Source organism: Kutzneria kofuensis (assembly GCF_014203355.1).
Lineage (GTDB): Bacteria > Actinomycetota > Actinomycetes > Mycobacteriales > Pseudonocardiaceae > Kutzneria > Kutzneria kofuensis.
Window position 1 is genome coordinate 2,463,143 of the sequence record NZ_JACHIR010000001.1, and the last position, 111,499, is coordinate 2,574,641.

General features: G+C 70.6%; 116 protein-coding genes, 1 tRNA gene and 1 pseudogene (2 of these 118 cut by a window edge). 52 read left to right on the plus strand and 66 right to left on the minus strand.

Features of this window, described 5'->3' with window-relative positions; translation table 11 throughout:
• The 5 genes from BJ998_RS11325 to BJ998_RS11345 form a co-directional block, all read right to left on the minus strand.
• On the minus strand, positions 1–704 hold the 5' portion of the coding sequence (locus tag BJ998_RS11325) for an ABC transporter ATP-binding protein (protein WP_184860974.1). Its footprint begins 268 nt before the window's first position; the window shows 704 of its 972 coding nt (coding positions 1–704); its start codon is at positions 702–704; its stop codon lies off the left edge, out of view.
• Positions 704–1,372 (minus strand): hypothetical protein, encoded by a 669-nt coding sequence (locus BJ998_RS11330; protein WP_184860976.1) that lies wholly within the window; start codon positions 1,370–1,372, stop codon positions 704–706. The genes BJ998_RS11325 and BJ998_RS11330 overlap by 1 nt, the downstream gene beginning before the upstream one ends.
• A 144-nt stretch (positions 1,373–1,516) precedes the next feature.
• Entirely contained in the window at positions 1,517–1,996 is a 480-nt protein-coding gene (locus tag BJ998_RS11335; protein ID WP_184860978.1) for a hypothetical protein, read from the minus strand.
• 84 nt (positions 1,997–2,080) lie between these two features.
• Positions 2,081–3,223 (minus strand): outer membrane protein assembly factor BamB family protein, encoded by a 1,143-nt coding sequence (locus BJ998_RS11340; protein ID WP_184860980.1) that lies wholly within the window; start codon positions 3,221–3,223, stop codon positions 2,081–2,083.
• 50 nt (positions 3,224–3,273) lie between these two features.
• Complete coding sequence (locus tag BJ998_RS11345) at positions 3,274–4,020, minus strand: DUF427 domain-containing protein (protein ID WP_184860982.1); 747 nt, start codon at positions 4,018–4,020, stop codon at positions 3,274–3,276.
• Positions 4,021–4,195: 175 nt separating this feature from the next.
• Between BJ998_RS11345 and BJ998_RS11350 the strand changes: the two genes are divergently transcribed.
• Positions 4,196–5,434, plus strand: a complete 1,239-nt coding sequence (locus BJ998_RS11350) for a DUF6801 domain-containing protein (protein WP_312890049.1) — start codon at positions 4,196–4,198, stop codon at positions 5,432–5,434.
• Positions 5,435–5,505: 71 nt separating this feature from the next.
• Here the strand turns inward: BJ998_RS11350 and BJ998_RS11355 are convergent, their stop codons facing one another.
• Positions 5,506–7,212, minus strand: coding sequence for a cellulase family glycosylhydrolase (locus tag BJ998_RS11355; protein ID WP_184860984.1), 1,707 nt, complete (start codon positions 7,210–7,212; stop codon positions 5,506–5,508).
• A 373-nt stretch (positions 7,213–7,585) separates the two neighbouring features.
• Here BJ998_RS11355 and BJ998_RS11360 point away from each other — a divergent pair, with 373 nt between their 5' ends.
• The 3 genes from BJ998_RS11360 (at position 7,586) to paaI (ending at position 10,198) form a co-directional block, all read left to right on the plus strand.
• A complete protein-coding gene (locus BJ998_RS11360; protein ID WP_184860986.1) occupies positions 7,586–8,515 on the plus strand; it encodes an arabinan endo-1,5-alpha-L-arabinosidase in 930 nt (309 codons plus the stop codon).
• Between the two features lie 178 nt (positions 8,516–8,693).
• Entirely contained in the window at positions 8,694–9,824 is a 1,131-nt protein-coding gene (locus BJ998_RS11365; protein ID WP_184860987.1) for a PucR family transcriptional regulator, read from the plus strand.
• Between the two features lie 8 nt (positions 9,825–9,832).
• Positions 9,833–10,198 (plus strand): hydroxyphenylacetyl-CoA thioesterase PaaI, encoded by a 366-nt coding sequence (gene paaI / locus BJ998_RS11370; protein WP_184860988.1) that lies wholly within the window; start codon positions 9,833–9,835, stop codon positions 10,196–10,198.
• On the opposite strand, the gene BJ998_RS11375 is transcribed toward paaI, so the two are convergent.
• Positions 10,189–11,181, minus strand: coding sequence for a glycosyltransferase family 4 protein (locus BJ998_RS11375; protein WP_184860989.1), 993 nt, complete (start codon positions 11,179–11,181; stop codon positions 10,189–10,191). The two genes, paaI and BJ998_RS11375, sit on opposite strands and share 10 nt — an antisense overlap.
• 475 nt (positions 11,182–11,656) lie before the next feature.
• Between BJ998_RS11375 and BJ998_RS11380 the strand changes: the two genes are divergently transcribed.
• From BJ998_RS11380 to BJ998_RS11425, 11 genes are all read left to right on the plus strand, one after another.
• Positions 11,657–13,120, plus strand: coding sequence for a sugar transferase (locus BJ998_RS11380; protein ID WP_376775995.1), 1,464 nt, complete (start codon positions 11,657–11,659; stop codon positions 13,118–13,120).
• A 1-nt stretch (position 13,121) separates the two neighbouring features.
• Positions 13,122–14,036: an NAD-dependent epimerase/dehydratase family protein gene (locus BJ998_RS11385; protein WP_184860991.1), complete on the plus strand. Its 915-nt coding sequence runs from the start codon at positions 13,122–13,124 to the stop codon at positions 14,034–14,036.
• A gap of 66 nt (positions 14,037–14,102) precedes the next feature.
• Positions 14,103–14,771, plus strand: a complete 669-nt coding sequence (locus tag BJ998_RS11390; protein WP_184860992.1) for a polysaccharide deacetylase family protein — start codon at positions 14,103–14,105, stop codon at positions 14,769–14,771.
• Positions 14,772–14,827: 56 nt separating this feature from the next.
• The gene (locus tag BJ998_RS11395) at positions 14,828–15,742 is read left to right on the plus strand and encodes a glycosyltransferase family 2 protein (RefSeq protein ID WP_184860993.1); all 915 of its coding nucleotides are present in this window, start codon (positions 14,828–14,830) and stop codon (positions 15,740–15,742) included.
• Positions 15,742–16,791, plus strand: coding sequence for a GNAT family N-acetyltransferase (locus BJ998_RS11400; protein WP_184860994.1), 1,050 nt, complete (start codon positions 15,742–15,744; stop codon positions 16,789–16,791). The genes BJ998_RS11395 and BJ998_RS11400 overlap by 1 nt, the downstream gene beginning before the upstream one ends.
• A 64-nt stretch (positions 16,792–16,855) precedes the next feature.
• A complete protein-coding gene (locus BJ998_RS46520) occupies positions 16,856–18,187 on the plus strand; it encodes a nucleotide sugar dehydrogenase (RefSeq protein WP_221337966.1) in 1,332 nt (443 codons plus the stop codon).
• Complete coding sequence (locus BJ998_RS11405) at positions 18,177–19,355, plus strand: glycosyltransferase family 4 protein (RefSeq protein ID WP_221337967.1); 1,179 nt, start codon at positions 18,177–18,179, stop codon at positions 19,353–19,355. The genes BJ998_RS46520 and BJ998_RS11405 overlap by 11 nt, the downstream gene beginning before the upstream one ends.
• Positions 19,352–20,434, plus strand: coding sequence for an acyltransferase family protein (locus BJ998_RS11410; RefSeq protein WP_184860998.1), 1,083 nt, complete (start codon positions 19,352–19,354; stop codon positions 20,432–20,434). Before BJ998_RS11405 ends, BJ998_RS11410 begins: the two co-directional genes overlap by 4 nt.
• On the plus strand, positions 20,431–21,249 hold the full coding sequence (locus tag BJ998_RS11415) for a glycosyltransferase family 2 protein (protein ID WP_184861000.1): 819 nt from the start codon (positions 20,431–20,433) through the stop codon (positions 21,247–21,249). Before BJ998_RS11410 ends, BJ998_RS11415 begins: the two co-directional genes overlap by 4 nt.
• Before the next feature lie 16 nt (positions 21,250–21,265).
• On the plus strand, positions 21,266–21,814 hold the full coding sequence (locus BJ998_RS11420) for a dTDP-4-dehydrorhamnose 3,5-epimerase family protein (RefSeq protein ID WP_184861002.1): 549 nt from the start codon (positions 21,266–21,268) through the stop codon (positions 21,812–21,814).
• The gene (locus tag BJ998_RS11425; RefSeq protein WP_184861005.1) at positions 21,811–22,815 is read left to right on the plus strand and encodes a right-handed parallel beta-helix repeat-containing protein; all 1,005 of its coding nucleotides are present in this window, start codon (positions 21,811–21,813) and stop codon (positions 22,813–22,815) included. Before BJ998_RS11420 ends, BJ998_RS11425 begins: the two co-directional genes overlap by 4 nt.
• 14 nt (positions 22,816–22,829) lie before the next feature.
• On the opposite strand, the gene BJ998_RS11430 is transcribed toward BJ998_RS11425, so the two are convergent.
• Genes BJ998_RS11430 through BJ998_RS11440 form a run of 3 tightly spaced genes read right to left on the minus strand, consistent with a single transcriptional unit; the run spans position 22,830 to position 25,737 of the window.
• A complete protein-coding gene (locus BJ998_RS11430; protein ID WP_221337968.1) occupies positions 22,830–24,236 on the minus strand; it encodes an O-antigen ligase family protein in 1,407 nt (468 codons plus the stop codon).
• Position 24,237: 1 nt separating this feature from the next.
• Positions 24,238–24,942 carry a YveK family protein gene (locus tag BJ998_RS11435; protein ID WP_184861006.1) on the minus strand — a complete coding sequence of 235 codons (705 nt, stop codon included), beginning with the start codon at positions 24,940–24,942 and terminating at the stop codon, positions 24,238–24,240.
• 6 nt (positions 24,943–24,948) lie between these two features.
• Positions 24,949–25,737 carry a hypothetical protein gene (locus BJ998_RS11440; protein WP_184861008.1) on the minus strand — a complete coding sequence of 263 codons (789 nt, stop codon included), beginning with the start codon at positions 25,735–25,737 and terminating at the stop codon, positions 24,949–24,951.
• Between the two features lie 178 nt (positions 25,738–25,915).
• On the opposite strand from BJ998_RS11440, the gene BJ998_RS11445 reads away from it, so the two are divergent.
• Positions 25,916–27,064, plus strand: a complete 1,149-nt coding sequence (locus tag BJ998_RS11445; RefSeq protein ID WP_184861010.1) for an acyltransferase family protein — start codon at positions 25,916–25,918, stop codon at positions 27,062–27,064.
• A 100-nt stretch (positions 27,065–27,164) separates the two neighbouring features.
• Here the strand turns inward: BJ998_RS11445 and BJ998_RS11450 are convergent, their stop codons facing one another.
• The 11 genes from BJ998_RS11450 to BJ998_RS11500 all read right to left on the minus strand — a co-directional run bounded on the left by BJ998_RS11450 (position 27,165) and on the right by BJ998_RS11500 (position 37,884).
• Entirely contained in the window at positions 27,165–28,043 is an 879-nt protein-coding gene (locus tag BJ998_RS11450) for a glycosyltransferase family 2 protein (RefSeq protein ID WP_184861012.1), read from the minus strand.
• A gap of 13 nt (positions 28,044–28,056) precedes the next feature.
• A complete protein-coding gene (locus BJ998_RS11455; protein WP_221337969.1) occupies positions 28,057–29,616 on the minus strand; it encodes an oligosaccharide flippase family protein in 1,560 nt (519 codons plus the stop codon).
• Complete coding sequence (locus BJ998_RS11460) at positions 29,603–30,598, minus strand: hypothetical protein (protein WP_184861014.1); 996 nt, start codon at positions 30,596–30,598, stop codon at positions 29,603–29,605. The genes BJ998_RS11455 and BJ998_RS11460 overlap by 14 nt, the downstream gene beginning before the upstream one ends.
• A gap of 8 nt (positions 30,599–30,606) precedes the next feature.
• Positions 30,607–31,860, minus strand: a complete 1,254-nt coding sequence (locus tag BJ998_RS11465; protein ID WP_184861016.1) for a DUF4910 domain-containing protein — start codon at positions 31,858–31,860, stop codon at positions 30,607–30,609.
• Positions 31,857–32,885: an NAD-dependent epimerase/dehydratase family protein gene (locus BJ998_RS11470; protein ID WP_184861018.1), complete on the minus strand. Its 1,029-nt coding sequence runs from the start codon at positions 32,883–32,885 to the stop codon at positions 31,857–31,859. The genes BJ998_RS11465 and BJ998_RS11470 overlap by 4 nt, the downstream gene beginning before the upstream one ends.
• A 5-nt stretch (positions 32,886–32,890) precedes the next feature.
• On the minus strand, positions 32,891–33,541 hold the full coding sequence (locus BJ998_RS11475) for a PIG-L deacetylase family protein (protein ID WP_184861020.1): 651 nt from the start codon (positions 33,539–33,541) through the stop codon (positions 32,891–32,893).
• On the minus strand, positions 33,538–34,314 hold the full coding sequence (locus BJ998_RS11480; RefSeq protein WP_184861022.1) for a sugar phosphate nucleotidyltransferase: 777 nt from the start codon (positions 34,312–34,314) through the stop codon (positions 33,538–33,540). Before BJ998_RS11480 ends, BJ998_RS11475 begins: the two co-directional genes overlap by 4 nt.
• Positions 34,311–35,537, minus strand: coding sequence for a class I SAM-dependent methyltransferase (locus tag BJ998_RS11485; RefSeq protein ID WP_184861023.1), 1,227 nt, complete (start codon positions 35,535–35,537; stop codon positions 34,311–34,313). The genes BJ998_RS11480 and BJ998_RS11485 overlap by 4 nt, the downstream gene beginning before the upstream one ends.
• Positions 35,538–35,829: 292 nt before the next feature.
• Entirely contained in the window at positions 35,830–36,426 is a 597-nt protein-coding gene (locus BJ998_RS11490; RefSeq protein ID WP_184861025.1) for a helix-turn-helix transcriptional regulator, read from the minus strand.
• A gap of 364 nt (positions 36,427–36,790) precedes the next feature.
• Complete coding sequence (locus BJ998_RS11495; protein WP_184861027.1) at positions 36,791–37,186, minus strand: TIGR03668 family PPOX class F420-dependent oxidoreductase; 396 nt, start codon at positions 37,184–37,186, stop codon at positions 36,791–36,793.
• On the minus strand, positions 37,183–37,884 hold the full coding sequence (locus BJ998_RS11500; protein WP_184861028.1) for a TetR/AcrR family transcriptional regulator: 702 nt from the start codon (positions 37,882–37,884) through the stop codon (positions 37,183–37,185). Before BJ998_RS11500 ends, BJ998_RS11495 begins: the two co-directional genes overlap by 4 nt.
• Positions 37,885–38,000: 116 nt before the next feature.
• On the opposite strand from BJ998_RS11500, the gene BJ998_RS11505 reads away from it, so the two are divergent.
• Entirely contained in the window at positions 38,001–38,441 is a 441-nt protein-coding gene (locus BJ998_RS11505) for a nitroreductase/quinone reductase family protein (RefSeq protein ID WP_184861030.1), read from the plus strand.
• Between the two features lie 237 nt (positions 38,442–38,678).
• On the opposite strand, the gene BJ998_RS11510 is transcribed toward BJ998_RS11505, so the two are convergent.
• Positions 38,679–40,166: a glycoside hydrolase family 28 protein gene (locus BJ998_RS11510; RefSeq protein ID WP_312890050.1), complete on the minus strand. Its 1,488-nt coding sequence runs from the start codon at positions 40,164–40,166 to the stop codon at positions 38,679–38,681.
• Between the two features lie 249 nt (positions 40,167–40,415).
• Between BJ998_RS11510 and BJ998_RS11515 the strand changes: the two genes are divergently transcribed.
• Complete coding sequence (locus BJ998_RS11515) at positions 40,416–41,852, plus strand: benzaldehyde dehydrogenase (protein ID WP_184861033.1); 1,437 nt, start codon at positions 40,416–40,418, stop codon at positions 41,850–41,852.
• On the opposite strand, the gene BJ998_RS11520 is transcribed toward BJ998_RS11515, so the two are convergent.
• Both BJ998_RS11520 and BJ998_RS11525 read right to left on the minus strand, forming a co-directional pair.
• Entirely contained in the window at positions 41,849–42,916 is a 1,068-nt protein-coding gene (locus tag BJ998_RS11520; RefSeq protein ID WP_184861035.1) for an MAB_1171c family putative transporter, read from the minus strand. The genes BJ998_RS11515 and BJ998_RS11520 overlap by 4 nt on opposite strands.
• 7 nt (positions 42,917–42,923) lie before the next feature.
• Positions 42,924–44,414: an FGGY-family carbohydrate kinase gene (locus tag BJ998_RS11525; RefSeq protein ID WP_184861037.1), complete on the minus strand. Its 1,491-nt coding sequence runs from the start codon at positions 44,412–44,414 to the stop codon at positions 42,924–42,926.
• 18 nt (positions 44,415–44,432) lie between these two features.
• On the opposite strand from BJ998_RS11525, the gene BJ998_RS11530 reads away from it, so the two are divergent.
• A complete protein-coding gene (locus BJ998_RS11530; protein WP_184861039.1) occupies positions 44,433–45,596 on the plus strand; it encodes an NAD(P)/FAD-dependent oxidoreductase in 1,164 nt (387 codons plus the stop codon).
• 13 nt (positions 45,597–45,609) lie between these two features.
• Complete coding sequence (locus BJ998_RS11535) at positions 45,610–47,850, plus strand: helix-turn-helix domain-containing protein (protein WP_184861041.1); 2,241 nt, start codon at positions 45,610–45,612, stop codon at positions 47,848–47,850.
• 186 nt (positions 47,851–48,036) lie between these two features.
• Here the strand turns inward: BJ998_RS11535 and BJ998_RS11540 are convergent, their stop codons facing one another.
• The 11 genes from BJ998_RS11540 to BJ998_RS11590 form a co-directional block, all read right to left on the minus strand.
• Entirely contained in the window at positions 48,037–48,714 is a 678-nt protein-coding gene (locus BJ998_RS11540) for a class I SAM-dependent methyltransferase (RefSeq protein WP_184861043.1), read from the minus strand.
• Between the two features lie 25 nt (positions 48,715–48,739).
• On the minus strand, positions 48,740–51,082 hold the full coding sequence (gene secA2 / locus BJ998_RS11545; protein ID WP_184861045.1) for an accessory Sec system translocase SecA2: 2,343 nt from the start codon (positions 51,080–51,082) through the stop codon (positions 48,740–48,742).
• An 89-nt stretch (positions 51,083–51,171) separates the two neighbouring features.
• A complete protein-coding gene (locus BJ998_RS11550; protein WP_184861047.1) occupies positions 51,172–51,501 on the minus strand; it encodes a hypothetical protein in 330 nt (109 codons plus the stop codon).
• Between the two features lie 3 nt (positions 51,502–51,504).
• Positions 51,505–51,645 carry a hypothetical protein gene (locus BJ998_RS11555; RefSeq protein ID WP_184861049.1) on the minus strand — a complete coding sequence of 47 codons (141 nt, stop codon included), beginning with the start codon at positions 51,643–51,645 and terminating at the stop codon, positions 51,505–51,507.
• The gene (locus tag BJ998_RS11560; RefSeq protein WP_184861051.1) at positions 51,629–51,853 is read right to left on the minus strand and encodes a hypothetical protein; all 225 of its coding nucleotides are present in this window, start codon (positions 51,851–51,853) and stop codon (positions 51,629–51,631) included. The genes BJ998_RS11555 and BJ998_RS11560 overlap by 17 nt, the downstream gene beginning before the upstream one ends.
• 151 nt (positions 51,854–52,004) lie before the next feature.
• The gene (locus BJ998_RS11565) at positions 52,005–53,285 is read right to left on the minus strand and encodes a glycosyltransferase (RefSeq protein WP_184861053.1); all 1,281 of its coding nucleotides are present in this window, start codon (positions 53,283–53,285) and stop codon (positions 52,005–52,007) included.
• Positions 53,282–54,223 carry a DMT family transporter gene (locus BJ998_RS11570; RefSeq protein ID WP_184861055.1) on the minus strand — a complete coding sequence of 314 codons (942 nt, stop codon included), beginning with the start codon at positions 54,221–54,223 and terminating at the stop codon, positions 53,282–53,284. Before BJ998_RS11570 ends, BJ998_RS11565 begins: the two co-directional genes overlap by 4 nt.
• Positions 54,220–54,945, minus strand: a complete 726-nt coding sequence (locus BJ998_RS11575; RefSeq protein ID WP_184861057.1) for a DUF998 domain-containing protein — start codon at positions 54,943–54,945, stop codon at positions 54,220–54,222. Before BJ998_RS11575 ends, BJ998_RS11570 begins: the two co-directional genes overlap by 4 nt.
• Before the next feature lie 512 nt (positions 54,946–55,457).
• On the minus strand, positions 55,458–56,900 hold the full coding sequence (locus BJ998_RS11580; RefSeq protein WP_184861059.1) for a DUF1996 domain-containing protein: 1,443 nt from the start codon (positions 56,898–56,900) through the stop codon (positions 55,458–55,460).
• A gap of 50 nt (positions 56,901–56,950) precedes the next feature.
• Positions 56,951–57,727: a DUF4142 domain-containing protein gene (locus BJ998_RS11585; RefSeq protein ID WP_184861060.1), complete on the minus strand. Its 777-nt coding sequence runs from the start codon at positions 57,725–57,727 to the stop codon at positions 56,951–56,953.
• Positions 57,724–58,251 (minus strand): hypothetical protein, encoded by a 528-nt coding sequence (locus BJ998_RS11590; RefSeq protein ID WP_312890051.1) that lies wholly within the window; start codon positions 58,249–58,251, stop codon positions 57,724–57,726. Before BJ998_RS11590 ends, BJ998_RS11585 begins: the two co-directional genes overlap by 4 nt.
• A 178-nt stretch (positions 58,252–58,429) precedes the next feature.
• Here BJ998_RS11590 and BJ998_RS11595 point away from each other — a divergent pair, with 178 nt between their 5' ends.
• Both BJ998_RS11595 and BJ998_RS11600 read left to right on the plus strand, forming a co-directional pair.
• A complete protein-coding gene (locus BJ998_RS11595; RefSeq protein ID WP_052394903.1) occupies positions 58,430–58,975 on the plus strand; it encodes a sigma-70 family RNA polymerase sigma factor in 546 nt (181 codons plus the stop codon).
• Positions 58,972–59,850 carry an anti-sigma factor family protein gene (locus BJ998_RS11600; protein ID WP_184861061.1) on the plus strand — a complete coding sequence of 293 codons (879 nt, stop codon included), beginning with the start codon at positions 58,972–58,974 and terminating at the stop codon, positions 59,848–59,850. The genes BJ998_RS11595 and BJ998_RS11600 overlap by 4 nt, the downstream gene beginning before the upstream one ends.
• Positions 59,851–59,924: 74 nt before the next feature.
• On the opposite strand, the gene BJ998_RS11605 is transcribed toward BJ998_RS11600, so the two are convergent.
• On the minus strand, positions 59,925–61,556 hold the full coding sequence (locus BJ998_RS11605) for a S53 family peptidase (RefSeq protein WP_184861062.1): 1,632 nt from the start codon (positions 61,554–61,556) through the stop codon (positions 59,925–59,927).
• Between the two features lie 140 nt (positions 61,557–61,696).
• On the opposite strand from BJ998_RS11605, the gene BJ998_RS11610 reads away from it, so the two are divergent.
• Both BJ998_RS11610 and BJ998_RS11615 read left to right on the plus strand, forming a co-directional pair.
• A complete protein-coding gene (locus BJ998_RS11610) occupies positions 61,697–62,680 on the plus strand; it encodes a hypothetical protein (protein WP_184861063.1) in 984 nt (327 codons plus the stop codon).
• 156 nt (positions 62,681–62,836) lie between these two features.
• Positions 62,837–64,330: an LCP family protein gene (locus BJ998_RS11615; protein WP_312890052.1), complete on the plus strand. Its 1,494-nt coding sequence runs from the start codon at positions 62,837–62,839 to the stop codon at positions 64,328–64,330.
• Between the two features lie 19 nt (positions 64,331–64,349).
• On the opposite strand, the gene tatA is transcribed toward BJ998_RS11615, so the two are convergent.
• On the minus strand, positions 64,350–64,613 hold the full coding sequence (tatA, locus tag BJ998_RS11620) for a Sec-independent protein translocase subunit TatA (RefSeq protein WP_184861064.1): 264 nt from the start codon (positions 64,611–64,613) through the stop codon (positions 64,350–64,352).
• 161 nt (positions 64,614–64,774) lie between these two features.
• On the opposite strand from tatA, the gene BJ998_RS11625 reads away from it, so the two are divergent.
• A complete protein-coding gene (locus BJ998_RS11625; protein ID WP_184868597.1) occupies positions 64,775–65,245 on the plus strand; it encodes a helix-turn-helix domain-containing protein in 471 nt (156 codons plus the stop codon).
• Between the two features lie 413 nt (positions 65,246–65,658).
• Here BJ998_RS11625 and BJ998_RS11630 read toward each other — a convergent pair whose 3' ends face one another.
• Positions 65,659–67,152 (minus strand): flavin-containing monooxygenase, encoded by a 1,494-nt coding sequence (locus BJ998_RS11630; RefSeq protein WP_184861065.1) that lies wholly within the window; start codon positions 67,150–67,152, stop codon positions 65,659–65,661.
• A 110-nt stretch (positions 67,153–67,262) separates the two neighbouring features.
• Here BJ998_RS11630 and BJ998_RS11635 point away from each other — a divergent pair, with 110 nt between their 5' ends.
• The gene (locus tag BJ998_RS11635) at positions 67,263–67,841 is read left to right on the plus strand and encodes a TetR/AcrR family transcriptional regulator (protein ID WP_184868598.1); all 579 of its coding nucleotides are present in this window, start codon (positions 67,263–67,265) and stop codon (positions 67,839–67,841) included.
• A 256-nt stretch (positions 67,842–68,097) separates the two neighbouring features.
• Here BJ998_RS11635 and ybiA read toward each other — a convergent pair whose 3' ends face one another.
• The 4 genes and pseudogenes from ybiA to BJ998_RS11660 form a co-directional block, all read right to left on the minus strand.
• Positions 68,098–69,192 carry a riboflavin biosynthesis intermediates N-glycosidase gene (ybiA, locus tag BJ998_RS49120; RefSeq protein WP_312890054.1) on the minus strand — a complete coding sequence of 365 codons (1,095 nt, stop codon included), beginning with the start codon at positions 69,190–69,192 and terminating at the stop codon, positions 68,098–68,100.
• A 91-nt stretch (positions 69,193–69,283) separates the two neighbouring features.
• Complete coding sequence (locus BJ998_RS11650; protein WP_184861066.1) at positions 69,284–70,264, minus strand: alpha/beta hydrolase; 981 nt, start codon at positions 70,262–70,264, stop codon at positions 69,284–69,286.
• A 207-nt stretch (positions 70,265–70,471) separates the two neighbouring features.
• Positions 70,472–71,524: pseudogene (locus BJ998_RS11655) on the minus strand (glycoside hydrolase family 27 protein); the annotation flags it as partial.
• 820 nt (positions 71,525–72,344) lie between these two features.
• Positions 72,345–73,427, minus strand: coding sequence for an MFS transporter (locus BJ998_RS11660; protein WP_184861070.1), 1,083 nt, complete (start codon positions 73,425–73,427; stop codon positions 72,345–72,347).
• 121 nt (positions 73,428–73,548) lie between these two features.
• Between BJ998_RS11660 and BJ998_RS11665 the strand changes: the two genes are divergently transcribed.
• From BJ998_RS11665 to BJ998_RS11680, 4 genes are all read left to right on the plus strand, one after another.
• Positions 73,549–74,151, plus strand: a complete 603-nt coding sequence (locus BJ998_RS11665) for a TetR/AcrR family transcriptional regulator (protein ID WP_184861072.1) — start codon at positions 73,549–73,551, stop codon at positions 74,149–74,151.
• 113 nt (positions 74,152–74,264) lie between these two features.
• Positions 74,265–76,298, plus strand: coding sequence for an MDR family MFS transporter (locus BJ998_RS11670; RefSeq protein ID WP_184861074.1), 2,034 nt, complete (start codon positions 74,265–74,267; stop codon positions 76,296–76,298).
• 119 nt (positions 76,299–76,417) lie between these two features.
• Positions 76,418–76,807: a hypothetical protein gene (locus BJ998_RS11675; protein WP_184861076.1), complete on the plus strand. Its 390-nt coding sequence runs from the start codon at positions 76,418–76,420 to the stop codon at positions 76,805–76,807.
• Positions 76,808–76,862: 55 nt separating this feature from the next.
• Entirely contained in the window at positions 76,863–77,471 is a 609-nt protein-coding gene (locus tag BJ998_RS11680) for a TetR/AcrR family transcriptional regulator (RefSeq protein ID WP_184861078.1), read from the plus strand.
• A gap of 53 nt (positions 77,472–77,524) precedes the next feature.
• Here the strand turns inward: BJ998_RS11680 and BJ998_RS11685 are convergent, their stop codons facing one another.
• Complete coding sequence (locus BJ998_RS11685; protein WP_184861080.1) at positions 77,525–77,746, minus strand: DUF3618 domain-containing protein; 222 nt, start codon at positions 77,744–77,746, stop codon at positions 77,525–77,527.
• A gap of 98 nt (positions 77,747–77,844) precedes the next feature.
• On the opposite strand from BJ998_RS11685, the gene BJ998_RS11690 reads away from it, so the two are divergent.
• Both BJ998_RS11690 and BJ998_RS11695 read left to right on the plus strand, forming a co-directional pair.
• Positions 77,845–77,918, plus strand: a tRNA-Leu gene (locus BJ998_RS11690).
• A gap of 163 nt (positions 77,919–78,081) precedes the next feature.
• A complete protein-coding gene (locus tag BJ998_RS11695; RefSeq protein ID WP_184861082.1) occupies positions 78,082–78,708 on the plus strand; it encodes an alpha-ketoglutarate-dependent dioxygenase AlkB family protein in 627 nt (208 codons plus the stop codon).
• On the opposite strand, the gene BJ998_RS11700 is transcribed toward BJ998_RS11695, so the two are convergent.
• Positions 78,680–79,279 (minus strand): TetR/AcrR family transcriptional regulator, encoded by a 600-nt coding sequence (locus BJ998_RS11700; protein ID WP_312890056.1) that lies wholly within the window; start codon positions 79,277–79,279, stop codon positions 78,680–78,682. The genes BJ998_RS11695 and BJ998_RS11700 overlap by 29 nt on opposite strands.
• A gap of 308 nt (positions 79,280–79,587) precedes the next feature.
• On the opposite strand from BJ998_RS11700, the gene BJ998_RS11705 reads away from it, so the two are divergent.
• From BJ998_RS11705 to BJ998_RS11720, 4 genes are all read left to right on the plus strand, one after another.
• Positions 79,588–80,115 (plus strand): hypothetical protein, encoded by a 528-nt coding sequence (locus tag BJ998_RS11705; protein ID WP_184861084.1) that lies wholly within the window; start codon positions 79,588–79,590, stop codon positions 80,113–80,115.
• Between the two features lie 35 nt (positions 80,116–80,150).
• Positions 80,151–80,624, plus strand: coding sequence for a thioredoxin-dependent thiol peroxidase (gene bcp / locus BJ998_RS11710; RefSeq protein WP_184861086.1), 474 nt, complete (start codon positions 80,151–80,153; stop codon positions 80,622–80,624).
• Between the two features lie 86 nt (positions 80,625–80,710).
• Positions 80,711–81,271, plus strand: coding sequence for a serine hydrolase (locus tag BJ998_RS11715; RefSeq protein ID WP_184861088.1), 561 nt, complete (start codon positions 80,711–80,713; stop codon positions 81,269–81,271).
• Positions 81,272–81,567: 296 nt separating this feature from the next.
• Complete coding sequence (locus BJ998_RS11720; RefSeq protein ID WP_184861090.1) at positions 81,568–81,903, plus strand: DMT family transporter; 336 nt, start codon at positions 81,568–81,570, stop codon at positions 81,901–81,903.
• Here the strand turns inward: BJ998_RS11720 and BJ998_RS11725 are convergent.
• Positions 81,884–82,222, minus strand: a complete 339-nt coding sequence (locus BJ998_RS11725) for a winged helix-turn-helix transcriptional regulator (protein ID WP_184861092.1) — start codon at positions 82,220–82,222, stop codon at positions 81,884–81,886. The genes BJ998_RS11720 and BJ998_RS11725 overlap by 20 nt on opposite strands.
• Before the next feature lie 72 nt (positions 82,223–82,294).
• Between BJ998_RS11725 and BJ998_RS11730 the strand changes: the two genes are divergently transcribed.
• A complete protein-coding gene (locus tag BJ998_RS11730) occupies positions 82,295–83,071 on the plus strand; it encodes a globin domain-containing protein (RefSeq protein WP_184861095.1) in 777 nt (258 codons plus the stop codon).
• 101 nt (positions 83,072–83,172) lie between these two features.
• Here BJ998_RS11730 and rdgB read toward each other — a convergent pair whose 3' ends face one another.
• Positions 83,173–83,778 carry an RdgB/HAM1 family non-canonical purine NTP pyrophosphatase gene (rdgB, locus tag BJ998_RS11735; protein WP_184861097.1) on the minus strand — a complete coding sequence of 202 codons (606 nt, stop codon included), beginning with the start codon at positions 83,776–83,778 and terminating at the stop codon, positions 83,173–83,175.
• The gene (gene rph / locus BJ998_RS11740; protein ID WP_184861099.1) at positions 83,775–84,560 is read right to left on the minus strand and encodes a ribonuclease PH; all 786 of its coding nucleotides are present in this window, start codon (positions 84,558–84,560) and stop codon (positions 83,775–83,777) included. Before rph ends, rdgB begins: the two co-directional genes overlap by 4 nt.
• Before the next feature lie 58 nt (positions 84,561–84,618).
• Between rph and BJ998_RS11745 the strand changes: the two genes are divergently transcribed.
• Complete coding sequence (locus BJ998_RS11745; RefSeq protein WP_184861100.1) at positions 84,619–85,260, plus strand: DUF2231 domain-containing protein; 642 nt, start codon at positions 84,619–84,621, stop codon at positions 85,258–85,260.
• Here the strand turns inward: BJ998_RS11745 and BJ998_RS11750 are convergent.
• From BJ998_RS11750 to BJ998_RS11760, 3 genes are read right to left on the minus strand one after another with little or no spacing between them, the layout of a single operon-like run.
• Entirely contained in the window at positions 85,257–86,027 is a 771-nt protein-coding gene (locus tag BJ998_RS11750) for an MBL fold metallo-hydrolase (protein WP_184861102.1), read from the minus strand. The two genes, BJ998_RS11745 and BJ998_RS11750, sit on opposite strands and share 4 nt — an antisense overlap.
• On the minus strand, positions 86,024–86,839 hold the full coding sequence (gene murI, locus BJ998_RS11755) for a glutamate racemase (protein WP_184861104.1): 816 nt from the start codon (positions 86,837–86,839) through the stop codon (positions 86,024–86,026). Before murI ends, BJ998_RS11750 begins: the two co-directional genes overlap by 4 nt.
• Positions 86,836–87,477: a rhomboid family intramembrane serine protease gene (locus BJ998_RS11760; protein ID WP_312890057.1), complete on the minus strand. Its 642-nt coding sequence runs from the start codon at positions 87,475–87,477 to the stop codon at positions 86,836–86,838. Before BJ998_RS11760 ends, murI begins: the two co-directional genes overlap by 4 nt.
• 53 nt (positions 87,478–87,530) lie before the next feature.
• Between BJ998_RS11760 and BJ998_RS11765 the strand changes: the two genes are divergently transcribed.
• A complete protein-coding gene (locus BJ998_RS11765) occupies positions 87,531–88,397 on the plus strand; it encodes an SMP-30/gluconolactonase/LRE family protein (RefSeq protein WP_184861108.1) in 867 nt (288 codons plus the stop codon).
• On the opposite strand, the gene BJ998_RS11770 is transcribed toward BJ998_RS11765, so the two are convergent.
• Positions 88,394–89,146, minus strand: a complete 753-nt coding sequence (locus tag BJ998_RS11770; RefSeq protein WP_184861110.1) for a sulfite exporter TauE/SafE family protein — start codon at positions 89,144–89,146, stop codon at positions 88,394–88,396. The genes BJ998_RS11765 and BJ998_RS11770 overlap by 4 nt on opposite strands.
• A gap of 85 nt (positions 89,147–89,231) precedes the next feature.
• On the opposite strand from BJ998_RS11770, the gene BJ998_RS11775 reads away from it, so the two are divergent.
• Genes BJ998_RS11775 through BJ998_RS11785 form a run of 3 tightly spaced genes read left to right on the plus strand, consistent with a single transcriptional unit; the run spans position 89,232 to position 90,883 of the window.
• Positions 89,232–90,137, plus strand: coding sequence for a LysR family transcriptional regulator (locus BJ998_RS11775; RefSeq protein ID WP_246489140.1), 906 nt, complete (start codon positions 89,232–89,234; stop codon positions 90,135–90,137).
• Positions 90,138–90,167: 30 nt separating this feature from the next.
• Positions 90,168–90,533 (plus strand): nuclear transport factor 2 family protein, encoded by a 366-nt coding sequence (locus tag BJ998_RS11780; RefSeq protein ID WP_184861114.1) that lies wholly within the window; start codon positions 90,168–90,170, stop codon positions 90,531–90,533.
• Entirely contained in the window at positions 90,530–90,883 is a 354-nt protein-coding gene (locus BJ998_RS11785) for a nuclear transport factor 2 family protein (RefSeq protein ID WP_184861116.1), read from the plus strand. Before BJ998_RS11780 ends, BJ998_RS11785 begins: the two co-directional genes overlap by 4 nt.
• 116 nt (positions 90,884–90,999) lie before the next feature.
• Here BJ998_RS11785 and BJ998_RS11790 read toward each other — a convergent pair whose 3' ends face one another.
• The 8 genes from BJ998_RS11790 to clpS are packed head-to-tail and all read right to left on the minus strand — an operon-like array spanning position 91,000 to position 95,326.
• Entirely contained in the window at positions 91,000–91,950 is a 951-nt protein-coding gene (locus BJ998_RS11790; protein WP_184861118.1) for a PLP-dependent cysteine synthase family protein, read from the minus strand.
• Between the two features lie 4 nt (positions 91,951–91,954).
• Entirely contained in the window at positions 91,955–92,233 is a 279-nt protein-coding gene (locus BJ998_RS11795; protein ID WP_184861120.1) for a MoaD/ThiS family protein, read from the minus strand.
• Between the two features lie 60 nt (positions 92,234–92,293).
• Positions 92,294–92,731 carry a M67 family metallopeptidase gene (locus BJ998_RS11800; protein ID WP_184861122.1) on the minus strand — a complete coding sequence of 146 codons (438 nt, stop codon included), beginning with the start codon at positions 92,729–92,731 and terminating at the stop codon, positions 92,294–92,296.
• 37 nt (positions 92,732–92,768) lie between these two features.
• Complete coding sequence (locus BJ998_RS11805; protein ID WP_184861124.1) at positions 92,769–93,287, minus strand: DUF2017 family protein; 519 nt, start codon at positions 93,285–93,287, stop codon at positions 92,769–92,771.
• On the minus strand, positions 93,284–93,523 hold the full coding sequence (locus tag BJ998_RS11810; protein WP_184861126.1) for an ATP-dependent Clp protease adaptor ClpS: 240 nt from the start codon (positions 93,521–93,523) through the stop codon (positions 93,284–93,286). Before BJ998_RS11810 ends, BJ998_RS11805 begins: the two co-directional genes overlap by 4 nt.
• Positions 93,520–94,488, minus strand: a complete 969-nt coding sequence (locus BJ998_RS11815) for a P1 family peptidase (protein ID WP_184861128.1) — start codon at positions 94,486–94,488, stop codon at positions 93,520–93,522. Before BJ998_RS11815 ends, BJ998_RS11810 begins: the two co-directional genes overlap by 4 nt.
• On the minus strand, positions 94,485–95,042 hold the full coding sequence (locus BJ998_RS11820; protein WP_184861130.1) for a DUF2017 domain-containing protein: 558 nt from the start codon (positions 95,040–95,042) through the stop codon (positions 94,485–94,487). Before BJ998_RS11820 ends, BJ998_RS11815 begins: the two co-directional genes overlap by 4 nt.
• Positions 95,039–95,326 carry an ATP-dependent Clp protease adapter ClpS gene (gene clpS / locus BJ998_RS11825; RefSeq protein ID WP_184861132.1) on the minus strand — a complete coding sequence of 96 codons (288 nt, stop codon included), beginning with the start codon at positions 95,324–95,326 and terminating at the stop codon, positions 95,039–95,041. Before clpS ends, BJ998_RS11820 begins: the two co-directional genes overlap by 4 nt.
• A 43-nt stretch (positions 95,327–95,369) precedes the next feature.
• On the opposite strand from clpS, the gene BJ998_RS11830 reads away from it, so the two are divergent.
• Both BJ998_RS11830 and BJ998_RS11835 read left to right on the plus strand, forming a co-directional pair.
• The gene (locus BJ998_RS11830) at positions 95,370–96,653 is read left to right on the plus strand and encodes a nicotinate phosphoribosyltransferase (RefSeq protein ID WP_184861134.1); all 1,284 of its coding nucleotides are present in this window, start codon (positions 95,370–95,372) and stop codon (positions 96,651–96,653) included.
• A gap of 7 nt (positions 96,654–96,660) precedes the next feature.
• The gene (locus tag BJ998_RS11835) at positions 96,661–97,230 is read left to right on the plus strand and encodes an isochorismatase family protein (protein ID WP_184861136.1); all 570 of its coding nucleotides are present in this window, start codon (positions 96,661–96,663) and stop codon (positions 97,228–97,230) included.
• A gap of 13 nt (positions 97,231–97,243) precedes the next feature.
• Here the strand turns inward: BJ998_RS11835 and BJ998_RS11840 are convergent, their stop codons facing one another.
• Together BJ998_RS11840 and wecB are read right to left on the minus strand one after the other, a co-directional pair.
• Positions 97,244–97,891, minus strand: coding sequence for a choice-of-anchor P domain-containing protein (locus BJ998_RS11840; protein ID WP_184861138.1), 648 nt, complete (start codon positions 97,889–97,891; stop codon positions 97,244–97,246).
• A 102-nt stretch (positions 97,892–97,993) separates the two neighbouring features.
• On the minus strand, positions 97,994–99,157 hold the full coding sequence (gene wecB / locus BJ998_RS11845) for a non-hydrolyzing UDP-N-acetylglucosamine 2-epimerase (RefSeq protein ID WP_312890058.1): 1,164 nt from the start codon (positions 99,155–99,157) through the stop codon (positions 97,994–97,996).
• A 346-nt stretch (positions 99,158–99,503) separates the two neighbouring features.
• Between wecB and BJ998_RS11850 the strand changes: the two genes are divergently transcribed.
• The 5 genes from BJ998_RS11850 to BJ998_RS11870 all read left to right on the plus strand — a co-directional run bounded on the left by BJ998_RS11850 (position 99,504) and on the right by BJ998_RS11870 (position 103,703).
• The gene (locus BJ998_RS11850) at positions 99,504–99,959 is read left to right on the plus strand and encodes an exosortase P (RefSeq protein ID WP_184861142.1); all 456 of its coding nucleotides are present in this window, start codon (positions 99,504–99,506) and stop codon (positions 99,957–99,959) included.
• A complete protein-coding gene (locus BJ998_RS11855; protein WP_246488569.1) occupies positions 99,929–100,660 on the plus strand; it encodes a glycosyltransferase in 732 nt (243 codons plus the stop codon). The genes BJ998_RS11850 and BJ998_RS11855 overlap by 31 nt, the downstream gene beginning before the upstream one ends.
• Positions 100,661–100,754: 94 nt before the next feature.
• The gene (locus BJ998_RS11860; RefSeq protein WP_184861144.1) at positions 100,755–101,342 is read left to right on the plus strand and encodes a biotin transporter BioY; all 588 of its coding nucleotides are present in this window, start codon (positions 100,755–100,757) and stop codon (positions 101,340–101,342) included.
• A gap of 2 nt (positions 101,343–101,344) precedes the next feature.
• Positions 101,345–101,533 (plus strand): lipoate--protein ligase family protein, encoded by a 189-nt coding sequence (locus BJ998_RS11865; RefSeq protein ID WP_184861146.1) that lies wholly within the window; start codon positions 101,345–101,347, stop codon positions 101,531–101,533.
• A gap of 136 nt (positions 101,534–101,669) precedes the next feature.
• Entirely contained in the window at positions 101,670–103,703 is a 2,034-nt protein-coding gene (locus BJ998_RS11870; RefSeq protein WP_312890059.1) for an ATP-dependent DNA helicase, read from the plus strand.
• A 21-nt stretch (positions 103,704–103,724) separates the two neighbouring features.
• Here BJ998_RS11870 and BJ998_RS11875 read toward each other — a convergent pair whose 3' ends face one another.
• The 4 genes from BJ998_RS11875 to ctaD all read right to left on the minus strand — a co-directional run bounded on the left by BJ998_RS11875 (position 103,725) and on the right by ctaD (position 107,909).
• On the minus strand, positions 103,725–104,102 hold the full coding sequence (locus tag BJ998_RS11875) for an OsmC family protein (protein ID WP_184861148.1): 378 nt from the start codon (positions 104,100–104,102) through the stop codon (positions 103,725–103,727).
• Positions 104,099–104,860 carry an aminoacyl-tRNA hydrolase gene (locus BJ998_RS11880; protein ID WP_184861150.1) on the minus strand — a complete coding sequence of 254 codons (762 nt, stop codon included), beginning with the start codon at positions 104,858–104,860 and terminating at the stop codon, positions 104,099–104,101. Before BJ998_RS11880 ends, BJ998_RS11875 begins: the two co-directional genes overlap by 4 nt.
• Positions 104,857–106,083 (minus strand): phosphoserine phosphatase SerB, encoded by a 1,227-nt coding sequence (gene serB / locus BJ998_RS11885; RefSeq protein WP_184861152.1) that lies wholly within the window; start codon positions 106,081–106,083, stop codon positions 104,857–104,859. Before serB ends, BJ998_RS11880 begins: the two co-directional genes overlap by 4 nt.
• Before the next feature lie 83 nt (positions 106,084–106,166).
• Entirely contained in the window at positions 106,167–107,909 is a 1,743-nt protein-coding gene (gene ctaD / locus BJ998_RS11890; RefSeq protein WP_184861154.1) for an aa3-type cytochrome oxidase subunit I, read from the minus strand.
• Positions 107,910–108,040: 131 nt separating this feature from the next.
• Between ctaD and BJ998_RS11895 the strand changes: the two genes are divergently transcribed.
• The 3 genes from BJ998_RS11895 to BJ998_RS11905 all read left to right on the plus strand — a co-directional run bounded on the left by BJ998_RS11895 (position 108,041) and on the right by BJ998_RS11905 (position 111,058).
• A complete protein-coding gene (locus BJ998_RS11895) occupies positions 108,041–108,862 on the plus strand; it encodes a phosphotransferase (RefSeq protein WP_184861156.1) in 822 nt (273 codons plus the stop codon).
• Between the two features lie 200 nt (positions 108,863–109,062).
• Entirely contained in the window at positions 109,063–110,052 is a 990-nt protein-coding gene (locus BJ998_RS49125; RefSeq protein WP_312890060.1) for an asparaginase, read from the plus strand.
• A 4-nt stretch (positions 110,053–110,056) separates the two neighbouring features.
• On the plus strand, positions 110,057–111,058 hold the full coding sequence (locus BJ998_RS11905) for an SMP-30/gluconolactonase/LRE family protein (protein WP_312890061.1): 1,002 nt from the start codon (positions 110,057–110,059) through the stop codon (positions 111,056–111,058).
• On the opposite strand, the gene BJ998_RS11910 is transcribed toward BJ998_RS11905, so the two are convergent.
• A protein-coding gene (locus BJ998_RS11910; protein ID WP_184861158.1) for an SMI1/KNR4 family protein crosses the window boundary here: on the minus strand, positions 111,045–111,499 show its 3' portion. Its footprint extends 22 nt past the window's final position; only the last 455 of its 477 coding nucleotides appear in the window; its start codon lies beyond the right edge, outside the window; it ends in the stop codon at positions 111,045–111,047. The two genes, BJ998_RS11905 and BJ998_RS11910, sit on opposite strands and share 14 nt — an antisense overlap.

Here is a 111,499-nt window from a genome sequence, read left to right on the forward strand (position 1 = left end):
ACGGGTTCCTCACTGGTCAACAGGATCTCGCGGGGCCCGAAGCCGACCAGTCGCCGGCGGTAGAGCATGCCGAGGTTGTCGGGCACGGTCCGGGCCACGCTGATGTTGTGCGTGACGATGAGGATGGTGGCGTCGATCTGGGCGTTGAGGTCCACGAGCAGCTGACTGAGGTAGGCGGTGCGGACCGGGTCGAGCCCGGAGTCGGGTTCGTCGCACAGGATGATCTCCGGGTCGAGCACGAGGGCGCGGGCCAGGCCGGCGCGTTTGCGCATGCCGCCGGAGATCTCGGCCGGCAGCTTGTGTCCGGCGCCGGCCAGGCCGACGAGCTCCATCTTGTCGGCGACGACGCGGCGGATCTCGGCCTCGGTCTTGCGGGTGTGCTCCCGCAGCGGGAACGCGACGTTGTCGTACACAGTCATCGAGCCGAACAGCGCGCCGTCCTGGAACAGCACGCCGAACAGCTTGCGCAGCTCGTAGCGCTCGGCTTCGGTGCAGCGGCACACGTCGACGCCGTCGACCATGATCCGGCCGTGCTCCGGTCGCAGCAGGCCGACGAGACACTTGAGGAACACGGACTTCCCGGTGCCGGACGGTCCAAGCAGGACACTGAGTTCGCCGGCCGGCAGCGTCAGCGACACGTCCTGCCAGATGTTCTGCCGGCCGAAGGACTTCGCCAGGCCATGCACGTCGATCTGCACGCCCATCAGTGCTCCTCGCAGGTCGCGGTGCCGCCGCACAGGAAGGTCAGCACCGTGCGCAACGTGTTGCCGGGGCCCGAGACGAGGCCGGTGAACAGCGGATCGAGGTTCTCGGTGACGCCGCAGTGGTGAAACGGCGGGATGGTGAACGTGCCGGAGATCGTGCCGGTGGACAGCGGGCTCACGAACGGGCCGCTCTGCACGATCGCCACCTCGTCGGTGCGACAGCTCGGGCCCACGTTCAACGGCACGCCGTGCACCTTCGCGTTGGTCAAGGCGAACGCCAGGCGTGTGGTCGCGGTCAGGGTTCCGTTCTGCAGCACGGACTGCACCGGGGCGGTCGAGGCCACGGTGATCGTCGCCGTGGCCGGCATGAAGCCGAAGGTGACGAAGTAGCTGTCCGCCGGCGGCAACGCCAGCGCGCCCGTGATCTCCACTCGCAGCGGATTGCTGCCCGGCACGATCACGAACTGCCCGTCCAGCCGTCCCGGGCCGACCACCAGGTCGGAGCCCAGCCTGGCGACCCGGGTGGTCGTGTCCACGCGGTAGTGCACCGGCGTCGGCGGATTGTCGTCGGCCGGCGCGGGCACCGGGTTCGGCACCGCGTTCGCCGAGGTGCCCACGCCGATCGCGCAGCCGATCAGGACGACGAGTGCCCACCACCGCTTGGCCATGAATTCCCCATCGACGAGAATTGCCTGGCGCCGGACGTTACTCACGGGTACCCACTGCGGCAAGGAAATCCCGACTGGGCACCGGAAGTTGTCAAGGCCGCACAAGTTCCACGACGTGGCAATTGCGCTCGACCGACAAAGCCGTCAGCAGCCCTCGGCCTTGTCGAACGCCCGATCGAGGTCGGAGTTCTGGCGAAGGGTGGCCTTCGGGTCGCCGGCGTCGGCCAGGCCGCCCATGCCGGCGTTCACGTCGGCGACGGCCTGCTGCAGGGCGGCATCGTCGCCGGGTGGGACCTCAGCGAGGCGAGAGCCGGCCTGGTGCAAGGACTTCTGGGCGGCGTCGATGGTGCCGAGCGCCTTGTCGACGGCCGGCTGGCCGTCGGGGACCGGTGGCGGGCCGGCGGCGCGGATGGCGGTGGCTTCCCTGGTGAGGGCGGCGGAGAGGGTGTCGAGGAACGCTCGGAGGTCGGGAGCGGTTTGCCGGGGCGCCAGGGTGATCTGCGGAGTGGCACCGCAAACCTTTGCGGCCCAGGCGATCGCGGGGGCGTCGGGGTCGGGGGCCGGAGGTGGCGCGGCGCAGGCGGCGATCAGCAGCAGGCTCAGCAGCGGAGCGAGGCGAATCATGCGGGCAGGGTCGACCCGCTGCGCGACACCCGACAAGGCACTCCACAGAAGTTGTCATCCGCGCACAGTCGGCGGACGGGAAACCTAGCCGATCGACGTGAGAACGCCGTTGCGGGAGCCGACGATCAGGGCTCCGTCGGTGGACAAGGCCGGATAGGAGTCGACGGGCCCGCCGACGTTCACGTCGAACAGCACACCGCCGTCCGGGGCCAGGCCGTAGACATCTCCGGCCTGATTGGCGTAGTAGAGCCGATAGTTCCGGTCGAGGACGGTGGAGCTCCAGATCTCCTGGCCGTTCACCCGGTACGACTTGACGACGCTGCCGGTCCGAACGTCGAAGGCGGTGACGGTGCCGCCGTGGTCACCGACGTAGGCCAGGCCGCTGGCGGTGACGGACGGGGACGAGTAGGTGATGTACCGGGGAGCGGTCCAGGCCTGGGAGCCGTCGGGATGGTAAGCCCACTCGTGGGAACCGTTGGTGCCCAGCAGGACCGTGCCGTCGGGCGCCAGGCCGGCGGAGACCTCGGTGATGTCGTCGTGCGGATCGCGCTGCCACACCACCGCGCCGCCGGCGTCGACGGCGGTGACGCCGGCGTCCGCGGTCGTGTAGATCCGAGCACCGTCGGTGACGACGGAACCGTATGACACCCGGCCGACGGAGACGGTCCACAGCAGACTCCGGGTGCCGGCGTCGACGGCGCTGACGTGTCCGGCGAGGTCGCCGACGTAGATCCGCCGGCCGTCGACGGAGGTCGGCGAGGTCGGCGTTCCGGGCAGCGCGACCGACCACAGCAACGTCCCGGACGGGGACAACACCAACAGCCTCGGCCCCGGGACCGGCCACACGATGTCGCCATCGGGCAGGATCAGCGGTGATACCGAGAGGTCGCCACCGCCGGTGTACTGAGAGTCGTACGTCCAGCGATCCTGGCCCGACACGGGGTCGATGGCGTGCAGGACACCGGCGGTGGACGAGGCGTAGATCGTGCCGTCGGACCCGATCACCGGGCCCGGGGTCACGGCGCCCTCCAGATTCCGCTGCCACCTGACGGTGCCCTTGACCGGGCCGTCCGATGTGGACGATCCGCTGTGTCGGGCGTCGTGCAGCGCGGCCGGCCATGGTGCCCAGGTGGCGGCGCCGGGCGACTGCGCCGGCAGGGCGGTCGCCATCGGTGCGGCACACCCGCCGACGAGCAGCAAGGCCATGGCCAGCAGCGACTTCCGCACGAATCCACCGTAGCCGCGAACGGACCCGGTGACCCTTACGGAAGTCTGAACTACGAGAAGTGGGTCTGGGGGCGCTCCAGTTCGATGCCGTCGAGGAAGATGTCGACCTTCTCGTTGTAGAACGCGACGAGGCCGGCGATGGGGAGGAGCTGACGGGTCGGGAAGTCGTAGCACCAGGCCAGGTCGGGGTGCACGGTGTCGCCGGAACGGACCGACCAGTAACCGGTGGTCCGGCCCTTGTACGGGCAGGCGGTCTCCGTCGACGACGGCACGAGGTGCGAGAAGTCGACCTCGGTGCGGTTGAGGTAGTAGCGGGTCGGGAGGCCGGTCTCGAACACGAGGACCGGCGACGACGACTCGGCCAGCACTCGACCGCCCAGCTCGACGCGGACGGTCCGGGTCGAGCGGACCGCGTCCACCCGCGTGTACGGGTTGCGCGGGTGGACGAAGATCTCCTCGTCCTCCTCGAACCAGGAATCCAAGGCGTCCCAGTCGAACTTGACCAGGCCGTCCTCGAAAACCCGGACGGTGCCGGGTTTGCTGACCTCGCCCACGCGCAGGCCATGGCGGCGGGCGGTGCCGTGGCGGAGGTGCTGCACATGGTCCTCGTCGACCAGCACGTCGGGATCGACGTCGGCGACGGGGATGTAGTACTGCGGATAGAACGGCCATTCCCAGACGTAGCGGGCGTTTGTGGTGTCGAAGACCGTCCGGCCGCCCAGTTGGGCCCGCACGCGCCGCGGCGCCGGCTCGCTGTGGCCGGCCGGCACGGGCGCCGAGGGGTAGTCGCGCGTCACCCCGCCGAGCCTAGGTTCTTGTCACGATGTGAGCAATTCCCGGCGAGGCGAATATGTCAGCGAACCGCAACTTTCACCCGTCTTCTTGCCCGCCGGGAAGGCCCTCATTAGCTTCGGGTCACACGCCGGTAAACGCGGTGAATCCTCGCGGCTGACACACGAAAGAAGGACGGCTGTGAATCATCGAACATTAGGGGTGGCCACGGCGGCCGCGCTCGTGCTGACGGGTCTGGCCGTCGGCGCGGGCGTGTCGGCGGCCGCATCCACCCCGGTGGACAAGACGCTGACGTTCACCTGCCCCTTCCCGCTGATCGGCAACCAGACGCTCGCGGTCCGGATCCGGGCGACGATGTCCACTCCGGACACTGTCGGCGGCGACCTCGTGACGACCGATTTCTCGGCCACCGCAACGGTTCCGCCCACCGCCACGCAGGGGTTGGCGCTGGTCGGGGCCAAGACGATCGAGGGCACCGCGCAGGCCGGCGTGACGCTGAACGAGGCCGGCACCCCGTTGGACATCACGATTCCGGGCCTGGTCATCCCGTCCACGCCGGTGCCGGACTCGGGCGCGTTCGACACGGTGGCGTCCGGCCCGGTGCCGACGGCGACGATCACCAAGGCCGGCACCACAACCGTGACGGTCGGCGGCTTCTCCACGACGCTGACGCCGAAGAAGGCCGACGGCTCGCCGACCGGCCTCGGCACGTTCACCTCCGACTGCACGCTCAACCCCGGCCAGGACGCGCAGCTGATCAGCTTCCAGGTGCATGACGGCCCACCGCCCACGACCACGACAACTCCGCCCCCGACGACCACCACGACGACAACTCCCCCGCCGACCACGACGACAACCACGACGACAACCACCAAGCCGCCGACCACCACGACGACGGCCCCGGGCGGCATCACCTACAGCTACGCGATCAAGGGCAGCTCGGAGATCGAGCGCCTGCACGCCACCGTGCCGATCCGCGGCGGCATCACCGCGAACCTGGACCTGGGCACCGGCAGGTACAAGGCCGACCTCGCCCTGAACCCGACCAGCGCCCGGTTCAGCATCTTCGGCTTCCTGCCGGTCACCACCAAGCTCGCCTTCCGGCCCGAGGGCCAGACCACCGGCGCCGTCACCAACGGGGCCCTCGACGCCACCTCCAAGCTGACCGTCAAGATGCCGCAGATCAGCGTCTTCGGCCTGCCCATCAGCCGGTCCGCGGCCTGCGGCACGAGCCGGCCGTCCGTGGTGAAGATGACCTCCGGCCCCGGCTTCGACGTGCTCAAGGGCGGCACCCTGTCCGGCGGCTACGCCCTCGCCCCGCTGACCGGCTGCGGCCCGTTCACCCCCTTCATCAGCGCCCTGGCCACCGGCCCCGGCAACACGATCGACCTCACCCTGTCGGCCAGGCCCGACCACTGATCCCGATGCTGGGAATGCTCCTTTCCTCACGTTCAACGTCAGGAAAGGAGCATTCACGGCATCGGTGGTGGTCAGCCGCCCAGGAGGCTCTGCAGGTGTGCCCGGTACCCGGCGCCGAAAGCCGTCGGTGTGCCGTCGTAGTCCGCGATGAGCACGTTGCCCTGGGCACAGCCCCACGCGTTCCACGTCCACGGCAGATAGCCGATGTGTTGGGAGTCGAGCCAGGTCATCAGCGGCGTGATGTACGTGTCGGAGCACTCGTTCTCGCCGATCTCACCGGCGATGAGCGGAACCGAGGCGGCGACCGGCGCGATCTGGCTCGTCCAGCAGGCCGCGGTGGAGCAGGCGTTGAAGTTGTAGGAGTGCCAGGAGGCGACCAGGTTGTTGTCCGGGTCGACGGGTTTGTGGCTCAACCACTGGGTCATGTCGTTCGACCAGGTCAGTCCGCCCAGCATGAGCACGTTGTCGGCGCCGGTCGAGCGGACGGCGTCGACCAGGGTCTGCATCCCGGCGACCGGGTAGGACAGTCCTTGCGTGCAGGCCGAGCCACCGTCCCGCCAGCACTGCCAGCCCTGGGACGCGTTGCCGGCGGCGATGTCCGGGTACGGCTCGTTGAACAGATCGAAGATCACTGCGTCGTTGCCCTTGAAGGCGCCGGCCACGCTGGTCCAGAACGGCACGGCCTGCGCGGTGTCGGGCATCGGCTTCTGGCAGGTGGCTTGTGCGGAGGCGCACGCGGACGCGGTGCCGTTGTAGGCCCCGTCGGTCCAGTGCAGGTCCAGAATGGCCACGATTCCGTTGTTGTTGAGCAGGTTCACGTAGGACCTGACCGCCGCCTGGTACGCGGCGCCGGCCGAGGACGCGGGAACGTAGGATTCGCCGTTCCAGCACGCCTCGTTCAGCGGAACGCGGACCGCGTTGATGCCCCATTCCTTCATCGCGGTGACGGACGGCTGGTCCACGGGGCCGTTCCAGATCCCGGTGTTCTGCACGCACGCGAACTCGCCGCCGGACCGGTTCGTCCCGCGCAGCACGACCGGATGCCCGCCGGTGTCCAGGAGTTGGTTCCCGGAGACGCGCAGTCGTGGCGCCGTGGACGTGGTGGGCACAACGTTGATCAGGATCGGCGGGGAGGTCGCGGTGGCGCCGGCGCTGTCCACGGCCTGTGCGGTCAGCCGGTAGTAGCCGGCCGGCACGTTCGCCCACGTGGCCGTGTACGGCGCGGCGGTCGAGGTGCCGATCAGCACCGGTGTCCTCGATGTGCCCGGAACGATCGAGGTGGCGAAGAACTGCACCTTGGTGATCGCCGCGTTGGGCTCGCTGGCGGTCGCCGCGACGGCCACAGCGGCTCCGGGAAGGTAGTTCTGGTTGGCCGCGGGACTGGTCAGCGCGACGAACGGCTGCTGGGCGGCGCCGTTGCAAGCCAAGCCGTTCACCGTGAAGTAGGTGGGAACCCCGTTCGTGGCGCCGACGGTCGCGACGAATCCGACGGTGGCACTCGCACCCGTGGCCAGCGAGCCGTTGTAGTTCTGGTTGGCCACCTGCACGACCCGACCGTTCTGGGAGAACGTTCCGCCCCAGCCGTTGGTGATCTGCTGGTTGTCGGGGAAGGCGAACGCGAGCGTCCAACTCGAGATCGCCGGACCGTTGTTGGTGATCGTGATGCCGGCCTGGAAACCTCCGGCCCAGCTGTTGCCGACGCTGTAGGCGACGGCGCAGGTCGAGGTGGCCGCGTCGGCGACCGGCACCCCCAGGCTCGCGACGACAGCAAGGAACACGATTATGAGGCGTGACAAGGCTTTCACAGGTGATCCTCCCCCGGTCCGCTGGACCTGGGGAACCGTAGGGACGGCGGATCCGCGCGGCAACCGGCGCGGGTCGGCGATGGTGCTGGTCGCCCGGCTTCGCGCTGGCAGCAAGCACGGGGAAGTTGGCTCCACGGCGTGAAAGTTTCAGCTGCGGACGTCGCGTTCCGACACTCCGCGCCCACTGCGAGCGGCAAGCCGTTGACTGGACCGGACACCGAACCGCAGCCTTACCGGGAAAGAGGTTTTCGCCAACCCCGTGATTCCCCGCGCATCAGCACAAGGGAGTGGGACAGTGCCGTCCATAGCTCGCATCCGAAAGACCGGTCTCGTGCTGGCTACTGCCATGGCAGCACTTCTCGTCAGTCCCGGAGTCGCACCCGCCTATCCCAACCCGGGAACCGTCAGCGGCGCGACGTGGGTGCACGACCCGGCGATGATCCGGATCTCCGGTGGCGACTACGCCGTCTTCTCCACCGGCGCCGGGCTGCCGATGACCACGTCGACGGACCGCAAGACGTACTCCGCCGCGGGCGCGGCACTGCCGAACGGCGTGTCGTGGGCCTCCCGCTACACCGGGGGCAGCGCGACCGCGTTGTGGGCGCCGGACATCTCCTACCACAACGGCAAGTACCTGTTGTACTTCGCCGCGTCCAGCTTCGGCTCGAACACCTCCGCGATCGGCCTGGCCACCAGCACGTCCGGCCGGCCGGGCACGTTCGTCGACCAGGGCACGGTGTACACGTCGAGCAGCGGCAGCGACTACAACGCCATCGACCCCAGCCTGACCGTGGACGCCGCCGGCAAGTGGTGGCTGGTGTTCGGCTCGTGGTGGAGCGGGATCAAGATGATCCAGATCGATCCGAGCACCGGCAAGCAGTTGTCCTCGAACACCACCCGGTACAGCCTCGCCGGCGCGTCCGGTGGGATCGAGGGGGCGACCATCTTCCACCACGGTGACTACTACTACCTGTTCACCTCGCGTGGTTTGTGCTGCAAGGGCGTGAACAGCACCTACTGGATCGCGGCCGGCCGTTCGAGCAGCATCACCGGGCCGTACCGCGACCAGGCCGGCACCGCCTTGACCAACGGCGGCGGCACGAAGATCCTTGCCACGCATGGCAACTTCGTCGGACCGGGCGGTGAGAGCGTCTACTCGGACACCGACCACGACCTGCTCGTCTACCACTACTACGACGCGACGGCCAACGGCGCGGCCAAGCTCGGCATCAACTATCTGAACTTCAGCTCCGACGGCTGGCCGTACGTCTCCTGATCACCGAATACCTGTCCCGACTTTGTCATCACCTGACAAAGGACACCGCGGAAACTATCCGGAATGCGACAAGAACGGGCCGGCACTGCTCCCATCCGGTACACAGGCTCATCGGCTTCGACACGGAACAGTATCGTCGAATTGGCAGAAATCCCTGTCCACGACGAGGTGGCGAGCGATGACGGCTGTCCGCACCGACGCGAGCCAGCTGTGGGCCCGCCTGCCCAGCCACCTCGGCGCCCGCTTCCGCCCGTACGCCGGGAGGCTGGCGCGCGAGGTGGTCCGCGAGATCCAGCGCTCGGTCCCCGCCTATGCCCGCCCGCTGCGCGGCAAGTTCGGCCAGGTCCTCGTCGGCGGCGTGGAGCGGGCGATCGTGCACTGCTTCGAAAGCGTCGGCAATCCCCAGGTCTCGACGGCCGAGTGGACGGCGTGGTTCCGCTACGTCGGCCGGGTGGAGTTCACCGAGGGCCGCACCACCGAGTCGATGCAGACGGCGGTCCGGGTCGGCGCCCGCGTCGCCTGGCGCAACCTGTCCGCGGCCGGGCGCGAACTCGGCATCCCGCCCGATGTCCTGCTCCTCACCGCGGAAGCGATCTTCGCGTACGTGGACGAGCTGTGCCGGGTCGCGGTCGAGGGCTACGCGGAGGCGCAGCGCCAGGCCACGGCGGGCGATGAGCGCCAACGGGCGCAGCTGCTGCGACTGATCCTCGCGGACCCGCCGACGCCTACGGAATCGATTGAGGCGCAAGCGATCGCCGCCAACTGGCCGTTGCCGGGCCAAGCCGCGGTGATAGCCCTCGCCAACGACACAGTCATCCGGTCGGACCCGGACTACCTCACCGACGGCGGCTGCGTCCTCACCGCCCACCCCGAGCGAGCGATAAAGCGCCTGTCCAGACCGATGGCCGTCGGCCCGACCGTCCCGCTCGCCCAGGCACGGCAATCGCTGGCGCTGGCGCGACGGGCCGTCGCCCTCTCGAAGCGCGGCGTCATCGACGGACCTGTCGTCCGGTGTGATGACCACCTGCTCACTCTGCTGCTGCACGCCGACGAGTTCCTGCTCGACGAGCTGAACCGCCGCAGCCTCGCCCCGTTCGCCGGCCTCACGCCCAAGCAGCGCGAGCGGCTGTCGGCGACACTGCTCGCCTGGCTGGACACGCGCGGTGGCGTCAACGAGATCGCCGCCCGCCTCGACGTGCACCCGCAGACGGTCCGCTACCGCATGCACCAGATCGACCAACTCGTCGGCGACCGCATCCACGACCCGGTCCGCCGGCTGGAACTGGAGATCGCACTCCGGCATGGTTAGCTCCACCCGTGTACGACCGCGACCACGCCAGCAAAGCGCTGGGCATCGTCATCCAGCAGGACGAGCCCGGCGCCGCCACCGCGACCATGACCGTCACCGAGCAGATGCTCAACGGCCACGGCATCGCCCACGGCGGTTACGTGTTCCTGCTCGCCGACACCGCGTTCGCCTATGCGTGCAACAGCTACGGTCCGGTGACCGTCGCCCAGTCGGGTCAGGTGACCTTCCTGCGGCCGGCGGCGCTGGGCGACGAACTGGTCGCAAGGGCAACGGAACGCGGTCGTTTCGGCCGCAACGGCATCTACGACGTGACGGTCACCCGGACGGATGGCGTGGTGATAGCGGAGTTCCGGGGCCAGAGCCGTCAGACCTGAGGAGCGACGGCTTCCGTCCAGCCGCGCAACGCCTTCTCCAGCGCCACGGCGGAGTCCGCGCTGTCCATCGACGCCGCGGTGCGGACGCCGCCGGCGACCAGCCGCGTGCGCAGCTCGCGGTCCAGCATCAGCCGGACCAGCGACTCCGCCATCGCGTTCACGTCGCCGGGCTCGACCAGCAGGCCGTCCCGGTCGTGCTCGACGAAGTCGGCCAGCGCGCTGCCGCGGACGCCGACCACCGCCGAGCCGCACGCCATCGCCTGCGCAGCGCTGGTGGCGTTGCCCAGGTGGACGGCGTCGCGCTGGTAGACCTGGCGCACCAGCTCGTGGGTGGGCAGCGACCTCAGGTAGCGGATCCAACTGGGCAGTCGCTCCGGGCGGCGACCGGCGCCGAAGGCGGTGACCTCCATGGTGGGCAACAGGGCCCGGGTCCGTTCCAACGCCTCCAACGCGGTCGCCGCCCCGGCGTCCGGTCCGACCAGCACGCTCACCCGGTGCCCGCGCGGCAGCGCCGGATGTGGCGGCCGGAAGACCGCGAGGTTGAGCCCCTGGGACACGACTGTCACGGCGGAGCTGGGCACACCGAGTCCATTCAGGACGCCGGCGAGGCGCTCCGACGTGGCGATCTTGGGCACGGCCAGTCGTAGTTCAGGGTCCGCCCCCCACTGCTCACGGGACTGAACCAGCTGCCCTGCCCGGCCGTGGCGGTCGGACAACGCGGGCAGCAGCTTCGACGTGCTGGCATCGGTCGCCAGCACGACATCCCCGTCCGGTACGACGTCCGGGGACAGCCGTGCGGTCGTCACGACCCGCACCGAGGACGGTCCGCGGCCCCTGCGCGACCAGCCGGGCACCCGCAGCCCGAGCCGCTCGCGCAGCCGGACCACGTTGATCTCGTGGCCACGGGCCGCCAACTCGTCGGCATATCCCTGGATCACCTGCGCACCGACAACCGGTGTCGGACACACGAAGGTGACGCGCATACCGGCACTCCACTCCACTAGAGACGTCAGATGCCCCGCACATCGAGCCCGGGGCCCCGACGTTACGACCCCGTGGGGCCGCACCCGGTTCAACTGCGCCGCCCCCGCCCGGGTTATGCGGCCGTTCAGCCCAATCCGCCACCACACCGCCGGATCTGTTGTCACCACCGGTAATCGGCACGAGGGTCGCTACGGCAAACGCAGCAACGCCGCTGAGCCGAGCGGCGCAGCCCTTCCCTCGAGCAGGTGATCACCGGGGATTTGTTGCCAGCAAAGCGAAACAGCCGCTGTAACGAGGCAGGCGCGAAACCCGAGAAGGATCGTGGACGTCCACCTCGTTCTCTGACCCATCACAGTTGACGTAGCGCCCCGTGGCGCGAGGTAGTCGCAGTCGGTCCTGCACAAGGGAATGTGTATGAGAGGGCAACCGAGGGGGACCCCCAGGATGGCACTGCTGCCACACGAGCACTCGCACATGCTGACCGTCACGTCCACCCGCTGGCACGGCCGGCACCGGCATCACCGGTCGCCGCTGACCGTCTGGGAGAGCCGGTACCGCACCGCGGTGATCATGTCCGACGTGCTGGCCACCGCGATCGCCACCCTGCTCGCGACCGTCCTGATCGGACGCGAGCTGCCGGACTACCTCGGCCAGCTGCCCCGGCTGGTCAGCGTCGCCGCGCTACTCATAGTGGTTGCCGCGCTGCCCGCGAACCGCGCCTGGGACCCGAAGGTCCTGGGGCAGGGCGCCGAGGAGTTCCGAAGACTCGGCAAGGCGCTCATCGCCACCGCCGTGACACTGTCGGTGGCCGGGGTCGCCTTCGAGCTGACCCACCTGCGGCTGTGGGTGTTCTTCGTGGTTCCGGCGGTCGGGGCGGTGGCGTTCCCCGGCCGCTATCTGCTGCGCCGGCTGCTGCACAGCAGGCGGGGCAAGGGTGAGTGCCTGCTGCCGGTGATGGCGGCGGGCAGTGCGGAGTGGGCGGCGGACCTGATCGCCCGCACCCGCAAGGAGCCCCACAACGGCTGGCGCGTCGAGGCCGTGTGCACGCCGGACGGCTTCGGCCAGGACGGCACGCAGGAGGTCGCCGGCGTGCCGGTGGTCGGCGCGCTCGGGGATCTGACCGAACGGGCACAACCCGGCGGCTATCGGGTCGTCGCCGTCGCCGCGGATCCATATTGGACGCCGCGACAGCTGCAGCGGCTGGCGTGGGAGCTGGAGGACACCGAGTCCGAACTGGTCGTCGCGCCGGTGCTGATGGAGCTGGCCGGGCCGCGGCTGCACGTGTCCGGCGTGGTCGGCATGCCGCTGCTGCGGGTGCAGGCGCCGACGTTCGGCCGGGCCAAGCGAGTGATCAAGAACATCGTGGACCGGGTCGGCGCGCTGCTGCTGCTCACGCTGCTGGCGCCGGTGCTGCTGGCCATCGCGGTGATCGTCAAGACCGACGACGGCGGGCCGGTGCTGTTCCGGCAGAAGCGGGTCGGCCAGGGCGGCAAGCCGTTCACCATGTGGAAGTTCCGCACCATGGTGGTCAACGCCGACGCCCTGCTCGACGAGCTGCGCGCCAGCAACCAGGGCGCGGGGCCGCTGTTCAAGATGCGCCAGGACCCACGGGTGACCGGGCCGGGCCGGCTGCTGCGCCGGTACTCGCTGGACGAGCTGCCGCAGCTGGTCAACGTGCTGACCGGCGCGATGTCGCTGGTGGGGCCGCGGCCGCCGCTGCCGCACGAGGTCGAGCAGTACGGCGCCGACGCGGGCCGGCGGCTGCTGGTCAAGCCGGGGCTGACCGGGCTGTGGCAGATCAGCGGGCGCAGCGACCTGCCGTGGGAGGAAGCGCTGCGGCTGGACCTGCGGTACGTGGAGGACTGGTCGCTGGCGCTGGACGCGATCATCCTGTGGAAGACCGTGCGGGCGGTCTTCAGCGGCCAGGGCGCGTACTGAGATGCCCGGGAGCTGGCACGGCGTTCGGGCACTCGTGACCGGCGCGACCGGCTTCATCGGCGCGCACCTGGTGCGGCGGCTGACCGGGCTCGGCGCCGTCGTGCACGCGGTGAGCCGGCAGGTGCGGGACCACGTCGACGGCGGGGAGACCTGGCACGTCGCCGATCTCTGCGATGCCGACCGGGTCGGCGCGGTGCTGCGCGCCGCGGAACCGGATGTGGTGTTCCACTTGGCCAGTGAGGTCACCGGCGCGCGGGAGGTCCGGCTGGTCCGGCCCACGCTGGAGAGCAATCTGGACAGCGCGGTCAACCTGCTGACCGCCGTCGCCGACGCGGCGCCGGCCGGCCGGCTGGTGCTGGCCGGCTCGGTGGAGGAGCCGCGTCCCGAGGACGGCGCGGCCGCGGCGTGTTCGCCGTACGCGGTGGCGAAGTGGGCGGTGTCGGGCTACGCGCGGATGTTCCACGAGCTGTGGGACGTGCCGGTGACGACGCTGCGCATCAGCATGGTGTACGGGCCGGGGCAGCGGGATCTGCGCAAGCTGATCCCGTACGCCACAACGACATTGCTGCGCGGGGAGGTGCCGGAGCTGACCAGCGGCACCCGGTTGGTGGATTGGATCTACGTCGACGACGTGGTCGACGCGTTCCTGGCGGCGGCGAGCTCGGCGCGGGCGCCGGGCCAGGTGTTCGACATCGGCTCGGGCACCCAGCTGTCGATCAGGGACACCGTCGAACTGCTCGCCAAGATCATCGGCGCGCACCAGCAGCCGCGCTTCGGCGCGATCGCCGACCGGCCGCTGGACCGCGCGCAGGTGGCCGACATCGGGCCGGCGGGCGACCTTCTCGACTGGCGCCCCCGGGTGGGGCTCGAGACCGGACTGCGCCGAACAGCCGACTGGTATTCCGCCACCCTGTAACGGATTCGGCCGGAACGTCCGATATCACGAGCGATCAGTCGGCGAGTCGTGGAGGTGGGGGCGGTCATGTCCCAGTCGGTCGTCAACCTCACGGTGCACGGCATCGGACCGACGAGCAGGCCGCTGGAGCCGGACGAGGACAAGACCTGGGTCACCGTCGACCAGTTCGAACGGGTGCTGGACGCGGCGGTGGGCCGGCCGGACGTGCGGATCACCTTCGACGACGGCAACGCCTCCGACGTCGAGATCGCGTTGCCCCGGCTGGTGGAACGCGGCCTCAAGGCGGACTTCTTCGTGCTGGCCGGGCTGTTGGGCAAGCCCGGCCGGCTCGACCGGTCCGGCGTGCACGAGCTGATGCGGGCCGGCATGCGGATCGGCTCGCACGGTTGGGCCCACCGGGACTGGCGGCGGCTGACCGACGAGCAGGCGCGCGAGGAGATCGTGCACGCCGGCACGGTGCTGGCCGACCTGACCGGCAATCCGGTCACCGAGGTCGCCATCCCCTTCGGCTCCTACGACCGGCACGTGCTGCGCCGGCTGCGGCACGCCGGCGTGAAACGGGTCTACACCAGCGATGGCGGCCGGGCGGCCGCCGGCTCCTGGCTGCAGGCCCGCAACAGCCTGCACCACGACATCGGCCCCGGCTGGGCCCACGAGGTGCTCACCGGGAAGCCGTCGCTGCCCTTGCGTGCCCGCCGGACGGCGGCCCGCGCGGTGAAGCGGTTGCGCGGCTGACGTTGCCGCGCAACGCCTTCGGTAACACGGGTTGAGCGGCGCACGATGACGTGCACATGAAGGCACGGACCGCGATCGTGGTCGTCACCTACAACAGCGCGCCCGTGCTGGGCGACTGCCTGCGCTCGCTGGCGCGCGGCGCCGAGGGCGTCGAGCTGACCGACGTCGTCGTCGTCGACAACGCGTCCCGCGACGGCACGCTGGAGCTGGCCGCGTCGTTCACCGATCTTCCGATGAGGACGGTCCAATTGGGCCGGAACGCCGGATATGCCGCCGGCATCAATGCCGGCGTCAACGAGCTGGACCTGGCCACGCTGGACTCCGTGCTGGTGATCAACCCGGACTGCCGGCTCTCCCCCGGTGGGCTGGCGCCGCTGCAGAAGGTACTCACAGTGCCTGGGCGCGGCATCGCGGTGCCGCGGTTGGTCAATCCGGATGGTTCGCTGCAGCCGTCGCTGCGTCGAACGCCCACTGTGCGTAGAGCGTTGGCGGAGGCCGTGATCGGCGGCACCCGCGCCGGACGCATCGGCAAACTCGGTGAACTGGTCACGGATCCGCGCGAGTACGAACGGCCGGCCCCGGCGGCCTGGGCCACCGGGGCGGCGATGCTCATCTCCGTGAACGCCTTGCTGCAGACCGGCCCCTGGGACGAGTCGTTCCTCCTCTACAGCGAGGAGACCGAATTCGCGCTGCGCGCGGCCGACCGCGGCTGGTCGCTGTGGTACGAGCCGAGCGCGGTGGTCGAGCACATCGGCGGCGAGGCCGACACCAATCCCATGCTTGCGGCCCTGTTGACGGTGAACCGCGTTCGACTGTTCCGCCGCCGCCGCGGCTTCGTGCCGGCGCTGGCGTACTACTTCGCTGTAGTACTGGGGGAATCGGCGCGGGCGCTCGCCGGCCGGCAGACCTCCCGCGCCTCGGTCGCCGCGTTGCTACGGCCGTCCCGCCGCATCCAGACCCTGGCCAGCTGATGCGCTGGCTGGCGTTCGACGGGCTGGGGCAGCGCGAACTCGATGCCTGGCACCGGTTGCGGACAAGCAACCCAGCGCTGGACAGTCCCTATTTCCACCCGGGTTTCGCCGCCGCCGTGCACGCGAGCGGCCGGGCTGTGCACGTTGCCGTGGACGAGGACGACGCCGGTGAGATCCGTGCGTTGCTGCCCGGTCACCGTGAGGGATCGACACTGCGGCCGGTCGGGTGGCCCGGCGCCGACTTCCAGGGCCCGATCGTGCAACCCGGCGAGTCCTTCTCGCCGTTGGCATTGCTCTCCGCAGGCGTGCGGTCGTTCGAATTCGATCATCTGGTGGACGGTGTCGCGGCGTTCGAGCCGTGGATCCGGTCCCGGCGGGTGTCGCCGTACCTGGACGTGAGCGGCGGACTGGACGGCTACCTCGGCCGGGCCTCGAAGTCGGGGCGCGACAACATCTCCCAGGCCCGACGGCGGACCGCGAAGGCGGAACGTGAGCTGGGGCCGGTGAAGTTCCAGATGGACGTCGTCGACGAGGAGCTGTTGCGCCAACTGGTCGAACTCAAACGCGACCAGTACCGGGCAACCGGTGCAAGGGACTTCTTCGCGGAGGCCGATCGGCTCAACCTCTTGCATCGCTTGCTGCGCACGCGCGGCCGCGACTTCGGCGGCATCATGTCCACACTGCACGCCGGCGAGAACTTGATCGCCGCTCACTTCGGCATCCGCGCGGATTCCGTGCTGCACTGGTGGTTTCCGGTGTACGCGCCCGAGCACTCGAAGCTCGCGCCGGGCTGGATGTTGCTCCGTGAACTGATCGTCGCGGCGCCCGCGCTGGGCATCGACCGGATCGACCTCGGCCGCGGCGACGACGAGTACAAGCGCCGCGCCAAGACCGGTGAATCCACGGTGTGTCAAGGAATCGTCACCCGTAGTTCCAGCCGGCTGGCCCTGCGCAAGCTGGGCGACACCGTGGTGGCGCGGGCCAAATCCTCCGCGCTGGCACCAGGTCTACGCCGAGTGGTTCGAGGGTTGCGGAACCTCAGGAGGTAACGAGGTCGATGCCTCGCCCGATCAAAGGGCTGCGCGCACGTCGAGCGCGATGGAGGCATCGCAGATGAAGATCAGCGTGTTCGGGCTCGGGTACGTGGGTTGCGTCTCGGCGGCATGTCTTGCCGCACAGGGGCACCGCGTGGTGGGCGTGGACGTGAACCGGGTCAAGGTGGACCTGATCGCCGCGGGCAAGGCCCCGGTGGTGGAGGAGCGCATCGGTGAGCTCACGGCGGAAGTCGTGGCCAGCGGGGCGTTGCGGGCCACCACGGACGTGGCCGAGGCGATCGCGGACAGCGACGTCTCCCTTGTCTGTGTGGGCACGCCCTCGGCGGCGAACGGCAGCCTGTCCACCACCTACCTGGAGCGGGTGTCGGAGGAGATCGGCGCGGCGCTGGCCGCGAAGACCGGCCGGCACACCGTGGTGTTCCGCAGCACCATGCTGCCGGGCACCTGCCTGGACCTGTTGCTGCCCATCCTGGAGAAGTCCTCCGGGCTGACCGCGGGCGTGGACTTCGGCGTCGCGGTGAACCCCGAGTTCCTCCGCGAGGGCACCAGCGTCCGCGACTTCTTCGACCCGCCCAAGACGGTGATCGGCGAGTTCGACGCCGCCAGCGGCGACGTGGTGGCCGCGCTGTACGAGGGCCTGCCCGGCGAGGTGTTCCGGGTGCCGGTGCCGGTGGCCGAGATGACCAAGTACGCGGACAACGCCTTCCACGGCCTCAAGATCGCCTTCGCCAACGAGCTGGGCTCGGTGGCCCGGGCGCTGAACGTGGACTCGCACCGGGTGATGGACGTGTTCCTCGCCGACCGTAAGCTCAACGTCAGCCCCGCGTACCTGCGGCCCGGTTTCGCCTTCGGCGGCTCGTGCCTACCCAAGGACCTGCGCGGCCTGGTGTACGCCGCACGCCGCGCCGACGTGTCGGTGCCGCTGCTGTCGCACGTGCTGCCGTCCAACGAGGAACACCTCAAGCGCGCCTTCGAGTTCATCGCCGCGACCGGGCGAAGACGAATCGGCCTGTTCGGCCTGTCGTTCAAGCCCGGCACCGACGACCTGCGCGAGAGCCCCCTGGTGGAGCTGGCCGAACGGCTCCTGGGCAAGGGTTACGACCTGCGCATCTACGACGCGAACGTGACGCTGTCCCGGCTCATGGGGGCCAACCGCGAGTACATCGAGGGCCGGCTGCCGCACCTGGGCGAGCTGCTGTCCAACTCAGTCTCCGATGTCATGGCGCACGCCGAAGTCTGTGTCATCGGATGCCGGGACGACGCCGTCCTGGCCGCGCTCGACCCGAACGGGTTCAACGCCGCGGGCGAGCGCGTCATCATCGACCTCGTCCGCCTCCCCGACGCCGAGCTGCGCCGGGAACGACCTGGATACGTGGGCCTTGGCTGGTAAAGCACTCATCCTGGTGGAGAACCTGTCCGTCCCGTTCGACCGGCGCGTGTGGCAGGAGAGCAAGGCGCTGCGCGACGCCGGCTGGGACGTGCACGTCATCTGTCCACAGGGGACGAAACAGGACCGGGAACCGTACGCCGAGATCGACGGGGTGAAGATCCACCGGTATCCGCTCAAGGCGGCGACCGGCGGCCCCAAGGGCTACCTGTTCGAGTACTCCGCCGCGGTGTGGCACACCTTCCGGCTGGCCCGCAGGATCGGGCCGGTGGACGTCGTGCACGCCTGCAACCCGCCGGACCTGCTGTTCCTGGTGACGCGCTGGCTCAAGCGCGGCGGCGCGAAGTTCGTCTTCGACCAGCACGACCTGGTGCCGGAGCTGTACCTGTCGCGGTTCAACCGCGGCGAGGACTTCCTGTACCGGGCGGTGTGCCGGCTGGAGCGGTCCACGTACCGCACCGCGGACGTGGTGATCTCCACCAACGAGAGCTACCGGCAGGTCGCGCTCAAGCGCGGCGGCATGGACCCGGACAAGGTGTTCGTGGTCCGCAGCGCGCCGGCGGTGGAACGCTTCCACGAGGTGCCGCCGGAGGAGGAGCTGAAGCGGGGCAAGCCGCACCTGTTGTGCTACTTGGGTGTGATGGGCCCGCAGGACGGCGTCGACTATGCCTTACGGTCGCTGGCTCGGATCCGGGACGAACTCGGGCGCACCGACTGGCACGCGGTGTTCGTGGGCGCCGGCGACACCTTCGACGAGATGGTCGCGCTGTCCCGCGAACTCGGACTGCAGGACTGCGTCGAGTTCACCGGCCGGGTCAGCGACGCCGACCTGCTGCGCTACCTGTCCAGCGCGGACGTGTGCCTCGCGCCGGACCCGCTCAACCCGCTCAACGACGTGTCCACCATGAACAAGATCATGGAGTACATGGCGATGGCCAAGCCGATCGTGTCCTTCGACCTGGTCGAGGCGCGGGTGTCGGCGGACGAGGCCGCGGTGTACGCCGCCGCCAACGACGAGTCCGAGTTCGCCAAGCTCGTGGTCAAGCTGCTCGACGACCCGGCCGAGCGCAAGCGCATGGGCGAGCTGGGCCGGGCCCGCGTCGCCGGGCCGCTGTCCTGGGAGAACTCCCGCAAGGCACTGCTGGCCGCCTACGCCGCCGCGCTGGCATGACCCACCCCACGGCGGCCGGGACGCCCGTCAGGGCCCCGGCCGCCGCGCGAGTCCCCTCGCTGACCGGCCTGCGCTGGGTCGCCGCCTTCCTGGTGTTCGGCTTCCACGCGCAGGCCGAGCACGTCTTCGGTGACCCGACCGCGCAGGGCGTCGTTTTCGCCGTCTTCGGGCAGGGCGCGACCGGCGTCGACTTCTTCTTCGTCCTGTCCGGATTCGTGCTCACCTGGTCGGCGCGACCAGGCACCTCCGCCCGGCAGGTGTGGCGCCGGCGAGCCGCGAAGGTGATGCCCAACCACGTCGTCACCTGGCTGGTCGCACTGGCCGGAATGCTCTACGTCAGCCCGCGCGGCGTTTCCTTGGTGTCGTCGGTGGTCGGACTTTTCCTGCTCCAGTCGTGGGTTCCGGTGCAGAGCGTGTATTTCGCGGGGAACACGCCGTCGTGGTCGCTGTCCTGCGAGGCGGCGTTCTACTTCGCGTTTCCGCTGCTGCTGTTGTGGGTGAACCGCATTCGGGACCGGCAGCTGTGGCCGGTGGCGATCGCGCTGGTCGTCGTGGTGGTGCAGATACCGGCTCTGGTGTTGCCGGCGCCGACCGGGACGGCGTACTGGGTGACCTACATCTTCCCGCTGAGTCGCATGGTCGAGTTCGCGCTGGGCATGGTGCTGGCCCGGATCGTGCGCGCCGGCCGCTGGATCGGTGTCGGGCTGGCCCCGTCGATGGCGCTGTGCGTGCTCGCCTATTGGCTTTCCGCGTACCTGCCCGGCATGTTCGGCGCCGTGGCGGCCACGGTGATCCCGATCTCGCTGCTGGTATGCTCCGCCGCGGTCGCCGACGTCAACGGCACGTGGTCGCCGTGGCGGCACCCGGTGTGCGTCCGACTCGGCGAGCTGAGCTTCGCGTTCTATCTGCTGCACCAGATTGTCCTCCGCTTCGCGGACAAGGCCTTTCACCTGTCCGCGTTGCCGACAGCCACCGCAGCGGGCTTGACTGTCGGGCTTCTGGTCGTCACCGTGGGGGCGGCCTGGCTGCTGTTCAACACGGTGGAACAACCCATGATGCGACTACTGCGGGGCCGATGATGACCAGCGTCGTCATCCCCGCCCACAACGAGGAGGCAGTGCTCGGGCGCTGCCTGAGCACGCTGCTCGCCGACGCCGACGAGGACGAGTTCGACGTCGTCGTCGTGCCGAACGCGTGCACCGACAAGACCGCCGACGTGGCGCGGGAGTACGGCGTGCGGGTGGTGGAGACCCCGTACGGCGGCAAGGCGCATGCGCTGCGCCTCGGCGACGACGTGTGCCGCGACTTCCCGCGCGTGTACCTGGACGCCGACATCGAGCTGAGCACACGGTCCGTGCGCGAGCTGGTGGCCGCGCTGGAGCGCCCCGGGATACTGGCGTGCGCGCCGGTGCCGCGGTGGGATCTGTCCGGCTCCAGCTGGATCGCGCGGCGGGTGCACCGGGTACACGATCGGCTGATTGCGCCGAGCCGGGTGCTGGCCGGCGTCGGCGTCTACGTGCTGTCCAAGGCCGGCCACGCCAAGGCGTTCCCGCTGCCGGACGTCATCTCCGACGACGGCTGGGTGCACCGGTCGTTCACGCCGCTGGAGCGCACGATCGTGCCGTCGGCCCACTCCGTGGTGCGGCCGGCGCGGACCGTGCGCGCGCACCTGCGCCGCCGGATGCGGGTCCGCCAGGGCAACCGGCAGCTGGCCGAGATGGGCCGGCCGGCGCCCGAGGGCCGGCTCAGCCTGAGCGCGCTGGGCTCGCTCATCACCCGGCGGTCGGTGTCCGTTGTGGACGCCGCCTGCTATCTCACCGTGCTCGTGGTCGACAAGATCCTCACGCGCCGACAGGCCGAGGTGGACTGGTCGACCGATGCGAGCACCCGTTGACGGGAACCACTGACTGATGCGTGTGGAAGAAGCCGGCATCGAGGGCGTGCTGCTGTTCGTGCCCACCCCGCACCGGGACGACCGGGGGCTGTTCACCCGGACCTTCGACCTGGCCATCGGGTGCAAGCACGGCGTCGGCGACTTCCTGCAGGACAGCCAGTCCCGCTCGCGCCGCGGCACCATCCGCGGCATGCACGGCCGCGGCGGCCGCGGCGAGGCCAAGCTGGTGCGGTGCGCCCGCGGCGCCGTGCACGACGTGCTCGTCGACGCCCGGCCCGGATCCCCCACGTTCGGGCGAATCGAGTCGTTCCTGCTCGACGACGAGACCTTCGCGACGCTATATGTTCCGCCGGGCCTGCTGCACGGCTTCCAGGCGCTGACCGACCAGGCCGACGTCTGCTACCGGATCGACCGCGAGCACGACCCCGCCGAGGACCTCGCCGTCCGCTACGACGACGCCGACCTGGCCATCGCCTGGCCGCAGCCGGTGACCGTGGTCAGCGCGCGGGACGCCGGCGCCGGGTCGTGGGCACAACTGCTGACCACATTGGAGAGATCACCATGAGACACGCCTTACCCATCGCCGTTGTCGGGGTGGCGGCGATGGTCCTGACAGCCTGCACCGGGTCGACACCCGTGGCCGATCCGGTGAGCACCACCCCGAGCGACACCACCGTCAGCAGCACCACGGCTGCCTCCAGCACCACCACGTCGACGTCGACCACCACGTCCTCGACGACCACCAGCTCCAAGCCCGGCGGCACCTCCCAGGGCGCTCCCCCGCCCGGCCGCTCCGGCGGCGGCCGCTGCGCGGCGTATCCGACGCCCGCCTGCACCGGCGTTCCGCCCGGCACCAAGCTCTCCGCCGTGACGCTCAACTCCGGCGACTCCTACCGCGTCAGCCAGGACGGGGCCGTGCTCGACGGCATGCACATCCCCGGCAACCTGCTCATCACCGCGCACAACGTGACCGTGCGCAACAGCCAGATCGACGGCTTCGTCACCGACGAGTACGAGAACGTCGACTACTCGTACACGATCCTGGACTCCACCGTCGGCCCCGCCTCCGGCTGCGACTCCCAGCCCGGCGTCGGCGAGGGCAGCTTCTACGCCCGCGGGGTGCTCATCCGCAACCACGGCGACGGTTTCCGCGACTCCGGCAACGACATCGAGATCCACGACTCGTACGTGCACCTGTGCTCCAACCCCGGCGACCACTCCGACGGCATCCAGAGCTACCAGGGCGGGCACAACCTCGTGCTGGACCACAACACCCTGGACCAGCGGGACGCCACGGACATCACCGCCCCGATCTTCCTCACCGACCTGACCAACACCGTGTCGGTGACCAACAACCTCGTGGCCGGCGGCACGTACTCCATCCAGGTCAAGGGCGCCGGCGGCACCGTTGTCGTGCGGGGCAACCGGATGGTGGACAAGTCCTGGGTGTACGGCCCGGTCGAGTCCGAGTGCGGCAACATCCAGTGGTCCGACAACACCCTGGTCACCATCGACTCGAACTACACGGTGACCTCGACGGTCGGCCCCCTCCCCTGCCACGGCTGACCGACTCGCGGGGGTTAACCGACCGGCTCCGCCACAACCGTCCGCCGCCGACGGCGCGTGACCAGATCCCGCAGCCATGCCCAGCGGTAGCGAACCCAGTACAGGACGCCGAACTGGTCCTCGTGCGGGGCGAGCTGCTTGGCCGTCCGCAGCAACGATCCGGAGGCGCCGACGAGCACGAACGTCAACCCGGTGACGGTGGCGAAGGCGGTCAGGTCGAAGGTGGCGGACCCGACGAGCGGGGCGACGAGGCTGGCGCAGATGGTCAGCGCCAGGTCACGGGCGCCAGGGTCCTTGCTCAGGTAGCGGGCCCGCAGCGCGGAGTAGAAGGCGCACAGGAAGATACCGGCGAAGGCGGCGACACCGACGAATCCCGTCTCCACAGTGGACAGGATGTACTGGTTGTCGAAAACCTCGTGCTTGCCGGCATACCAGGTGCCGGGGCCGTGCCCGAACAGCGGATGCAGGCTGATCTGCTTGGCGGCGACGGCGGAAGCGTAGGTGCGGTGGGAAATGCTGCTGTCGTTGCCGATGTTGGCGAACAGGTTGTACAGCGCGCCGAGCAGGCTCGGCACGGTGACCTTGATGACGCCGAGGAAAACGAGGCCGACGAGCAGCGTGTACCACCGGCGTTTCGCCGGCCAGCCGATGAAGAGCACGAGTCCGGCGCCGGCGACGCCGAGCACCGCCGAGCGGGAAATGGAGAACATCAGGCCGGCGGCGATGATGGCGCAGCAGATCCACCACCGCAGCACGGGTTCGCCGCGTCCCTTGGCCTGGAAGGCGAAATGCGCCGCCAGCGGCAGCAACATGGCGCACAGCACGCCGAACTCGATGGGGTGCCCGGTGGTTCCGGCGACCCGGGCCAGCGCCTCCCGCGTCTCGACGAAACCGTCGTCGGAGGTGAATCGCAGGCCCGGCAACACCATGTACTGGGTGAGGTCGAGCTTGAGGATGAACTGACAACAGCCGACCAATGCCACCCCGGTGCCACAAACCACGGCCGTCTTGAGCACCCGGTCCAACCGGATCAGGCCCCGCACGCCGTCGTTCATCATCAGTGCTACGGCGCAGTTGCCGGCGACCAGGACGATGGCGTGGTCGGAAAGCTTCACCTCGTCCGACGGCAACGGCCCGTAATTGGCGTAACCGTACGAAAAGAGCACGGCTATCGCGTACACGAAGATGCCGGTGCGAACCGGAGTCCGTCCCTTGGCCATGCCCAGGGTCAGCGTGAGCTGCGCGCACACCCAGCAGATTCCGGCGAACAGCGCCGCCACGTTGCCGGGCGTCAGCGACAGCGGAATTCCCTTGAACACCGCCCGCGCCGGCACGAGCATCAGCACCGCGACGAAGATGCAGATGAGCGTCGCGCCGTCGGCCATCGTCCGGGTCTTGCCCGGCAGGAAGTCGGTGGACATGTCAGGCGCCGCTCGACGCGGCAACGAGCGACTGTTCGTGCGACGAGCCGGCCCTGCGCCGCCGCGCCTGGTAGTAGCTCTCGAAGCTGTACGCGGCCACCAACGCGGCCACCACACCCATCACCACTGCCACCGCGGCGGCCCGGGTCTTGTTGCCGCGCTGGGCAACCGGAGTCGTCGGCTGCACGGCGACGTCGACCGTGATGTACGTCTGCGGCGGCGCGTTCAGCGCCTTCTGCCGGCCGGCCAGCTCCTGCTTGACCCGCTCCACGCACCGCCTGGCGATGTCCTGCGCGGCCTGAGCGTCCCGGCTGTCGCCCTCGACGAACACGAACGGCCCGGCGACGATCTGCTCCTGCTGGTTGGTGCTGCCGTTGGTCACCTTGTACGAGGGGTCACCGGTCGGTGACGCCCCGAGCGCGGCGGCCACCTCCGGCGTGTTCAGGGCCTGGATGACGATCGCCGCCGCGTTGTTCAGCCCCTGGTCGAAGTTCAGCAGCGGGTTGGTGACGGTGCCCTTGTCGGTCGGCAGCGCCGGCAGGCTGCCGCCGGCCAGCGGCTGGTCGAGCACCAGCACGGCGGTTGAGGTGTAGGTGACCGGGACGGTCAGGTAGATGCCGACCGCCGCCCCGACCGCGATGAGGAACGCCGGCACGGCAACGTACCAACGCCGGAACAGCACGAGCACCGTCTGCCAGAAGTCCATGTCCGGCTACACCGTCTCATGTGGAGCGTCGGGGCCGTCGGTCAGTGTGCCACGGACGGTCAGGACCGCCTTGTCCTTGGCCCGGGCGATCCGCACGGTCGGTGGGTCGAGCTCACCGGGAGAGCGGGTGAGCTCGGCCACGGTGTCGGGGGCGCGCAGCTTGCGGGATTCGCGCATCCGGTCACGGGCGTACGCGCCGCCGAGGCCCAGCAGCAGCACCAGCAGCAGGGCGACGCCGGTCAGCTGCAGCTTGACGGTCATCTTGGTGACCGGCGCGGTCGGGGAGATCACGTCGACCATGGACAGGTAGGTGATCGGCGGCGCGTTCAGGGCCTTCTGCCGGGCCACCAGCTCCTCGCGGAGCTTGTCCTGAGCCTTCTTCACCACCGCGCTGGCGGCCTCGGGCGTCGTGCTCTCGCCCTCCACGTACACGAACGGCCCGTTCTGGCTGCTGCTGAGCAGGTCCGGGCTGGTCGACCCGTCGTTGATCACGACGCTGGTCGCGCTGTGCGGCCCGGCGCCCAGGTCGGCCAGCTCCTGAGGGGTGTTCATGGCCTGGATCAGGATGCCGGTGGTGGTCTTGAGGCCGTCGTTGAAGTTGAGCAGCGGGTTGGTCAGGCCGCCGGGCTTGCTCGGGTCCAGCGACAGCGTGCCGCCGCCGGCCGGGGTGGCCAGCACCATGAACGCCCGCGACACGTAGTGCGTCGGCACCAGGGCGAACGTGACGGCCGCGGCCATCACGGCCAGCAGCACGACCGGGGGGCCGACGTAGCGGCGGCGTAGCAGACCCCACATGGATTTCCAGAATTCCATAGGCCCGTGCCCCTGTCCGTGAGCGCCGGGTCACGGCGACCGCCGGCATCCGAACAATCGATGACCTGCGGATTGTCGTTACAGACTAAGCCGAACGGCCTAGTCGACGTTGCTCCGAGGGCGCGGTTACGCGGGCGGGCGCGGACGCGATGTGAGGGGCATGGACTCACCTGCCCGCCCCCGGCTCGCCGGGCTGGACGGCATCCGGGGACTGGCGGCGCTGTTCGTGGTGCTGCACCACAGCTACCTGATGGCGTTTCCCGGCTTCCCCGAGACGCACGCGCCCGCTTGGACGGGTTTCCTGCTGTACGGGCATTTTGCCGTGGTGGTGTTCATCGTGCTGTCCGGTTTCTCGCTGGCGGTGTCGCCGGCGCGCAACGGCTGGCGGCTGGACAGCAAGGCCAAGTTCGCCCGCCGGCGCGCCTGGCGGATCCTGCCGCCGTACTGGCCGGCGTTGCTGTTCAGCCTGGTGATCGCGTGGACGCTGGCGCCGCAGCCCGGCGAGGGCGTGCCGACCGGCAAGTCCGTTGTGCTGTACGGGCTCCTGCTGCAGGACGTGTTCGGATCCCCCAGCCCGAACGGCGCCTTCTGGTCGATCGCCGTGGAGGCGCAGCTGTACTTCGTGTTCCCGCTCCTGCTGCTGGCGCTGCGCCGGGCGGGTGCGGCCGTGATGCTCGGCGTGGCAACGGCAATCGTGATGCTGATCGGTTTGCTGGCGCCGCATGTGTCCGCCGTGGACGCTCTCATGCGCTTCACACCGCAGTTCGCCGCCCTGTTCGCGGCCGGCGTGGTGGCCGCGGGGATCGTGCGAGCGGGCGAGAAGTGGCAGCGGGTTCGTTGGCAGTGGTGGTCTTTCGCCGCCGTGGTGCCGGTGATCGCGCTGATCGTGGTGATGGGGCCGGTGTGGACGACCGGCAACTTCATCTGGGTGGACCTCGCCGCCAGCCCCGCCGTCGCGCTGCTGCTGGTGGCCGTGGCGACCCGGCAGCCGAAGCCGTTGGTGCGCCTGCTCGACACGCGCCCCGTGCGCAGCCTCGGCTCGTTCTCCTACAGCCTGTACCTCACGCACGCGCCGATCGTCGTGGTGGTCTACACGGTCGTGGTCGGGCCGCTGTTCGGCACCGGTCTCGGGGCGTTCGGCGTGATGCTGCTGATCTGCGTGCCCGTGACGATCGCCTTCGCCCGCGGCTTCGCCGCCGTGTTCGAGATCCCGTTCGTCAAGCACCGCAGCTGGGCCGCGCTGCGGGCGGCGATGACCACCCGCACGGCGAAGCCCAAGATCGAGGAACCGGTTCCGGCCACCGACTGACCAAGATCAAGGCGCAATTCCTGACGTTCAACGTGTGGAATGCCCCCTTCCAAGCGCAACGGGCTGGGCCGGGGGCGGGGTTGCGGGTTACGGTGGTGGGTTAGCGCGGCACCAGGTCTCGGGCGATGCGGACCAGTTTGCGGGCCCGTCTGGTGGCCACGATCTGCTGCCGGCGGGCGTACATCTTGCCGATCTCCAGCAGCGCGCGGCGGCGCTGGTCCTCGGTGAGGAAGTCGCACTGCCGCACCCAACGCGTCATTTCCCGGCACTGCAGGGTGGTCGCGAAGTGCGCCTGCCACTTCGGCACGTCCAGCCGCCGCGCCAGGATCGACGGGGACTCGTGCTTCCAGTTCCGCTTGGCCAGCACCTCCGGCACGTGCCCCCACGGCCCGGCCAGCGCGAGCTTGGTGGCGTACACCTCGTCCTCGCGCAGCATGTTCCGCCGCTCGATGGGCGCCACCGGCTCCCGCCGCACCATGCCGTACAGCGGATCGATGATCAGGTGGCTCTCGTTGAGCAGCCGGAGCATCTCGGTCAACCGGACGACGGGATCGTCGGACCGCAACGCCGTTCCGTCGTAGGGCGCGGTCGCGGTGACGCCGTCCGGGCCGGTGTAGTCGACCTGGCTGGTGACCAGGATCAGCCGCGGGTCCTCGGCGAACGCGTCGAGGCCGCGGGACACGCAGTTGGGCGCGAGCCAGTCGTCGTCGCCGACCCAGCGGAAGAACTCGCCGCGGCCCAGCCGGATCACGCCGACGAAGTTGTTGAGCAGCCCCACGTTGACCGGGTTGCGGTGGTACACGACCCGCGAGTCCTCGGCGGCCAGCGACCGGCACAGCTCCTCGGTGCCGTCGGTGGACGCGTTGTCGCTGATCACCAGCTCGATATCGGCGTGGTCCTGGGCGAGCACCGAGCGCGCGACGGCCTCGATCCGCTCCACCCCGTTGTAGACCGGCAGGCCCACGGACACCAGCGGCATGACAACTCCTCACTCAGCGGGCGCGGGCCAGCCGCGTCCGCAGCTGCCGGAACTGCTCGACCGGCACCACCGTCAGCACGAACACCAGCATCCCGACCAGGCCGGGCAAGAACAGGTGCAGGAACACGCCGCCGTCGACCAGCCGGACGACGACCATCGTCGCGGCGGCGCACAGGACAGCGCCGATCGCGGGCCGGATCAGGGCCGGCAGCACCGGCAGCAGCGGGACGCCGGCGCGGTGCAGGGCAGCGACCGCCAGCGGCAGCGCCACCACGAGGGCGACGATCCCGTGCGCGATGGCGGCCCCACGGATGTTGTCCAGGTGCGTGCCGAACCACAGGGCCGGGATCAGCGCGATCGCCCAGCCGGCGTTCAACACCACCGTCGACCGCGTCGCGCCCATCGACGTCAGGATGTCGAACGCCAGCGACGTCAGCATCCGCACCACCATCAGCACGGTCAGGAACCGCAGCACATACGCCGATGGTCCCCACTGGTCCCCGTAGAGGAAGACCACCATGTACGGCGCGAGGACCGCCATCAGCACGGCGACCGGCAGGATCGCCGACACCAGCACCGGCACCGACCTGCGCACGCCGGTGGCCAGCGCCTCGGGTTCCTGCTCGGCGAGCCGGGAGAAGCTGGGGATCGACACGTAGCGGACGGCGGTGCCGACCAGTCCCGGCACCCAGTTGGAGACGTTGAACGCCAACAGGTAGTAGCCCAGGGCGGTCGCGCCGAGCACGTTGCCGACGATCACGTAGTCGGCGTTGAGCAGCACCGATTCCACGCCGAGGCTGGCCGCCAGCGGGATGCCGAACTTGAACAGCTTGACGGCGATCTCTCGGTCGAGGCCGAGCTTGAACGGCAGGTTTCCCATGCGCCACACCAGGATGCCGGTGACGACGGACCCCGCCACCTGGCCGCCGGCGAAGCTGTACGCCCCGGCACCACCGAACGCCAGCGGCACCGCGACCACGAAGTTGGCCGCCATGCCGATCATCGTCGCCTTGGTCAGGCGGTCCTGCTCGAACCGCCGCATCAGGGCGGCGCTGCGACACGACGTGATGCCGTCAACGATGATCACCACGGTCAGCAGCCGCACCACCGGCGCCGCGTCCGGCGTGCCCGACAGGGTGGCGAAGGCCGGCGCCCCGAAGAAGAACGCCGCGTACACCAGCGTGCTGAAGGCGATGGCGATGGAGGTGCCCGTCGGCGCCATGTCCTCCAGCTTGCCCCGCCACTGCACGCCGGCCGCGATCACGCCGATGTCGTTGACGTGCATGACAAACGCCGTCGCCGCCGCGGCGACCGCGAACACGCCGAAGTCGGCCGGCACCAGCAGCCGGGCCAGGATCAGGCCGATGGTGAAGGAACCGAGCTTGGTGCCGAGGTTGCCGACCAGGCTCCAGCGCAGGCCCCGGCCGGCCTTCCGGCCGATCGTGCCCACCTGCGCGGCGGTCTCCGCGGCCGTCGGCGCCCCGGCCTCACCCGTCCGCCCCGCCGCCCCGGCCAAGGCGCCCACTCGCGCCGCGGCCTCGTCCGGGCCCGGCCGTAACTCAGACTCGCTCAAGCCAGATCTCCCGCCAGAACGGCACGAACTCGCGCGGGCAGCTCGAGTTGTACACCCCGGCGCAGACGATGTCCTCCAGGATGATGCACGGGCTCTTCATGGTCAGCAGCTCGCCGGTCTTCTCGTCGATGCACTTGTCCACGCGCGCCTGCACCCGGGCGGTCTGGCCGCAGTAGCGGGCCATCTCGATCTCGAAGCCCATGCCGCGGTTGAGCATGTCCTCGTTGAGCGTGGCCAGAATGGCTTCCTTGCTCTTGACCCGCACCAGCTCGCCGGGCTGCAGGTTCAGGTGCGCGGTCGGCGTCTTCTTGCCGGGCTGGCCCTTGATGAAGCCCCAGCGCAGGCCCTCCTTGAACCAGAGCTTGCGCGGCAGCTTCTGCCGGCTGACGTCCTGCAGGCGGTTGAACAGCGACACCAGGAACGCCTTGAACGACGCCCACGCCGTGACGTTGCCGGTCTTCACGTCGGTCACGTACTGGCCGAGGTCGCGGAACGGCAGGCAGGTCGGCGCGGCCCGGAGCAACTCGGTGGCCTGGCAGGAGAACCGCTCGCCGCCGTCGGGGCCGGGGGCCTTGTGCGTGTTCTCCACCAGCAGCGGCAGGTCGATCCGTCCGGACGGCTTCGCCGGCACCGGCAGCGGCGTCCCCGGCTCGACGCGCTTGAGCCAGGCTTCCTTCCAGTACATGGAACACGCGGTCTGGCAGCCGCCGTGCGACGAGCCGTCGCAGCGGGCGCCGGCCAGGTGCACGGAGTTCTCCATCTTGCGGATGCCGCTGCGGCTGATGGTGTCGCACAGCTTGTGCGCCACCTTGTGCACGGTCATGCGCTGCCCGCAGAACCGGACCATCTCCGGCATGAACGGCAGGTTCTCCAGCTCGCCCCGGTCGTCGAGGGTGGCCAGGATCTCCTCGATGCTGCGCACCTCGACCAGGTCGCCGACGCGTAAGCCGAGCGTGGGCGCGGTGGTCACGGACTGGGTCATCTTCGGTGTCACTCCTTCACCAGGCCGGCGCCCCGCAGGGCGTCGGCGGCGTCCGCGACCGTGGCGAACGGCAGACCGGCACGTTGGGCGATGTCCAGCAGGCTGTGGTCGCCGTCGGACAGGTTGAGCACCCACAACATCGCCATTTGGGCCTGTTTCGTGTCACTTCGGCCGCCGAGCGAGTCGTACAGGCCGCGCCGGCCCAGCTGCGGCTCGCCGTACGGGCTCAGGTTCACGTAGCGGCGGTCGCGCTCCAGCACGGCCACCACCTCGCACAGCGTCTCCAGCGTGTCGGCCATCGACTCCTCCGTGACGAAGTCGGGGTTGTCGCCGGAGGTGTGGTACTCGGGGTAGCCGGCGTACGGCGTCCGGGTGAGGCTGCCGACGCCGAGGTTGAAGCCGGGCGAGCAGTACTGCCGCTCGTCGTAGCCGTACGGGGAGAAGTCGAGCACCCGGTGCGGCCGGCCGGATTCCCGCAGCACGTGCTCGACGGCCCGGTCCACCGGGGCGTCACCGCGCCGGCTTCGCTTGTACGTCAGCGATCCGCGGTCGCCGGCGCAGGCGAGCGTGAAGCCGCCGCGGATCCGGTCCACCCGCTCGAAGTTGCGGGCCAGCCAGGTGATCGCGCCGATCGTGCCGGGCGCGAAGATGAACCGGTAGGTGTGGCGGGGCTTCGTCGCGGCCAGCCGCTCGGCCAGCTCGACCGCCACCGCCACGCTCGCCATGTTGTCGTTGGCCAGCGACGGGTGGCAGACGTGGCAGGAGAAGATGATCTCGTCGGTCAGCTCGCCGGGGATCACGTGCTCGCCGTAGCTGAGATGCCCGTCCTCCAGAGTGGAGTCGATGAACACCTCGTAGTCCCCGTCCGGCAACGACTCCAGCACGTCGTGCCGCAGGCAGAAACCCCACGTCTCGGCGTAGTAGCTGGTGCGGTACGGGATCAGCGTCGGCTGGTCGGGCAGTGTGTGCAGGTGCTCACGCAGCTCCGCCAGCGGCATCGTGGCGTGGACGGGCGTGCTGTAGCCGACGACGTGCAGGTTGTGCTCGGCGAAGTCGATCACCTTGCGGCCGCCGGCGTCCTTCACCCAGGCGTCCCGGATGTTCCACTCCCGTGGCACGGTCCAGTCCAGCACCGGGGTCCCGGTCGGCACCTCGGAGACCGCCAGCTCGATGTGCTCGCCGACGATCTCCAGGGTGCGCCGCAGGCCGTTCCCGGTGATGCTGCGGCACACCGGGTACAGCCGTTCGACCAGCTCCTTCACCCGGCCACCGGCCGCATGTCGTCGCCGAGGGTGCCCTGCGCCGAGCGGCCGGACAGCCGGGCCAGCCGGGTGAAGCGGTGCTTGAAGTCGTCGTCGGTGAGCCCGAACTTCTGATACGCCGCGTAGAGTTCGACGGCGCCGTCCTTGACCGACCAGGCGGCGTGGAAGTCCGGCATCGCGGCCCGGATCCGGGCGAAGTCGACCCGGTACGAGCGCGGGTCCGCGCCGGCCTCGCCGGTGATCACCAGCTTCGAGCCGGGCACCGCCTCGATCACCTCGCCGGCGATCTCGGCCACGGTCAGGTTGTTCAGCTCGGTGCCGACGTTGAACGCCTTGTTGTGCACGGCTTCCTTCGGCGCCACCAGAGCACAGGCGAACGCGGCGGCGATGTCCTTGGCATGCACCAGAGGACGCCACGGGGTGCCGTCGGACAGCACCTTGACCTGGCCGGTCAGGTGGGCGTGCCCGACCAGGTTGTTCAGCACGATGTCGGCCCGCAGCCGCGGCGAGAAGCCGAAAGCGGTGGCGTTGCGCAGATACACCGGCGTGAAGTCGTCGTCGGCCAGCTCGGCGACGTCGTCCTCGACGCGCACCTTCGACTCCGCGTACGGCGTCACCGGGCGCAGCGGCGCGTCCTCGTCGACCAGGCCGTCGCCGCCGGACGCGCCGTAGACCGAGCACGTTGAGGCGTAGAGGTAGCGCTTGACGCCGGCCTCCTTGGCCAGCCGGGCCAGCCGCACCGAGGCGTGGTGGTTGATGTCGTACGTCAGCTGCGGCGCCAGCGACCCCAGCGGGTCGTTGGACAGCGCCGCCAGGTGCACCACAGCGTCCACATCGGACAGGTGCTCGGCGGTGACGTCCCGGAGATCGACCGCGATCCCGGCGGGATCGGCCGGCGTCGGGCCGAGCACGCAGTCCGCGAACAGGCCGGAGTCGAGGCCGATCACCTCGTGCCCGGCCTCGGCCAGCACCGGGGCCATCACGGTGCCCAGGTAGCCCTGGTGTCCGGTCAGCAGCACGCGCATCCGGGTCATCCTCCAGCAAGGTCGAGAGTCAACTTGGTGCCATGGAACGCTTCCGCGTACCGGGACTTGCACTCGATGCCCCGGATCCGCGCCAGGCCGAGAAACGCCTCGCGGTCGTACCAGGGGCGCTCGCGCTGCGACGGGTAGTGCGCGTGCAGCAGCCGCACCTTCTCCTCGGCGATCTCGTCGGCCAGCGGCTGGTACACCGTCGGGCGGCCGAGATCCCCGTCCCACTTGACGATCTCGTAGCCGAGCGCCAGGTGGTCGCGGAACACCTGCGGCACCAGCTCGGCCAGCCCGCGGTGATCCTGGTGCGCGTCAAGGGTGTTCGGCGCGAAGATCAGCTCAGGGTCGGTGCGCGAGCGCAGCTCCTCGACCGCCGCCTTCGCCTCCTCCCAGTGCGCCGGCAGCCGCCCGTCGGGCAGCTTGCCCACCGTCACGCGGAGATCCGCGCCGGTACAGAACGCCGCCAGGGCCGCGTGTTCCTCGTCCTCACGGGGCGTCCCGCCGCCGGTCAGCACGAGCGCGTCGACCCGCACGCCGGGGTTCGCGCCGCACAGCGTGAGCAGACTGCCGCCCGCACCGATCGCGATGTCGTCGCAGTGCGCGGCGAGCAGCGCGATCCGGCGCGGGCGTCCGGTCGAAAGTCGGATCATTCCCTTTCCCACAGAGCCCAGGGCCGCTCGCCGCGCGAGTACGACTCGTCCAGCGCCACCCGTTCCTTGACGGTGTCGGTCGGCTTCCAGTAGCCGCGGTGCGGGTAGGCCATCAGCCGGCCGCGCTTGGCCAGCTCGACGCAGCCGTCGGCGACGAGGTCGCCACCCGCCGGGATGTGGTCGAAAACCTCCTGGCGCAGCACGAAATAGCCGCCGTTGGACCACAGCGGCATGTCGCTGACCGGGGTGATGCCCGAGACCATGCCGGACGCGCCGAGCTCGACGCAGTGGAAGCTGCCCGGCGGCGGCACCACCATCATCGCCGCGCCCGCGTCGGAGTTCTCGAACCGGCCGACGATCTCCGGCAGCGGCGCGTCGGTGAGCACGTCGGCGTAGTTGGCCAGGAACATCTCGTCGCCTTCGAGGAAGTCCCGCACGCGGCGCAGCCGCTCACCGATCGGCGAGGAGATCCCGGTCTGCACGAAGGAGATCTTCCACTCGGAGATGTCGGTGGACAGCATCTCCACCTTGCCGCCGGAGAGCACGAAGTCGTTGGACGTGGTCTCCTCGTAGTTGAGGAAGAAGTCCTTGATGTGGTGGGCGCCGTAGCCCAGGCAGAGGATGAACTCGGTGTGCCCGAAGTGGGCGTAGTAGCGCATCACGTGCCAGATCAGCGGTCTCGGCCCGACCAGCTGCATCGGCTTGGGCACGTCCGCGGACGTGCCGGTGCGCATCCGCATCCCGTGCCCGCCGCAGAACAGGACGACCTTCACGACTTCACCTCGAGTTCGGGGATGGGGAAGACCAGGCTGCCGCCCCATTCGCGGACGTAGGCCAGCTGCTCGACCAGCTCGTCGCGCAGGTTCCACGGCAGCACGAGCACGTAGTCGGGCCGGTCCTCGGCGATCCGCTCGGGCGGCAGGATCGGGATCCGGGTGCCGGGCGTGAACCGCCCGTGCTTGTACGGGTTGCGGTCCACCGTGTACGCCAGCAGGTCCGGCCGGATGCCGCAGTGGTTGAGCAGCGTGTTGCCCTTGCCGGGCGCGCCGTAGCCGACGACGGTCTTGCCCTCGGCCGCCGCCTTCGTCAGGAACGCCAACAGGTCCCGGCGCACCTTGGCCACGCGGGCGGCGAATTCGGTGTAGCCGGACAGTTCGTGCAGACCGGCCGCCTTCTCCCGGGCCAGCACGTCGTGCACGCGGGCGCTGGGCTCGCCGGCGACCTCGGTCGGCCGGGCCCACAGCCGGATCGAGCCGCCGTGCGTCGGCAGCAGCTCGACGTCCACAACGGACAGTCCGCCGCTGGCCAGCGCCCGCTGCGCGGAGGCGACCGTGTAGTACTGGAAGTGCTCGTGGTAGATCGTGTCGTACTGGTTGAGCTCCATCAGCGTCAGCAGGTGCTGCACCTCGATGGACACCCACCCGTCGTCGGCGACGAGGTTGCGCAGTCCCTCGGTGAACCCGATGACGTCCGGGATGTGGGCGTAGACGTTGTTGGCCACCACCAGGTTCGCCGGCCCGTGCTCCGCGCGGACCTGGGCGCCGGTCTCCGGCGTGAGGAACGAGGTCAGCGTCGGCACGCCCTTCTCCCGCGCCGCCTGGCCGACGTTCACCGAGGGTTCCACGCCGAGACACCGGATCCACCGCGCCACCACGTGCTGCAGCAGGTATCCGTCGTTGCTGGCGACCTCGACGACGAACGAGTCGGAGCCCAGCCCGAGCCGGTCCACCGCGCCGTCGACGAAGCGCTGCGCGTGCTCCACCCAGGACGTCGAGTAGGACGAGAAGTACGCGTACTCGGTGAAGGTGTCCTCGGGAGTGATCAGCGGCGGGATCTGGGCCAGCCAGCACTGCGTGCACACCCGCAGGTGCAGCGGGTAGGTGACTTCCGGCTCGTCCAGCTGCGTCTCGGTGAGGAACCGCTCGCACGGCGGGGTGGCTCCCAGGTCCACCACACCCTGGAGGCTCGTCGAGCCACACAGCCGACAGACCGTCATCCGCCACGCTCCCCGCAAGAATTCGAGCGCGACGCCGACGGCGTCGCCGTACCCTGATTCGCTCCCTGCACATCCGGTGTTACCGGGGCTCGGAGCGGGGAACATCCCGCCACGCCAACCACTAGCCCGTTCGGCGTAGCCCTTCGACACCTTCGTTTGAACCAACGAGCGCGGGCCGGGGCCGGATACGCGAAACGGACGTCACGCGGGGACCCCACTCGGCGTGGCGGAACCGAGTGGAGACCGCGCGCGACGTCCGCACGAGGTGAGCAGTGCTCTTGTTTTGCCGGCGTCAGATGAGGCCGGCGCGCAGCGCGCAGGCGACCGCGTGCACGCGGTTGTGCACGTTGAACCGCTTGGTCGCGCTGAGGATGATGCTCTTCACCATCCGGTCGGAGCAGGCCATGATGTCGGCGATCTCGGGCGTGTCGTGCCCGTCGGCCATCAGCTGCAGCACGGTCAGCTCGCGCGGGGCGAGCATCGCGCCGTCCGGGCCGGCGATCTCGCGGCGCAGGTTCTCCGCCTGTTCCGCCAGACTCGGCACGGCCCCGCCGCCCGCGGCCTCGAGCACCGCGCTGGCCAGCCGGCTGCTGGTGGCCGCCGACCGCGGCAGCAGCGAGACGACGCGACACCGATGCAGCGACGGCGCCTGCTCGGGATCGACATGGTCGGTCGCCACCACGGTGGGCAGCGGCGCGGCCTGCGCGGCCTTGGTCAGCGCGCCGATGAAGTCGGCGTTGACCCGGTCGGTCACCGTGAGCGCCACGTCGGCGTCCGCCGGCAGCCGGCTCGGCACGACCAGCATGCCGGGCTGTGCCCTGATGTAACTCGCCAGCCCGACCGCGGAGATCGGATCCCCCGCCTGTACGAACACCCTCACCCGCGCCATGGGTCCTCCCGACCGACTTGCTTCACGGTATGAAAGAGGTAACTCCCCTCGTCTCCAGAAGTTGTTCACAGCGACGTCCATAGAGACGTCGAGACGGCTGGAGCCGACTCCGGGGTCGCGCCGGCAGGAACGGCCGAATCGCCTGGCCCAGTGCCACTTCTGCACGCATTCCCGGACAGCGTCGATGATCTTCGCCGGGACATGGGCGCTGGTGGGAGCGCCGCCGGGGCCGCTGTCGAACGCCGTTCGACGAACGCGCAACACGTTTCACAATGCGCGACACGGCCGTTTACCGCCGTTCGACGGGTATCCCCGTACATATCCGCGGCGATAGTGGCGCTTGTCACAAAACCGCGGGAATGCGCTAGCCGTGCCAGTTCACAACCTTGTACACGGCGACCCTGATCACCGGTCCGGTCGGCGGCCGTTCCCGGTACTGCTCGTACTTCGCTCGCAGCCACGCCACCGCTTCGGCCTTCTCGGCCTCGTCGGTCAGGATGGTGGCGGAACCGTCGACCCGCACCCACCACAGTTGCCGCCAGTCCTCGTCGTAGTGATCGACAAGCAGGCTGACCTGGCCGTTCTCCCGGATATTGCGCAGTCTTCTCAGGTTGGTGGTGGTCTTCGGCTTGTGGTCGACGGCGATCACCACCGTGTCGTCGTGGACCGCGAACGTCACCGGCACCAGGTGCGGCCGGCCGTCCGCGCCGGCGGTCGCGAGCCGGGCGACGCGCGCCCGCGCGAACCGGTCGAGGCTCATGACGGCATGCCCATCAGGTCGGCGAGCACGTCGATGGCGTACGCGAAGAACTCGTCCGAGGGGTCGACACTGCCCACGAGCTGGCCGAACAGCTCGAAGCTGATCATGCCGAACAGCTGCGTCCAGGCCATGATCGCCCTGGCCAGCACCTCCGGCGGCAGCTCGGGCGCGACCGCTTCGGCGACGGCGCGGCACTGCTCGGCGAGGCCCTCGGAGAGCACGGCCGAGTCACGGGTCGGGCGCAGCGTGCCCTCCGCCCAGGCCGCACGCAGCACCCGGACCATGATCAGCGGCACCTTCTGCGCCTCGGCGATCGTCATTTCCGGGGCTTTGTAGCCCGGCACCGGCGAGCCGTAGATGAGCGCGTATTCATGGCGGTTGGCGCGAGCCCAGTCCCGGACCGCGTGACACACCGCCTGCCACCTTCCGCGCAGGTCCCGGTCGGGAAGCCGCTGGTCGGCCGCAGTCGCCGCGGCGCCGAGCGCCCGGTACGCGTCGACGATCAGGGCCGTGAGCAGGTCGTCCTTGCTCGGGTAGTAGCGGTAGATCGCCGAGCTCACCATGCCCAGTTCACGGGCCACTGCCCGCAGCGACAGTCCGTCCGCGCCCGACACCGCCAGCTGCCGGCGCGCCTCGTCCTTGATCTCCGCTGTCAGCTCCGCCCGAGCGCGATCACGCGCCGTCTTCCCCGCATTCACGCTCCGCACTCTACCAGAGCGCCGACCCACTTCGAGAGCACCGCTCTTGACTTGAAGCCATGCTCCGTGTTCACTGTTCTCATCACAGAGCACCGCTCTCGGATCGGAGAAGGCAGATGACCACCGTGGCCCGTTACCTCAAGCCCAAGCGCTCGACCAACGTCTTCAACGAGCTGGTCGCCGGCCTCACCAAACTGGGCGTCAGCGTCTGGGGCAGCCGGATTCTGGCCGTTCGGGGCCGGACTTCCGGCGAGTGGCGGACCACCCCCGTCAACCTGCTCACCGTCGACGGCGTTCGCTACCTCGTCGCCCCTCGCGGGCAGACCCAGTGGGTCCGCAACCTCCGTGTCGCCGGCACCGGCCAGCTCCGCCTCGGCCGCCGCACCGAGACCTTCGTCCCCACCGAGCTGTCAGACGCCGACAAGCCCGCCATCCTCCGGGCGTACCTCAAGCGCTGGAAGTTCGAGGTCGGGGTGTTCTTCGACGGCATCGACCACACCGCCACCGACGAGGAGCTGCTCGCCATCGCCCCCGGCTACCCGGTCTTCCGCCTCTGACCAGCGCGGATGCCGCCTCCACCGCAACCCCGAGGGCTCCCCCGGCCTTCCCCGCCCCCACTTTCAGTTTCCCTGTCGTTCACTTTTCATTCGTCTTGGCCTCACTCTCGAACCCTCTTCACGGCCCTCGCCTTTCCCGCCGACCCCCACAAAGCAAGGCGGTGTTGCTCGCGAAGCAAGGCGGTGTTGCTCGCGCCGAATGCGAGCAACACCGCCTTGCCGTCATCGACGAACGGGTCAGCTGGCGCACTTCTCCGTTGATCCGGAGTTGTTCACGCGCAGCTTGGTGCCGCCGGTGAGGCAGTAGCCGTTCACCTGCTGCAGGCCGAGGTCGTAGCTGGCCTTGCCGGCCTCGGCGGTCACGTTGTCCAGGGTCAGCCCGCTGGCGGCGTTGGCGATGATCGCCGGCCGGGCATCGGACTTGTCGAACGTGAAGCCGCTGTTCGTGAAGGTGATGCCGGAGACGTTGTGCAGGTAGAAGCCGTACGCCGGCCGGGTGCCGATGCTGTTCGGGTTGTAGTCCCCGTTGTCGCTGGGCACGCCGGTGGACACGGAGCCGCTGCCGCCGGGCAGGTCCAGGTGCACGTTGTCGAAGGTGATGTTGCTGACCGCGTGCCCGGGCTGGCCCCACATGGTCGGGCTGTACTTGCCGGCCTTGGTCCCGGTGATGTTGCTGTAGTGGATGTCGCTGATGCTGCCGATGCCGGGACTGCCACCACACCGCTTCCGGGTGCCGATCTTCTCCATGATCGGCGACTGCGTGTTCGACATGGTGATGTCGTCGTAGTGCACGTTGCTGATGTGCGCCCCGTCCATGGACACCAGGCCCAGCCCGGACTTGCCGGCGCCGGTGATCGTGATGTGCGAGAACTGGTAGTCGGTGAAGTCGCCGCAGGTCTCGGAGCCGAACATGAGCGCGTTGCAGCAGCCGGCCGAGAGCTTGGCATTGGTGACGGTGACGTGTCCGTTGGGCAGTGTCTTGCCCAGCGCCCAGTCGCTCTTGAACACCAGCGCGTCGTCGTTGGCGGCATCGGTGATGTTCGTGATCGTCACGTTCGTGGTGCTGATGATGTTCCAGCCGTCCCGGTCACCGGCGGTGGAGATCGTCAGGTGGTCGGACACGACGTGGTCGCAGCCGTTGATCAGCGCCGCGAAGTGCCCGCCGCGCTTGAGCGTGATGCCGGACAGGGTGAGGTTGGTGCACCGGGTGAGTGAAATGATCTTGTCGGCCTGGCCCGACTTCGGGTTGCCGGTGATCAGGTGCCCGCCGCCGTCGATGGTGCCCGAGCCGGTGAAGCTCACGTGGTCCACGCCGTCGCCGTAGAACATGGCGTTGTGGAAGTGGCTGTGGCCGTAGTCCTGGTACTTGTCGTTCGGGTTGGACTCGGGCTTGTCGTAGCCGGACGCCGCGCCGGTGATGGTGGAGCCGGCGTCGAGCTGGATGGTGACGTTGCTCTTCAGGTGCACCGTGCCGGCCGACAGGTACGTGCCGGACGGGAACTCCACCGTGCCGCCGCCCGCCTTGTTCGCCGCGGCGATGGCCTTGTCGATGGCCGGGGCGTTGTTGGTCTTGCCGTCGGCCTTCGCGCCGTAGTCCTTGACGTTGAAGGTGGTCGCGTGCGGCTGGACCGTGGCCGCCGCGGCGCCTCCGGCGCAGAACACGACGATTCCGGCCACCGCGACGATCGGGAGCAGGGCCGATCTCCGCAACGCTGCGTAGCGCACGCTGTCCTCCCAGGGACGAGGAATGTAAACGTTTACAACGCGGCGGTTCGGCCAGACTAGGAGCGCCGACACCATCGAGTCAAGGGTTGATCGCCCGCCCACGCCACGCCCTGCCGCCAACACCGGACAGCAGCCGGTTCCGGTGCGCCCCGAGGACTGTCCGGCGTACCTTGCCGAGGGACTGCTCGACCGGGTCGTCGATCGCGGCCCGGTGCACCGAGACCCCGACTCCCTGTCACGGAGGCAGTGATGGCCGATCTGCTCGTGTCCGACAAGACGGTGTTCGGCGAGCTGACCGGGGACCTGGTCGACGTCGTCGAGCCGGCGACCGGCGCGGTGCTCGGCAGCACGCGGCTGGCCAGCCCGGACGACGTCAGCCATGCCGTGACGCGAAGCGTTGTGGCGCAACCGAAGTGGGCCGACACCGCGCCGGCCGAACGGGCGGAGGTCCTGCTCCGCGCGGCCCGGCTCATCCACGACCAGGAGGACGAGTTCGTCCGCTGGGGCATCAGGGAATGCGGCGCCATCGCCGGGAAGACCACGCACGAGGTGCATTCCAGCCGGGGCGAGCTGATCGCCGCCGCCGGGCTCGCGACCGAGCCGTACGGCCAGCTGCTGCCGGCCGCCGGCCGGATGAGCTACGGCCGCCGGATCCCGTTCGGCGCCGTCGGCGTGATCACGCCGTGGAACTTCCCGCTGGTGTTGGCCATGCGTGCCGTCGCACCGGCGCTCGCGCTCGGCAATTCCGTGCTGCTCAAGCCCGATCACCAGACGCCGGTGTACGGCGGCGCGCTGATCGCCCGGTTGTTCGAGGAGGCCGGGTTGCCGGCCGGTGTGCTGGAAGTGTTGCCCGGCAAGGCCGACGCCGGTCACGCGCTCGTCGCCGACCCCCGGGTGCCGATGATCTCCTTCACCGGCTCCACCCGTGCCGGCAGGATCGTCGCCGCCACCGCCGCCGAGCACGTCAAGAAGGTGTCGCTGGAGCTCGGCGGCAACAACGCCACCATCGTGCTCGCCGACGCCGACCCCGAGGCCGCCAGTTCGGTCGGCGCCTGGGGCTCTTTCCTGCACCAGGGCCAGATCTGTCTCACCACCGGCCGTCACCTCGTGCACCGCAAGATCGCCGGCGAGTACCTCGACCGCCTCGCCGCCCGGGCCGCGCGGTTGAAGGTCGGCGACCCCACCGAGGCCGACACCCAGATCGGTCCCATCATCAACGCCACCCAGCTGGCCAACGTCGATCGCATCGTGCGCGCTTCGGCCGACGCCGGCGCTGCCATCCGCGCCGGCGGCACCTACGAGAACCTGTTCTACGCGCCCACGGTTCTCGCCGACGTCACCCCCGACATGCCCGCCTTCACCGACGAGATCTTCGGCCCGGTAGCCCCCGTCACCGTCTTCGACACCGACGATGAGGCCATCGCCCTGGCCAATTCCACCGCCTACGGGCTGACCGCGTCGGTGATCACCGCCGAGCCCTTCCGCGGCTGGAAACTCGCCGAACGCCTGCGGGCCGGGATGGTGCACGTCAACGACACCACCGTCAACGACGACCCCGCGGTCCCGTTCGGCGGCGTCGGCGCCTCCGGCAACGGCGGCCGGTACGGCGGCCAGGCCAACTGGGAGGAGTTCACCCAGTGGCAGTGGGTGACGGTGCGGGACACCCCGCCGGACTACCCCTTCTAGGCCAGACTGCGGGAGAGCCGGACCAGCCAGCGGACGTCCGAGTCGAGGTCGTCGCCGCCCGCGACGGGAGCGGGATGCGGCGGCCCGGCCGGGGCGCCGGCCGCCTTGGCCGCCAAGGCCGCCTTGACGGCCTCGGCGTCCTCGGTCTCGGCCTCCGGGTAGTACGGGCCGAGCTGCACGAGGCCGTCCCGGATCTCGACGGCCCGGCGGTAGTAGTCCCGGTGCGTACGCCGGATGCGTAGCGGGTCACGCCACCAAGGCAGGGTTTCGGAGCGCAGGGCGAGATCGGGGAACGCTTCGTGCAGGGCCTGCCACAGCGGCTCCAACTCCCGGTAGGCCTGGCGGTGCCACCGCCACACGGGCACGGCGGCCAGCATGCCGGTGACGGCGGGGTACATGACACCGATGACCAGCAAGACGCTGCCGATGAGCACGCAGGAGACGTAGGCGAGGTTGCCGGCCGCCCAAGCAACTCCCGCAAACGCTTGCAGCAGGGCGACGAAACACTTGCAGACGCAGCCGGTGATGAGGAAGGCGAGCCCGACGGCCATGGCGCGAAGGCCGCGGCGGAGCTCGACGCGGCGGGCGACGCGGGCATAGATCACCGACCAGCGCATGGCCAGCCCGAGGGCGTACGCCATGTAGCCGACGGCGGCGACGACGAACACCGTGGAGTGCCAGTCGTTGCCGCTGGCCAGGGCGGCGGGCTGCAGGCGGACGGAAGCGGGCGCGGCGAGCCAGACGCCGACGACGACGGCCAGCGCGCCGACATAAGCCACGGTCTGGAACCGCCGAGAGGCCCGCACCGAGTACTGGAAGAACGCGAGCAGCCAGTACGAGGCGGACATCGTCATCAGGTTGACGAGCAGCCGGGCCAGCCCGCCGCCGGCGCCGTCGATGAAGGCGACGACGGGCGGCAGGTTGAGCACCGGCACGATGGCCAGGCACGCCAGGCAGCCGGCGACGGCGCGCAGCGGCAGGTCGTCAGGCGCGAGGAATAGCTGGTACAGCTTGTCCAGCGCACCGATCCACAAAGCGATGGTCACGAGCACCAGGGCGAGCATGGGCGCATCATTCCGGAGTCGGGGCGTCCGCGCGGGCGGAACGGTGTTGTTGCTCGGCAAGGAAATGCGCGATGTCCGCGGTGGCCGGGTACAGCTCCCGATAACGGGCGTAGAACTCCTCGTACGGCCGACCCGGATCCGGCTGCACGGTCTCGACGACGGGATTCCAGCCGGAGACGTCGACCCCGTCCGCGACGGCGGCCAGCATGGCGTCGCCGAGGCTGGCGCCGATGCTCTCTCGGGTGACCTGCTGCGGCAGCCCGGTGACGTCGGAGACGATCTGCGTCCACAGCCCGCCCTGGGTGCCGCCGCCGACCGCGACCAGCCGCCGGGCCGCACCACCGGCGACCCTCATCGTCTCCAGGTTGTGTCGCACGCCGTAGGCGATGCCCTCCAGTACTGCGCGGTACAGTTCAGCGGGCCCGTGGGACAGCGTCAGACCGGCGATCACACCCCGCGCCGACGGGTCGAACAGCGGCGTCCGCTCGCCCGCGAAGTACGGCAGCACAAGCAATCCCCGACTGCCGGCGGGCACTTCCGCCGCCCGCGCAGCCAGGTCCTCGAACGAGCCGCCGACCAGTCCCCGCAGCCAGTCGGTCACCGCACCGGACGTCGCCATGCCGGCGGCGAGCGTGCTCGTGCCGGGAAACACGCCGGAAGTGGTCCACAGCCCCGGATGCGGCCGCGGCTCGTCGACCACCTGCACGAGGAACATCGTCGTGCCGTACATGACCATCGCGTCGCCGGGCTCCAGCACGCCGACGCTGGTCGCCTCCGCCCACGCGTCGATGGTCCCGGCCGTCACGGGTAGCCCCTCGGGCAACCCGGTCGCAGCGAAGGCGGCCTTGCTCACATGCCCGACCACCTCGGTCGGCCACACCAGCTCCGGCAGCGGCAGCCCCGGCGCGACGACGGAAGCCCAGTCATCGGCCCACTCCCGCCGGCCCAGGTCGTACAGCGGCGAGCACTGGCTGGCCGAGTGGTGGTCCAGCACGTACCGACCGGTCAGCCGGTGCACCAGGAACGACGAGGCCATCAGCAGCATCCGGGTCCGCGCCCAGACCTGAGGCTCGTTCACGACCAGCCAGCGCAGCTTCGGCCCCACGGCCTGGCTCGTCAGCGGCGAGCCACCCCGCCGCAGAATCTCGTCACCGCCGAACAGGTCCGTCAGTTCCGAGATTTCCACGGTTGCCCGGGTGTCGACGCCGTAGAGGATCGCCGGTCGCAGCGGCGTGCCCTGGGCGTCGGCCGGCAGCAGGCACGGACCGATGCCGCTCACGGCCAGCCCGTTCAGCCGCGCCCCGTCGGCCGCCCGGACCAACTCGCGGGCGATGTCCACGAAGTCACGCCACCACACGTCCTCGGCGTCGTGCTCGAACCGGCCGGGCACCGGCGTGGACACGGCGTGCGGACGGGTCACGCGGTGTCGGACCGTGCCGTCCACACCGAGCAGAACGCCCTTGGATGTGGCCGTTCCGATGTCGATCCCCACATACATCCACCTATCCTCGACGACATGGATCAGATCGCGATCGTTGGCGCGTCGGCGGCGGGCCTGACGGCGGCGGAGACGCTGCGCCGGGAGGGCTACCAGGGCCGGCTGACGCTGGTCGGCGACGAGGCGCACGTGCCGTACGACCGCCCGCCGCTGTCCAAGCAGGTGCTGGCCGGCCAGTGGGAGCCGGAGAAGACCCACCTGCGCAAGGACGAGCAGATCGCCGACCTGAACGCCGAGTTCCGGCTGGGCGCGCCGGCCGCCGGGCTGGACCTGGACGCCCGCGAGGTGGTGCTGGCCGACGACACCCGCGTCGGCTACGACGGCCTGGTCATCGCCACCGGTGTCGCGCCCCGGCGGCTGCCCTTCGGTCACGACCTGGAAGGCGTGCACGTCCTGCGCACGCTGGAGCACGCCACCGCGCTGCGCACCGAGCTGCTGGCGCAGCCGAAGACCGTGGTGATCGGCGCCGGTTTCCTCGGCGCCGAGGTCGCCGCCACCGCCCGCACGCTGGGCCTGGACGTCACGCTGGTCGACCCGCTGCCGGTGCCGATGGCCCGCCAGCTGGGCGAGACCGTCGGCAAGATGCTGGAGGAGCTGCACCGGGCCAACGGCGTGCGGGTGCTGATGGACACCGGCGTCGCCGAGATGATCGGATCAGATGGTCACGTCATCGGAGTTCGGCTGACCGACGGTAGCGTGCTCGACGCCACCTGCGTGCTGGTCGCCATCGGCGCGACCCCGGTCACCGATTGGCTCGCGGGCTCCGGCCTGATGATCGACAACGGCGTGGTCTGCGACAGCCGCTGCCAGGCCGCGCCCGGCGTGTACGCGGCGGGCGACGTCGCCAACTGGGAGCACCCGCAGTACGGCCGGATGCGGTTGGAGCACCGGATGAACGCCACCGAGCAGGGCATGGCGGTGGCCCGCAACCTGCTCGGCGCGGACCAGGAGTTCGCCCCGATCCCGTACTTCTGGACCGACCAGTACGACGCCAAGGTGCAGGCGTACGGCCTGGTCGGCGAGGGCCTGGAGTACGCGGTGGTGGCCGGCGACCCGGGTGAGCGGAAGTTCGCCGCCGTGTACGGCCGCGACGGCGTCGTCACCGGCGGGGTCGGCTGGAACCTGCCGCGCGAGATCCGCAAGCTGCGGCAGTCCGTGGTCGACCGCGCCCCCATGCCGTGAGGGCAGGCGCCTGATGCCCGGCTCGGCCTTCACGCCCGGCTCCGAGTTCGGCGCCGAGCTGGAGCGTCTGCTCACCAGCCGCGGCATGTCCTGGCGGGTCCTGGCCGACAAGGTCGGCTACACGCCGAGCTGGCTGAGCAAGGTCAAGAACGGCACGCCGCCGTCGGCGGAGCTGGCCCGGCGCTGCGACCAGGTGCTGGACGCGGGCGGCCGCCTGATGGCGCTGGCCACCGAGTCGGTCCCGTCCCGCCCGGCGCAGCTGCCGGCGGCCGCCGCCCGGTTCGTCGGCCGCGAGCGGGAACTGGGCCTGCTGCACGAGGCCCTGGTGGACGACCGCCAGCTCGGCACGCCCGCGGTGATGGCGGTCGACGGCTCGCCCGGTGTCGGCAAGACCGCCTTGGCGCTGAAGCTGGCCCACGACGTGGCGATGCAGTTCGTCGACGGCCAGCTGTACGTCGACCTGCGCGGCTACTCCCCCGACGGCGGCCCGGCGCGGCCGACCGACGTGCTCGGCGACTTCCTGGCCGCGCTCGGTGTCGCCACCGACTCCATGCCGGCCGACCAGGAGCAGCGGGCCAAGCTGTTCCGGTCCCTGGTCAACCAGCGGCGGCTGCTGATCGTGTTGGACAACGCCGCCGACTCCGTCCAGGTCGAGCCACTACTGCCGGGTTCCGGCTACTGCGCGGTGATCGTCACCAGCCGGCGGCGGCTGTCCGGCATGGCCATGCGCACCAACGCCCGCCAGGTGACGCTGGGCCCGATGACCGGCGCGGAGTCGCAACTCCTGCTGCGCAACGTCATCGGCGACGACCGCGTGGACGCCGAGCCGGCGGCGATCAGCGCGCTGGCCAAGCACTGCGCCCACCTGCCGCTGGCGCTGCGGATCGCCGCCGAGCGGGTGGCCACGCACCCGCATCACCCGGTGGACGAGCTGTTGGAGGAGCTGGACTCCGACGAGCACCGGCTGGACGGCCTGGCGACCGACGACTCGCTGGCGGTGCGGTCGGTGTTCTCCTGGTCGTACCGGGACCTGTCGAGCGAGTCGGCGCGCATGTTCCGGCTGCTCGGCGTGTTCCGGCGCGGCCAGATCAGCACGCCGGCGGCCGCCGCGCTGGCCGGCGTCTCACCGGTGCAGGGCCGCCGCCTGCTGGAGCGGCTGGCCAGCGTGCACCTGGTCGAGGGCGTCGAGCGCGACCGCTACCGGATGCACGACCTGCTGCACGTCTACGCCGCCGAGCTCGTGCAGTCCGAGGAGACGGAGCAGTCCCGGCGCGAGGCCGCGATCCGGCTCACCGACTGGTATCTGCGCACCGCCGAGCGTGCGAACGAGGCGCTGGCGCCGTTTCGCGTGCACATGCTCGAAGTGCCGACTTCCGGGCCGAGCGTCACCCCGCTCGACTTCCACACGCCGGTCGAGGCGCTGCGGTGGTGCGACGGGGAGGTCGCCAACCTGTTGCCGGTGATGGAGACCGCGCTGGCGTACGGGCTCGCCGGCACCGCATGGCGACTGTGCATCGCGTCCTGGGACTACTTCCGGCTGCGGATGCCGATGGGCGTCTGGGTCGCCACGCACGAGCTCGCCGCGCAGGCGGCGCGGGTCGAGGGCGACCGGTTCGCGGAGGCGTGGGTGCAGACGAACCTCGCCGTGGCCAAGCACCGGCTGCACGACTTCGACGCCGCGACCCGGCTGTACGAGGAGGCGCTGGCCACCAGGCGGGAGATCGGCGACCGGCACGGCGAGGCGTGGACGCTGGCGGGGCTCGGGCTGCTCGCGGCCGAGCAGCGCGATCCCGATGGGGCGGAGCGGCCGGCGCAGCAGGCGCTGGCGTTGTTCCGCGATCTTGGCGACCGGCACGGCGAAGTGACCACCATGGCCACTCTCGGCGAGGTCCGGCAGCTGCGCGGCGACAACCACGGCGCGCTCGTCACGTTGCACGAAGCGCTCTGGGTTGCGCAGGACAGTGACGACGCCTCGGATCAGGCGGAAACGCTGCTGAAGATCGCCGGCGTGTACCTGGCCGACGGGCAGCCCGGCCGCGCGCTGGACAGCCTGGACCAGGCGCTGGTCGCGACCCGGGACGTGCGCAACCGCATGCTGGAGGCGGGCGTGTTGTTCCGGCGCGGCATCGTGCTGCGCGAACTGGATCGCACCGGCGAAGCGAAGGAGTCGCTGGCCGCCGCGCTCGCGCTGTACGAGGAGGTCGACGACCACCGCGCCGGCGACGTGCGGGCCGAACTGGACGCCCTCGGCTAACTGAGCACGACTCGACGGGTGACGCAGCCGACAGCAGCGGACCGACGATCGGGTGTTTCCACTTTTGCTCAACTCGTCAACACTGTTGCGGCGCCGCCGCGTTCGCCATAGTTGAATGGCGGTGCCGTCGTCGACGGGCGGGTCCACTGGGGGTGGCCCTGCCCGTCGGCGGTAAGGGACCGGCCGTCAATTCCCCCGGGGCAGGTCGAAGAACACCATCGGGTTGTCGCGGCCGGAGCGGATCGGCTCGTCCAGGCCGAGTTCCCGTTTCACGGCAAGCAAGGCCGCAAAGGTTTCCGGCGCCCGCCGGGCCGACGGCGTGAAGTAGTCGATCTTTCGTTCGGTCAGCCAACGAACCAACACCGCGCCCTCGCTGAACGGCATCGGCCGCCGGCCGTGGAACACGTCGTGCACGCTCACCGGCGTCCCGTTCAACCGGCTGAACAACTCCGCGATGTACCACCGCGCGAAGCGCGCGCTGTGCGCCGCGTCCAGGAACAGGTAGTCGATGTCGGCCGGCAGTCGAGTTTCCCTCACATCGCCCTTGCTGAACGTCCACCGTTGCGCCGCAAGGTCTTCCGGTACCGACCGCAGCACGTGGTCCACGACGTCGTAGGAGAGCAACCGACCGAACCCGTTGTCCCGCAACGCACTCAGCAGCCACGTCGTGGACCAGCCGTGGAAGGTGCCGATCTCCACCACCGTCGCCGGCCGCAGCTCGCGCAGCCGGAGATAGGTCAGCTCGGCCTCGACGTCGTCGAGCTGCGCTCGGATTCCCGGCAGCCGGCGGCGCTGCTCGTCGCGCACGGCGGCGAGGTCGTCGGCGTACTTGCGGTACAGGTCGCAGGCGGCGGTGAGGTCCACCCCGGAACGGTATCGCCCCGAGACGCTACCGCCTCGGGCCCTTGCCCAGGACCCGGCCCAGGCCGCGGACACTGCGCTCCAAGTCCGAACCGAACGGGTTCTCGTGCACCAGGTACGTCCAGGTCGCGGTCGGCCGGGCCAGGCCCTCACCGGCCAGGTCAACGCCGTCCTCGGTGATCTTGGCCGTCTCGAAGGTCTCGACGGTCTTCTCCCACGCGGTGCGGAACAGCGCCTTGAACGCCGGGATCGCCGCCCGGTGGAACTCCGCGATCGGGCTCTCCCGGGACAGCGCCCACAGGTGGATGCCCTCGCGCAGGTCGGCCAGCATGGCCAGGTGCTCGGCCCAGCCGCGGTCCAGGTGCAGCAGCGCGATCTGGCGGGCCACGTCGACCAGGACCTCCTCGCCGACCTTGTCCAGCACCTCCCGGTACCGGTCCGGGCTGTCCTTCTGCAGCTCCCGGGCGGCCAGGTCGGTGCGCAGCAGCTGGTCGCGGCGCTCGCCGAGGATCTTGCGGTGCTGGGCGGAGAGCTGGTTGTACCGCCAGGTGTTGGCGTGCATCTCCAGGTTCTCCGCCTCGGCCACGCGCTGGGCGTGGGCGATGGTGTGCGGGGCGAGCTTGTCGGTGACCAGGCCGCCCTCTTCGATCTTGGACGGGCCGGGCTGGTCGGCCGCGAACTGGACGACGATGTCGTCGCCGAAGCTGGAGAAGAACACCGACCGCCCCGGGTCGCCCTGCCGGCCGGCGCGGCCGCGCAGCTGGTCGTCCAGGCGGGAGCTGTGGTGCCGGCCGGTGCCGATCACGTACAAGCCGCCCAGCTCGGCGACCCGCTCGTGGTCGGCGCCGTCCGCGCCGCCGAGCCGGATGTCGGTGCCGCGGCCGGCCATCTGGGTCGAGACCGTCACCGTGCCGTACTGGCCGGCCTCGGCGACGATCGCCGCCTCCTCGGCGTCGTTCTTCGCGTTCAGCACGACGCAGGGCACGTCGACCTCGGCCAGCCGCGCCGCGAGCGCCTCCGACTCGGCCACGTCCTGCGTGCCGATCAGCACCGGGCGGCCGGTCTTGTGCGCCTCCACGATCTCCTCGACGATCGCCGCGTTCTTGTTCACGACCGTGTCGTAGATGCGGTCCGGCTCGTCGACGCGGACGCACGGCACGTTCGGCGGCACCTCCGCCACCTGCAGGTCGTAGAAGGTGCGCAGCTGGTCGGCCGCCGCGAGGGCGGTGCCGGTCATGCCGCAGACCTTGGGGTAGCGCTTGAGCAGGGCCTGGACCGTGATCGTGTCCAGCACCTCGCCGGTCTCGCTGGCGGCCAGGGCCTCCTTGGCCTCCACCGCCGCCTGCAGGCCGTCCGGCCAGCGCTGCAGCCGGGCCACCCGGCCGCGGGAGGGGTTGATCAGCTGGACCTTGCCGTCGCGGACGATGTAGTCGACGTCGCGGCGGAGCAGCACCTCCGCGTGCAGGGCCACGTTCACCGCCGGCAGCGTCGTGCCCACGTGCTCGGCCGAGTACAGGTCGATGCCGCCCAGCGCGCGTTCCACCGCCTCCGCGCCCGCGCCGGTCAGGTAGACGTTGCGCTGCTCGTCGTCGATCTCGTAGTGCATGCCCGCGCGGAGCAGGCGGACCACGTCCGGCAGCTCGCGGTCCGGCTCACCGGCCGCCGCCGCGCCCGCCAGCACCAGCGGCACCCGGGCCTCGTCCACCAGCACCGAGTCCGCCTCGTCCACCAGGGCCACGCCCGGCTCCGGCGACACCAGGTCCTCGACCCTGGTCGCCGTGTGGTCGCGCAGCTCGTCGAAGCCGATCTCGCTCACCGACGCGTACGTCACGTCGGCCGCGTACGCCTCGCGGCGGCGGTCCGGGTCGCAGGCGCCGCTGATCCAGCTCACCGTGACGCCCAGCAGCTCGTAGAGCGGGCCCATCCACTCCGCGTCGCGGCGGGCCAGGTAGTCGTTGACGGAGACGACGTGCACCGGCCAGCCGTGCAGCGCGTAGCCGGCCGCCGTGATCGCGCCCGCCAGCGTCTTGCCCTCACCCGTGGCCAGCTCCACCACGCGGCCCTTGAGCATCCAGCCCGACGTCAGCAGCTGGACGTCGAACGGCCGCTCCTTCAGGGTGCGGCGGGCCGCCTCCCGGCCCAGGGCCAGCAGCTGCGCGAGGTCCTTGTCGTCGTAGTCGCTGCGGTCGTCCTTGCGCAGCTTCCCCGCCGCCTCCGTCAGCTGCTCGTCCGTCAGCTCCCGGAGCTCGTCCTCGCGCGCGCCAGCCGCGGCCACCACCGCGTGCAGCTTGCTCGTCTCGCGAGCCACCGCACGGCCCTGTAGCAGCCGCCAGAACCCGGTCGTCAGGCGCTTCTTGCGCTCCCCCGCCACAGCACCTGTTTACCACCCCGACACACCACCTCGCGCCCGTCGACCGTCCGAAGATCGCCCGGTCGAGGCCGATAAGTCCCCTTTGTCGGCTAAGCGGTGTCCGCCAGGGGCCCGTCCGACAGCAGATCCCGGAGGTGCGCGGCCGTCTCACGGACCTCCCGCTCCCAGACACGCCGCCGATCGTCCCCCTGCTCGGCCGCGTCCAGCTGGGCAAGTACCCAGCTCCGGATCAGCGCCGTCGGCTGCACCCCCCGCTCGGCCGCCACTCGCCGCAACTGCTCGATCCGATCCGCCGGGATCCGCACGCTGTACACCGCGCTCGGGTTCTTCGGCGGCACCTCGTGCCGCACCCACTCCACGTCAACATCCCGCGCCGCCTCGGCGTCGAGTGCCGCCTCCGTCAACCTGTCGTCTGCCATCAGTCACACCCTCTCGCCGTAGATCGCACGCGTCCGACGGTCGGCCGGCCACGCGGTGGCGATCCGCCAGACCCCGCTCGGCGGATGGTCCTCCGGCAACACCACCACGATCAGCACTCGGCCCATGTCACGCGAGCGGCCCACGATCCGGATCGCCTCCCTCGTTCGCGATCCGGCGATCGCGCGCTACCAGCCGGCGTGGGTCGAGCGCCGCTTGGACAGCATGTTCGGGCGCGATGTCGACCGCGCCCGGATACCGCAGCGAGCGCCGCAGGTGTGTCGGGTCGGGCACGTACACGACATCGATCGGTAGGCGCTCGAGCGGCACACCGTCGTAGAGATCGTCACTCACGACAGCACGTAATACACGGTATTACACCGGCCGATCGCGCGCATCCCCGAGAACAAGCCAATCGAGTGCAATTACACTCGGCGACAGCAGAAGGCCCATTACTCGCAAGAAACACGAGGAACGGGCCCAGTCCAACTACCGTGCGTGACAGTCAGGCCGACCGCTCGGCGCGTTCCCGCCGCTGCGAGTCGCGGGCCTGCTCCGGCAGCCGGGGGTGGTCGGCGAGCCGGGTGAGGCGGCGGGACTCGGTGATGGCCTCCCGGTAGACGTCCTCGAACGTCGCCAGGGTGGTGTTCATGCCGTGGGTGCCGATGATGGCCAGGCTCTCCTTGCCCATGCGCTCCCGCTCGGCGTCGTCGGAGAACAGCTGGGTGAGGCGGGCGGCCAGGGTGGGGACGTTGCCGGGCGGGAAGAGCCAGCCGTTGCGGCCGGGGCGGGCCAGGTGGGGCAGGGCCATCGCGTCGGCGGCGACGACGGGCTTGCCGGCGGCCATGGCCTCCATGGTGGCGATGCTCTGCAGCTCGGCGATGCCGGGCATGCAGAAGGCGTCGCTGGCGGCGTAGGCGTCGAGCAGGTCCTCGTCGGAGATGAAGCCACGGAACCGCACCCGGTCGGCGATGCCGAGCTGGCCGGCGAGCTGCTCAAGGGCCTCGCGCTTGCTGCCGTCGCCGACGATCTCGGCCCGCACCTTGAGCTCGGCCGGGATCAGCGGCAGAGCCCGGATGAGCTCGTGGACGCGCTTCTCCTCGTCGAGCCGGCCGACGAAGAGCACGGTGCGGTGGTCGGGGTCGGGCGACACCGGCCGGTTCTGGTAGCGGTCCAGGTCGATGCCGCACGAGATGGCGCGCGCCTGCAGGGTGAGCCCGTTGTCCATGAGCAGCTGCACGGCCCGCGGCGTCGGGGCGGTGACCACGTCGGCCTTGGCGAACTCCCGGGTCACGTCCCACCAGGCCAGCTTGGACACGGCGTTGCGCAGCCAGCCCGGCACGCCCACGTGCCCCAGGATGTTCTCCGGCATGAAGTGGTTGGTGATGACCAGCGGGATGTTGTCCCGGCCGGCCATCCAGATCAGCGCCCGGGTCAGCAGGAAGTGCGACTGGGTGTGGATGACGTCCGGCTTGATCTCGGCCAGCAGCGGCTCCATCGCCTTGCGCGACTGCCACGGCCAGGCCAGCCGGAACGACGGGTGGAACGGCGTCCGGTACGCCCGCAGCCGGTGCACCGTGACCCCGTCGACGACGTCCACGGACGGCCGCCCGGTGGGCGAGGGGCACATCACGTGCACCTCGTGGCCACGGGAGGCCAGCCCGGCGGCGAGCGTCTGGGTGAACCGAGCCGCCCCGTTGACGTCCGGCGGGAAGGTCTCGGCGCCGATCACGATGCGCAGTCCGGAGGCCGCCTCGTGCCGATCGGGCACCTGGGACCAGGTCATTTCGTACTCCCGTCGTAGTGCTGGGTCATCCCGGGCGCGACAAGCTGCCGGTCGCCGTCGACGACTGTATTAGCTGGTGGTGTTGACGCAGGCCGACGCAGCGTGAGCACGACCACGCCCGCGGCGGCGACCACGGCGCAGAGCAGGGCGGCTGCGGCCACAGACGGCGGTGTGTCGGTGGCCTCACCGAGCAGCACGACGCCCAGCCCGACGGCGACCAGCGGGTCGATCACGGTCAGGCAGCCGATGACGACCTCGGGCGGCCCGCTGGCGTAGGCGTGCTGGACGAGCCAGCCGCCGACCAGGATGCCGACCGCGATGCCGGTGACCTCGGGCAGCGGGAACACGCCGCCCTCGGTGAGCTGCTTGCCCAAATCGAGTTGTTGCAGCAAAGCCCGCATCAGCAGGGACACGTAGCCGAAGCAGACGCCGGACGCGGTGGCGAAGCCGAGGCACCGGGTGGCGCCGGTGTTGAGCGCGGCGATCGCGGTCAGCCCGCCGACCACGCCGATGACCAGCACGGTCGCCCGCAGCTCGACGTCCGGCGCGACGACTGTGGCCTTCGCCTCGGTCGCGGCCAGCAGCACGAACGCGATGGTGCCGACGGTGCTGGCCGCGACGGCGCCGACGGCGACCCGGTCCAGTCGGATGCTCTCGATGCGCACGGACATCACGGTGGTGAGTGCGAGGGCGAGGATGCCGATCGGCTGCACGACGGACAGCGGCGCCAGTCCGAGCGCGGTGGCGTGCAGCGCGGCCCCGGCTCCGGCGACCCCGATGCCGGCCAGCCACAGCGGCTGCCGGGCCAGCCGCAGCAGCGCCGCGAGCCGTAGCCCGCGGTCGTCGGCGCACTCGTTCAGGCCGCCGTGCTGCAGCCTCGCCGAGACGGCGTTGCAGCAGGCCCCGAGCACGGCCAGGGTGATCGCGAGCGGGATCATCGAGCACCGCCCTCGACCAGGCCGGCCTCCCGGCGGCGCTGCGCCGCCGGCCCCGCGCCCCGCCACAACGCCGCGCCCAACACGAACAGCAACGCCATGTCGATACCGAACAGTATACGCTCGGCGAGTCCGAGGTAATTCCTGACGAATCCGAGGAACGGCAGCATGTCGGGTTCGTTGATGGCCAGCTGAATGAGCGCGAACGTGCCGAGCACGATTGTGCTGGCCATGGCCAGGCGCAGCACGACCGGCGCGAACCGCTCCCACCCCCGGGTCAGCTGACACCGCCTGGCCAGCAGGAATCCGGCGGCGGACAGGCACGGGAAGAAGAAGATCGCGGCCCACCGGTGCACCGCGCCGGAAATGGACTGGATTCCGTCCGTCGGATCCGTCGGAAAGACGAGAGCGACCGCGAGACCCAGGCACCAGATCGAGACGAGCACCGTGAGCACGGTTCCCCGAATGATTCCGGCGCTGGCCAGTCCGACCATCAGTGCAATCGAACCGATGGTCAGCGCCACCAGGCTCGTGTCGAAATACCGGGCCCCCTGCTTGGCGAAAACATAGTCACTGATCGTGTGCTTGATCGGATTGAGCTGGCCGCTGGACTCCAGGTGCAGGTACACCATCGGCAGCAGCGCGGCGACAAAGCTGACGATCGCGAGCAGCGCCCACGTTCGCCCCCCGTCCCTGGTTCGGCCCCCAGCCGCACGGTCGCTCACGGCGTCGATTCTCACCTCATCCGCACACACGGGTCCATGGGGGACACCCCTGGTTCGGAGGTGGGGAAAACCCCCGAACCGCCGGGGTCGAACTCCACCCGGCGCAGGTGACGGGCCACTCGACTCGGTGAGGAGTTGGTGAATCCCCGGTCAGCGGCACCGTACTGCCCGACCGACAGCACCCCGACAGGATCGACAGCGTGGCGACCCACACTATCGAGTGTGATGCGTATCACATTCAATTAAGGTCACGATCAGGTTTCGAAAGGAAAGTTGATCTTCACGTATCTCAGCGTTCTCTCAGCTAATCGCTTATCGCTTTCCTGTCGTGTTCACCGAACCCCTTGCGGTTGTTGCCCGCCGGTTTACGCCGCGTTCACTGCGCTCGCCCCGGGCGAAAATAGACGTAAAACGGCGAACGCCCCGCCCGACTGGCTGTCGGGTGGGGCGTTCGCAGGGGTGGGCGCCGTGCCGGCTGGCCGCGTTCGCGGCACAGCGCCCTGACGGAAGGACTAGTTGTCGCTCATCGAGCAGCCGGCCATCGACACCAGGTTCGTCTGGGGCTGCGGGGCCCGCGCCTGGTTGAACAGGTTGAGGATCTGGTTGATCAGGAACTGCCGGTTGTTCTGCAGCGGGCCGAGGATCGAGTTGTTCACGAAGTCCTGCGTCGCCTGGTCGCCGGCCGCCTGCAGGCGGTTGTTGGCGTCGGTGAGGAAGTTGTCCATCTGGTCGAGGTCCTGGTTGACCGAGGACTTCACCGAGGCGGGGATCGCCGGCATCTTGCCGCGCACGTCGGGGCAGGTCACGCGCTGGTTGGCCGCGGGCTTGCCGTTGTTGCCGCCGCCACCGTTGTTCTTGCCACCGCCGGTGTCGCCGCCGTTGTTGCCCCCGTTGTTGTTGCCGCCGCCCTGGGCCTGGTTGACGCACTGCTGGCCGTTGTTGATGCAGCTGACGACGCCGTTCATCTGCTGGGAGTTCATCACGTTCTCCCAGTCGGCGTGGTCGGTCGCCGGGTTGTGCAGCTGGCCGTCGAAGCCGTCGACCGCGAACACCGAGCCGTTGGGCACCGAGTTGTAGACCAGGGTGTACTGCAGCGCCGGCACGGCCTTGGTGCCCCTGGGGCACTGCCCGCTGCCCTTGGGGAACACCAGGTGCGTGCGGTGGTTGGCCGAGTCGGTGTTCTTGCCGTCCCAGCAGGACGGGAAGTCCATGATCCGCTCGACGGCGCTGCCCTGCGGGCACACCGGGTACTTGTTGGTGACCCGGTTCTCGAAGCCGGTGCAGGTCCAGGTGGCCTTGGCGTTGGTGGGGCCGTTGGTGACCTCCTTGGCGTCACCCATGATGCCGCGCAGGAACTGCGGGGCCGCGGTCACCTTGCCGGCGCCGCCGCTGGTGAACTTGATCGTCACCTGGTTGGGCTCGACCAGCCGACCGATGTTGCCCTTGTCCGGGCCCTGCTGGTTGTTGTTCTTGCCGTTGGGCTCCTGCTTGACCCGGATGACCGGCCAGAAGAAGGTCGACTTGTCGCCGTTGGCGCAGGTGGTGCCGCCGGCCGCGAGGCTGCGGTCGTTGGAGCGGGCCGTCGTGGTCCGGTTGCCGACGTAGTCGTGCACGTGCAGGGCGCCGTGGTCGACGCCGGGCGTGACGATGAAGTTGTCGGAGTTGTGGTGGTTGTTCTGGTTGGTGCCGCAGTCCTCGGTGAAGGAGCCGCTCGCGCCGCCGACGTTGGCGTTGCGGTTGGGCTTGACCTTCTTGATGTCGATGAAGTCGTTGGCGAACGGTCCGATCTTGTTCGAACCGGGCTTCGGCGCCTTCGCCAGCAGGGCCTGGACGCTGGCCATCTCGGGCGAGTCGCCGGTGGCGGCGAACGAGTCGCCCACGCCCGCGGCGACACCGATGCCCACGGCCGATCCGGCGGCCAACACGAGGCCGCCGATCACCGCGGTCAGTCGCATACCGCGCGACCAGGGCGTCCTTGTTTTTCCGAACACTGATTCTCACCTCGTCATGCGGAGTTGACGACCCTGCGGATGATCACCACGGTGCCCCAGGCCAGTGCTCCGATGAGCAGCACGCCGACGAGCACCACGGCCGGGGACGGCCGGTCGTCGACGGGCTGCGCCGCCGTGTTGGACTGCTGGACCACCTGCGCCGTTGTCGGGGTGGCGCCGCCCTGGCCGGCCGCGGAGCCGGCCTGGGCCTGATCGGTCGTCTGAGGAAGGGCCGGATCGGGGAGCGCGGCCGAGTCCACCAACTTGGTGTCCTCCAGCACGGTCATGTGCTTCATGACCGTGTCCACCGCACTCTGAGCGAACTGCTTGATCAGATCGTTCTTGGTCCCCGCACGCGCCGCGGCGACTGCCGTGAACACCTTTCCGTTCGCCTGGCGCACCAGGTTCACGTAGTCGTGGTCGAAGGTCGCGCCCGCCTCGTCGTGCAGCTGCGCGAGCCACCCCTGCTGGTCGGCGTCGGGCTGGCCGGGCAGCTGCACCCCCAGCTTCCCGGCGACCTGCGCCGCCTGCTGGTTGAGCACCGTGTCGTCGGTGACCAGGGTGGCGGCGGCGGTGCGAACCGCCGCCGCCGACGCCTGGTCCTTGGCCATGCCGCCGGCGGCGATCTCCCACATGCCGGACCGCATGACCATCGTCAGCACGTCCTGGTCGCTCTGGCTGACGCCGGGATCGCCCTGGTCCCCCGGTGCCGCGTGCGCCACCGCCGCCATGATCGGGGACATCATGGCGAGCACGGTGGCCGCGAGCAGCACGAGGATCCGGGCGATCATGACGTGGCCGCCACCTTCTTGCCGTCGGGTCCGATGGCGAACCACATCCCGCCCTGGCCCTGCCCGGTGGTGTCACCGGGCTTCTGGTCGGGCGCGTACCGGTACAGCGGCCAGCCGGCGAGCGTCATCTGCTTGGTGCCGTCCGACCGCGTGACCTCGCCGACCAGGCCCTGGCCGACGCCCTCGACGGCGACGGAGCCGTCCTGCGCCGACACGGGCTCCCAGGTCAGCGCGCACTCGCCGTCGCAGGTCGCCTTGGGCGGCGACGCCGAGTCGTGGCCGTACATGTAGAGCGTGAAGCCCTGGTCGTCCACCACGACCTTGCCCAGCGCCGTGTTGGCCACGCTGAGCACGGCGTTGTTCGGCGGCGCGTCGGCGTCCGACGTGTACACCGGGGTGGCGACGGCCTCGGCCGCGGTCGCTGCCTGCGAGCCGCCCGAACAGGCGGACAGGAGTGCGAGCGGCAGCAGACCCAGCGCGGCGACGGCCGACATCCGGCCACGACGGCGGTGGCGCAGGTGCACGGTGGCGTCCTTTCGTGCGGGGAGAAGGGTCGCCACTAAGTACTCAGCGCGGTCGGATTCGGCTCACTCGTGGATGCAACCGCTCACATTCACAGTTGACCGTGACCGATTACTACCGAGAGTGCACTTCCCCAAACACGTTCGTGGCATCAAGATGTGTCCCGTGGTGCGGTACCGGATGACCAGACGCGACCAGCCCGTGGCGGCCAACGCCGCCGGCGGGGACTCGACGCTGGTCACCGCGCTCTACCAGGAACACCGCGGCGCGCTGTTCGGGCACGTGCTCCGGCTGACCGGCGGCGACCAGCAGTGGGCCGAGGACGTCGTCCAGGAGACGCTGTTCCGGGCGTGGCGCAACGCCGACAAGCTCGACGACGCCCCCGGGCTGCTCCGCGCGTGGCTGTTCACGGTGGCTCGCCGAATCGTCATCGACGGCCGGCGCAGCAAGGGCGCGCGGCCCCCGGAGACCGAGGCCGGGCCGCTGGAGATGGTCGCGGTGCCCGACGGCACCGACAAGGCGCTGTCCGCCATGGTGGTGGCCGAGGCGCTGCGCAGCCTGTCTCCCGAGCACCGCGAGGCTATCCTCCAGACATACCTCAAGGACCGGACGGTGAACGAGGCCGCCGAGGTCCTGGGGGTGCCGCCGGGCACGGTGAAGAGCCGGGTGTACTACGCACTGCGGGCCCTGCGGCGAGCCTTGCAGGATCGGGGGATGACCACATGACATCGCCGGCCGACCACGTGGACGTCGCGGCCTACGTGCTGGGGGCGCTGGACGAGTCGGACAACGCCGCCTTCGAGCGCCACCTGGCCACGTGCCCGCGCTGCCAGGCGGAGCTGGACGAGCTGTCCGGCCTGCCGTCGCTGCTCGACCAGGTCCGCGGCAGCGGCCTGCTGGCCGACCTGCTCGGCGACGACCTACCCGGTCCGGCCCGCGGCAACATCGCCCCCGGCTCCGGCCTGAGCACTCCCCCGCCGATGCTGGGCAACACCGGCCAGTTCCCGGCCGCCGCCGGCCCGTTCCCCAGCGGCCCGCCCGCGCCCCGGCACGGCTCCCGGCCGCCGATGGGCGGCATGCCCGACCTGTCCGACTTCCGCCCGGCGCCGCAGCTGCCCGCGCCGCCGCGGGTGGAGGACAAGGTGCTGCAGGGCGTCATGGTGAACATCGCCGACGCCCGACGCCGCCGCAAGCGCACCGGCTGGCTGGTCGCGGCCGCTGCGGCCGTGCTGATCGTCGGCGGTCCGCTGCTCACGCTCGGCCTGACCGGCGCGTTCGGCGGTGGACCGGCGGAGACCATCCAGGCCAGCAACGGCCCGGTGACCGCCAAGATCGGCCTGACCGGCGACGACCACGGCACCGACGTCTCGTTCGACCTGACCGGCGTGAAGGGCCCGCTGGACTGCACGCTGTTCGCCGTGGCCAAGGACGGCCGCAAGCGCGCGGTGAGCAGTTGGCTGGTCAACAGCACCGGCTACGGCGTGCCCGGCAACCCGGATCCGCTGCACATCGACGGCAGCGTCGCGATCCCGCGCTCCGACCTGGCGAAGCTGGAGTTCGCGCGGGAGAACGGCCCGGACATCCTCGACATCGACGTCTGAGCTCTTCCGCCCCGTAAACGCTTGTGGCGCACGGCTTTCGCCGTGCGCCACAGACGGGTAACGATGATCTTCGCTCAGCCCAGCAGGGCGTCACACAGCGTGATGCCGTTGGGGGTGCCCCAGCCGGAGGCCATGTCGAAGCCCGCACCGGCCTGATAGAAGCGGTTGTCCCCGACTGTCACGTCGTTGACAGCGGCACCGGCCAGCGCGTACAGCTTCGGGTTGAGCTGGCCGATCCGCAGCTTGCCGAGGACGCCGGCGCGCTGGTTGATCAGCGTCAGGTATGCCGCCCACAGCGGGGACGCCGCGCTGGTGCCGCCGTTGCGGCCCCACGCGCCCTGGATGTACACCGAGTACTCGCCGCCCGAGGCCGCCGCGGACACGTCCGGCACCTGCCGCTTGCCGTCGCCGCCCTGCCAGAGCGGCTTGTCGAAGACCATCGACTGCCCGCCGCCGCCGGCCCAGCCGCCGCCCTGGTTCCACGTCGTCTCCGACGCCCGCGTGCCGTCGGTGTTCAGCGTCAGCTTGGTGCCGCCGACGCTGGTCACGTACGGGTTCGAGCCGGGGAAGTCCACCGCGAGGTCGCCCGCGTGCTGGGTGTTGGCGTCCCGCTCGCAGTCGTAGGCGCCGGCGTCGCCCGAGGGCGCGAAGAAGGTCATGCCCTGCGCCGCCGCCTGCTTGGCGACCGCGTCCACCGCCTGCATCGAGGCCAGGCTGCGGTCGTACTCGCACAGGCCCCAGCTCGACGACACCACCGGCACGTTGTCCGCGACCAGCGCGTTCCACATGTCCACCTCGGCGGAGGTGGTGTTCGGCGCGGTGTAGACGACCAGGTCGGCCTTCGGCGCGATCGCGTGCGCCACCTCGATGTCCAGCTCCACCTCGGCCTGCGCGGAGTCGCCGTCGGTGTTGCCGCCGTCGATGTTCTTCACCACCGGCGGCGAGGTCGGCAGGTTGTACTGGTGGTCGAAGGTGTCGATGTTGGCCTGGTCGAACTTGCCGTACTCGAACAGCGCCAGCGTCTGGCCGGAGCCGTCGGCTTCCAACCCGGCCAATCCGTACGCGGAGCGCAGCTCTGACGGCGTGTAGCCGCCGCCGGGGCCGCTGCCGACCTTGGGCCCGGACACCTCGGCGGTGCGCCGCTGCGGCACGTAGTGCTCGTCCAGCCCGGTCACACCGCTGACCACGGCGGACAGCGTGGTCGGCACCTTGGGCGTGGAGTCGGCGGCGGTGAAGTCGCGGCCGAGGCCGGCGTCGTGCCAGCGCGCCAGCGAGGTGTTGAACGCGGCGTTCAGCTGGTCGGCGGTGCCGGTGGCGTCCACCGCGAGCCGGTTCGCGCTGACGCCGGTGACCTTGAGGCCGCGCGAGCGCAGGTAGTCGGTGACCCGGTTCACATCGGCCTGAGTCGGTCCGAAACGATCCCGAAACTGTTGCGGCGTAAGGTACTTGGCACGGCCAGCGGCCTGGTCGGCGAGCAGCCGGTCCAGTTCGGACTGGTTGCGCAGTTTCAGGCTGACCGCGACAGAAACGCTTTGCGACCCGGGTAACGATCCCGTTCTCACCGCTCTGTCGAGTCCGGGCACGACGCTCGCCACGAGCGGCGAGAACGCCGGCGTCGGCTGGGCGAGCGCGGGCACACCCACGCTGACCAGCGACAACGAACCCGCGGTGAGGATCGCGACCATGGTGCGACGGGACAGGGCCACTTGCACTCCTTCGAGTGGTATCGATCACTCAGCGCCCCTAAAATAGACCAGTCCGACGTAGGCACTGAGCGAACGGGTGCAATTGCCCGCTCGGCTTCGGGCACACCGCGTACGGACCGTCGCCGCTTGGAGGTACCCGCGTGACCCGCACCTTCGCCACCGCACTGGATCTCGGCCCCGGACCGGAGCACGAGGACGAGCTGGCCGAGGTGCTCCGCCGAGGGCCGTTCCACCTGGCGCTGCAGGCCGCCATCGCCGCCAGCGGGCTCAGCCTGGAGACCATCCAGCGTCGGCTGCAGGCTCGCGGGCACGAGGTCAGCGTGGCCAGCCTGAGCTACTGGCAGCGCGGGCGCAGCCGCCCCGAGCGGGCGAGCTCGCTGGAGACCGTGCGCAGCCTGGACAGGGTGCTCGGGCTGCCGCCCGGCTCGCTGATGAGCCTGCTCGGGCCGGCCCGGCCGCGCGGCCGCTGGGCCAACCACGTGCCCGGCTCCGTGCCGTACACCGAGCTCGGGCACAGCGACCGGACGCTGCAGATGGTGTCCGACACCATCGACCCCGAGACCAACCAGCGGCTGGAGACCCTCAGCCACCACCAGGACCTCTACCTGGACGAGGACGGCCGCGGCTACCGGATGGCCGTGCGGCGGGTCCTGCGGGCCCGGGCCGACGGCGCCGACCGGATGCTGGTGATGAACGTCGGCGACGACCCCGAGGCCGGCAGCCCGGTGTTCACCGCCGGCGTCAACTGCGTGCTCGGTCGGACCGTGTACGACGCCGAGGAGGACGTCACCGCCGCCGAGCTGCTGTTCCACCGCAAGCTCACGATCGGCGAGACGTACCTGGCCGAGTACGAGATCAGCGGCGTCAACCCGAAGGTGCGCACCACCGAGCTGACCCTGGGCTTCCGGCAGCCGACCCGGGAGTGCGTGCTGCAGGTCGTGTTCCACCCCAAGGCGGTGCCGGCGCGGTGCTACCCCGTGTGGCAGCCGCAGGCCAAGCAGCAGGCCCGCGGCCGCAACCGCCGCGAGGAGGCCGAGCAGCGCATCGAGCCCAACGGCAGCGTGCACGTCGCGCTGGTCGACATCCCCGCCGGCCTCTACGGCCTGCGCTGGGAGTGGGAGTGACCCCACGACACATCCGGGTGGCTCCTGGCCGCGTCCGGTAGCCGATCTTCGCGACCGGGTATAGAACCGGTGCGGGCCGGTCGGCAACCTCCCACGTCACGTCACGTCTTGGCATCGGGGGCGCTGCGCGCGGCCCCGGCGCGGGAAGGGGCAGGCGTGGACAACCGATACCGGTACAGCGGCTCCTACCGCCGCCCGCCCCGGCCCGCCAACGGCCTGCGCAAAGCCAAGATCGCCGTGGCGACGGCGTCGGCGCTGACGCTGCTGCTGACCTGGTTCGGCTGGACCCAGCTGCAGCAGATCAACAGCGGCCTGACCACCGCGGACGTCATCGAGTCCGGCACGAGCACCGAGTCGCCCGCGGACGGCTCGGAGGACATCCTGCTGGTCGGCATGGACAGCCGGACGGACGCGCAGGGCAACTCGCTGTCCCCGGAGCTGCTGGCCCAGCTGCACGCCGGCGGCGACGACGGCGAGTCCAACACCGACACGATGATCCTGGTGCACATCCCCAACGGCGGCAGCCGGGCGACGGCGATCTCCATCCCGCGCGACTCGTACGTGGACATCGCCGGCGGGCACGGCACCCACAAGATCAACTCAGCGTTCGCCTGGGGCAAGAACGCGGTGATGGGCAGCCTGCGGCAGCAGGGCATGTCCGGGGCGCAGCTGGAGGTGCAGTCCAACCAGGAGGGCGCCAAGACCGCCATCCGGACCGTGCAGGACCTCACCGGCGTCACGGTCGACCACTACGCGCAGATCAACCTGGCCGGCTTCTACGACATCACCCAGGCCATCGGCGGCGTGCAGGTGTGTCTCAAGGCCGCCGTCGACGACGACTTCTCCGGCGCGCACTTCCAGGCCGGCGAGCAGTCCGTGTCCGGGGCGGCCGCGCTGGCGTTCGTGCGGCAGCGGCACGGGCTGCCCAAGGGCGACCTGGACCGGATCCACCGGCAGCAGGCGTTCATGGCCGGGATGGCGCGGAAGGTGCTGTCCGCCGGCACCCTGACCGACACCGGCAAGCTGGCCGCGCTGGCCGACGCCGTCAAGAAGTCGGTGGTCCTGGACCAGGGCTGGGACCTGGTGGGCTTCGCCCAGCAGCTGCGCGGCCTGACCGGCGGCAGCACCCAGTTCACCACCATCCCGGTCGAGAACATGTCGTACGAGACGCCGCACGACGGCGACGCCGTGAAGGTCGACCCGTTCAAGGTGCGGGACTTCGTGCGCGGGCTCACCGCGACCACCACCACGCAGGCGCCGCCCGCGATCACCGTGGACGTGCTGAACGGAGCCGGGGTGCCGGGGCTGGCCGGGCGCGCCATGGACCAGCTCGTGACCAAGGGCTACGGGCGCGGCGACACCGGGAACACGGCCGCGCGGTCGACCACCCTGGTCACCTACGGCACCGGCGGCGAGGCCGACGCGCGCAAGGTCGCCGCGGACCTCGGCGGCGGCATCGACGTGTCCCAGGAACCCAGCCTGGCCGGTGGCCATGTCGAGGTCTACCTGGGCAGCGACTATCGCGGACCCGGGGCCCAGGGCTGGGCCGCTGGTGGCTCGCTGATGCTGAACGGGGCGGCCGTCAGGGCCGCTCCTACCACCTCATCCGACGCGCCGATCACGGCGGACGGCGTCACCTGCGTCAACTAGCGGGTAGTTGAGCGCCGGCTCAGGACTGGACGTTGCCCTGCTGGGTCGTCGTGTTGTGCTGCGGGGCGCTGGGCTGCTGCGGAGCCTGGTTGAGCTGCTGCGGCGGGGCCGGCGGGGCCGTGTCCTCGGCCTTGCCGTCCTTCGCGCCCATCTCAGCCTTGAAGATCCGCAACGACTGGCCGATGCCGCGAGCGGCGGACGGCAGTTTCTTCGCGCCGAACAGCACCACGATCACCAGGAGGATGATGACCAGGTGCGTTGGGGTGAAAAAGTTGAATGGCATCGCCGTCCAGCGTAACCCACGCGCGGCCGGGAACAAGCCCGCCAACCGGCCGGACACCGGGTGGTTGCCCCTCGGCCACCTCTCACCCGTTCGGCTGACACGTGCTCCGAAAAGTTCTCGCAAACCGCGTAATGAACCGTCCCGTGCACGCTCTCACCATCGTGCGGATCGACCCGATGACATACCAGCGCGTGCTCGGCGACGAGCTACGCAAGCTGCGCAAGCAACGCGGCTGGACCAGGAAGGTGCTGCAGGGCAAGCTGCAGACCGAGGTCTCGCTGCAGACGCTGGCCACCTACGAGCTGGGCACCAGGCAGTGCTCGGTGGTCCGGCTGGCCGAGATCTGCCTGGCGCTCGACGCGATGCCCCATGACCTGCTGGCCCGGGTCCACGGCCGGATCTTCACCGACGCCCCCGGCGAGCACATCCGCCTGGAGCTCTCCCGGGTGGTCGAGGACGCCCAGCCCGAACTGCTCCCCCTGCGCCGCTGGGCCCGCGACCGCCTCCGCGCCGCCAACGCCCGCACCGCCGAGGTCCAGCTCGACCTGCCCGCCCTGGAACAGCTGGCCGAGCTCTGCGGTGTGGACACGGTGGACCTCATGGGCCGCCTGCGCCAGGTCATGACCCGCTGACCGGTCGCCCTCTCCTCGGCGACCGGTCAGCCCCGCACGTCCTCGGCGACCGGCCAGCTCCGCACGCCCCGCGAGTGCCGCCCAGCGTCACGCCGAATGTCGACTTCCGACACACCCCCATTCCTCGTCACATGCGGTCCGCACGTGCCGCACAGAGGCAAGTCCGGCGCGCATGTGGCATTGGGGGCGCCCGATCGGGCCTCCTGCGCGGCGATACCGGCCGGCCCCAGACGACAAGAAGCCGGCCGCGGTGAGACCCGCGGCCGGCTTCTTTGTCGGGAGGCCGATACCCCGACGATCGCCTCCCAGCTCCTGCCCCAGTTGACCGGCTGACCCACTCGCGCCGCGCCGGCCTCCAATCCCTCGCTCTGGCAGCCCGGCCGGGCCTGCCCGGCTGACCGCCCCTTCCCCGGTCAGCCGACCGAGGCCGGGGTGCGGGTCGCGGCCAGCAGCTCGTAGTCGGCGAGCTCGACCTTCCTCGTCCGCAGCACGTACTGCCAGACGAAGCCGGGCCAGACGGTGCGGTTCACCCCGGCCGAGTCCAGGTACCAGCTCTTGCAGCCGCCGACGCTCCACACGCCCTTGCGCAGCTTGCGCTGGATCTCCAGGTTGAACCGGCGCTGCGGCGCGGGTCGGACGTCCATGGCGGCGACGTCGTGGTCGGCCAGCAGCTCGAGGCACTGGAGGACGTAGCGGGCCTGGGCCTCGATCATCAGCACCACCGAGTTGTGGCCGAGGCCGGTGTTGGGGCCGAGCAGGAAGAACAGGTTCGGGAAGCCGGAGACGCCGATGCCGAGGTAGGTCTCCAGGCCCTTCTCCCGCCACTGGCTGGTCAGGTCGACGCCGTTGCGACCCTTGATGTCCAGGTAGTCGAAGGCGTCGGTGACGTGGAAGCCGGTGCCGAAGATGATGGCGTCGACCTCGTGCTCGACGCCGTCGGCGGTGACGACGGAGTGCTCCCGGACCTCGGTGATGCCCTCGGTCACGAGCTCCACGTTCGGCCGGTTGAACGTCGGGTAGTAGTCGTTGGAGATCAACACCCGCTTGCAGCCCATGGTGTAGTCGGGCGTCAGCTTGCGCCGCAGCTCCGGGTCGTGCACCTGCTCCTTGATCTGCTTGCGCACGGGCTGGGAGGCGAAGTTCATCAGCTTCGGGTTGAAGGTGAACGCCAGCGCCCGCGAGTCCAAGGCCCAGAACAGCGCCGTCCGGCGCAGCCACTGGGTGGCGGGCAGGTTCCGGAACAGCGTCTTCTCGATCTTGCTGACGGGCCGGTCGGCCTTCGGCATCACCCAGGCCGGCGTGCGCTGGAACAGCGTGAGGTGCTCGACCTGCTTGGCGATCTCCGGCACGAACTGGACGGCGCTGGCCCCGGTGCCGACGACGGCGACACGCTTGCCGGTCAGGTCGTAGTCGTGGTTCCACTGCGCCGAGTGGAAGCTCTCGCCCTGGAAGCGCTCGATGCCGGGCAGGTCGGGGACGGACGGGATGTGCAGCGCGCCGATGCCGGCCACGATGGCGTCGGCCGTGTAGCTGTCGCCGCCCTCGGTGCGCACGGTCCACCGCTTGCTGTCGTCGTCGAAGGCCGCGCCGATCACCTTCACGCCGAACCGGATGTGCTCGCGCAGGTTGTGCTTGTCGGCGCAGATCCGCAGGTAGTCCCAGATCTCCCGCTGGCCCGCGTAGAGCCGGCTCCACTCCGGGTTCTGCTCGTACGAGAAGGAGTACAGGTGGGAGGGGATGTCGCAGGCGCAGCCCGGGTAGGTGTTGTCCCGCCAGGTGCCGCCGACGTCCTCGGCCTTCTCCAGGATGACGAAGTCGTGCCGGCCGGCCTGCTTGAGCTGGATGGCCATGCCGAGCCCGGAGAACCCGGTGCCGATGATGACGACGCTGGTGTCCTGCCCGCCCATGTCCCGAATCCCTCCGTCGACCTTAACTCGCCAGTAGGTTACTACGAGTAGGTTACCTTGGGTAGACTCCGGTCGTGACGAGCGCAGCCGACACCGGCCGACGCAGGCGGATGCCCCGCGCGGCCCGCAAGGCCCAGATGCTGGCGGTGGCCGAGGAGGTCTTCGCCGAGCGGGGCTACCTCGCGGCGTCCATGGACGAGATCGCCGAGCGGGTCGGTGTGTCCAAGCCGATGCTCTACGAGTACTTCGGCTCCAAGGAGGGCCTGCTCGTCGGCTGCATCGACAAGGCGCGGACCGAGCTACGCGAGGCCACCGAGCAGGCCGTCATCGGCGCCGACAGCCCCGAGAACATGCTCCGCCTCGGCCTGCTGGCCTTCTTCCGCTTCATCGCCGAGCGCCGGCAGTCCTACGGCCTGCTCCGCCACGAGGCCGCTGTGACCGTGCAGTCGGCGGTCGAGGAGATCGAGGCCATCCGCCGCCAGCAGACCGACCTGATGATCGGCTGGATGGCCATGTCCCTGCCCGGCGTCGACCCCCTCGAACTGGAGGCCGCCGCCGAGATCCTCGTCGGCTCCTGCGAGCGCCTCGCCCAGTGGTGCGAGCGCCGCCCGGAGGTCACGCCGGAACGCGCCACCGACCTGCTGATGACGGCGGTGTGGACCGGCCTGTCCTCACGCGCGGGCGACTGACCGGCCGGCACGACTCGAACCGACACTGGCACGGACCCAACCACTGGGCGGGGGCGCAGGTCACGGCGCAGGCAGTCCGCCACCACCCCCAACAAGACCATCCGCTCCCCGGACCAGCCAGCCAGCGCGAGGCAGCGCAGCTCAACGGCGCAGGCGGTCGTCGCCGCTGCCGAGGAGACCATTCGCTCCTCGGACCGGCTGGCCGGCGCGGGGGCGTAGGCCGGTGGCATGGGCGGGCCGGTGCGGGTGGAGCCCGTCAGCGCGGGTGGGCCACCGTCCATCCCGTGCGGTCCGCCCACTCCTTGGCCCGGCCGAGGATCTCGTCGATGAGGTCGCCCTTGGCCTCGGCGTACTGGTTCATGTCGAACCACTTCCGGGTGGCGAGTTCCCGCTTGAGCTTCTCGTAGGCGGCGCGGTCGGCGGGGGTGGCCCGGAGCCAGTCCCCGAACAGGAGGTGGTCGCGTTCCCAGCGGCCGCCGGCCGGGCAGATGTGGACGTGCACGTCGAGCTGCTCGGTGCGGACCATGCGATGGTCGGGCTGGCGCACCCGGAGGTGGTAGCCGGCGGCTTCCAGTTGCGGCAGGTAGGCGTCCTCCCTCTCCACGTCGGCGACGCTGACCTGGATGTCGACGACGGGCTTGGCGGCGAGGCCGGGCACGGCGGTGGAGCCGACATGGTCGATGCGTAGTGCGTTGTCCCTCAAGGCTTTGCGGATGCGGGCCCGTTCGGAGCGGAAGCGGGCGGGCCAAGCCGGGTCGTACTCGACTATGGTGATGTCCCGCTTCTCCCGACCACCGATGAGACTCTCGCCGACGAGTTGTTCGCGCACGGCCATCAGCACGAAGCCGAGCAGGTTGGCGCCGAGCCACGTGGACGGCGAGGCGGCGCGATCGTCGTCGGCGGTGAGGCCGATGCCCCAGATCCGGTCCAGGGGCGAGGCTTCGACCAGCACCCGGTCGCTGGTGCCGAGCAGGTACCGGCACAGCAGCGCGTGCTGCCCGAACTTGGCCAGGTTGCCGGCGACGACGACGTCGAACCGGTTGGCGTCCCAGACCTCGTTGTCGTAGCCCCGCACCTCGCGGCCGAGCGTCTTGGCCTCGTTGGGGTGCCGCGCCCGCAGGATCCGCGCCGCCGTGTCCTCGTCGCCGAACAGCAATGCCTTGCGGTGCATCATGTAATGCTCGGCGGTCGGGAACGTCAGCCCGTCGACGGTGAACTCTGCGGGCCACCACTGGCTCAGGCACGAGGCGCCGATCCGACCGTCACGACGGGGCTCGTGTCCCCAGAAGTAGACGTACTTGAGCCGCTGCCCCGCGGCCTCGGCCCGGACCAGGTCTTCGACGCTGAGCATCACCACACGTGCTGTCCTACCGGAACCGGCGGCCCGGGTCCCACCGCTTTTGCGGTACTCGGCGCATCCGTCCACATCGGACGACGTCAGGTCATGGCGTCACCCCGATCGCGGCCATCAGCATGGGGAAGGACGTGTGGAGTTCCCGCTGCCAGTACCGCCAGGTGTGGGTGCCCGGCCCGTACATGTCGAGCGTGGCCGGGATGTGCAGCAGCCGCAACCGGTCGACCAGCGCGGACGTCTCCGCGCCGTGCAACGCCTCACTCTGGTTGAACCCGGTCCCGGGCGGGTCCAGCGGGCCCGGCTCGCCGTTGCCGGAGGCGATGAACAACTTCGTGCCACGTAAGGCGAAGGCCAGGTCGAGCGGGTTGTGCGCGGCCCACACCAGCCGCTGCTTGACCGGGTCGCCCCACAGCGCGTTCGGATCGTGGCCGTTGCTCGTCACGACGGAGGTGACCTGGTTGATCGCCTCCTGGGACAGCGTGGTGTCCAGCGCCCCGCTGTAGGAGGCGGCCGCCTGGAACATGCCCGGGTGCCGCGCCGAGTAGTCGAACGCGCCGAGTCCGCCCATCGACAGCCCCGCGATCGCGCGCCGCTGCCCGGCCCGGTAGCCGCGTTCCAGCAGCTGCCGCAGTTCGACGGTGTGGAACGTCTCCCAGGCCGGGCCGCTCAGCCAGTTCGAGTAGTAGCCGTCGGGACCCGCCTCGGGCATCACCACCAGCACGTCCGTGCCGGCGGTCAGCGCCGCCACGTCCGTCTCACGGGTCCACGACGTGTAGTTGTCACAGCAGCCGTGCAGCAGGTACAGCACCGGCCAGCGGGTGTTCGGCCGGGCGTCCCAGTCCGGCGGCAGCAGCAGCCGGGTCATCGCGGTGCGGCCGAGCGCGGGCGACTGGATGGTCAGGTCCAGCGTCCGCGGGGCGACCATGGTCTGGCCGACGACCGTCGCACCGTCGTCGGCCGTCACCTGTTGCGCCGCCCCCGCGATCGAGGCGACCGAGCCCGCCACCAGGCCGGCCACTGTCAACGCCACCCCGGCGAGGAGGCGCCAGATCACCGCACGTGTCCGCATGGCTACACCGTGGCACACGAACCCGGCGATCCCGCCGATCCTGTCCGGGGCGGGACAGAACGGCACCGGGTTGGCGGAGTGAACGCCGGCGAAAAGGGCCGTGTTCCTGGGGGTTGGCCGCCAGGAACACGCCCTTCCGCCGTGTCAAGCCGGGTAGTCGGTGATCGAGTTCGAACGCCGCTCAGCCCGCGGCCGGGTTGGTCAGTGGACCCGGTAGACGACCGTGCCGTGGGCCGGCACCGAGGCGCTGATGGTGCCGCTGCTGGTGGACTTCGCCTTGGACCAGAGGTCGGTCAGCGTGTGCGTGCCCGAGGAGACGCCGACCGCGGACAGCGTGGTGGAGATCTTCGCGGTCTTGCCGGTCTCGTTGAACAGAGCGACGGCGGTGTCCCCGTTGGCCAGCGGCTTGCGGATCACGTGCAGGCCGTCGGAGGACGAGATCTCGTTGCCCTGCACGCCCTTGGCGTCCTGGTCGAGGGCGATCACGTCGGCGTTGCGCAGGATCGTGAGGGTGGCGGCGGAGGCCTTGCGGATGTCGGAGCCGATCAGCAGAGGCGCGGCCATCATGGCCCACAGGGTGAAGTGGCTCCGGTACTCGGTGTCGGACATGCCGCCGTTGCCGACCTCGAGCATGTCGGGGTCGTTCCAGTGCCCGGGCCCGGCGTACTTGCCCAGCTTGATGTTGGCCTTGTAGATGGACAGCATCTTCGAGTACGAGTCGTTGATGTCGCCGGTGGTGCGCCAGGAGTTGCCGACCGGCGCGGCCCAGGTCCACGGCTGGTTCTGGCCCCACTCGCAGATCGAGTACAGGATCGGCCGGCCGGTGGCGGCCAGCGCGTCGCGCATGGCGGTGTAGCGCTTCTTGGCGTCCTGGCCCTGGTTGTTGCAGTTGTCGTACTTCAGGTAGTCCACGCCCCACGACGCCCACAGCGCGGCGTCCTGCTTCTCGTGCCCGAGCGCGCCGGGGAAGCCGGCCTTGTTGCACGTCTTGGTGCCGGCGCTGGTGTACAGCCCGAACTTCAGGCCCTTCGAGTGCACGTAGTCGGCGACGGCCTTGATGCCGTGCGGGAAACGCTTCTTGTCCGGCACCAGGTTGCCCTTGCTGTCCCGGCTCGACTGCGCCCAGCAGTCGTCCAGGTTCACGTACTGGTAGCCGGCGTCCTTGAGGCCGGTCGACACGAGGGTGTCGGCGATGCCCTCGACGAACGCCTCGTTGAACTGGGACCCGCACTGGGTGAGGTTCCAGTTGTTGAAGCCCATCTGCGGGGTGAGGGCCAGGCCGTTGTCCAGGGCGAGCGCCGGGGTGGCTGCGGTGGCCCCGAGCACCCCCGACCCGACCAGCGCCACGACCGCGGCCAGCGCGGTCAGCACAGTCCTGCGCACGTTTCGTTCCTCCAGCTCGTTGGCTTCGGCGTGCGCGGCGGCGACAGGCGACCAGGTCAAAACGTAGGAGGTCCGCTGCATGAGCACAAGGACCGGTGGTCGATATGCCACCTTTCGCCGGCAGACATCGGAGCTCCCGCTGCTCCGGTCGGGCTACGCGCCGGTAGTTACGAAGGATCCGAACGACTGCGCCGAACGGGTGAGGCCGTGAACGCGCACGGTGACGCTGCGCACTCGCTTCGTGGTCAAACCCGGTGCTACTACACCGATGAGTTAGTTGTCCCTTAACGAAATGGAGTATTGAGGCGGCCGCCGTCTGGTGGCTCAATGAGTCCGACACGGATCCGCTCGCGCGGACCGCACGAAGTCGAAAGGGTGACACGCGCCATGCCACTGGCCCCGCAGGACATCGACCTCGTCGATCTCCCGATCGGGACGGCCGCCCACCTTTCGGTTAACGCCACCCTTCACCTTCTCGGGTGACGAATGTGTCTTCGCCACGACGCGGGGTTACCCCGCGCTGCAGCCCCTGCCATGCCGGCCGGGAACCGATAACACAGGAGGTGCTATGACAGCAGACCTGGACCCGCGACTGACGGAACCACCGGCTCGAGGACGCGACGGCGAACTCAGACGGGCGGCTTCCACCGCAGGCCGGGCGGCGGTCAATCCCAACCGCTGAGCCGGCGCCGGCAGCTCACCGCGCGTCCTGACTTCCGGTGGAGAGGGCCCCAGGGCCACGGTGGCCCTCTCGCCGGGAGCTCGACGTCAGCCCGACCATCGCCGTGATCACCACAACCACCGTCAAACCCGCCGCGACCTGCGGCAACGCGTCCGGTCCGGCCGTGCCGAGCACCGCGCCGCCGACCAGTCCGGACAGGCCCACGCCGAGGAAGCCGGCCGTCTCGTCGAGCACTGGATCGGCGATCACCCCACGCATCGCGGCGTCCGCCGCGCCGGCCGAAGCGCCCCAACACGCGAGCACCACCGCCGTGCCGGCCATCGAGCCGTGCAGGAGCGGCAGCGCCGCCGCGAGGGCCGCCGAGAGTGCGCCCGACGCAAGCAAGACCGCCCTCGTACCGCGTCCCCGCCCGCCGAGCACGCCGGTCACGAGCCCCAGACCGAACGCGAGGAACAGCGCGTCGACGGCCGGGCCATGGATGCCCTCAACAGCCGCCAGCACCGATGTGAGCAGCGTGAACACGGCGAACAGCCCGACACGGAAGATCACCTTCAGTCCGGCGGTGAGCAGCACTCGTGGATCACCGATCGGGTGTCGATCGATCGTGGACATCGGCACGCCGAGTAGCGCATCGGCGGCGCCGATCGCGGCGAGGACGGCCAGCAGCACGAACACCGTCCGATAGCCGGCCTGGTCCGCGATCACGGCCGCCAGCGGAGCCCCGAGCGCGACCCCGACGGCCAGCCCGCCGGCCCAGCCCCGGCCGCCGGCCCGCACGACACAGGCCGCGCCGATTCCGAGCACAATTCTCGAGGTCAGCAGCGGAACGAAATGTTCGGCGAATACTGAAAGCCCGTTCCCGATGGCCAATACGACCAGGCCGATCAGCGGCAATCGGCGTGGATCGATCCGCCCGATCAGTGGAAGGGCCAGTGCACCCGCCAATCCGAAAACGGTGACCAGCTGCGCCGACTCCGCGTCGGAAACGTCCAGCTCGATGGTCAGCGACGGCATCAGGCCGGCGATCGAGAACACGCACGCGCCGACGACAAAACCGCCCAGCATGGCCGCGGCGCGGCGAATCAGGATGTCCGACATGGCGGCTATGTGCTCCGTAGCGGCAATTGAACTGTTCGGGTGACAACCGCCGTCCACGCTACGCCGAACGGGCCGCCCCATGCCCGGTCACGGCCGGCGGCGTGGAAGTACCGTTCCCGGAATGTCCTCCCCGTCGCGCAGACGCGTCCCCCTCGACACCCCGGAGCGCCTCGCCGAGGTGCTGGCCGCGGCCATCGACGTGGTGGCCGAGGTCGGCTACGAGCGGTTCAACATGGACCTCGTCGCCCAGCGGGCGCATGTCAGCAAGGGCAGCCTCTACCAGCGCTGGCCGTCCAAGGCGCACCTGATCGTGGCGGCCCTGGACGCCAACCGGGTCGAGATGACGGCGCCGGACACCGGGTCGTACCTGGGCGACGTGCGCGAGCTGGCCAAGCGGTGGCTGCGGGCCGAGATGCCGGGTGATCGCCGCGGGCTGCTGCTGGCGCTGCTGGAGGGCAGCCGGCGCGACCCCGAGCTGGCCCGGCTGATGACCGAGCAGCTCGGCCAGGGCGGCACCAATCCGATGGCCGAGGTGCTCGACGCCGCGAAGGCCCGGGGCGAGCTGCCGCCGGGCGTCGACCTGGAGCTGCTGGCCGAGCTGCCGCTGTCGCTGGCGATCACGAACGTGCTGTTCAAGGACCAGCCGCTGACCGAGGACCTGGTGGACCGGATCGTGGACGGCCTGCTCGCGCCGCTGCTGGGTATCGGGGATCACCGGGAATAGAACAGAACTGTTCTGTACTCTCGGAGTGGTGATCTCACCTGTCCGAGTGATGTCCGCTGCGGCGGTCCGCCCGGTGCGGTGAAGTCGGAACCGACCCGGACGAGGGGGCGACAATGGCTGCCACCACCGCTGTCGAACCGGACACCGCGAGCGTCAGCCGCGGCCGGACGAACGCGATCTTCGGTGTGGTGCTGCTCGGCGTGCTGCTGGCCGCGCTGGACCAGACCATCGTGGGCACGGCGCTGCCGACGATCGTCGGCGACCTGGGCGGGGCGGGCCACCTGTCCTGGGTGGTGACCGCCTACCTGCTGGCCGAGACGATCATGACGGTGATCGTCGGCAAGTTCGGCGACCTGTTCGGCCGCAAGCTGATGTTCCAGCTGTCGGTGGTGATCTTCGGCGTCGGCTCGTTCTTCAGCGGCTTCGCCGACTCCATGACGTGGCTGATCATCTGGCGGGCGGTGCAGGGCATCGGCGGCGGCGGTCTGCTGGTCACGGCCACCGCGCTCATCGCGGACTTCATCCCACTGCGCGACCGCGGCAAGTACCAGGGCGTGCTGGGCTCGGTGTTCGGCGTGGTGACGGTCGTCGGCCCGATGCTCGGCGGCCTGTTCGTGGACCACCTGTCCTGGCGGTGGGCGTTCTACGTGAACATCCCGCTGGTCGTGGTGGTGCTCGCGGTCGCGGCGGTGGCCATGCCCGCGGCGAAGTCCGCGCTCAAGCCCGTCGTCGACTACCTCGGCATCCTGCTGATCGGCCTGGCCGTGACCGGGCTGACGCTGGTCACCAGCTGGGGCGGCAGCACCTACGCGTGGGACTCGCCGGAGATCATCTGGATGTCGGTCGGCTCGGTCGTGCTGCTGGGCCTGTTCGTCGCCGTCGAGCTGCGGGCCAAGGAACCGATGCTGCCGATGCGGCTGTTCCGCAACCCGGTGTTCACGGTGTCCGGCATCCTCAGCTTCATCGTCGGCTTCGCCATGCTCGGCGCACTGTCGTTCCTGCCGACGTACATGCAGTACGTACAGGGCACGTCCGCCACCACGTCCGGGATTCGGCTGCTGCCGATGGTGATCGGCCTGCTGGTGGCCTCCATCTTCTCCGGCAACGTCGTCAGCCGGACGGGTCGGTACAAGATCTTCCCGATCCTGGGCAGCCTCGGCATCAGCGCCGGCCTGTACCTGTTGTCGCTGCTCACGCCGGCGACCGGGCTCGTGCTGTCCTCGGTGTACATGCTGGTCCTCGGTGTCGGCATCGGCCTGGCGATGCAGGTGCTGACGATCGCCGTGCAGAACACCGTCGACTACGCCGACCTGGGCGTGGCCACCTCGGGCGTGACGTTCCTGCGTTCCATCGGCAGCTCGTTCGGCGCCGCCATCTTCGGCTCCATCTACTCCAGCCAGCTCGCCACCAACCTGGCGACAACCCTGGCCACGCATCCGCTGCCGCCGGGCGTCGACCCGCACGTGACGGCCGTGCCGTCGCTGCTGCACGCCCTGCCCGACGCCGTGTCCGCGCCGATCGTCCAGGCCTACTCCGACTCGCTGCACACCGTGTTCCTCTACGCGGTGCCGGTCGGCGTGCTGGCGCTGCTGGTGTCGTTCTTCCTCAAGGAGATGCCGCTGCGGGACACCTCCCGGGCCAGCGCGCCGGAGATGGGCGAGGGCTTCGCGATGCCCGAGGCCCGGGATTCGGACCGGGAACTGGAGCGGGCCATCGCCACGCTGATGTACCGCGAACGCCGGCAGGCCGCGCCGGAAATCCTCGGCCGCTCCGGGACGAGCCTGGACGAAGGCGGCGTCTGGTGCCTCATGCGCGTCAAGTTCCAGCACAAGTTGCACCGCCCGGCCACCGTCGCCGCGATCGCCGAGCGGCACCGCATCCCGGGCAAGGTGTTCGAGCCGGCGTTCTTCGCGCTGGAGTTCAGCGGCTACCTGGAGCGGCGCGGCGAGGAGCTCGACCTGACCGACCGCGGCCGCGCCGAGTTCGACCGGCTCGCCCTCGCCTGGCGGGACTGGATCGTGGAGCGGCTGTCCGACTGGCGGCAGGAGAGCCGGGCGGATCTGGACGCGGCGATCGACCGGGTGGCGGCCCGGATGATCGAACAGGCGGGCGATGAACAGCGACAAGGTCGGCATGCTTTGGTGTAAGACACGGATGGCGGTCACCCGAACGATGTAACGTCGTCATGCGTTCGACGGTGCCGCGTTTCACCTGCGCGGCTCCGCCGACCGGGGAGGCCGCGGCACGACGGGGAGGGTGAACGAGGATGGGCGCGACACCGATCTTGGTGAACTACCGGCCACAGGGCGAGGACTGGACGGTCAACATCGAGTCCGACGGCACGGTGCTGACCGAGCAGGCGCCCGGTCTGATCGCCGCGCGCGACCGGGCCGACCAGATGGTCGAGCAGCTCACCGGCGCGGACAGCGACCGCAAGCCGACCGTGGTGCACCTGCTGGAGGGCGACGCCTTCGCGTTCACGACCGCGTACCTGCACGCCCGGCACGGCCTGAGCACGCTGCCCCGGCCCGAGCCGGCGGTCGACACGCCCGCCGGGGACCCGCCGCGCGTCGGGGAGAACACCCAGGAGATGGATCTGTCCGAGCTCGCCGACGAAACCGAGGAGCCGGGGAACTCCAGCCACCCGACCGGCTGATTGCACCTAGGATGATCCCGAAGGGCGACCCCGTTGCCGTATCGGGAGGCTGGTCTTGGCCACAACGTCGTACGCGGAGCAGGCAAACGCGGCCGCCCGCGGCCGGCCGAGGGACGCCACCCGCGACGAGGCGCTGCGCCGCGCCGCGCTCGAGGTGATGGCCGAGGTCGGCTACCGGGCGCTGACCATGGACGCCGTGGCCGCCAAGGCGCGCGCCGGCAAGGCGACCATCTACCGGCGCTGGGAGTCGAAGCTCGACCTGGTCATCGACACGGTGAACCAGCTCGTGCACCAGAACATCCCCGAGCCCGACACCGGGTCGCTCACCGGCGACCTGCACGAGTTCCTTAGCGCCTTCGCCGCGTTCCTGTCCGGTCCCACCGGCAAGGCTGCGCAGGCGCTCGTCGGTGAACTCCCCCACGAGCCCGAGCTCGCCACCGCGTTCCGGGAGACGTTCCTGGTGGCCCAGCGCGATGTGCTGCGCGGCATCCTCGACCGGGGCACCGCCCGCGGCGAGGTCCGGCTGGACGCCCCGCGCGGCATGGCCGTCGAACTCGCCGGCGCGGCCCTGACGTACCGGCTGATGCTCACCGGCGACCCGCTCGACGCCACCTTCGTCGACCGGCTCGTCGACCAGGTCCTGCTGCCGCTGCTGAGGCCGTGACGCACGAAACCCCCGCCCGCGCGGTCGCGGACGGGGGTTCTGTGCATGTGACGTCAGCGGAAAAGCTTGCGCACCACCAGGACACCGACCAACACCCCGACGCCGATCAACGCGTACTTCACCCGCGGATCGGACAGCCGGGAGCGGACCGCGTCCTTGCCCTGGTCCACGTACTGCTTCGGATTGGCCTTCACGACCAACTCGTCCAGGGTGGCGGCCAGCGAATCACGCGCCTGTTCGATCTCGCGCTGGATGGTGTCGGGATCGCGAGCCACTAGTCCTCCTCGCCGTGCGTGCCTGAACCACCGTAGTTGACCACGTTAGGACCCGTTCGACAGGCCCGCCGGACGCCGCCCGCTAGGCTTACGGGCAGGGGGCCGTAGCCCAATTGGCAGAGGCACACGGTTTAGGTCCGTGCCAGTGTCGGTTCGAGTCCGACCGGCCCTACGCGATGGGTGAAGTGTGCTCACGGAGGGCGCTCACCTGGTCGCTTCGGCGTCGGATGTGGGGGCGACCCCCGCACCCCCGAGGCGGGGCTGTGTCCCGCGGACCGGGGCGACTACGACCTGCGGGTCGGGGGTTGCCTCCGGTCGGCGGAGGAGCGGCGCAGATGGAATCGATGTTCGGGCGGCAGCGGGTGGAGATCGCCCCCGGGGCCGTGCACACACCGGACTGGCTGAGCCTGGACGAGCAGCAGCGGCTGGTGGCCGCGTGCCGGGAATGGGCGGCGCCGCCGGCGGGCATGCGGCACACGCGGCTGCCCAGCGGCGGCGTGATGTCCGTGCAGACCGTGTGCCTCGGCTGGCACTGGACGCCGTACCGCTACAGCCGCACCACCGAGGACGGATCCCCGGTGAAGCCGCTGCCTGACTGGCTCGCCGACCTCGGCCGCCGCGCCGTCGGCGACCCCGCCCACCGACCCGACATCGCCCTGGTCAACTTCTACGACCAGGCCGCGAAGATGGGCATGCACCAGGACAAGGACGAGCGCAGCGATGCACCCGTGGTGTCACTGAGCATCGGGGACAGCTGCGTGTTCCGGTTCGGCAACACCGAAAACCGCAACCGCCCGTGGACCGACGTCGAACTGCGCTCCGGGGACCTGTTCGTGTTCGGCGGACCGTCCCGGTTCGCCTATCACGGCGTGACGAAGACACTGCCGGGCACCGGTGACCCCGCCACCGGGCTGATAACCGGTCGCCTCAACATCACCCTTCGGGTGTCCGGACTGGACTGACGGGCCGCATGCCGTCGCACACGACGCCGACGATCAGCCCGGGATCGGCGGTGCCCTGCCGGGCCATCGCCAGGCAGCCCACCATGAACGTCTTCACGTCGGCCGCCGTCAGGTCGGCCCGCACCTCGCCGGCCTCCTGGGCCTTCGCCAGCAGCTCACCGAGGCCGGTCATCATCACCTGCCGCGCCTCCGACGTCAGCTCCTGGTTGAAGCTGCCGCTGGCCGCGAGCGCGTCGAACAGGGCCTTGTTCAGGCTGGCGTCGCGCACCATGAGTTCGAAGAAGGCGAAGAAGCCCCGGCCCGCGTCCGGCCCCTGGGCCAGCTCATGAGCGGCCTCGCCGACCCCGCGCAGCCGCTCCACGATGATCGCCTCGAACAGCGCGTCCTTCGTCGGGAAGTGCCGGTAGACGGTGCCGACCCCCACCCCGGCCCGGCGCGCGATCTCGTCGATCGGGACCGCGAGGCCCTCCTCGGCGAACACCTGCTGGGCCACCTCGAGCACCCGGGCGCGATTGCGCCTGGCGTCGGCACGCAGCGGGCGGCCGGCGACGGCGGGGTCAGCTGAAGTCACGCCCACGACTGTAAGCCGCGGTGTCCATGCCGCGCGTTCCGCGCGGGGCTCGGCCCCTTCGGGGCCGGTGCCTTCCCTGGCCGGATCAGGCACCGGCGGGGCCTCGCGAACCCCGTACTTGCGGGCGTCACCAAGTGGACCAACGCGGGAAATGCGACAGGAAGTCTGTGGGCCCGCCCACACTCCGTCGTCAATCGGTTACGGCTTGGCCACGTCCTGGCACCAGGTGTGCCTCGACTGTCGTAACCGGTTGGCCCGGACACCCGGATGGCGGCCAAGGTGGAGGGGTTGGTCGGAGGGGAGCGGAAGTGCGGATCGTCAGGCTGGTCGGGGCGGCGTGCCTCGCGGCGCTGCTGGCCGGGTGCGGCACGGCGGGCGGTCCCCAGCTGTCGGCGGTGGAGAGCAGCGCGAACCCGACGGTGAGCCAGGCGGCGCGGGCGCTGGACGCGGCGTTCGGGGACCGTCGAACCTGGCCCAACGGGCTGGCCATCACGATCTCGCAGCCACGGTCGCTGCAGCCGAGCAGCACGGCCTACCCGCGGGCGGCCCGGGCGGCGGTGTTCGAGCTGACGGTGGAGAACGGCACGGCCACCACGTACAAGCCGTCGCAGCTGGCGGTGAAGGCGACGCTCGGCAACCAGCCCGCGCAGGAGGTCGTCGACCCGGCGCAGGGACTGGGCGGCTACGTGGCCGCGCAGGAGGATCTGGCGCCGGGCAAGTCGGTCCGCTTGACAGTGGCCTTCGCGATGCCGCAACAGCCCGCCGACCTGCGGATCCTGGTGCAGCCGGACGTGGTCGACGCGGTGCCGGCGGCGGCGTTCGCGGGTACCGCTTAGCCGCTTCGTCAGGCCGGCACGCTACGTTCGCCGGTATGACTGAGCAGACGCGACTGGCCGTCGGCGACGCCGCGCCGGACTTCACGCTCCTCGACAGCGAGGGCAACAAGGTCTCGCTGTCCGACTACCGCGGGCGGCAGGTCGTCGTGTACTTCTACCCGGCCGCCATGACGCCGGGCTGCACCAAGCAGGCGTGCGACTTCCGGGACAACCTCGCCGAGTTCAACGACGCCGGCTTCGCCGTGCTCGGCGTCTCCCCGGACAAGGTGGAGAAGCTGGCCAAGTTCCGTGACGCCGAGGGGCTGACCTTCCCGCTGCTGTCCGACGCGGACAAGTCGGTGATGCAGCGCTGGGGCGCCTTCGGCGAGAAGCAGAACTACGGGCGCACGGTGATGGGCGTGATCCGGTCGACGTTCGTCGTGGACGCCGACGGCAAGATCGCCAAGGCGTCGTACAACGTGCGGGCCACCGGGCACGTCGCCAAGTTGCGCAAGGATCTCGGCATCTGAGCCGGGCAGTAGCCGTCTTCGACCGGTCCCGCGATCGGGCTCTGCGCTGGCAGGGGCCGGAGCTGAGCTTCCGGTCCGCCTCGCTGGTGAAGCTGTTGATCGCGCTGGACGTGGTGGAGCGGCGACCGGACTCGCCGCCGCTGCGCGACGCGCTGCGGCGGATGCTGTCGGCCAGCGACGACGACGTGGCCAACGAGCTGTGGGACGCCGACGGCGGCCCGGAGATCGTCACGCGGACGGCGCGACGGCTGGCGCTGCCGGCGGCCCGGCCGCCGGAGATCGTCGGCCGCTGGGGCGACACGATGCTGGGCATCGCCGACGTGGTCGCGACGTACCGGCACGTGCTGGAGAAGGCCCCGGCGGCGTGGCGCGACCTGATCCTGGACGCGCTGGCCGCCGCGCCCCGGCACGGCTCGGACGGTTTCGACCAGTACTTCGGCATCCCCGGCGTGCTGCCCCGGCCGTGGGCGGTGAAACAGGGCTGGTCGGAGAGCCCACGGGATGTGGTCCTGCACACCAGCGGCCTGGTGGGCGACGGCTGGCGCTTTGTCGTGGTGGTGCTGGCTTCCTTCCCGGTCGGCACCGACTGGGCGACAGCCGCCGCGGCGGTGAACGACGAGGTCACCGCACTCGCACCCGGGCTGTGAACCCCCGATTGGGGTAAGCTGGCGCCGAGGGCTGGCGAATGGCCGCCCCGGTTCAACGCAGAGGGTGATACGCCGTGTGTGGTTCCTCCACACCAAGCGGTCCTGAGCGTCCCTCCAAATTCGTCCTGCGGGTCCACTTCCCGACCAGGGGCGGTTGAGTACGGGCTGACAGCCCCCACTCCCGTTCGCCGCTCGACCCCTCGGCAATGACACGGTCGGCGGTCCCTTTCGCGTGCCCCCGATCCACCTCGCGGTGGCGTCGGCCGTCGGCGCGCGCCCGAAACCTGGAACCAGCAATGCTGATGTGGATCCTGCTCACCCTCGCCATCGTCGCCGAGGTGTTCGCGACGATCATGTTGAAACTGTCCAACGGCCTGAGCCACCCGCTGCCGGTGCTCGGCCTCGTCGCCGGCTACGCGATCGCGTTCTACCTGGAGTCACAGGTGATCCGCCTGGGCATGCCGATGCCGGTCACCTACGCGGTGTGGGCCGGCGGCGGCATCGCGCTCGTCGTCGTCGCCAACCGGGTGCTGTTCTCCGAACCCGTGTCGGCGCTGACGATCGGCGGCATGGTGCTGATCCTCGCCGGCGTGCTCGTCGTGCAGATGTCGGTCAGTCACCAGGCGGCGTGACGACGACGCCGGTTCGCTCGGCGCGGGCGAGGCCCCAGTCGTAGAGGCCCTGCAGCACGGGGGCCAGGGTCTCGCCCTCTGGGCTGAGCCGGTAGTCGGTGCGCAGCTCCGGTTCGTGGGTGGCGTCGCGCAGCACGAGGCCGTCCGCCTCCAGCTCGCGCAGCCGCTGGGTCAGCATCTTCTCGCTGACGTCCGGGATGAGCCGGCGCAGCTGGCCGTAGCGCAGCGGCCCCTGCTTGAGGTGGGCCAGGATGAGCACACGCCAGCGGCCGCCGACGACGTCGAGGGTGAGCTCGACCGGGCAGTGGTATTGCTTCACGTTCGTCCCCCTGGGTGCCTACCGGAAAGTGCGTACTTGTCGGCCTCCCGGCGCGGTGGTTGCGTCTGGCGGGTGATCACCGAGTACATCCGCTACCGGATTCCCGACGGCCAGGGTAGCCAGTTCGAGGACGCCTATCGGCGGGCCGGCGCGGTGCTGTCCGAGTCGCCGCAGTGCGTCGGCTGGGACGTCGCGCGGTGCGTGGACGAACCGAGTTGCTACGTGGTGCGGATCCGCTGGACCTCCGCCGAGGATCACCTGACCGGGTTCCGCTCAGGCCCGCGGTTCCCGGCGTTCTTCGCCGAGGTGAAGCCGTTCGTCGGCGACATCGAGGAGATGCGGCACTACGGGGAGCTCGCCGCCGGCGACGGGCCGCCGACGTTGTACGACTGGGCGGGCGGCGAAGAGGCGCTGACGAGGCTGACGGCGGCGTTCTACCGCGAGGTCCTCAAGGACGACGTGCTGGAGCCGCTGTTCCGGGGTATGTCGCCGGACCATCCGCGGCGGGTGGCGCACTGGCTGGGCGAGGTGTTCGGCGGGCCGAGGACGTACAGCGCGGAGCGCGGCGGCTATTCGACGATGCTGGCCATGCACCTGGGCAAGGCGATCACCGAACGGCAGCGCCGCCGCTGGGTGAGCCTGCTCCAGGACGCCGCCGACGAGGTCGGGCTGCCGGCCGACCCGGAGTTCCGGGCGGCGTTCACCGGCTACCTCGAGTGGGGCACGCGGATCGCGTTGGCCAACTCGCAGCCGGACGCCGACCCGGTCAAGCAGGCTCCGGTGCCGCGCTGGGGCTGGGGTGTGGCTGTGCCCTTGCCGCGCGTTCCGCGCGGGGCGAGGTCGCTCTAAAGCCGGCCTCTTCCCTTGGCTCAGCTCGATCGATGGAAAAGACTCGATCGAGCTGAGCCCGCGGTCCAGAGGCCGGCGCGACCTCGCACATCACCCGAAAGTCAGGCGAGGGCGGCGGTGATGTGCGGGAGGAGCAGGCGCAGGGCGCGGCCGCGGTGGGACAGGGCGTCCTTCTCGGCCGGGTCCAGCTCGGCGGAGGTCCGCGTCTCGCCCTCGGGCACGAAGATCGGGTCGTACCCGAAGCCGTTCTCGCCACGGGATTCCCGGATCAAGGTGCCGCGCCACTCACCGCGGACGACAACCTCGGCGCCGCCGGGCAGGACCAGGGCGGCGGCGCAGACGAAGGCGGCGCCGCGACGGTCGTCGGGGACGTCGCCCATCTGCCCAAGAACGAGCCGCAGGTTGGCGGCGTCGTCACCGTGGCCGCCGGACCAGCGGGCCGACAACACGCCGGGCATGCCGTTCAAGGCATCCACGGCCAGGCCGGAGTCGTCGGCGACGGCCGGCAACCCGGTCGCGGCGACGGCGTCCCGGGCCTTGGCCAGGGCGTTGCCCTCGAACGTCGGCTCCGTCTCCGGGGCCTCCGGGAACGGCGGCACGGCGTCGAGGCCGATGACCTCGACGCCGGACACGTCGGAGGCGGCCAGGATGCGGTCCAGCTCGGCCAGTTTCTTGGCGTTGCGAGTGGCCAGCAGCAGCTTGGTCACGACTTCGCCGCCGACCCGCGCCTGCCCTTGGGCGACGGCTCCGGCAGCTGGCCCGGGTAGGGCAGCGCCAGCGCCTCGGCCTGCAGCCGGGACAGCTCCGCGCAGCCGGCCAGCGCCAGGTCCAGCATCTGGTCCAGGGTGGAGCGGGCGAACGTCGCGCCCTCGCCGGTGCCCTGCACCTCGATCAGCGTGCCGGCGTCGGTGGCGACCACGTTCATGTCGACCTCGGCCCGGGAGTCCTCCTCGTACGGCAGGTCCAGCCGGACCCGGCCGTCGATCACCCCGACGCTGACCGCGGACACCGAGCAGGACAGCGGCTTCGGGTCGGCCAGCCGGCCCGCGGCGTCCAGCCAGGTGATCGCGTCGGCCAGCGCCACGTAGCCGCCGGTGATGGCCGCGGTGCGGGTGCCGCCGTCGGCCTGGATCACGTCGCAGTCGATGACGATGGTGTTCTCGCCGAGCGCGGCCAGGTCGATGCAGGCCCGCAGGGACCGCCCGATCAGCCGGCTGATCTCGTGCGTGCGGCCGCCGATCCGGCCCTTGACCGACTCCCGGTCGCCCCGGGTGTGCGTGGCCGAGGGCAGCATGGCGTACTCGGCGGTGACCCAGCCGAGGCCGGATCCGGCGCGCCAGCGGGGCACGCCCTCGGTGACGCTGGCCGCGCACAGCACGCGGGTGTTGCCGAACTCGACCAGCACGGATCCCGCCGGCCACTGCTGGTAGCCACGGGTGATCTTGATCTCACGGAGCGATTCGTCGTTTCGGCCGTCTGCTCTAACCACGCCGCTAGCCTACGGGCACCCGATTGAACCGCCCGCGCGCTCCCAACGTGAGGTTGTCATGAACCTTGCCGACAACTCGTTCACCTTCAACGGGCTGCCGCTGCACCCGCTGGTGGTGCATGCCGTCGTCGTGCTGCTGCCCCTGGCCGCGGTCGGCAGCATCATCATCGCCGTCTACCCGAGGTGGCGCCGCCGCTACTGGCTGCCGGTGCTGGTGCTCGCGGTGCTGGGGATCGGCTCGGTGCCGATCGCCACCCAGGCCGGGGAGGAGCTGTACGACAGCATCAAGGTCGCCAACCCCGACCTCGCGCACCACCGGGACCTCGGCAACGCCCTGCTGCCGTACGCCATCACCTTCGGCGTGATGCTGGCCCTGCTGCTGATCGTCGGCCGCCTGGCCGACCGCGAGCGGGCCGCCGGGGGCGTCCGGGCGGGCCGGGCCGCCGCGGCGGCGCCGAGGCAGCAGCCGGTCGCGCCGGGCGTGCACAGCATCGACGAGCTGGACGAGGAGAGCGCCACCGCGCCGACGACCACGCCCGGGCTGGTCGAGGACGACAAGCCGTCCTCGTCCCGGTTCTGGAGCGTGATCACGGTCCTGGTCGCGATCGCGGTGATCGCCAGCGCGGTCGCCGTGACGTACGAGATCTACCTGGTCGGCGACAGCGGCGCGACGGCCGTGTGGAAGGGCGTGGGCGGCTAGACCTCGTAGGTACGGCCCTGCTCGGCGAGCAGCACCTCGCCGTCGAACTCGGCCCGCGCCTCGGCCAGCACGACCTGCGGATCGGTCCACGGCGCGACATGGGTGAGCATCAGCCTGCCCACTCCGGCCCGGCACGCGGTCTGCCCCGCCTGCCGGCCGGACATGTGCATGTCGGCGGGCCGGGTCGGCAGGTCGGTCCACGTCGCCTCGGCGAGCAGCAGGTCGACGCCGGCGGACAGGCCGTCCAGCGCGGGACACGCGGCCGTGTCGCCGGAGTAGGTCAGGGACCTGCCGTCGTGCTCGATGCGGAAGCCGTACGCCTCGCACGGGTGCGTGACCCGCGCCGAGGTCACCTTCAGCGGGCCGATCTGCACGGTCTCGCCGGTCAGCGGGTGGAAGTCGAAGACGCCGGAGAAGTCGGTGCTCAGCCGCTCGTCCTCGTTCGGCGCGTACTGGGCGGCGAACCGGCGGGCGATGTCGGACGGCCCGTGCACCGGCAGCCGGCGCTGCTCCGGCGGGTACGGCGGCTGCGGGTGGTAGCGGCGCAGCACCGCCAGCGCGCTGAAGTCGGCGCAGTGGTCGGGGTGCAGGTGCGAGAAGGCCAGCGCGTCGACGTCGAACGCGCTCATCCGGGCCTGCAACGCGGCCAGGGCCCCGTTGCCCAGGTCGAGCACCAGCGCGAAGCCGTCCGCCTCGACCAGATAGCACGGGGCGGGCGCGGCCGGCCCGGGCACGCTGCCCGAGCACCCGATGATGGTCAGCTTCACGGCGTAGAGGGTGACATGACGGCGCCCACCGTTCCCACCTGCGGACCCAGGAATCGGCGGGCCAATCGCCGGAACGGCTCCGCCGGACCGGTCGCCAGGAATTCGTGCTCGGCGAACTCTTCGGTCGGCTCGCGCAGCAGGTCCCGCTCGGTCAGCACGCGGACGACGTCCTTGGCGGTCTCCTCGGCGCTGGACACGAGCGTCACCTGCTCGCCCATCACGATCTGGATCACGCCCGTGAGCAGCGGATAGTGCGTGCAGCCGAGGATGAGCGTGTCCACGTCGGCGCGGTGCAGCGGCTCCAGGTACATCTCGGTCAGGCCCAGCACCTGGCGGCCGGAGGTGATGCCGCGCTCCACGAAGTCCACGAACCGTGGGCAGGCGGCGCTGGTCAGCGTGACGTGCGGAGCGGCGGCGAAGGCGTCGTCGTAGGCACGGGACTGCACGGTGCCCTGGGTGCCGATCAGGCCGATGCGGCCGGAGCGGCTGGTGGCGACGGCCCGCCGCACCGCCGGCTGCACGACCTCGACCACGGGGATGTCGTAGCGCTCGCGGGCGTCCCGCAGGCACGCCGCCGACGCGGTGTTGCAGGCGATCACCAGCATCTTCACGCCGCTGGCCACCAACTGGTCGAACGCCGCGAGGGCGTACCGCCGCGCGTCGGCGATGGGCAGCGGGCCGTACGGGCAGTTGGCGGTGTCGCCGAGATACCGGACGCGCTCGCCGGGCAGCTGGTCCATGATCGCGCGGGCGACGGTGAGGCCGCCCACTCCGGAGTCGAAGATCCCGATCGGTGCGTCGGCGGTTGTCACGCTGCGAGACTACCGGCGGCGCGGGCTGGCCGGTTGGCCATCGCGACCAGCCAGGCCGCCAGCAGGCCGCCCAGCGCGCCGAACGCGTGCGCCTGCCACGAGATCTCCGGGTCCACGTTGGGCAGCAGCCCCCACAGCGCGCTGCCCCAGTAGAAGAGCAGGATCGCCGCCACCGCGAGCTGCTTGAGGCTGCGGTTGAACAGGCCGCGCACCAACAGGAACATCAGCCAGCCGAACGCGATGCCGGACGCGCCGACGGTGGACACCCCGGTGTCCTCGGTCAGCCACACCCCCAGGCCGCTGATCAGCCAGATCGTCACCGTGACGGCCACCCACTGCCGCACCCCGATCGCCATCGCCAGGAAGCCGAACAGCAGCACCGGCAGCGTGTTCGAGGCCAGGTGCTGCCAGCTCACGTGCAGCAGCGGCGCCCAGAGCACGCCGGCCAGGCCGGTGACCCGGTGGGACACGATGCCGAAGTCACTGAGCGTGCCGTGGAAGACCGCCAGGTTGACGAACTCCACCACGTACAGCAGCGCGGTGAACGCGCCGATGACAACGGCCGCTTGCAGCGGTCTCGGCGGCAGCACCCGGTTGACGGGCTTGCCAGGCGCCGACGGTACGGGAAGGGTAGCCACGTAACCGAGCGTAAAGCGGTTGCCGGTCCAGGGCATCAGGTACGACCCCTAAGGTGAAGCTAGTGGTGGAAGTGGCGGTGCGCAGCGACGCGACGCTCGGCGAGGGCCCCACGTGGGACACGTCGACGTCCACGCTGCTGTGGGTGGACATCCTGGGTAGCGCGGTGCACCGGTACGACCCGGGCCGCGGCAGCGACGACGTGCTGCCGACGCCGCAACACGTCGGTGCGGCCAAGCCCCGCGCGGCCGGCGGCCTGATCGCCAACCTGCGTGACGGCGTGGCGCTGCTCGACGCCGACGGCGGCCAGCGCTGGCTGGTGTACTGGGAGCGCGAGGGCGTGCGCGGCAACGACGCGGCCGTCGACGCCGCCGGGCGGCTGTGGGCCGGCACCATGCGCTACGACGCCGCCGAGGGCGGCGGCTGGCTGGCCCGTGTCGAGCCGGACGGGGCCGCGAAGCTGCTGCTCGACGACGTGACGATCAGCAACGGCATCGGGTGGAGCCCGGACAACACGCTGATGTACTACATCGACACGCCGACCCGACGGGTCGATGTATTCGACTACGACCTGTCGACCGGGACGGCTTCGAACCGCCGTCCACTGTGTACGGTCGAGGACACCGAGGGCTCCCCCGACGGCATGTGCGTGGACGCCGACGGGTGCCTGTGGGTCGCGCTCTGGGGTGGTTACGCGGTCCGCCGGTACACGCCGGAGGGCAAGCTGGATCGCGAGGTGTCGGTGCCGGTGGCGCAGCCGACGGCGTGCACGTTCGGCGGCCCCGACTTCACGGACCTGTATGTGACGTCTGCTCGTGAAGGGCTCTCCGCGGAGCAGTTGGCCGAGCAGGAACTGGCCGGGTCCTTGTTGGTGCTGCCCGGTTTCGGCGTCGGACTGCCGTCGACGCTGTTCGCCGGCTAGAAGACGCGCAGCAACAGCGTGGACGCCGTGACCAGGCCGACGACGCCGATCACCGAGCGCAGCGCGGTGGCCGGGAGGTGACGGGCGAGGCGGGCCCCGAGGGGTCCGCCGATCGCCGTCGTCGCGGCGAGCACGATCGCCGCCGGCCAGTTCACCGGCGCGGTGAAGCAGAAGATCAGCCCGGCCACGCCGTTGGCCACCGTCTGCAGCACGTTCTTCACGGCGTTCATCCGGTGCGTGTCGATGGTGACGAGTAGTCCCAGCAGCGCGGCGAAGATGATGCCGACGCCCGCACCGAAGTAGCCGCCGTACGCGCCGTTGGCGAACATGCTGGTGGTCAGCGCGGTGTTGTTGTGGTGCGGCGCGATCGTGCGCAATCGCTTGGCCAGCAACGGTTGCGTGAGCACCAGCAGCGCGCCGAGCGCCAGCAGCCCCGGCGCCGCGTAGTCGAAAACCTTGCTGGGCAACGTGAAGAGCAGCACCGCGCCGACGACCGACCCGATCGCCGCCGGCGGCACGACCTTGCGCAGGGTAGGGCCCTGGCCGCGGAGTTCCTTGCGGAAGCCGACGACCGCGGCGATCGAGCCGGGCACCACACCGACGCAGTTGGTCACGTTGGCGGCCAGCGGGCTCAGCCCGAGGCCGACCATCAGCGGGAAGGTCAGCAGGGCGCCCGCACCGGCGACGGCGTTGAGCATGCCGACGATCAGTCCGGTCGCGGCGACGAGACCGAGCGCTAGTGGGGTCACTCCCTGAGGGTCGACCCGGCGGCATTGATGCGTCCAATGAACATTCCCCATTGAAACGATGCGTGCTAGACATCGATTCGTGGACATGGACGAACTGCGCTGGTTCATCAGGGTCGCGGAGAGCCGGACCGTCACCGAGGCGGCCGAGACGCTGCACCTGTCGCAGCCCGCGCTGTCCCGGGGACTGGGCCGGTTGGAACGGGAGCTCGGCGCGCCGCTGTTCGACCGGGTCGGCCGCGGGCTCCGGCTCAACGCCAACGGGCAGGCGTTGCTGGAGGGCGCACGGCGGGCCGTGTCCGCGGTGGACGGGGCTCGGCAGTCCATCGGCGAGCTCGCCGATCCCGACCGCGGGACCGTCAACCTGGCGTTTCTCAACACCATGGGGCCGTTGGTCGTGCCGACGCTGCTCAGCGGCTACCGGCCGCGGCGGCCGAACGTGCAGTTCCGGCTTCGGCAGGGCGGGACCGAGCGGATCGAGCAGTACCTGCTGGACGGGCTCGTCGACCTGCTGCTGATCTCGACGCCGCGGTCGTCGGAGATCGTCTGGCAGCCGCTGCTCCGGGAGCCGCTGGTGCTGGTCGTTCCGGCTTCGCACCGGCTCGCCGGGCGGCCGTCCGTGCGGCTGGCCGAGGTGCGCGACGAGCCGTTCGTGATCTTCTCCCGGGGCTTCGGGATGCGGCCGACGACCGAGCGGCTGTGCCAGGAGGCCGGTTTCACCCCTCGCATCGCCTGTGAGGGCGAGGACGGGGCCACGTTGCGTGGCTTGATCGGCGCCGGCTGCGGCGTCGGGTTGATGGGCCCCGGCCCCGCTCCGCTGCCCGACGTCGTCGAACTGCCCGTGTCCGATCCGCCCTGCTACCGCATGATCGGGCTCGCCTGGTGCGACCGCTTCATGCCCGCCGCCGCCGACGCCTTCCGCAGCTTCGCCCTCGCCGAGGCGAAACCCCCTGGCACCTGGCGCCCGTTCACGCTAGCGTTGAATACGGAGTGATCGTTCCGTTTCTTCTGCAGGGGGTTTCTCGTGACCGCACCCGCCGAGGTGTTCCGCCAGCTCGTCGACGGCGTCGTCGGCAAGAAGTGGGACCAGCTGCCCTTGCTCTACGCCGAGGACGCCGTTGTCGTGCATCCTTTCAGCACCGATCCCTCGACCGCCCGCCTGGAGGGCCGCTCCCAGCTGCGCGCCCACTTCGCCCGCGCCGCCGAGATGGGCGTCGACTTCCGGGCCGAGGACGTTGTCGTGCACGAGACGACGGATCCGGAGGTGGTGATCGGCGAGTTCACGTACCGAGGCACCCTCGGCGAGCAGGACGTCACCATGCCGGCGATCTTCGTGCTCCGGGTCCGCGACGGACTGATCGTGTCGTCCCGCGACTACGCCGCCCGATGACCACTCCTCGGCGGGTTTTCCTCCGGTTGTTGGACGGCATCCACCGCCGCGCCTGGGAAGAGCTGCCGCTGCTCTACGCCGAGGACGCGGTCGTCGTCTACCCGTTCACCGGTGCCCGCCTCACCGGCCGCACCGAGCTGCGCTCCCACTTCGCCGCCGCCGCGAGCCGGGGTGTCGACCTCCGCGCCGAGGACATCGTCATCCACGAAACCACCGACCCCGAGGTCGTCATCGGCGAATTCGTCTACCGCGGCCGCCGCGACGGCCGCGACATCGACGCCCCTCGGATCTTCGTGATGCGGGTCCGAAACGGTCTCATCGTGTCATCCCGCGACTACGGCAACGGGTAACTCCGTCGCCCTTCCCCAGCCGTGCGACATGAGCCCCGGCACGTGAGTGGCTCACTTGGCGCCTGAGGCCAAGTGAGCCACTCACGTACGGCGGATCCGGGTGGGATCGGGGTGGGTCAGGCCCAGAGGTGGCCGTCCATGCGCTGCGCGGCCTCGTCGAGGGTGCCGGAGTAGGCGCCGGTGGACAGGTACTTCCAGCCGGCGTCGGCGACGACGAACACCACGTCGGCGTTCTTCCCGGCGGCGGCGGCCTTCTCGGCGACGGCCAGCGCCGCGTGCAGGATGGCGCCGGTGGAGATGCCGGCGAAGATGCCCTCGCTCTCCAGCAGCTGCCGGGTCCGGCGAAGGGCGTCGTAGGAGCCGACGGAGTACCGACCGGTCAGCACCTCGGGGTCGTAGAGCTCCGGCACGAAGCCCTCGTCGAGGTTGCGCAGGCCGTAGACCAGCTCGCCGTACCGGGGCTCGGCGGCGATGATCTGGATGTCGGGCTTGTGCTCCCGGAGGAAGCGCCCGGCGCCGACGAGGGTGCCGGTGGTGCCGAGGCCGGCCACGAAGTGCGTGACGGAGGGCAGGTCCCGAAGGATCTCGGGGCCGGTGCCGTCGTAGTGCGCCTGCGCGTTGGCGGGGTTGCCGTACTGGTACAGCATCACCCAGTCGGCGTTCTGCTTGGCGAGCTCCTTGGCCATGGCGACGGCCTGGTTGGAGCCGCCGGCGGCCGGCGAGAACACGATCCGGGCGCCGTACGCCTGCAGCAGCTGCTTGCGCTCCGTGGAGGTGTTCTCGGGCATCACGCACACCAGGCCGTAGCCCTTGAGCTTGGCGGCCATGGCCAGCGAGATGCCGGTGTTGCCGGAGGTCGGCTCCAGGATGGTGCAGCCCGGCCACAGCGTGCCGTCCCGCTCGGCCGCCTCGATCATGGCCAGCGCCGGCCGGTCCTTGATCGAGCCGGTCGGGTTGCGGTCCTCCAGCTTCGCCCACAGCCGTACGGTCTCCGACGGCGACAGCCGCGGCAGACCGATCAGCGGCGTGTCACCGAGCGCGTCCAGCAGCGACTCGTACCGGGCCACGACGTCAGCGGCTGCCGCCGGCGACCGCCGGCAGAATGGTCACGTTGTCGCCGTCGGCGACCTTGGCCTCCAGGCCGCCGGCGAAGCGCACGTCCTCGTCGTTGACGTAGATGTTGACGAAGCGGTGCAGCGCGCCGTCCTTGACCAGGCGGGACTTGAGACCGCCGTGGTTGGCCTCGAGGTTGTCGATGACCTCGGCCAGGGTGGCGCCGCTCGCCTCGACGGACTTCTCACCGCCGGTGTGCGTGCGCAGGATCGTCGGGATCGAGACGGTGATGGCCATGTGCTGTCTAACCTCCGCTGTCGGCCTGGACTCAAACGTGTGACGCCCGGCAATGGCCGGTTATTCCCCGGGCGAGGACTCGTAGGACTCGACGATCGTCACCGGCTCCTCGGTGACCTCGCCGTCGACGATCCGGTAGGAGCGGAACTCGTGCGTGTCCGGCTCCCGGGTCGACACCAGCACGTAGTGCGACTCCGGCTCGCCGGCGTAGGACACGTCGGTGCGTGACGGGTACGCCTCGGTCGCAGTGTGCGAGTGGTAGATGACCGCGGGCACCTCGTCGTTGGCGTCCATCTCCCGGTACAGCCGCAGCAGGTCGCCCGACTCGAACTCGTAGAACGTGGGCGAGCGGGCGGCGTTGAGCATCGGCACGAAGCGCTCCGGCCGGTCCGCGGCCGGACCCGCGATCACCCCACACGCCTCGTCGGGGTGGTCCCGGCGGGCGTGTTCGACGATGGCCTCGACCAGGTCACGGCGGATCACCAGCACGCGCCCCATCCTAGTAGGTGGCCGGGGTTGTCCCGAGGCGTGGGAATCAGCCGGTCAGCTGGGCGGCCAGCTCCGGGCGCAGCGCGTACACGAGCTGCGTCTGCATCCAGGTGAACAAGCCCGCGCTGCGCACCCGGTCGTCCTCGGACATCATGTCGCCGGTCTCCGACCGTTGCACCCACAGCAGCCGGGTCTGGCCGAGCACGCGGATCCAGTCGTCGATCGCCGACAGCTGGTAGCGCGCGGTGCCGTCGTCACCGATCGAGGCGAGCACCCGCTGCGCCGCGCCGAACAGCTCCGCGTGCAGGACCCCGCCCCACCGCTCCTCGAACTCCTGGTTCATCGGCCCGTAGTCGGACACCGGCGGGAACAGCCGCCACAGCAGCGCGCGCTGCTCCCGGTCGAACCGCAGCCGCTCGCGCAGCTTGCGCTTGGGCTGCGCGTGGTCCAGGTACGCCACCAGTCGCCCGATGCTGTCACGCAACACCGGGATGGCGTTCTCGCTGAGCTTGATCAGCACCTGGTTCTCGCCGACGACCACGTCGAACTCGTAGTGGACGGTCATTCCCGATTCGCCTCGATCCTGGCGTGCAGGCCGAAGCCCACCAGCCGGGCCGCCACCGTCTCGGCGTCCTGCCGGGTCTCGGCCAGCCCCACCGTCGCCTGCCCCTCGCTGTCGACCTGCCTGGTCAGGGTCACCGCCTCGGCCAGCGGGACGCCGCACGCCCGGTTGATCACGTCGGCGACCAGCGGCACGCTGTTCAGGCAGTCGTTGAGCACGACAACTCGATAGACCGTCATCTCTCCCCCTCCGGCCACGCGTCACGGTACGCCGGCACGCCCGCGACGGTGGTGGCCGCGAGAATGCCGTGCACGATGGCCCGCGCGAACACCTGCGCGCCGGCCTCGCACACCCGGTCCAGCGCCATGCCCCGCACCCCCGACAACTCCTGCCGGCCCGTGGCCAGCGCGAAGATCGTGTCGCCGTCGTACATGGCGTGCGCCGGCCGGATGGCCCGGGCCAGCCCGTCGTGGGCGACGGCCGCGATCCGCTGGCACTCGGCCTTCGTCAGCACGGCATCGACCGCGACCACGCCGATCGTCGTGTTCAACGCCGACCGCTTCGGCTTGAGTTCCACGGCCGGTGCACCCGGGGCCGACGCGCCGAACTCGCCGTCGACCTCGTGATCAAGTGCCCAGGGAACGCCGGCGGGATTCACGGCCTCCCCCATGGCATTCACGGCGGCGATCGCGCCGACGGTCAGGCCGTCGACCACCATGCTGGCGGTGCCGATGCCGCCCTTCAGCGACCCGCACCGGGCGCCGGTTCCCGCGCCGACGCAGCCCTGCTCGACCGGCCCATCTGAAGCCGCCTCACACGCGGCGTAACCGAAAGAGGCGTCGGGCCGGTTGCCCCAGTCGCCCAGCTTGAGGTCGAACAACACCGCCGACGGCACGACCGGCACCACCTCGTGCGGCAACTCCCCCACGCTGACGCCGTGGTTGCGCTCCGCCAGCCAACGCATCACGCCGTCGGCGGCCGCGAGCCCGTACGCACTGCCGCCGGTCAGGCACACCCCGTGGATCTCCTGCACCAGCCGGGACGGCTCCAGGACGTCCGTCTCCCGCGTGCCCGGCGCCCCGCCGCGCTGATCCACGCCGGCGACCGCGCCGTCCGGCACCAGCACCACGGTCGTGCCGGTGGCCCAGCCGTCGCCCAGCCGCTGGTACTGGCCGACCAGCACGCCCGGCACGTCCGTGATCACGACGACACCGCGTTCACCAGGCTCTCCTGCACCCAGGTCAGCCAGTGGTAGACGCCCAGGTGGGAGGAGCGGGGATCGTCCTCGGGCAGCTCGTCCGGCATGTCCTCGGTGACGTCCAGCGCCGTGCCCAGGGCCAGCCGCACGTCGTTGATCGCCGACAGCCAGGCGTCGGACTGCTCCACCGACAACACGATCTGGCCGCCGTCCGGCGGGCACGTGTCCATCACCACCTGCGCGACGCCCGTCTTCATCGCCAGCAGCTCCGGCTCGTGCAGACTGCGCAGCGCCGCCGCCGAGTCCAGGTCCTCCTTGGTCGGCTGGTCGTCGTCGAGGCGGTGGAAGTCCGGCAGCAGCCGGGACAGGATCGGGTCGTCCGGCGCCGTCGACGGGCCCACCTTGATGCCGGTCAGCTCGGCCAGCTCGTCCTCGGGCGCGTCCTGCTCGCGGGCCGCCAGCATGTCCAGCACCTGGCCGACCAGCCCGCGCAGGATCGCCGCCTCCTGCCGGTCCACCTCGGCGACGACCTGCTCGCCGCGCCGTCGCCAACCCCTCACGACTCGCGCTGCATGGTCGCCCAGAGGCCGGCGGCGTGCAGTTTCGCCACGTCCGACTCCACCTTCTCCTTGCTACCCGACGACACGATCGCCCGGCCCTTGTGGTGCACGTCGAGCATCAGCTTGGTGGCCTTCTCCCGGCTGTAGCCGAAGATCTTCTGGAGCACGTACGTGACGTAGGACATCAGGTTGACCGGGTCGTTCCAGACGACTGTCAGCCACGGTTTGTCCTCGCTGCCGACCTGCTCAACCTCCGGCCGCTCCTGCTCGACGGGCGTGGTCATACCGCCAATGGTGTCATGCCACTCCCCGTTAGGCTGACCAGTCATGACCACTGCGAGCACCGCGCTGCTCACCGACCACTACGAGCTGACCATGCTCTCCAGCGCGCTGCGGGACGACACCGCCGACCGCCCCTGCGTGTTCGAGGTGTTCGCCCGCAGGCTGCCGGACGGGCGACGCTACGGCGTGGTCGGTGGCACCGCCCGGCTGCTGGACGCGATCACCCGGTTTCGGTTCGACCGGGCGGAGCTGGACCAGCTGGCGGCGGCCGAGGTGGTGGACGACCGGACGCTGGCGTGGCTGGCGGACTACGAGTTCACCGGGGACGTGGACGGCTACCCGGAGGGCGAGCTGTACTTCCCGGGCTCGCCGATCCTGACGGTGCGCGCCCCGTTCGCGACGGGCGTGGTGCTGGAGACGCTGGCGCTGTCGATCCTCAACCACGACAGCGCGATCGCCTCGGCGGCGGCGCGGATGGTGACGGCGGCGAACGGCCGCCGCATGATCGAGATGGGCTCGCGGCGCACGCACGAGGAGGCGGCGGTGGCCGCGGCCCGGGTGGCCTACCTGGCCGGCTTCACGGCGACGTCGAACCTGGAGGCGGGCCGCCGCTACGGCATCCCGACGGCGGGCACCTCGGCGCACGCCTTCACGCTGCTGCACGACAGCGAGGCGGAGGCGTTCCGGGCGCAGGTGGAGCAGCTGGGCGCGGGCACGACGCTGCTGGTCGACACGTACGACATCACCAAGGGCATCCAGACCGCGGTGGAGGTGGCGGGCCCGGAGCTGGGCGCGATCCGCATCGACTCGGGCGACGTCGGCCCGCTGGCCCGGCAGGCCCGCGAGCAGCTGGACGCGCTCGGCGCCCGCAACACGAAGATCGTCGTCTCCGGCGACCTCGACGAGTACGCGATCGCGGCGCTGCGCGCGGAGCCGGTGGACTCCTACGGCGTCGGCACCTCGCTGGTGACGGGGTCGGGCGCGCCGACCGCGGGCATGGTCTACAAGCTGGTGGAGGTCGCGGGCCGGCCCGTGGCCAAGCGCAGCTCGCACAAGGAGTCGCGCGGCGGCCGCAAGGGCGCGCTGCGCCGCTACCGCGAGACGGGCACGGCGACCGAGGAGGTCGTCTACACCGTCGACAACCGCCCCGAGCTGGGCGAGCACGACCGCGAGCTGCAGATCCCCCTGCTGCGGGCTGGACAGCCCGCCGCCGACCTGCCGACCATCGAGCAGAGCCGCGAACGGCTGCGGCAGGCCCTGGTCAGCGTGCCGTGGGAGGGCCTGAAGCTCTCGCACGGCGAGCCGGCGATCCCGACGACCTTCCTGTGAGGCCCAGATGGCTACCGCACTGATCGTGGTGGACGTGCAGAACGACTTCTGCGAGGGCGGCTCGCTGCCGGTGGCCGGCGGCGCGGCCGTGGCGGCGCAGGTGTCCGAGCACATCGCCAGGAGCGGGTACGACCACGTGGTGGCGACCCGCGACTACCACCAGGACCCGGGGGCGCATTTCAGCGCCTCGCCGGACTTCGTGCGGAGCTGGCCGGTGCACTGCGTGGCCGGTACGCCGGGCGCGTCGTTCCACCCGGAGCTGGACGTCGCCGGCGTGGAGGCGGTGTTCTCCAAGGGCGCGCACGCGGCGGCGTACTCCGGCTTCGAGGGCACCGGGCCGCAGGGCAAGTCGCTCGCGGACTGGTTGCGGGACAACGGGGTCGACCGGGTGGACGTGGTCGGCATCGCGACCGACCACTGTGTCCGGGCGACGGCGTTGGACGCCAGCAAGGCGGGCTTCGCCACCACCGTGCTGCTGGACCTGACGGCCGGTGTGGCGGCGGAGACCACCGACCGGGCGCTGGCGGACCTGCGCTCGGCCGGCGTCACGCTCGTGGGAACCCCGAGGCTCGGCTGAGCCCCGGGGACCGTCACGACACGGGCGAGCAGGCGGCGTGGCCGACGATGATGTCGCCGCTCATCGGGCCGTCCCCGGTGGGGAACAGCTGGATGTGCAGCATGTTGATGGTCACGCTGCCGTCGTTGGGCTCGGCCTGGATCACCTCGTTGAAGGTGACGCGGGCCTGCGGCTTGTCGGCGGGGCCCACGGTGGTGGTGTAGTTGGCCGGGATCGGCTTCGGCGCCGTCACGCCCTGCAGGCCGCTGAACTGGAAGGTCGCGGTCGTGCTGGTGGTCGTCGCCGAGCAGCCGGCGGAGTACTCGGCCAGCTTGATCTCCGGGCCGCCGTAGGGCACCAGCGCGGTCAGGTCGAAGCCGCTGCCGGTGGCCTGCATCTTGGCGGTCTTCGCGCCGGCGTCCCTGGTGCACGTCGTGCTGCCGGCGCCGAAGCTCGCGACCCCGTAGGCGTGCGTTCCCTTGCTGGAGTTCTGCTGGTCCGCGGTGACGTCGCACTGCGCGATGGGCGGCACGGTGACGGAGTGCCCGGCGCGGGTCACGTCGACCGATCCCAGCGAGGTCTGGCCAAGCGGCGTCGCCCCGGCCGGAACCGCCGTGAGCGCCATCGCCGCGACCACCGCGACCGCTCCGGCTCCGACGCGCCGCGCGCTCCTGCTGAGCATTCTCGTCCTTTCCATAGTGGAGGGTGGTGCTCGTCCGATCATTCGCGCCCGGTCGCCGTCATGTAACCCGCCAGCGCGATAGCCACCCGGACGAGTGACAGATCACCGGAGCGCAACCAATTCGGGCGAGTGCGTGCCCACTCCGCCCGTGCCCAACAGCCGGTCGAGCGCGGCGACCACCCGTTGGCTAGCCTGCCCGTCACCGAACGGGTTGCGCCCCGCGGGCAGCCTCAGGTGCGAGCCGAGCAGCCAGTCGGCCTCGGCGACGATGCGGGTGTCGTCGGTGCCGACGACCCAGGCGTAGCCGGCGTCGACCGCCTCGGTGCGGTCGGTGCTGTCCCGCACCACCAGGACCGGCACGCCGAAGCTGGGCGCCTCCTCCTGGAGGCCGCCGGAATCCGTCACGACCAGGGCGGTCTGCCGCAGCGCGCGGACGAGGTCGGGGTAGTCCAGTGGCTCGCTGAGCCAGACCCGGTCGTGGCCCCGCAGCGCGCCGGAGACCTGCGCCTGCACGGCCGGGTTGGGGTGCGCGGGCAGCAACACGTGAATGTCGGGGTGGCGGTCCACCATGGACCGCACGGCGGCGAGCACCCGGTCCAGCGGCTCGCCCCAGGACTCGCGGCGGTGGACGGTCACCAGCACGATCCGACCACCGTCGGCGTTGACGCGCGCCTCCAGGTCCAGCAGGACCTTGCTGCGCGGCGGCAGCTTCGCCGCGCTGACGTGCTGCAGCGCGTCCACGATGGTGCTGCCGGTGATGGTGATGCGCTTGCCGGGCACGGATTCGGCGATCAGCGTCCGGGCAGCCCATTCGGTCGGTGCGAGGTGCAGGGCGGCGATCCGGGAGATCATCTGTCGGTTGCCCTCCTCCGGGAAGGGCGCGGTCAGGTCGCCGGTGCGCAGCCCGGCCCCCAGGTGCGCGACGGGGACGCCGCGCCAGAACGCGGCCAGCGCGCCGGCCAGGGCGGTGGAGGTGTCGCCCTGCACCATCACGGCGGCCGGGCGGCGGCGCACGATCAGCTCGTCCAGCCGCCGCAGCATGCCCGCGACCAGCTCGGCCTGGCTGCCGATCTCGCGGCGCAGCGGCACGAACGCGTCCGGCCGCAGGTCGAACGCGGCCAGTGCCTGCTCGACCATGCCGACGTGCTGACCGCTGTGCACGATCATCGGACGCAGCAGGGGGTGGCCGGACAGCGCGTTGGCTACCGGCGCGGCCTTGAGTGCCTCCGGCCGGGTTCCGGCCAGCAGCAGCACTTCGGTGCTCACAGGCTTGCTCCTCACATGTCCCTTGTGGACAGACGCGTGCGTGGTCCCGACATGGTTGCGACCTCCGGGGAAAGATGGGCAGACGATCGCCCGCGGCATTGGACTATCAACCTTCACCCGAAATAGGCAAAGGCCGCCGACCCACACGAGGGACACGGTTCAGCCGTTTCGCCCAGTAGTGACTACACAGAGTGTCGATCTCAGCCGGTCCAGCGTCACCTGGCCACCCGATCCGGCCGTTCAGCGGAACGCGACCGGCTCCGATACCTCGCTGGACGCGAACGTGAAAGGACTGCGTACTTGCCGCGCGTACCGCGCCTCGCACAACACTGCGAAAGGACCACGTGTGACAGCTGTCACGACAACGCCGCACGGCCGGGCGCCGTCCCGTGCCGTCGTGGTGCTGCTGGTCGCGGCCGCCGCCGGGCTGGTGCTCGCGCACCGGCTCTACCTGGGCATCGAGACCGCGCCGGCCGGGCTGGTGACCCAAACCGTCCACCTGGGACAGGAGTGCACGTCGGCCTACCTGCTCGTGCCGCTGCTCCTGCTGACGTCGGTGCTGGTCGCGCTGCGGCCCCAAGCCACCCGGAAGGCGTTGGTGGCGCTGGGTTTCGCCGCGCTGGCGCTGATCGTGTCGGACCAGGTGCGGATCCTGACGCTGGTCGGGCTGATCAGCTGGCTGGGCGTCGACACCGGTTACTTCGTCGGGCACACGCTGCTGGGCTCGCTGATCAGCGCGGCCGGCGGCGCGGCCGCGCTGGTGCTGTTCGGATGGCTGATCGTGCGACGGGAGAAGGCGTGAAGCTGGGCGATCCGACCACACTGGAGTGGCACTTCTTCGTGCCGTGCCGGGACGAGCAGGCGGTCATCGGCGCCACCGTGACGTACCTGCGGCAGACGTTCCGCGCCGCGCACGTCTGGGTCGTCGACGACGACTCCGACGACAGGACCGCCACCGTGGTGCGGAACCTGCGCCGGATCGACGGTCGGAACATCCACCTCGTGCAGCGCTACCGACCGCAGGCGCGGACCGGGAAGGGCGACGCCCTGAACGCCGGCTACCGGGCGCTCAAGGCCTGGCAGGGCCGGCACGCGACGCCGGAACGGGCGATCGTCATCGTCCTCGACGCCGGTGGCCGGCCGATGTGGAACTGCCTCGGCGTGACCGCCGCCCACTTCGAGGAGCGGTGGACCGGGTCCGTGCAGATCGACGTGCGGACCAGCAACGCCGGCCGGGGCTGGTTCGAGTGGCTGACCAACGCCCGGCGCATCGACACGAGCCGGTTGTCCGGCAACGGCCAGTTCATCCGGCTCTCCGCGCTGGACTCGATCGCCGGGCCCGAGGGCGAGCCGTGGCGCGGCGAACGCCTGTCCGCCGCCTGGCAGGCCAGCCACACCCGGGACACCTACGTGTACCAGCGGGCCCTGCCCGTCCCGCAGGCCAACGACCGCACGGTCCGGGTACGCCGCGTGATCGCTCCGGTGCCGGCGTTCGACCACTGAGCCGGCAACCGGCAGCGTGAGAAAAGTCCCAAGGGTCCGCTACCCGTCCCCGATTAGGGTCACTTCGAGTAACTCGTTGTGAGGAGGGGACCTGATGTCCGTGCTCGCTGTGACCGACCGCCGTGCCGTCCTGGCCGACGCCATTCCCGGCGCTGTGGTCAAGAACGTCGCGCTCGTGTTGTCCGGCGCCGTGCTGACCGGGTTGGCCGCGCAGATCGCCGTGCCCATCCCGGGCAGCCCGGTGCCGGTGACCGGCCAGACCTTCGCCGCCCTGCTGGTCGGCGCCGCCCTCGGCTGGAAGCGCGGCGGGCTGTCGCTCGCCCTGTACTTCGTCGCCGGGCTCGCCGGCGTGCCGTGGTTCACCGGCGGGGCCGCCGGCTGGGCCGCCGTCACCGGCGGCTACCTGGTCGGCTTCATCGCCGCCAGCGCCCTCGTCGGCGCGCTGGCCCGGGTCGGCGGCGACCGCACCGTGCTGCGGACCGTCGGCACCATGGTGCTGGGCAACCTCGTCATCTATGCCGTCGGCGTGCCGTGGCTGATGGCCGCCACCGGCATGGACCTCCGGGCCGCCCTGCTCGCCGGCGTTGCGCCCTTCCTTGTCGGTGACGCACTCAAGGTCGCCCTCGCGGCCGGCCTGCTCCCCGGCACCTGGGCCCTGGTCCGCCGCTTCCAGCAGTCCTGACCATGCGGCGGGTCGATCTCGGGGTCGTCGGCTACGAGCAGGCCGCGGCGGACATGCGCGGGTGGGTGGCGGAACGGCAGGAGGGTCGGGCCGAGGACCGGCTCTTCCTGCTCAGCCACCCGCCCGTGGTGACGTACGGCCCGCGCACCGACCCGGCGGACCTGCCGACCGGCATGCGGATCGTGAGATAGACCGTCGAGGTGGCGTTGCGCGAGGCCCCGCCGGTGCTTCGCCCGGCAAGGGCGAGGCACCGGCTCAAAAGGGGCCGAGCCGCGCGCGGAACGCGCGCCGTCAACACTGTCGGGGTGGGCGGGTAACGTCTTGCCCGTGCCGGAACTGCCCTCAGTCGAAGCCCTGCTCGCCGAAGCCGTGGAAGCCCTGGGCGGGAAGCAGCGGCCGGGCCAGGTGGAGATGGCGCTGGCCGTCGAGCGGGCCATCCGGACCGGCGAGCACCTGGCCGTGCAGGCCGGCACGGGCACCGGGAAGTCGTTGGGCTACCTCGTGCCGGCGGTGCGGCACGCGGTCGCCGAGGAGGCGACGGTCGTCGTGTCCACGGCGACGATCGCGCTGCAGCGGCAGCTGGTGGACCGGGACCTGCCGCGGCTGGCGACGGCGCTGAAGAAGTCGCTGGGCCGCGAGCCCACGTTCGCCATCCTCAAGGGCCGGCGCAACTACCTGTGCATGCACCGCGTGCACTCCGGCGCACCCGACGAGCCGGAGGACGAGGGCCTGTTCGACCCGTTCGCGATCTCTCGGCTGGGGCGGGACGTGCAGCGGCTGCACGAGTGGTCGTCGGACACCGAGACCGGTGACCGGGACGAGTTGGTGCCGGGCGTCAGCGACCAGGCCTGGCGGCAGCTTTCGGTCAGCGCCAAGGAATGCCTGGGCGTGTCCAAGTGCCCGATCGGCACGGACTGCTTCGCCGAGCGGGCCCGCGCCGAGGCGGGGCGGGCGGACGTGGTCGTCACCAACCACGCGCTGCTGGCGATCGACGCCCTCGAGGGCTACAAGGTGTTGCCGGAGCACGACCTCGTGATCGTGGACGAGGCGCACGACCTGGTGGACCGGGTGACGTCGGTGGCCACCGCCGAGCTGTCGACCGCCGCGCTGGCGATCGCCGTGCGGCGGTGCGGACGGCAGATCGAGGAGGACGTCGCCGACCAGCTGTCCGAGGCCGGCGAGGGCCTGGAGATCGTGCTGTCGGAGATGCCCGTCGGCCGGCTGGACGCCATGCCCCGGGCCCTGGCCGGCGCGCTGGCCGCCGTGCGGGATTCCGCGCACCGGTGCATCACCGCGCTCGGGCCCGAGCGCAAGGAGGATCCCGACGCCGCCGTCGGCCGCAAGCTCGCGCTGGCGCTGCTCGACGAGATCCACGACACCGCCGTGCGGCTGCTGGAGGCGTTCGACGACGACGAGGCGCACCGCCGGGACGTGGTGTGGCTGGCCGGCGACTTCCGTGACGACAGCAAGCCGCCCACCATCAAGGTCGCCCCGCTCGGCGTCGGCGGCCTGCTGCGGGAACGCCTCTTCGCGCCGCGGACCACCGTGCTCACCTCGGCCACGCTCACCCTCGGCGGCACCTTCGACGCGCTGGCCCGGCAGTGGGGTCTGCCCGCGTCCAGCCAGGTTCCGGTCGTGGACGCCACCGCCACCGAGAAGGAACCGCCGTCGGACCTGAGCACCCCTCGGTGGAGCGGCATGGACGTCGGCTCCCCGTTCGAGCACGGGCGCAGCGGAATCCTCTACCTGGCCCGGCATCTGCCCACGCCCGGCCGGGACGGCCTGCCGCCCGCCTACCTCGACGAGCTCGTCGACCTCGTCAACGCCGCCGGCGGGCGGACGCTCGGGCTGTTCTCCTCCATGCGCGCCGCCAAGCAGGCCACCGAGGCGATTCGGTCCCGGATCGAGTACCCCGTGCTGTGCCAGGGCGAGGACTCCACCGCCCAGCTGGTCAAGAAGTTCGCCGAGGACGTGCGCTGCTGCCTGTTCGGCACGCTGTCCCTGTGGCAGGGTGTCGACGTGCCCGGCGACTCCCTGCAGCTGGTCGTCGTCGACCGGATTCCCTTCCCCCGCCCCGACGATCCGCTCGCCTCGGCCCGGCAGCGGGCCGTGGAAGCCCGTGGTGGCAACGGTTTCCTCACCGTCGCCGCCACCCACGCCGCCCTGCTGCTCGCCCAGGGGGCCGGCCGCTTGCTCCGCTCCACCAACGACAAGGGCGTCGTCGCGATTTTGGACCCGCGCCTGGCCACCGCCCGCTACGGCGGCTTCCTGCGCGCCTCCCTGCCGCCGTTCTGGACCACGCACGACCCGGAGGTGGTGCGCGCCGCCCTCAAGCGCCTGGACGCGGCGGCGTCGGCTTAGCCGCACGCCGAAGCCGCTGTTCTACGTCTGCCGAAGATCGGGGTCGAGCCGGACGGCGACCGGGGCGCCGTGCTCGACGGTGCGGCTGACCTTGCACTCGCGGGCGATGGCCCGGGGGATGAGGGTGGCCAGGGGTTGGTCGGCGGGCAGGTCGAAGGTGACGTCGAGGCGGCGGACCTCGTGTGCGGTCTCCTCGCCGGCGGCGACGACGGTGAAGGACGAGTCGGCGCCGGCCCGGCGGGTGATGAGCTGCTCGGCGGTCAGCGCGGCGCAGGCGGCGAGGGCGGCCTCCAGCAGCTCGACCGGGGAGAAGCCGTCGCCGCCGACATCGACGGTGGCGCCGGAATCGGTGCGGGCGACGAACCGGCCGTCGCCGACGCGCTGGACGGAGACGGTCACGACGACGCCCGCTGTGCGACGACGGTGACGGTGCCGGGGGCGACCTCGGTGAACCCGGCGTCCCGGACGGCGACCACGCCGCGGGTCTGCCAGGCGCCGGCGGGATCGTCGCCGGGCACAAGGAGTTTCCAGTCGGCGGGCTCGGGAGTCCTTACCGCGCAAGGGAATCCGGCGGCTTGCCAGGCGGTGAGCTCGTCGGGAGGCAGCAGCGCGGCGAGCAGCATGGTGGCATGCCCGACCTGGGCGGCGGCCTTGCCGGCGGTCATCGGCACGTCCGGGTTGATCCACAGCACCGGCGCCCCGGCGGGAACGGGGCCGGGCTCGTCGGCAGGCAGATCACTGCCGGTGATCTGCAGCCGCCGCACCTCCTGCGGCGTCTCGACGACCTTCCACGGCAGCAGCGCCCGAGCCTCGGCATCACCGACGCGCACGGTCACGCCGGGCAGCGACTGCACGGCCTCCCAGTGCGCGCCGCGGGCCCGCCGGGACACCTTCCGGATCCGGCCGTCGATCCACGCCGAGACCTCGGCGTGCCACTCCCCCTCGGGCTCGGCGGCCCGGGGATCGAGGCAGACGGCGATGGCCGCCGCGGCGGCGGCCTCCAGCAACGGGGTCCGCGCCGGCGGTGCGGCCTTCTCGATGCGCAGCACGATCGGCATCGCCCGAACCTCCGAGGGATCCTCGTCGGAGGTGTCCTGCGGCGCCGGGCGCCGGAGCCACCAGGCGTAGCGGTCGGCGAGTGGTTGAAGCACGTTCACAGTCGCAAGGGTTCCAGACCGTCCGCGGCGTCGGCCGCCTCCACCTCGGCGCGGGTCACGCCGAGCACGAACAGCACCGCGTCCAGGAACGGGTGCGACAGGGCGGCGTCGGCGACCTCACGCAGCGCGGGCTTGGCGTTGAACGCCACGCCCATGCCGGCGGCCGACAGCATGTCGATGTCGTTGGCCCCGTCGCCGACGGCGACGCACTGGGCCAGCGGAATGTGGTAGGCGTCGGCGAACTCGCGCAGCGCCTGCGCCTTGCCGGCCCGGTCGATGACCCGCCCGGTGGTGCGCCCGGTCAGCCGGCCGTCGACGACCTCCAGCTGGTTGGCCATGCAGAAGTCCAGCCCCAGCTCGTCGGCCAGGCCCCGGATGACCCGGGTGAAGCCGCCGGAGACCACGCCGCAGCGGAAGCCGAGCCGCTTGAGCGTGCGAATGGTGGTACGGGCGCCGGGCGTGAGCTCCAGCTCCGCGGCGACGTCGTCCAGCACCGTCTCGGGCAGCCCGGCCAGCAGCGCCACCCGCCGCTCCAGCGACTGGGCGAAGTCGAGCTCGCCGCGCATGGCGGCCTCGGTGATCTCCCGCACCTTGTCCTCGCAGCCGGCGCGGGCGGCCAGCATCTCGATGACCTCGCCCTGCACGAGCGTGGAGTCGACGTCGAAGACGACCAGTCGCTTCGCCCGCCGGGTCAGCCCGGCCCGCTCCACCGCCACGTCCAGGTTGACCCGGGCGGACAACTCGGCGACGGCGCTGCGCAGCAGCGCGTCCTGCTCGGCGGTGTCGTCGGGCACGGAAACCCGCAGCTCGAGGCCGGTCACCGGGTAGTCGGCGACGCGGTGAATGGCGTCGATGTTCACGCCGAGCGCGGCCAGCTTGCGGGCGACCTCGGTGAAGCCCCGGGCGGTCACCGGCCGGCCCAGCACCACCAGCACGTGGCTGGAGCCCTGCTGGGAGGAGCTGCGCGGGTCGGCCCCGATCTCCACGTCCACGTTCATCGCGACGCTGGCCATCGCCTGCTCGACGGTCTCCTGCAGGCCCTCGGGGTCGCGCTCGTCGTTCACCAGCACGCCCAGCACCAGCTTGCCACGGATCACCACCTGCTCCACGTCGAGGACCTCGACGCCGTGCCTGGTCAGGACCGCGAACAGCACGGAGGAGACGCCGGGCTTGTCCGGTCCGGTGACGGTGATCAGGACCGTGCTGGCATGGGAACTGGTCACCCGGACAGTCTGCCGGAAAAGCAAACGGGCCCCGGTGTGTCCGTCGTCACCGGGGCCCGCTTGGTCAGATGTTCAGCTGACGGTCACTTCTCCGTCGGGTCGTCGCTACCCGTGACGGCCGCGGTCAGCGCCTCGGACGGCGCCGGGGTGTGGCCGTACTCGGCCTCCAGCCGCAGCCGCTCCACCATGTGCGGGTAGTGCAGCTCGAAGGCCGGACGCTCGGAGCGGATCCGCGGCAGCGAGGTGAAGTTGTGCCGCGGCGGCGGGCAGGACGTCGCCCACTCCAGCGAGTTGCAGTAGCCCCACGGGTCGTCCACCTCGACGACCTCGCCGTAGCGGTAGCTGCGGAACACGTTCCAGATGAACGGCAGCGTGGAGGCGCCCAGGATGTACGCGCCGATGGTGGACACCGTGTTCAGCGTGGTGAAGCCGTCGCTGGACAGGTAGTCGGCGTACCGCCGCGGCATGCCCTCCGCACCCAGCCAGTGCTGCACGAGGAACGTGGTGTGGAAGCCGATGAACGTGGTCCAGAAGTGCAGCTTGCCCAGGCCCTCGTCCATCATCCGGCCGGTGATCTTCGGGAACCAGAAGTAGATGCCCGCGTAGGTGGCGAACACGATGGTGCCGAAGAGCACGTAGTGGAAGTGCGCCACCACGAAGTACGAGTCGGACACGTGGAAGTCGATCGCCGGCGCGGCCAGCAGCACGCCGGTCAGGCCGCCGAAGAGGAAGGTGATCAGGAAGCCGACGCTGAACAGCATCGGCGTCTCGAAGGTCAGCTGCCCCTTCCACATGGTGCCGATCCAGTTGAAGAACTTCACACCGGTCGGGACCGCGATCAGGAAGGTCATGAACGAGAAGAACGGCAGCAGCACGGCGCCGGTGGCGTACATGTGGTGGGCCCACACGGTCACCGACAGGGCCGCGATGCCCAGCGTGGCGTAGATCAGGCCCTTGTAGCCGAACAGCGGCTTGCGGCTGAACACCGGGAAGATCTCCGACACGATGCCGAAGAACGGCAGCGCGACGATGTAGACCTCGGGATGGCCGAAGAACCAGAACAGGTGCTGCCAGAGGATCACGCCGCCGTTGGCCGGGTCGAACACGTGCGCGCCCAGGTGCCGGTCCGCCAGCAGGCCGAACAGGGCCGCGGTCAGGATCGGGAAGGCCAGCAGCACGAGGATCGAGGTGACCAGGATGTTCCAGGTGAAGATCGGCATCCGGAACATGGTCATGCCGGGCGCGCGCAGGCAGACCACCGTGGTGATCATGTTGACGCCGCCGAGGATGGTGCCCAGACCACCGAGGATCAGGCCGGTGATCCACATGTCCGCGCCGACGCCGGGCGAGTGGACCATGTCCGACAGCGGGGTGTAGGCGAACCAGCCGAAGTCGGCGGCGCCACCCGGGGTCAGGAAGCCGGCGACGACGATCGTGCCGCCGAACAGGTAGGCCCAGTAGGCGAACGCGTTCAGCCGCGGGAAGGCGACGTCCGGCGAGCCGATCTGCAGCGGCAGCACGAAGTTGGCGAAGCCGAACACGATCGGCGTCGCGTACAGCAGCAGCATGATCGTGCCGTGCATGGTGAACAGCTGGTTGAACTGCTCCTGCGAGAGGAACTGGAGCCCGGGCCGGGCCAGCTCGGTACGCATGAGCAGGGCCATCGCGCCGCCGATGATGAAGAAGGCGAACGAGGTGACCAGGTACATGATTCCGATCTGCTTGTGGTCCGTCGTACGGAACAACCGCAGCAGGAGGGAACCCTTGACCGTCGTTCGCGTCGGGTAGGGACGCGTAGCGATCGGCTGCGGTGCTACGGCCGTCACGATGCCTCCAGCCAGTGTCATCTCGGGAAACCACCTGGGATCGTAGACCGGCGAGATCGGGTCAGCTCGGCTGGGCCGGCACTGGGGAAATCGAGTGACCCCCGTCACTGCCCGTGACAGCATCTTCCGGCATGGAACAGGCGATTCGGGCGGCGGTCTCCTACGCCGCCGCCCACGGGATCCGGTCGGCCGAGCCCGCCGTGCTCAAGAACGGCAGCAATGTGCTGGTCCACCTGCGGCCGGCGCCGGTCGTGGCCCGCGTCGCCGGCACCACCGGCCTGGTCCGGCACCCGGTCGCCGACTGGTTCGCCCGGGAGCTCTCCGTGGTGGATCACCTGGCCGGGCGGGGCCTCCCGGTCGTCTCCCCCAGTTCCGAGCTGCCCCGCGGCCCGGTCGCGCACGACGGCATGACCATGACGTTCTGGCGTTTCGTGCCACATGATCGTTCTGCATCGATCAAGCCGGTCGACTTCGCCGAGTCGCTGGCCCAGCTGCACCGGGCGCTGGCCGACTACTCGGGTCCGCTGCCCGCGACGGGGCCGTTGGACGACGTCCTGCTGGGGCTGCCGTTCGCCGACGAGCACGCCGAGGCGCTGCGGGCGGAACACTCGCGCCTGTCCGCCCTCCTGCCGCTTGGTGGTCGGGCGCTGCACGGCGACGCGCATCCCGGCAACGTGCTGGCGACGCCCTCCGGCCTGGTGTGGAACGACTTCGAGGACACCTGGCGCGGGCCGCTGGAGTGGGATCTGGCCATCCTGGCCAGGACGAAGCTGCTGGACGGCGAGGCCGCGCTGGCGGCGTATCCCGACCCGTACGACGCGGACCTGGTGGAGTTGTGCCGGGAGATCCGGTGGCTGCAGGTGCAGATCTGGCTGCAGGCGAGCGCGGTCCGAAACCCCGCCCGGCGGGCCGAGGCAGCTTCCGAAATGGCCCGCTGGTCGGAGACTCGTTGACAGTTCTCGCGAGGCCGCGCCGGCGCCTGGACCGGAGCCGTATTTCGATCGCCCGCCACCCGACGCACCCACCGTACGAGCCGACGCGGGCGGTCGAAATACGGCAAGGGAAGGCGCCGGTCACGAGCGGCCTCGCCCCGCGCGGAACGCGCGGCATGGGCACAGTGACACAACCCATTTGATGTGGTACGCCAGTGCAGGTGACCGACTTCGTGACGGTGATCGCGCTCGGCGGAACCATCGCCATGGCCAGGCCGGCCGACGGCAGCACGGGGGCCGTTCCGGCGCTCGATGTCGACGAGCTGCTGGCGTCCGTGCCGGGGCTGGGCGAGGTCGGCGTGCCGCTGCGCACGATCGCGTTCCGGTCGCTGCCGGGCGCCTCGGTCGGCTTCGACGACCTGACGGCGCTGGCCGAGCTGATCACGGCCGAGATCGACGCCGGCGCCCGCGGCGTGGTGGTCACGCAGGGCACCGACACGATCGAGGAGACGGCGTTCTTCCTCGACACGAGCGTGCTGGACGGCGCGCCGGTGGTGGTCACCGGCGCGATGCGCAACCCGTCGCTGGCCGGCGCCGACGGCCCGGCCAACCTGCTCGCCGCCGTGCAGGTGGCGGCCAGCGAGCAGGCCGACGGGCTGGGCTGCGTGGTGGTGTTCGCCGACGAGGTGCACGCCGCGAGGTACGTCACCAAGGCGCACAGCGCAAGCATCGCCGCCTTCGTGTCACCGAACACCGGGCCGATCGGCTACGTCGTGGAGGGCTCGCTCCGGCTGCTGAACCGGCCGGCCGACGTGCTCAAGGTGTACGTCCCGCAGGGCGCGCCGGAGCCGACGATCGGCCTGGTCACGGTCACCCTCGGCGACGACGGGGCCGTGCTCAAGGCGATCGGCGACGCCGTGGACGGGCTCGTGGTGGCCGCGTTCGGGGCCGGCCACGTGCCGGTGGCCATGGTCGAGCCGCTGACCGCGCTCGCCCAGCGGATGCCGGTGATCCTCGCCTCCCGCACGGGCGCCGGGCCGGTGCTGGCCGAGACCTACGGCTTCCCCGGGTCCGAACAGGACCTGCTGCGCCGCGGCCTGATCGGGGCCGGCTTCCTCAGCCCCGTCAAGGCCCGCATCCTGCTGCGGCAGCTGCTGGCCGCCAGAGCCGGGACCGACGACATCCGGAAGGCGTTCATCGGCGAGGAGTGAGGCAGTGGCTCGTCCGTCCATCAACCCCGTCGTGTGGCAGCCGCCGGCCGCGCCCGAGCGGGCCCGGCGCTCGGACAGCGCGCCGCCGATGCCCGCGCCGCGGGTGCTCGCCGTGAACGGGACCGGCCCCGAGGATGTCGTCGTCGACGAGCAGGGCCGGCTGGTGACCGGCGTCGAGGACGGCCGGATCCTGCGGCTGTCCGACGACGGCCGGCGAATCGACCAGGTCGCCGACACCCAGGGCCGGCCGCTGGGCGTCGAGCTGCTCGGCGACGGCCGGCTGCTGGTCTGCGACGCCGAACGCGGGCTGCTCGCCGTCGATCCCGAGGGCGGCTCGGTCGAAGCGCTCGTCGCCGGCCGGGAGCTGGCCGCCGGCCGGCCGCTGCGCCTGTGCAACAACGCCGCCGTGGCCCGGGACGGCACCGTCTTCTTCACCGACTCCACCCAGCGCTTCGGCGTCGAGCACTTCATGGCCGACCTGCTCGAACACGGCGGCACCGGCCGGCTGCTGCGCCGGGACGTCTCCGGCGAGGTCACCGAGCTGTTGGACGGCCTCCAGTTCGCCAACGGCGTCGCGCTGTCCGCCGACGAGTCGTACGTGGCGGTGGCGGAGACCGGCTCGTACCGGATCAGCCGGGTGTGGCTGGACACCGGCCGGAGCGAGGTCCTCGCCGACAACCTGCCGGGCATCCCCGACAACCTCAGCACCGGCGCGGACGGCCTGATCTGGGTCGCCCTGGCCACGCCGCGCAACCCCGTGCTGGACTGGACCGCGTCCCGGAATCCGTTGCTACGCAAGGCAACCTGGGCGCTGCCGCCCTCCGTGCTGACCAGGTTCGAGGTTCGCACCACCTGGGTGGTCGCCATCGACGACTCCGGCGCCATCGTGCGGGACCTGCAGACCTCGGCGCCCGGCTACCACATGGTCACCGGCGTCCGGCAGCACGGCGGCAAGCTCTACCTGGGCAGCCTGCGGGAACAGGGCATCGCCGTCATCGACCTGTGAGGCCCTCGACGAAGGACCGGAAGTCGGCGGCCAGCGGCAACTCCGTGTTCTGGTCGGCGTCGAGCCACACCACCGAGGGCTCACCGGGGCGGCGGTAGTCCAGGGCGATCCACGTGTGACCGTCGCCGGACAACGGCACGACGCCGGCGGGAAGGCCCCACTCCTCGATCAGGGCGGGGGCGTCGAGCAGCGAAGTCACGCCCCTGGTGCGGCCGATGCCCATCAGGTCGGGCAGCGGCACATGGTCGTCGGCCCAGGAAGTCGGCGCGGAGGTCGGGAACCGCCGCCGGCCACAGGCGACGCCGCCGCCGTTCTGGATACGCAGGAGGTCGAGCAGGGCGGCGGGCAGCGTGACGCCGAGCAGGGCCTCGGCCTCCCGGACGTCCTCGTCGGTCAGCGGCGGCTGAACGTCGTAGGTGCCGTCACCCCAGAACGCGACCT

Bases quoted from the DNA above. Each gene is read 5' to 3' on its own strand.
- BJ998_RS11330 (WP_184860976.1), bottom strand. From the start codon at position 1,372: ATGGCCAAGCGGTGGTGGGCACTCGTCGTCCTGATCGGCTGCGCGATC.
- BJ998_RS11335 (WP_184860978.1), bottom strand. From the start codon at position 1,996: ATGATTCGCCTCGCTCCGCTGCTGAGCCTGCTGCTGATCGCCGCCTGC.
- BJ998_RS11360 (WP_184860986.1), top strand. From the start codon at position 7,586: ATGGCAGCACTTCTCGTCAGTCCCGGAGTCGCACCCGCCTATCCCAAC.
- BJ998_RS11365 (WP_184860987.1), top strand. From the start codon at position 8,694: ATGACGGCTGTCCGCACCGACGCGAGCCAGCTGTGGGCCCGCCTGCCC.
- BJ998_RS11375 (WP_184860989.1), bottom strand. From the start codon at position 11,181: ATGCGCGTCACCTTCGTGTGTCCGACACCGGTTGTCGGTGCGCAGGTG.
- BJ998_RS11380 (WP_376775995.1), top strand. From the start codon at position 11,657: ATGCTGACCGTCACGTCCACCCGCTGGCACGGCCGGCACCGGCATCAC.
- BJ998_RS11385 (WP_184860991.1), top strand. From the start codon at position 13,122: ATGCCCGGGAGCTGGCACGGCGTTCGGGCACTCGTGACCGGCGCGACC.
- BJ998_RS11390 (WP_184860992.1), top strand. From the start codon at position 14,103: ATGTCCCAGTCGGTCGTCAACCTCACGGTGCACGGCATCGGACCGACG.
- BJ998_RS11395 (WP_184860993.1), top strand. From the start codon at position 14,828: ATGAAGGCACGGACCGCGATCGTGGTCGTCACCTACAACAGCGCGCCC.
- BJ998_RS11400 (WP_184860994.1), top strand. From the start codon at position 15,742: ATGCGCTGGCTGGCGTTCGACGGGCTGGGGCAGCGCGAACTCGATGCC.
- BJ998_RS46520 (WP_221337966.1), top strand. From the start codon at position 16,856: ATGAAGATCAGCGTGTTCGGGCTCGGGTACGTGGGTTGCGTCTCGGCG.
- BJ998_RS11410 (WP_184860998.1), top strand. From the start codon at position 19,352: ATGACCCACCCCACGGCGGCCGGGACGCCCGTCAGGGCCCCGGCCGCC.
- BJ998_RS11415 (WP_184861000.1), top strand. From the start codon at position 20,431: ATGATGACCAGCGTCGTCATCCCCGCCCACAACGAGGAGGCAGTGCTC.
- BJ998_RS11420 (WP_184861002.1), top strand. From the start codon at position 21,266: ATGCGTGTGGAAGAAGCCGGCATCGAGGGCGTGCTGCTGTTCGTGCCC.
- BJ998_RS11425 (WP_184861005.1), top strand. From the start codon at position 21,811: ATGAGACACGCCTTACCCATCGCCGTTGTCGGGGTGGCGGCGATGGTC.
- BJ998_RS11430 (WP_221337968.1), bottom strand. From the start codon at position 24,236: ATGTCCACCGACTTCCTGCCGGGCAAGACCCGGACGATGGCCGACGGC.
- BJ998_RS11435 (WP_184861006.1), bottom strand. From the start codon at position 24,942: ATGGACTTCTGGCAGACGGTGCTCGTGCTGTTCCGGCGTTGGTACGTT.
- BJ998_RS11440 (WP_184861008.1), bottom strand. From the start codon at position 25,737: ATGTGGGGTCTGCTACGCCGCCGCTACGTCGGCCCCCCGGTCGTGCTG.
- BJ998_RS11445 (WP_184861010.1), top strand. From the start codon at position 25,916: ATGGACTCACCTGCCCGCCCCCGGCTCGCCGGGCTGGACGGCATCCGG.
- BJ998_RS11450 (WP_184861012.1), bottom strand. From the start codon at position 28,043: ATGCCGCTGGTGTCCGTGGGCCTGCCGGTCTACAACGGGGTGGAGCGG.
- BJ998_RS11460 (WP_184861014.1), bottom strand. From the start codon at position 30,598: ATGACCCAGTCCGTGACCACCGCGCCCACGCTCGGCTTACGCGTCGGC.
- BJ998_RS11470 (WP_184861018.1), bottom strand. From the start codon at position 32,885: ATGCGCGTGCTGCTGACCGGACACCAGGGCTACCTGGGCACCGTGATG.
- BJ998_RS11475 (WP_184861020.1), bottom strand. From the start codon at position 33,541: ATGATCCGACTTTCGACCGGACGCCCGCGCCGGATCGCGCTGCTCGCC.
- BJ998_RS11485 (WP_184861023.1), bottom strand. From the start codon at position 35,537: ATGACGGTCTGTCGGCTGTGTGGCTCGACGAGCCTCCAGGGTGTGGTG.
- BJ998_RS11490 (WP_184861025.1), bottom strand. From the start codon at position 36,426: ATGGCGCGGGTGAGGGTGTTCGTACAGGCGGGGGATCCGATCTCCGCG.
- BJ998_RS11495 (WP_184861027.1), bottom strand. From the start codon at position 37,186: ATGAGCCTCGACCGGTTCGCGCGGGCGCGCGTCGCCCGGCTCGCGACC.
- BJ998_RS11505 (WP_184861030.1), top strand. From the start codon at position 38,001: ATGACCACCGTGGCCCGTTACCTCAAGCCCAAGCGCTCGACCAACGTC.
- BJ998_RS11515 (WP_184861033.1), top strand. From the start codon at position 40,416: ATGGCCGATCTGCTCGTGTCCGACAAGACGGTGTTCGGCGAGCTGACC.
- BJ998_RS11520 (WP_184861035.1), bottom strand. From the start codon at position 42,916: ATGCTCGCCCTGGTGCTCGTGACCATCGCTTTGTGGATCGGTGCGCTG.
- BJ998_RS11525 (WP_184861037.1), bottom strand. From the start codon at position 44,414: ATGTATGTGGGGATCGACATCGGAACGGCCACATCCAAGGGCGTTCTG.
- BJ998_RS11530 (WP_184861039.1), top strand. From the start codon at position 44,433: ATGGATCAGATCGCGATCGTTGGCGCGTCGGCGGCGGGCCTGACGGCG.
- BJ998_RS11535 (WP_184861041.1), top strand. From the start codon at position 45,610: ATGCCCGGCTCGGCCTTCACGCCCGGCTCCGAGTTCGGCGCCGAGCTG.
- BJ998_RS11550 (WP_184861047.1), bottom strand. From the start codon at position 51,501: ATGGCAGACGACAGGTTGACGGAGGCGGCACTCGACGCCGAGGCGGCG.
- BJ998_RS11565 (WP_184861053.1), bottom strand. From the start codon at position 53,285: ATGACCTGGTCCCAGGTGCCCGATCGGCACGAGGCGGCCTCCGGACTG.
- BJ998_RS11570 (WP_184861055.1), bottom strand. From the start codon at position 54,223: ATGATCCCGCTCGCGATCACCCTGGCCGTGCTCGGGGCCTGCTGCAAC.
- BJ998_RS11580 (WP_184861059.1), bottom strand. From the start codon at position 56,900: ATGCGACTGACCGCGGTGATCGGCGGCCTCGTGTTGGCCGCCGGATCG.
- BJ998_RS11585 (WP_184861060.1), bottom strand. From the start codon at position 57,727: ATGATCGCCCGGATCCTCGTGCTGCTCGCGGCCACCGTGCTCGCCATG.
- BJ998_RS11595 (WP_052394903.1), top strand. From the start codon at position 58,430: ATGACCAGACGCGACCAGCCCGTGGCGGCCAACGCCGCCGGCGGGGAC.
- BJ998_RS11600 (WP_184861061.1), top strand. From the start codon at position 58,972: ATGACATCGCCGGCCGACCACGTGGACGTCGCGGCCTACGTGCTGGGG.
- tatA (WP_184861064.1), bottom strand. From the start codon at position 64,613: ATGCCATTCAACTTTTTCACCCCAACGCACCTGGTCATCATCCTCCTG.
- BJ998_RS11630 (WP_184861065.1), bottom strand. From the start codon at position 67,152: ATGGGCGGGCAGGACACCAGCGTCGTCATCATCGGCACCGGGTTCTCC.
- BJ998_RS11635 (WP_184868598.1), top strand. From the start codon at position 67,263: ATGCCCCGCGCGGCCCGCAAGGCCCAGATGCTGGCGGTGGCCGAGGAG.
- ybiA (WP_312890054.1), bottom strand. From the start codon at position 69,192: ATGCTCAGCGTCGAAGACCTGGTCCGGGCCGAGGCCGCGGGGCAGCGG.
- BJ998_RS11650 (WP_184861066.1), bottom strand. From the start codon at position 70,264: ATGCGGACACGTGCGGTGATCTGGCGCCTCCTCGCCGGGGTGGCGTTG.
- BJ998_RS11660 (WP_184861070.1), bottom strand. From the start codon at position 73,427: ATGTCGGACATCCTGATTCGCCGCGCCGCGGCCATGCTGGGCGGTTTT.
- BJ998_RS11665 (WP_184861072.1), top strand. From the start codon at position 73,549: ATGTCCTCCCCGTCGCGCAGACGCGTCCCCCTCGACACCCCGGAGCGC.
- BJ998_RS11670 (WP_184861074.1), top strand. From the start codon at position 74,265: ATGGCTGCCACCACCGCTGTCGAACCGGACACCGCGAGCGTCAGCCGC.
- BJ998_RS11675 (WP_184861076.1), top strand. From the start codon at position 76,418: ATGGGCGCGACACCGATCTTGGTGAACTACCGGCCACAGGGCGAGGAC.
- BJ998_RS11695 (WP_184861082.1), top strand. From the start codon at position 78,082: ATGGAATCGATGTTCGGGCGGCAGCGGGTGGAGATCGCCCCCGGGGCC.
- bcp (WP_184861086.1), top strand. From the start codon at position 80,151: ATGACTGAGCAGACGCGACTGGCCGTCGGCGACGCCGCGCCGGACTTC.
- BJ998_RS11720 (WP_184861090.1), top strand. From the start codon at position 81,568: ATGCTGATGTGGATCCTGCTCACCCTCGCCATCGTCGCCGAGGTGTTC.
- BJ998_RS11745 (WP_184861100.1), top strand. From the start codon at position 84,619: ATGAACCTTGCCGACAACTCGTTCACCTTCAACGGGCTGCCGCTGCAC.
- BJ998_RS11775 (WP_246489140.1), top strand. From the start codon at position 89,232: ATGGACGAACTGCGCTGGTTCATCAGGGTCGCGGAGAGCCGGACCGTC.
- BJ998_RS11785 (WP_184861116.1), top strand. From the start codon at position 90,530: ATGACCACTCCTCGGCGGGTTTTCCTCCGGTTGTTGGACGGCATCCAC.
- BJ998_RS11795 (WP_184861120.1), bottom strand. From the start codon at position 92,233: ATGGCCATCACCGTCTCGATCCCGACGATCCTGCGCACGCACACCGGC.
- BJ998_RS11800 (WP_184861122.1), bottom strand. From the start codon at position 92,731: ATGGGGCGCGTGCTGGTGATCCGCCGTGACCTGGTCGAGGCCATCGTC.
- BJ998_RS11805 (WP_184861124.1), bottom strand. From the start codon at position 93,287: ATGACCGTCCACTACGAGTTCGACGTGGTCGTCGGCGAGAACCAGGTG.
- BJ998_RS11810 (WP_184861126.1), bottom strand. From the start codon at position 93,523: ATGACGGTCTATCGAGTTGTCGTGCTCAACGACTGCCTGAACAGCGTG.
- clpS (WP_184861132.1), bottom strand. From the start codon at position 95,326: ATGACCACGCCCGTCGAGCAGGAGCGGCCGGAGGTTGAGCAGGTCGGC.
- BJ998_RS11830 (WP_184861134.1), top strand. From the start codon at position 95,370: ATGACCACTGCGAGCACCGCGCTGCTCACCGACCACTACGAGCTGACC.
- BJ998_RS11835 (WP_184861136.1), top strand. From the start codon at position 96,661: ATGGCTACCGCACTGATCGTGGTGGACGTGCAGAACGACTTCTGCGAG.
- BJ998_RS11840 (WP_184861138.1), bottom strand. From the start codon at position 97,891: ATGCTCAGCAGGAGCGCGCGGCGCGTCGGAGCCGGAGCGGTCGCGGTG.
- BJ998_RS11855 (WP_246488569.1), top strand. From the start codon at position 99,929: ATGGCTGATCGTGCGACGGGAGAAGGCGTGAAGCTGGGCGATCCGACC.
- BJ998_RS11860 (WP_184861144.1), top strand. From the start codon at position 100,755: ATGTCCGTGCTCGCTGTGACCGACCGCCGTGCCGTCCTGGCCGACGCC.
- BJ998_RS11865 (WP_184861146.1), top strand. From the start codon at position 101,345: ATGCGGCGGGTCGATCTCGGGGTCGTCGGCTACGAGCAGGCCGCGGCG.
- BJ998_RS11895 (WP_184861156.1), top strand. From the start codon at position 108,041: ATGGAACAGGCGATTCGGGCGGCGGTCTCCTACGCCGCCGCCCACGGG.